The following is a 108,340-nucleotide window of genomic DNA, read 5'->3' as shown; positions in this document are numbered from 1 at the left end:
CGACGTGCCACGTCCACCACCACAGCGGATCGACGTGATTAAGAGCCCGTGCGGCGCATCCTTTGGATTCGCATCAAGCCCCATCACCTCGCCGACTTCGAGCGAGAACGGATTGCCCCGGCCTCGGTAGTTGATCTGCGTGGCCAGATATTCTTCGTGACGCCGGCGGGCGATCTCGCGACCCTCTTCCAGCGTTTCGTAATGCTCGCCCCAGTGGTTATCGACGCCATCCGTCGTTTTGTCGCCCGGCGCGGCATTCTGCTCGACCAACAGCGACACATCCGCCTGACGATGGTTGTAGTCGTTCAACTGAATAGCTTCGGGCACGCGCTGCGTGATGGTCCTCAAAGACCGAACGGACTCCGCCCCTGCGCTCTCCAGAGCGGAGTGCGAGCGCAGCGGCACGATGCGCTGCTTGCGCGCGTACGCATCCAGATCATCGCCAAAGATGATGACGGTGCGATCGCTCTTCTGCTCGAAACGGAACCAGAGACCCGATTCAGCGCAGAGTCGCTGGATAAAGGCGAATGTAGTCTCGTGAAATTGGGTAACGTATTCGAACCGCTTATATTTTCCGCGCAAACTCTTGAAGTCGAAATCGACGCCCAGTCGATAACCGTAGTGGCGCAACGTATCCGTGATGATTTCGACAACGGATTGCTTTTGAAATAGCCTGCTTTTCCTCGCCCTGGCGAGGTCTGCTATTTCCGGAACGAGCGTGACGCGATAGCGGGTTTCGTCGGCCGATGGCCCGAGGTTCTCAAAGCGCTGAATAACTCCGTGGGTCGAGTACTTCGACGGCATCTTGCTGAAGTCTTTCCATCGCGACCCGAACATTTGTTCCAGATAACCTTGAGCCGGATCGACAGGCTCAATGGAAAACGTCGCCGGCCTGCCTACGACATGGTCCATCGGAATGTCGGCAACGGGGCTTGTGAACTCTATGTGGTATTCATAGAGCTCGCTGATCTCTAAGCGCCCGTGGAAACGGAGAACGGATACCGGCGCCGGTTGCGGCTTGAGAGTCAGGCTATAAGCCTGACTGGGGATGACCATCGACATTCGAATAGAACTCCCTAGGATTGCGCTGTCCGGTTTGACAGAAGACACCAGGGCGATCCAATTCGAGCTCCATCAGACTCTGCTCTACGATTGCGCGACGTCCGCCATCTGGCCATTTGGCGGAATGATTGCATAAATAAAAGTTGCGTGGAGTCAACAATCTGTCGCAGTCCATATTACTTTGACGGTCGCCTAAGATGAATCAGAAACTTGGAGTTTTATGGGGGTCAACCTTTCGGACCAGTCCTAGATGCATCTCCGAAACCCAAGCATTTCAGTCAACAAAATTGAACGTCGGCCGCTCTCGTGAGCGTCGGATGTTCACTTCCTTGCAGGACTTGGGTCGAAGACTCATCTGATCCTTCGCGTCGGATTCGAAAACTGCGATTCAATGCCGCAACGCACGACCAATCCTCACAGCCCGCGCACCACCTCCCTCACAAACGCCGCAATGACCTCCTCGTTCCTCGACAGAAGCAGAAACGATCCCACGCGTTTCGACACGAGCAGCCCCGCTTCGATCATCGACGCGACATGCGCCGAAACGGTCGACTGCGAGAGCCCGCTGCGTGCCTGAATCGCGCTCAGCGGCACGGCGCCGGCGAAAGCGGCGTGCGTCTGCGTGAAACCTTCCGGCGCTTTCAGCCACGCAAGAATCTCGCGCCGCAAAGGATTCGCGAGCGCCTTGTGTATGAGATCGGCGTCCATTTCAGAACATGTCCGCCGCAGGTTCGCTCTTCGCGGCCGGAACCACCGTCTCCTGCCCGGACCGCGATGCGATGAACGGACCCGTGATCATGCTCGAATAGCTCTGCCCCGGTCCGACCATCGGAAACACATCGGCGTTCTGATCGATCATCACTTCGAGAAAGGCCGGGCCATCGAACGCGACGAATTCACGCAGCTTGTCTTCCAGCTCGCCCGGCGTCCGGACGCGACTGGCAAACTCGAAACCATCGGCCTGCGCCGCCAGCACGAAATCCTTGCGATGCAGCGCCTTGTCGCTCACGAACATGCGTCCGTCGTAGAAGAGCCGTTGCCACTGCCGGATCATCCCGTCGCCGCAATTGTTGAGCAGCAGCACCTTGACCGGCACGCCGTAGGTGCTCGCCGTTTCCAGTTCGCCGACATTCATGCGGATGCTGCCGTCACCATCGATATCGATCACGAGCGCATCCGGCCGCGCGAACTGCGCGCCGATCGCCGCGGGCAATCCGAAGCCCATCGTTCCCATGCTTCCCGACGTCAGCAGGCTTCGAGGCTCGACAAAATCGAAGAACTGCGCGGCCCACATCTGATGCTGGCCCACGCCCGTGCTGATGATCGCCCGCCCGCCGGTGATGTCGCTGAGTTTCTCGATGACCCATTGCGGCTGAATCGCGCGATTGTCGCGATCGTAATTCATGCCGTGACTGCGCTTCAGATCGTTCACACGCTCGATCCAGTCGTACGGCGCCCGCGATGCCGGACCGTGCTCCATCAGCGAAAGCAGCGCGCGTTTCGCGTCGCCTACGTGATTCCAGTGCGTGCGTTTGACCTTGTCGATCTCCGCTTCGTCGATGTCGATATGCGCGACATGGCGCGCTCCCGGTGCGAACGCATCGGGACGGCCACCGGCGACGCGGTCATCGAATCGCGCGCCCACGGCGATCAGGAAGTCGCAGTCTTCCACCGCGTAGTTCGCGCACGCAGCGCCGTGCATCCCCAGCATGCCGAGCACACGCTCATGTTTGGCGGGCATCGCGCCGAGTCCCATCAGCGTCGTCACGACAGGAATCTCGTAGCGTTCGCTGAAGCGGCGCAATTCGGCAGTCGCACCGGACGCGATCACACCGCCGCCCACGTACAGGAGCGGCCGCCTGCTTTGTGCAAGCAGATCGAAAAATGCAGCGCATTTGCGTTCATCGAGACGATCGCCCTTCGCCATCTGACGAAGACGCTCCGAATAGCCGCGAAGCTGCAACGTGCCCTGCCCGCGATACACGCCCTTCCAGTTCTGGATGTCCTTCGGCACGTCCACGACGACCGGCCCCGGCCGTCCCGTGCGCGCGATCTCGAACGCGGTGCGCAGCGTCTGTTCCACCTTGTCCGGATCGGTCACGAGAAACACCTGCTTCGCGCACGCCGACATGATGTTGAAGACCGGCGCCTCCTGAAACGCATCGCTGCCGATCGCGGCGCGCGGCACCTGTCCGCAGATGAGCACGACGGGCACCGAATCCCCGTTGCAGTCGGCGATCGGCGTGACCGCGTTCGTCGCGCCCGGACCCGACGTCACCATGAATACGCCGACCTTGCCGCTGGCTCTCGCATAGCCCGCCGCCATGAAGCCAGCCGCCTGCTCGTTGGCCGGCACGACGAAGCGGATCTGCTTCTGCGGCTCATCCGCATGCATGTCGTTGAAGCGGAAGACCGCGTCGTAGGTCGGCAGGATGGCGCCGCCGCTATATCCGAACAAGGTATCGACACCTTGTTCGGCAAGCACGCGCAGGATGATGTCGGCGCCTGAAATTGCCTCGTCGATGTGCTGGGTCATCGTCGCCTCACTCCGCGAATGCACGCGTGATGACATCGCTCTGCCGCGCGACATGCTCGCCGTGATAACCCGGCGCCGTCGATGCGGAAGCAGCGGGTCCCACATACGACAGCGCTGCGCCCGCTGGCAGAATCTCACGCAACTGCGGCTCGACGAAACTCCACGCGCCCTGATTGCGTGCTTCCTCCTGACACCAGATCACGCGCTTCACGTTCGGATAGCGCGCGAGCACCGCCGCGAGCCCGTCGGATGGAAACGGATAAAGCTGTTCGACGCGGATGATCGGCGTATCGTCGATGCCGTGCTTGCGGCGATAGTCGAGCAGCTCGAAATAAGCCTTACCCGAAGTGACGATGACACGCTCCACGTTGCCGTCACGCGCCGCGTCCAGGGCTTCATCGGGCAGGATTTCACGGAACGCGCCGTGAGCCAGCTCGTCGAGCGTGCTGACCGCTTCCGCGTGCCTGAGCAGCGACTTGGGCGTCATCACGACGAGCGGACGGCGATCGAAAGCGAGCGCCTGCATGCGCAGCAGATGGAACATTTGCGCGGGCGTCGTCGGCTGCGTCACGCGCATGTTGTCCTGCGCGCTCAGTTGCAGATATCGTTCGAGCCGCGCCGATGCGTGCTCCGGTCCCGCGCCTTCCTGCCCGTGCGGCAGCAACAAGGTCAACGCGCTGCGCTGTCCCCACTTGGCGGCGCCCGCCGCGATGAACTGATCGATGACGACCTGCGCGCCATTCGCGAAGTCGCCGAACTGCGCTTCCCAGATCACGAGCGCGTCGCGATTCACCGTTGAATAGCCGTATTCGAACGCGAGAACGGCTGCTTCGGAGAGAATCGAATTGGTCACCGTGAAGCGGCCCTGCACGTCGCGAACGTGTTCGAGCGGAATGAACACGCCGTCGGCACGACTCGCGCGCTTCTGGTTATGCAGCATCGCATGCCGATGATTGAACGTGCCTCGCGCGCTGTCCTGTCCGCTCAGACGCACATCGACGCCGGCGTGGAGCAGCGAAGCGAACGCGAGATGTTCGGCCATGCCCCAGTCCAGCGGCTTCTTTCCGCTCGCCATGTCGCGGCGCGCGTTCAGCAGCTTGTTGACGAGCGGATGAAGCTCATAGCCATCGGGCACGCTGGAGATGCGCCGCGCCAATACGCTCACTTGTTCCGACGAGGGCGGCTCGTAGCGCGTCGGGATAACCGCATCGGCTGCGCCCGATGCTTCGATGACCTCGCTGCCGCGCGCCTGATCGAAGACCTCGCGCCGTGCGCCGACGAGCGCCTCGACCTGCTCCGCCGTCATCGCGCCCTGCGCGATCAGCTTGCGCGCATAGAGCGTGCGCACGCCGGGATGCGCCGCGATCGCGCGATACATCAAGGGCTGCGTGATTGCGGGCGTGTCCTGCTCCTGATGCCCGTGCTTGCGGAAGCAAACGAGATCGATCACCACGCTGCGCCTGAACTCCGTGCGATAGTCGAGCGCGAGGCGCACGGCCATCGCCACCGCTTCCGGATCGTCGCCGTTCACGTGCAGAACCGGCGCCTCGATCAGCTTGACGATATCCGTCGCATAAAACGATGAGCGCGTATCGCGCGGGTCCGAGGTCGTGAAGCCAATCTGATTGTTCACGACGACATGCACGGTGCCGCCCGTGCCATGCCCGCGCGTGTACGAAAGGCTCAGCGTTTCCATCACGACGCCCTGACCGGACATCGCGGCATCGCCGTGAATTTCGACGGGCAGCACGCTGCCGGCAGCGTCGGACATGATCGCATCCGCTTTCGCGCGCGCCATGCCCTGCACGACCGGATTCACGATTTCCAGATGCGACGGATTGAACGCGAGCACGACCTCCACCGGTCCGTCGGCGGTTTGCGTGACGGCGCTGAAGCCCTTGTGATATTTGACGTCGCCTTCCGGAAGCGTATCCGCGTGCCTGCCTTCGAACTCGTCGAAGAGCGCGTCGAGCGGCTTGCCCGCGATGTTGACCAGCACGTTCAGGCGTCCGCGATGCGCCATGCCCATCACGACGGAGCGCACCTTCTTCGACGCGCCGTATCGCACGAGTTCATCGAGCAATACGATCAGCGATTCGCCGCCTTCGAGCGAGAACCGCTTCTGTCCGACATAGCGCGTGTGAAGATGCTTTTCGAGTCCCTCGGCCGCGCTCAGGCGTTCGAGAAAACGGCGCTTGTCCGCGGTCGAAAACGACGGCTTCGCCCGCGTGGATTCGAGTCTCATCTGCCACCAGCGCCGTTCGTTCGCGTCGGTGAGATGCATGAACTCCGCGCCCAGCGTGCCCGTGTAGGTTTGCTCCAGCGCTGCGACGATCTCTTTGAGCGTCGCGTCCTCGTCGAAGAAGTACGTGTCGGCGGTGCTGAATCGCGTGGTCATGTCCGCCGCCGTCAAACCGTAGTACGCGGGCGTGAGTTCGACAAGCGCGCGCGGCGGCTCCCATTGCAGCGGGTCCAGGCGGGCCGTGCGCGTGCCGACCGTCCTGAACGCCGCGATGAGCGCCTGCACCGCGACCTGCTTTCTTGCAAGCGCAAGTCCGCCATCGCGCGACACCGGCGTGTCATGCCGCCCCTTGGCAAGCTCGATGAAGCTCGACACCACGGGCGCGTGCGGCTCGTCATCGCGATCGCTTCCGTCGATGGCGGGTGTGTCGTTCAGCGCATCGAACCAGGCGCGCCATTCATCGGTGACCGAAGCCGGATCGCCCAGATAGGCTTCGTACTGCTCTTCGACATACGGTGCGTTGGCGCCGAACAGAAATGAGTTTTGATGTGTCTCGATCAACATGATGACTATCCTTCGAATGCTTTCTCGAGATGAAGTCTAGTCAGCCGCGCTCGCTGCGGCTCATGCATCTGGCGCGTTGTCTGGCCAGTCGATGCCGGATTTGGGCCACGCCCGCTAAGGCGCGATCAGGCGCTCGCTTGTTACATCGAAGCAAAAGTCAATTACCGGGCGAGGCGTACTTCGCGCGCGAGCGTTGGGATAGACTGGGCCGTCCCCAGCGATTGAAGCTCCTACTTAACGAAGGTCACGGCATGAAAGTCGCCATTGTTCTGTTCGACGGCGTGCAGGCACTCGACGTTGCAGGCCCGCTCGACGTGTTCGCGGAAGCCAACACGCATCTCCCCGATCATCAGCGTTATGAAGTCTCGCTCGTCGGGCGCGAAGCGGGCATGGTCACGTGCTCGAACGGGATGCAGATCGTCGTCCCGGTCGGCTATCTCGATTCCGATACGCAATACGACTTGCTGCTGGTGGCCGGCGGACCGAACCTGCCCGACTGGAACCCGCCCCACGAATTCATCTCGTGGCTGCAAAAGCAGGTGCGCGGCGCTGCGCGGTTCGGCTCGGTCTGCAACGGCGCGTTCGTGCTGGGACATGCCGGCTTGCTCGACGGCATGCAGGTCACGACGCACTGGGCCGATGCGGGCCGCCTCGGCAAGGCGTTCCCGCGCGCATGCGTGCAGCCGGACAAAATCTTCATTCGCGATGGCCGCCTTTTCACCTCCGCCGGCGTGTCGGCGGGCATCGATCTGTGTCTGGCGCTCGTGGCCGAGGACTGGGGGCACGAGCAGGCGGTTCGCGTCGCCAAGCGCCTCGTGGTCTACATTCAGCGCGAAGGCGGGCAGTCGCAGTACAGCCCTTATGTCGCGGCGGACAAGGAAGAAGCGCCGATCATCGGCAAGGTGCATCAGTATGTGACGGATCATATCGGCGATGCGCTTTCCATCGAGCAGCTCGCCAGCGCGGTTTCGGTGAGCCGTCGCACGTTCTCGCGAGTGTTCGCGAAGTACGCGCAGGTAACGCCCTCGGCGTTCGTCGAACAGGTTCGCGTCGATACCGCGAGGAAGCTGCTCGAATCGAGCGATGCGCCGCTGAAGACCGTCGCATTCAAGTGCGGTTTTCATAACGCTACGCACATGCGCACGACTTTCTCCCGGCGCCTGAACGTAACGCCGAAGCAGTATCGCGAGCGGTTTCGTGGCACGGCGCAAATCAGCACGCTGCCGATGCCGCTGGCTCATGAAGACGTCGGCGAGGAATTCGTGCTGGAGGAACTGGCGGAAGCCGCATAGGTCTTGCATGAGCACGACGCCTGTGACCGACACCTCGCCCTTTCTTGCGGATATCGTCGCGCCGAAGTTATCGGTGATTTTCTGCGGGATCAATCCGGGGATGCTCGCCGCATCGACGGGACATCACTTCGCAGGACGAGGCAATCGCTTCTGGCGGGTCGTGCATCTCGCTGGCTTCACGCCGGAACAGCTTCATCCCGAAGACGATCGCACGTTCCTTCGATACGGATACGGCCTCACCACCGCGGTCGCCCGTGCGACCGCGCGCGCCGATGAGTTGTCGCGGTCCGAGATCGAGGCCGCGGCGTCGGCGTTCGAGCAGAAGATCGCGCATCTCGCGCCGCGGTATATCGCGTTTCTGGGGAAGATGGCGCTGTCGGCGATCACCGGCAAGCGCGATATCGCATGGGGACTTCAGGCCGAAGCGTTCGGCGGCGTCCATGCCTGGGTATTGCCGAACCCGAGCGGTCTGAATCGCTCCTTCAGCCTCGATGCATTGGTGAGCGCATATCGCGAGCTTCACACAACCGTTGCATCGGCAGACGAGGATCACGCCGCGCGATCGGCGTAAGCGCGCGGCGCCTTTTCTCTGTGCCCGCATCGCAACTGAGCGTTCTTGCGCAAGGTTTCGGTCACGAATTCCAGAAACGCGCGAACCTTTCCGCTTGCGCCGCGACGCTCCACATGCAGCACGCTTACCGGCACGGGATCGGTCTCGAATGCCGTCAATATCGGCTTCAGTCGACGGCGTAGCACTTCGGGCGCCGCCTGATAGGAAAGCAACTGCGTGACGCCGACGCCATCGCGCGCCGCGGCGATCGCAGCAGGCGCGAGATCGACGATCATGCGCGGCTGAAGCCGCACCGGCAACCTCGCGCCCCGCTCCGCGAACACCCATTCGTGCGGATGCGTGACGCCGGTGAAAGACACGCAGTCATGCCGCGTCAATTCCCTCGGATGAACAGGTTCGCCGCGAGCTTCGAGATAAGCCGGCGCGGCGTACGTCCGACGCCGCACGAAACCCAACGGCACCGCGAACGTCGTCGAGTCACCGAGATGACCGATGCGAATGGCGACATCCACGCCTTCCTCCAGCAAGCGCGTGGTCCGGTCCACATACACGGCATGGATGCCGACATCCGGATAACGCAACGCGAACGCATTGATGAGCGGCGCCACGAATCGCTGGCCGAACAGCACGGGCGCAGAAATGGTCAACGTTCCCACCGGCTTGACGTGATAAGCGCCGATGCTCGCGTCCGCATCCGCGACGGCATCGAGCACCTGCCGGCAGGTGTCGAGATACACCGTGCCTGCATCGGTTGGCCGCACTGAACGCGTCGTGCGCGCGACGAGTTGAGCGCCGATGCGCGCTTCGAGCGAGTTGAGCGCACGCGAAACCGCCGCCGTCGACAAGCCCAGCTTTTCCGATGCCCTCGTGAAACCGCCGCCATCGACGATGGCGACGAACACTTCCATCTCACGCAATCTGTCCATTCCGAATCCCGCTCACAAGCTGTTTGCGTTGCGATTGTAGGCAGCATGTCCGGCGAAGCGGTGAGCGGCGCATCGACATGGCCCGAATCGGGCGCACTTTGGCCGATGGCGAACCGTTGCGTGCGGATTCGATGACCTTGGCCGAATCGGCACATTCATTGGCCCGATTGCGCTGTCGCTCGTCCTTCAACAACGAAGTTTCGTCGCCGACAATAAAGCTACGCGATGCGCGGCGAATATGCCCCATCGATTTGCATCGTTTCACTAACTAATCGAAGAGCCTCATATGTTCTCTGCCATGCTGGAAGTCAATCCCGTTCCCGAGCAATTCGACGCCTATCTCGGCATGGCGAAGATGCTGCGGCCCGAGCTCGAAAAGATCGATGGGTTCATCGACAACATGCGCTACGCGAGCCTGACCCGCGACGGCTGGCTGCTGTCGTTATCGAGCTGGCGCGATGAGAAGTCGCTCGTGCGCTGGCGTACCGAGGCTCGGCATCACAAGATCATGCAGGCCGCGCGAGACCGCGTGTTCGCGGACTATCGCCTGCGCATCGGTCAGGTCGTCGCGGACACGCATATTCCCGAAGGACAAGCGTTGCTGGAACAGCGTCTGGATGCCACGGAAATTGGTGAAGGCAAGGCCGTGACGCTGCTCGATGCAAGCCGCAAGCCCGCGTGGATAAAGCAGGCAGGCGCGCGAGGCGTCGCTGAATCGCTGGGGCTCGATCTGGCAGCGCCCGGCCTCGTCGCGTGGGATGTATTCGATGCGCTGCTCGCGCCGGGGAACGTTATCGCCGTGGCGACATGGCGCGATCAAACCGCCGCCGATGCGTTCTCACGCGAAGCGACGCTGCCGAGCGACGTGCGCATGCGCCACATTCGCGTGATCCGCGAGTACGGCATGTTCGATCGCCGCGAAGCGCCGCAATACTTCGAAGAGGCACAACGCCGGATGTGATGACACGCATATGAACACGACCGATTCCGTTCTCGACGCGCCTCGCGAAACAACCGCCGAACGTGCGCCCGTGAAGCAGCCCGCGCTCTCTCGGCGTCTTGCTGCGGGCCTGATCGGGATGCTGCTCGCGTCCCTGCTCGCGATACTGAACGAGCAGGTCACCGCATTCGCGATGGCCGACATCCAGGGCGCGCTCTCGATCGGACACGACGACGGAACCTGGCTCACCACCTTGTTCGAAGCGGCCAACGTCGCGACGATGGTCTTCGCGCCGTGGTTCGGCATCACGTTCACGCTCAAGCGATTCACCATCGGCGCCGTACTGGCCACGATGTTCTTCGGCGTACTGTGTCCGTTCGCGCCGAACCTTCCGGCGCTCTATGCGTTGCGCGTGTTGCAGGGCATCGCCGGCGGTTGTCTGCCGCCGATGCTCATCATCGTGGCGCTGCGTTATCTGCCGCCGAAGATCAAGCTATACGGCCTTGCCGGATACGCGATGACGGCGACCTTCGGGCCGGCGCTCGGAACGCCGCTCGCCGCCTTGTGGACCGAGTATGCGAGCTGGAAGATGGCTTTCTGGCAGATCGTGCCGCTCGGCGTGGTGAGTTGCATCGCGATCCAGCAAGGTCTTCCCGACGATCCGCTCAAGCTGGAACGCATTCGCGCCTTCAACTGGACGGGGTTCCTCACCGGATGCCCGGCGATCGCGATGCTCGTGATCGGCCTCTTGCAAGGCGATCGTCTGGACTGGCTGAGCTCGGATTTCATACGCGTGATGTTCATCGGCGGAACTGCGTTGCTGGCGGTGTTTCTCGTCAACGAATGGTTTCATCCGATGCCGTTCTTCAAGCTCCAGTTGCTGTCACGAAGAAACTTTGCGCACGGACTCACGACGCTCGCTGGCGCCGTGATCCTGCTGGTCGGCGTGGCCGCGATACCGGGGCAGCATCTCGCGAGGATTCACGCATACCGGCCGCTGCAGACGGCGCCGCTGTCGTTGCTGGTCGCCCTTCCGCTCCTGCTTGCGCTGCCATTGACGGCCGCGCTGCTGAACCTGAAGCGCGTCGATTCGCGCTGGGTGATGGCGGGCGGTCTGTCGCTGATGATCGCGACCTGCCTGATGGGAAGCTTCATGACGTCCGAATGGATCCGCGACAACTTCTATCTGCTTCAGTCCTTGCAGATCGCCGCGCAACCGATGGTGATTCTCGCGATCCTGATGGGCGTTACCACAGGTTTGCCGCCAACCGAAGGCCCCTTCGCCTCCGCGATGTTCAACTCGCTCAAGACCTTCAGCGCCGCTGCCGCGACCGCGTTGATCGAAGGACTCGGCACGGCTCGCGAACGCTTCCATTCGACCATGCTCGTTGATCAGCTCGGCAATCGGGCGCTCGTCACGAGTCAGGGCATCGACACGGCCAGTGGTCTCAGCGAGCTCGCTCATCGCGTGCATGAACAGGCATTGGTGCTGATGTCCGCCGATCTCTATCGCGTGATGGCGTGTGTTGCCATCGCGCTTCTTCTCCTCGTTCCGGTGTTGCCCGTGCGGATCTTTCCGCCGTGGACCGCTACGCCGCCCTCTTCCCATTAAGGGAGGCTTTCATGTCATCCATCATCCGCTCTCGTTCCAGACTCATTCGCATTGCAACGCCGGTGATCGCGCTCGCCGTCGTCGCGTGGGCGGGCGTCAGGCTTCTTCCTGATTCCACCAGCCAATCCACGAACGATGCCTATGTTCAGGCCGATTTCACGCTCGTCGCGCCGCGCGTCGCGGGCCAGATTTCCGATGTCCTCGTCGACGACAATCAATCGGTCAAGGCGGGCCAGGTGCTCGTGCGTATCGACGATAGCGATTTCCGCGCGGCGCTGATGAGCGCGCAGGCCGACGTAAGCGCGGCGAGCGCCGCCGTCGCGAACTTCGATGCCGAAATCGCGCGGCATCCGTCGCTCGTCGATCAGGCGCGCGCGACACTGCGATCCGACGACGCCGCCATCGAGTTCGCGCGGGCCAACGCATCGCGCTATCAAAATCTTTCGGACACGGGCGCAGGCACCGCGCAGGAGCAGCAGCGCGCGGCCAGCACGCTCGCGCAGCAGCTCGCGCAACAGGCCCACGACCGCGCCGCGCTGACCACGACCGAGCAGAACCTCGATGTGCTGCGCACCCAGCGCGACAAGGCGGCAGGCGCGCTGGCACGCGCGGAAGCGGCGCTCGAACAGGCGAAGCTGAACCTGTCGTACACGGAGATTCGCGCGCCCGTCGACGGCAAGGTGGGCAGGCGCTCCGCGCGCGTCGGCGCATTCGTCACGGCGGGCGCGCCGATGCTCGCCATCGTTCCGCTCGCGGATGCTTATGTCGTCGCAAATTTTCAGGAGAACCAGATCACGAAGATGCGGCCCGGAGAGAGCGTGCGGATCAGGATCGACAGCTTTCCCGGCGTGGTCATCAAAGGCCGTGTCGATAGTCTCGCGCCCGCTACCGGCGTGAGCTTCGCGCCCATTGCGCCGGACAACGCGACGGGCAATTTCACGAAGATCGTCCAGCGCGTGCCGGTCAAGATCACGATCGATCGCGGGCAGGAAGCCGCATCGGCGTTGAGCGTGGGTCTTTCGGTCGAGGCGGAAGTGGCGGTCGGCCGGCATGGCGAGACGCTTGCGCAAGAAGGAGGTGCGAAATGAACGAGAACGACACTTCCCTGCGCGCGATCGCGCTCGCCATCCTGGCTTGTCTGACGATGGCGGGCTGCACGGTCGGGCCGGATTTCGAGCACCCGAAGACCGCGACACCGGACGTCTTCGAGCGCACGCAGACAGCGCAGGCATCGAGCAGGACCGTGGAAGCGGACTTCAATCCGGACTGGTGGACGCTCTTCGACGATCCCGTGCTGAATGCGCTGGAAAAGCGCCTCGCCGACGATAACCTCGACGTGGCCGCGGCGTCCGCACGTTTGCGTCAAAGCCGCGCGGAACAGCGCGTTGCGGGCGCGGCCGCGCTTCCGACGCTTGACGGCGCGGCATCGTATAACCGCGAGCGCGGCAGCGAGAACGGCATTCTTTCGCTGCTCGGGGTTACGCCGTCGCAAAGCCAGCCGCAATCGGCGTCGGGGAACGCGCCGCTCGGTGTATCGGGGATGCCGGGCTCGAAGGGCTCGCCCGCCTACAACCTGTATCAGGCCGGCTTCGATGCCTCGTGGGAACTCGACATCTGGGGCCGCGTGCGGCGCGGTGTCGAAGCCGCGAGCGCCTTGTCGGATGCTTCGTTCGAAGATCGCAATGCGATTCTGCTCTCGGCGCGTGCGGAGCTCGCGCGCGACTATATCGAACTGCGCGATACGCAGTCGCTGCTCGAGATCACGAAACAGAACCTCGATATCGCACGCGATGCGGTGAGGCTCACGAGAATCCGCGTGCGCGAAGGCGTTACGACGGACCTCGACGTCGCCAATGCTTCGGCGCAAATGGAAACGATCGAGAGCCTGATTCCGACGCTCGAATCGCGCCGCGATACCACGATCAACGCGATCGGCGTGTTGCTCGGCGAGCAGCCCGGCGCGCTGCGGGACATGCTGAGCGATGCGCGCGATGTGCCGAAGCTGCCTGCGCAGGTGCCTATCGGATTTCCATCGGAGCTGGCGGAGCGCCGGCCGGACATCAAGAAGGCCGATGCGCAACTGCATGCGGCCACGGCGTCGATCGGCATGGCGAAGGCCGATTTCTATCCGCGTATTTCGTTGAACGGGAGTGCGGGGTTTCAGAGTCTGCAGCTTTCCAGTCTTGCCGATTGGGCGTCGGGGCAATTTGTTGTCGGGCCGTCGATTACGTTTCCGATTTTTGAGGGTGGGCGGTTGAAGGGCACGTTGCAGCTTCGGGAAGCACAGCAGCAGGAAGCGGCGATTCTCTATAAACGAACGGTGCTCGAGGCTTGGCGCGAGGTGGACGATGCGCTGCTCGTGTATGACGCTGAGCAGCGGCGGCGTGATCGGCTAGCTTCGGCGGTGAGTTTGAATGAACGGGCGCTTGGGGTCGCGCAACAACGATATAAGGCTGGGGCGCTTGATTATCTGGACGTGCTTAATGTGCAGAAGCAATTGCTTGCAGCGCAAAGTGATCTTGAGCGGAGTAAGGCGACGGCTGCGGAGAATCTCGTTACGTTGTGCAAGTCGCTGGGGGGTGGGTGGGAGGGGGGGTATGCGGGGCGGTGAATGTGGATGATCGGAGGGTGGCAGTTGGGTAAGTTTGGGCTCGGTTTTTTGCGCGTGTTGTTTAGTGGTTGTTCGCGGATTTGCGGGGGCGGCGCTTGCCGACTCGTTGCGGCAACTAGGGCCGATTTGGGCGGCTCTTAAGGCTTAACAGACCTTCGCCCTAGTTCGCATTGGTAGGCGGGAGATCGGCCTTTGCGGACGCTCAACTCCGGTCACAGGTGAGGCGGCTTTACCTCGGTCAACTGCCATTCTGAACCAGTCGCACACTATGCCCTGTGAGGTAGGTTCGCGTGCCCAGAAGTGTGCGCCGTGCGAACAAGCAATTGCCACTTGCCATTCAGGCGATGCGGATCGAAGAGATACGTTGGCGATTGCGCGGCGCCGCTTGATCCGGATGCTGTACCGCTGCGCTGGCGTACAACTGGTCGAACTGGTGTGGTCCGACGACGCGCAGTTGTCGTAGCTCGAGGTCGACCGCGTCGATGATATTGAACGCTGGACGCTGCACGTACTCGGCAAGGGCCGAAAGACGCGTGCAATTCCGTTGCCCGCGCTCTGCGTGCCGGTCCTGAAGACGTGCCGGCAACTGCGCGGCCTGCCACCGCATCCGGGTCCTTTCGAGCACGCGGCACTGACTCATGGACTCAAGGGCGGTCCACTGCAAAGTTCGGGTCTGTATGAGGAGGTGGCGATCTTTACTGCTGCGGCTGACCGGCTCGAAAAATCGGATCGCGCCGGTGCCGCGCGGCTGCGTCTGGCATCGCCCTACTGGTTGAGGCACGGTTACGCCAGGCAACTCGTGGTCGACCATCAGGTGCCGCTGCCGGCGGCGCAGGCGCTGCGCGCGCATGCATCAATGCAGACCACCGCCGGCTACGCGAAGACCGACCTGTCGCAGCTGCGCACGTTTGTTGACGGGACGTTTGCACCACTGAACCAGGACCGTGAACCCACGCCGAAAGACCGGTAGGGATCGCGGCGCTATGCGTGTGCGGGCGCCGGCAGCGGCGACTGCGCGTCGCCGCGCAGAAACGCATGGATGCGCGTACACGCCTCTGCATATCGCCACGACGGCATCGAAGCCAACTGGCGATCGTGCAGCGCGAGGATCCCCGCGAGGACGTCGTGATCCATCGTCGGGAGCGTCCAGTTCCCCACGCGATGTCCGCGCAGTCCGCAGCGTTCGAAGGCCGCTTCCGCGGTCCGGAACATGTCGAGGTTGATGGGCTCATGCGCCGCGTCGACCATGAAATACGTGAGATAGCTGATCTAGTTGCAGCAGCTCGTCGCGGATTGCCGGCGGTGCCCCATGGTCGAGGTCCCTGAGGCCGTCGCGCAGACGGTCCTCAGAGTCGACAGCCGTCAGCAGATCGCTGGGATCAACGTTTTCATACAGCCACTGCAAAAATCGATTTCGGCCATGCAACGCTTTTCACGTACCATCTGAACCCTGCAACCGCGATCTCTCCTAATTCAACCATGCAAGCAGCGAACTTTCAGCCAAATGTGGCTCGCATTTTAGAAGACAGTGTCTACGACGTCTGTAAAGACGGCACATATACGAAAGAAACGGTTGAACGTTTTCGCATTGAAACGGATCAGGGTATGCAGGAATGCAGCCAGATATCGCTCCGCTACAGTACCTCGCTCGAGGAGCTGAACGTATTACGGGCCTATACGATTACAAGGGACGGACGGCGTATCGACGTCACGCCCGAGAACATCATCGAACAACAAAGCAGCGAGAGTACGCATGCGCCAATGTTCGACGACAATAAGGTAAAAGTAATTGTCTACCCTGGCGTCGACATCGGATCCACGCTAACGCTGCACTATAGAAAAAGACAAAAAACCCCCTTGTTTCCCGGGCATTTTTTCATGCTCGAATATTTCAGCGACTCAGTGTCCAGGGACTCAGTGCAGTTGATCGTACGGGCACCAGCATCGATGAATCTGCGCGTGGACGTGATCAATCTGTCCGGTGGAAGGGTGGCCTCGGATCAGCCTGACGTGCAGCTTTGGAGATGGATACTGACGAACCGTCCTGCACACCAGCCGGAAATGGCATCGGTGAGTGATGTTGATTACAGTCCGCGTGTCGCGCTGAGCACATTTCCGGATTTCGCCGCTGTCGGTAAAGCATATATCGAGCGCGCCGCGCCAAAGGCAAAGATTACGCGTGCCATCCAAGCGCTGGCTGATGAACTTACGCATGGCGTTACGGATCGGAGACGGCAAGCTGAAATTCTGTACGACTGGGTTAGCACGCACGTGCGCTACGTAGCGGTTCATCTTGGTATTGGGAACGTCGTGCCGCATGAGGCCGACGCCGTTCTGGCCGCTGCTTACGGTGACTGCAAGGATCACGTGACGTTGCTTGAGGCCCTACTCGCTGCGAAGAGTATCAAAAGCGCGCCGGTCCTGGTCAATTCGACCAACAGCTACTGGCTTCCCGAAGTCGCGTTGCCCGTTGGTGTGTTCGATCATGCAATTACTTACCTGCCCGAGTTCGAGATGTTTGTCGACTCTACCGCCAGGGTTCGGCATCTTGCCGCCCACCGAGTTGGGCAAGCCGGCGTTGGTTACGGACAACGGATGCGGCTGTGCTCGCGTAGTGGTGTTGCCGATAGCGGATCCAGAGACTGCACGGGTGGAGGTCGCGACACACATCGCGATCAGCGACGAAGGCGATGTCTCTGGCACGAGTCAAATCGAAAACCAAGGGGCGTTCGACCTCGTTGCGCGTCAGATATTTGCGTCACTGCAGCCAGGCTTCGCAAGCCAAGCTGCGGCTCGAGTCCTTACGATGACCGGCCAGGACGGCGCCGGCATATACGAGTATGGCAATGTACGTGATTTGACTCGATCATTTTGTTATGAAACGCAGTTCACGTTGCCCGATTACGCACTCCTACCTGGTCCAGGTGCAATCCCCGTTCCAGTGGGCCTAGGAAGCTTCAGCAGCATCGGCTCCGCGTTCGAAGAGGCTAACCTGGAGCAGCGTCGATTTCCCATGCCCTTGGCGGGGCGAAACGTGACCGAGACAACAACGATCCTATTTCCTAACGATGTCACGATACCAAAACTCCCGAATCCAGCCAGCATCGTTTCATCGCTGGGAACATATACTTCCGCCTATCATCTGAGCGGCCAGACCGTCACTGCTGTACGTACCTTGAGTATGAGGTTATCCAGCGCATTACTTTATCCCGATCAATATCTGGAATTTAGGACGATGGCACGCGCTGTCAAGCGCGACTTGCGGTCCCAACTGGTCTATTACTAACGATTCCGGTCCCCCAGCCGCAGTCGACGAACACGAATTGGACCATCCGGGCGACGATTGGGTACGCGACTTGGATGGCAAATGGGGGCCATTGTCTGCGTGCCTTCGTGCACCATGAGGCGGTCCGAATGCCGGTTACCTCGCCGCGTCGGGATGGGCATGAAAGCGTGAGCCTTGGGTGTGCCAGACCTTTGCAGTGAAAAGCGAAGGCGCGACTTCAGAAATCGACACCGGCCCAAAGTTGTCGCTTCCAATTTTTTCTACGTTGCCGTATAAATCTCAATCATTCTTATTCGTAGGATCATTCATGTGCTGCAAGCGGATTGTTTTAAAAACATCGTTTATCGGAACGCTATCAGCACGCCGTGAAATTGTCGATCGAGCCTCGCAGAAACATGGGTCGATGAGAGACAAACACAATGCACTCCAAAAATTTACAGATTATGCGAAGGCACGAGCAGTCCGCACCAGATCGCTTATAGAGTACACACTCGCTACCAATTATTTGCCAGGACTAAGATGAAAAGGATTCTCGTCATCGCAGTAAGGATGCTTCATGCTTTTGTGCTTTATCTCGGCGTTTTCTTTGTCATTCAAAAAATCAGTGACGTGCCCACGGGAACTGCTGCCACAGTTGTAACGGCGGCTATTTCCGTACTTCTTAGTGAATTTTTCTTTAGATTTTTTAAATCTGTGAGGTGACTAAATATGACGATAGCAACCATTATGTTGGAGCATCCAAACAACTCTCGTTTTGTTGATTCGAGTGATTTGTCCTTGCTGACCGACGAGGAACTGCTCATGGTCGCTGGCGGCGGTAGTGTAGGTGGGGCCGTTGTTGGAGGCTTGAAGGGTGCTGTGGGCGGTGGTCTTCTTGGCGCTGCTGGTGCCGCCGCGACCGGCCAACCCATTGGAGCTGGAGGGATTAGCGGGATGGTTACAGGAGATCTTTCCGGCGCTTGGCACGGGTTTTCCGGTGGCGGATCGGCCTAACGTCACCGCGTGAGGCAGATTGTTGGCCTTACTGAATTAGCCAGCCAATCGACCTACTTTTAACACCCTCGATCGGATCATGCCAGTTGCCTCGCAGTTTCGGACCGAGGGTGTCACTAGTCAGACTCTATGGCACTTTTCCTAACTTTTCCCAATGCCGGAAGAATTCGAGTTCACTGACGAAGTCATCAAAAGTAAATATGAGAAGCTTGGATGCGTAGCGAGCCTTATGGCGCGCAACCGACATTATAAGGAGCGTGGTTTCGACTACCTGAAAAACCGGGTGGAACCTGCTATAGAAATAGGACAAGTCAGAATTCTGTTCGACGAGCTGCAAAGGCCAGTGGGATTTGTCACCTGCGCGTTTCTCGCCAAAGATACGGTCCGGCGGCTTCTTGACGGAAATCACATATTGCATCTTTCCGAATGGAACAAGGGCGGCAGTTATGGATCATCGACGCTTGCGCGCCGAACAATTATCTGAAACGGATACAAAAGTTTTTCCTGCGTGAAGAATTTGCCGATCACGACGCCGTTTTCTGGACGCGGCACAAGGATTTGCCCAAACCTCACGTCTACCAAGCAACTCGAACGCTTCTCACGCGTAAATGAAAATGTCCGCGAGTTGCAACTTTCGACGGCCCTCTGTCTGTTTTGTAAATGCATATGGCTGACAAGACAATTGCCCGTGAATGTCGGGCGAACCTGCGGGATCTCACGCCTGCTTTTGTTCCGCTGCTGGTCGAACGGGCGCAAAAGACCGAGGTAATGTTCATAAGTGAGCGGTCGCCGTTGAGCAACGAAAACCTCATAGAAGAATGTGCCTTCATCGTGTCCGAACAGCCATTCACGAGTTCACGCGACCAGCGTATCTGGTTGGCAGAGCGATACGGCGGGGACGAAATTGCCAACAATGGAGGGGGAGTTCGCTGCGGTTTGACGGGCGACTTGCAGGTTAAGGGCATCGGCATCAACCTGCTGTTAGGTAAAGGATCCGACCACGCGCATTCGAATGGGCGCTTGTCGTTAGTCGACGCCATCTACGAGACGCTGTGGAGCGAAATTGTCACGAATATCATGCCGTTCGGCGGCGAACGGGTGATTGGCATCTTGCGCCCATTCGCCACACATCCTGCAACCGCTAGTGATCGCGCGCTGCTTGTCCGGGAGCCGAATGTCAGGCCTGCCCACTTCGAAAGAGCTACTCATTTCAAACCAATTCGCGACGCCGCGTGGCATCGCGAGGCGGATGTCAAGCGGGTCGCCAAGCTCGCGCCACGTCTCGGAGAATTCCTGCCAAGGCCAGAAAATTGGACGGAAAGCCACTGGCAAGCCCTTGCTGACGATCAGCGGTTTCATCACGGCCTCGGCGAGCTCGCGCGGCGACTCGCCAAACAGTCTGCCTTTGCCCGTTCGCATCTATTAGCGCACGGCTGTACGTCATCAAACATTGCCGTTGACGGTAGGTTTCTGGACTTTACGTCCGTGATGACACTCCACGCTTATACCGTGGATACCGCACAAGAGCTCAAATCAATGTGGAAAAAAGTTTGGAGCGAACATGTGCCGTTGCTCAGAAGTCTCTCGTCGATCTGCTATTACGTCGACAGGTACTGGTTGCGTGACGGTACTCGTGCGAACCATGCGCTTGAATACAGTCTGCGGATCTTTCACCGCGAATTCGATACGTGGTGTACGCACTATTTTCTCTGCCTTGCCGGCATACCGGGATTTATTGCACGGCGGATTGCCGATCATCCCGTCGCGCTGCAATGGCTCCAGGCCGTGATTTCGGCCACTGACGAATGGGTACTCAGTTTGCGCGACGACCTCGCTTCGAAGTCGGATCAGACGCCTTGCAAACATAGTCTGGATGGGCGCCTCACGTGGATTGCCTTTGCACGCTTTGCGAGTAATGAAGCCGGCACCTACTTTCCCGCGTCCGCGCCAAGAGAGGTCCTGGTCAATGCGTATCGCTGCGTCGTCGACGTTGTCCTGGAAAAAGCCAGAGAAGCCGACATTTCCCACACGGCTCTGCGGCGTGCCTTTCTGATCAATGAAGCAAAGCATCTTGCGCCGGGGTCACATCTGGAGCGCGATGTCATCAAAGCAGAGATCGCGCAGTTGCTGGAGACCGCATCGATGCATTCCTCGTCGCAAGCGTGGATCGGCAATCTCATCTGTGGTCACAAGTCCGCGGCGTTGCTAGCGATGAAATACGACGAGGGGCCAAGCGTCATGTTGTGGAATCGGAAGAATAGTCGGATTGAACTCGATCTGCATACCGACATGCTCACGATCGTCAATGGTGCTGATGTGTCGTCGCGGCCCGTTGAACAATTGGAAACGCTGATTAGCTCAAACAACGACATGACCGAAATCATTTCCCGTTACGGCGCTGACACATTGTCTGCGATCGCCAGAGGACACTAGTGGATATGCGCGTTGTCGACTTCCGGCTAAAGGGCTGCTGATTCATGCGCGTGTCACATCGCATCAGAACCGGCGTGCAGCGCCAGTAAGGATCACTTGTGAAAAATCCAGCACCACTTTTCAGACGCGAGGCCCTGCGCGCGCAGAATACCCCCACGCTCGGCGTGATCGTACTGGTGCGCCCATTTCGTTCGCCTTTCTAACGGTCGCTGCAGCCGGAATGGCGCTCGGTGTGTTACTGCTTTTCGCGTTCGCCAGCTACACGCGCCGCATGACCGCCGATGGCGTGATCGTGCCGGACACGGGACTCGTCAAGGTCTATGCGCAACAGCCGGGCGTCGTCGTGCGTAAGGATGTACGGGAAGGCCAGCGGGTAATCCGCGGGGCGGCGCTTTATGCCGTCTCGATCGATCTTCAAAGCACGGTTGAAGGACGGACGCAGGTCGCGTTGATCGACCAGGCGCGCCAGCGCAAGCACTCGTTGCTGCAGGAGATCTCCAAGACGCGTCTGCTGCAGCAGGATGAGCGCGATACGCTGGAGTCGAAGCTCGCGAGCCAGCTCGTCGAACGCGCGCGCCTTGACGAACAGCTTGCGAGCCAGCGCCAGCGCGCGTCGATCGCGGAAGATGGGGTAGCTCGCTACGAGCGTCTGCTCACGCAGGACTATATCTCGAAGGACCAACTTCAGCAGCGGCAGGCCGATCTGCTGGATCAGCAGTCGAAGCTGCACGCATTGCAGCGTGAACGAGCCAACGTATCGCAAGCGGTACGGGAAGCAGGCAACGAACTCGCCGGGCTTCCACTGCGGCAACAGAATCAGCTTTCCCAGATCGACCGTGTGGTAATCGACGTCGATCAGGCGCTAATCGAAAGCGAAGCGCGTCGCGAAGTTGTTGTCAGCGCGCCCGAGAGCGGCATCGTGACCGCTGTGATGGCTGAGCCGGGACAGACGATCGACCCGGCCCGCCCGGTCGCGAGCATCGTTCCGGACGGGGCCCGTTGGCAGGTATACCTGTTCGTGCCGAGCGAGGCGGTCGGGTTTGTCCGCTTGGGCGACCCGGTACGCGTCCGGTATCGGGCTTACCCATATCAGAAATTTGGCCAGTATCCGGCGCGCGTGATCTCGATCGCGCGCACAGCGCTATCCGCGGACGAACTATCGACGAGCGGCATGCCGACTGCCGGGACGCCTCGCAGCGCCGGGTCGTTTTATCGGGTGACCGCTTCACTGGATCTCCAGACTGTCACTGCATACGGCGACCGGCAACCGTTGCAATCGGGCATGACTTTGCAGGCTGATCTCTTGCAGGAAAGGCGACGTCTGTACGAGTGGATACTCGAACCGCTCCACAGCCTGACTGGAAAACTCTGAACCATCGATTGCCCATGTCCATTTTTGACCGTCTATCGTTCAGCGTAGGCCGCGCGTTGCCCGTGATCCTGCAAACCGAGGCGACTGAATGCGGGCTCGCGTGTATTGCAATGGTCGCAGGCCATCACGGCCATCACATCGACCTGGATACTTTGCGTGGCCGGTTTTCTATTTCGCTCAAGGGTACGGGACTAGGCCGATTGATCGAGATCGCGCAACGGCTCGATCTGGGCACGCGCGCTGTCAAGCTCGATCTGGACCGGCTCGCTCAGCTTCGCACCCCCTGTATCCTCCACTGGAATTTCAACCACTTCGTCGTACTCAAGGGTATAAACGGGAGGCGCGCCGTGATCCACGATCCCGCGCAGGGGGTTCGTCAGTTGTCGCTCGAGGAGATGTCCTCGTCGTTTACTGGCGTCGCGCTCGAGCTCTGGCCGACTGGCGGCTTTCAGCCGCGCGTCGCAGCTCCGGCGGTGAAGCTGCGAGCGCTGCTAGGCCCCGTCCACGGCCTTTCCCGCTCGCTCGGTCAGATCCTCATGCTCGCGGCCGCGCTCGAGGCATTCGCGCTAGTCTCGCCGTTTTTCCTGCAATGGGTGATCGACGAAGTGATCGTGAGTGCGGACCGCGATCTGCTGACGGTGCTTGCGCTCGGCTTCGGCCTTCTGCTGCTGATGCAGCAGGCGACTGGTGCTATGCGCGCGTGGGCGCTGATGTATTTCGGCACGATGCTCAACGTGCAGTGGCGCGCGAACGTTTTCACTCACCTGCTCAGCCTTCCCGTACGGTATTTTGAGCGGCGTCACCTCGGTGATGTCGTGTCTCGCGTCGGCTCGATAGACACGATTCAGCAAACCCTCACCACGTCGTTCCTCAGCGCGCTGATCGACGGAGCGATGACACTCGTCACGCTTGCGATGATGATGGTCTACAGCCGGCTGCTCGGCTGCGTCGCGTTGGGTGCCATGGCGCTCTACGGTCTGCTGCGCTGGCTCTGGTATCGACCGTTGCTAAGTGCGACGGAGGAGCAGATCGTACGGGCGTCGAAACAGCAGAGCCACTTTCTGGAAACGGTGCGCGGCGTCAAGACGATCAAGCTGTTCAACCACCAGCACGAGCGGCGCGCGACTTGGCTCACGCTCCTCGTCGAGCAGATCAATGCGGGTATACGCGTGCAGAAACTCCAGTTGTTGTTCCATCAGATTAACGGGCTGTTATTCGGTGCAGAGGGTCTGTTGATCATCTGGCTTGGCGCAAGAATGGTGATGGACGGGCAGTTCACCGTGGGCGTGCTAACTGCATTCAACGCCTATAAGGGCCAATTCGACAGCCGCGTCGGCAGCTTGATCGACAAGTATTTCGAGGTGCGAATGCTGCAGTTACAGGGCGACCGTCTCGCGGATATCGTGTTCGCCCAAGCGGAGCCAGCCGGGAGCCTGCGTCATGTGCCGGGCGAGGCGGACGAAATTGCCGCCAGCATCGAGTTCGACGCGGTCGGCTTTCGTTACGCCGAAGGCGAGCCCGCGGTACTCGATGGTATTTCATTGTCGATTGCGCCCGGCGAATCTGTCGCGCTCATCGGGCCCTCCGGCTGCGGTAAAACCACGCTCACGAACGTGCTGCTGGGTATGCTTGAGCCGACGTCCGGCGCGGTTCGGATCGGCGGCGTGGACGTCGGCGGGCTCGGCCTTGACCGCGTTCGTTCGCTTGTCGGCACCGTTCTGCAGGATGACGTCTTGTTCGCCGGTTCGATCGCAGACAACATCAGTTTCTTCGATCCACACGCTAACACAGAGTGGATCGCAGAATGTGCGCAGCTCGCTGCCGTGCACGCAGACATCATTGCAATGCCGATGGGGTACAACACGCTTGTCGGCGACATAGGCACAGTATTGTCCGGTGGACAGAAACAACGGGTATTGCTTGCGCGCGCCCTCTATAAACGTCCGAAAATTCTCGTGCTGGACGAAGCGACGAGCCATCTCGACCTTCAGCGTGAGCAGCAGGTTAACGCAGCCGTTAGCGCGCTTCGGATAACACGCGTGATCGTCGCGCACCGCCCCGAGACGATCGCGTCCGCGTCGCGCGCCGTCATGCTGGACGGCGGCAAGGTTGTGCTCGACGAGCCGACCGCGGCGCACAACGCGGATCTTCTCAACAGCGACGAACTCGCATCCGCGCGGTCCGTCGGCATCTCTGCGCACGAAAGGTAGGCAAACGAGTGGAGCAATTTTCTGTGCTCGTCATTGCGGCTGCGGCGCTCGCTTGCGGATGCCCTGTCGACGCCCAGACACTCGATGTGTTCCAGACACGCAGCAGCGTGGCGGACGCGCCCGCTGCTCGGATGCTGGACGGCGTGGCATGCCGTCCGGCGCAGCCGGGCCGCCCGCTCGAACTGGGCGATGCAATTTTGCAGGCTGTGTGCGCGAATCCGCAGGCACGGCAAGCATGGGCGGAAACGCGCGCGCAGGCGGCCGCTGTCGGTGTCGCTGACGCGGCCTATTTGCCAGTGATCAATGGCAATGTGGGTGTCGAGCGCGATACGCTGTCGACTACATACGGCGATACGGTGTTCGGAAGCGGCTTGCACAGCAAATCGCAGAATACGTCGAGCAAATATGGCATGCTGACTCTGAGCTGGGTGCTCGTCGATTTTGACAAACGCGACGCCGCGCGGCGGCAGGCGCGCGCGCTGCTTGCAGCCGCGAACGCGACGGAGGACGACACGCTCCAGACCGTGTTCTTCAACGCAGCGCGGGCGTTCTATGCGCTACGCGATGCGCGGGCGTCGCTCGAAGCTGCGCAGCGCACTGAAGGGATCGCGCAGGAAAGCCTAGCTGAAAGCAGCGCGAAGCACGCGGCGGGCGTGGGCACGCTCGCCGACGAACTGCAGGCACGGACCAGTTATCGACGCGCCGTGCTCGACCGCGTCAGCGCCGAGGGCGACGAGCGTGCAGCGACGGGAGCGCTCGCGGTCGCGATCGGACTGGAAGCCAACGCGCACATACGGATCGGACCGCAGGAGCCAGTGATAGACGTTTCCGGCACGTTCAATACGGACGTGGACCAGCTGATCGAAGAAGCGAAGCGGCGCCGACCCAAGCTCGTAGCTGCGCGCGCCGTGGGACGACCGACAATCTCACTTGCCGGTAGCCTCGCGCAGAACAACCCCTCGTACCAACAGCAACCGCAGTCGGTTCCTATCACCGGAAGCCGCGGAAGCACAATCGGCATCCAATTGACCATCCCTCTGTTCGAAGGCTTCGCATCCGGCTATCGTGTCGCGCAGGCGCAGGCACAGGCCGACGCGGAGGAAGCCGTACTGCACGACACCGAGCTGCAAGTGTCATTGGACGTGTGGAAAAACTATCAGAGCGTGCGAACCGATTCGGCGAACCTCGCCAACTCGCAGTATCTCGTCGCAGACGCGCAAAGCGCACTCGACATTGCACGCGGTCGCTACAAGGAAGGCGTCGGCACGTTCACCGAATTGTTGAATACACAGACAGTACTGGCCGACGCACAAAAGCAGCGCGTGCTGGCCGTTTCGAAGTGGCGCACAGCGCGCCTTGGTCTGGCAGCCAGCCTCGGTAAGCTGGGGTTGTAGACCGAGCATTGAGGCGAGGCTACCCGGCGAGATAGGCCGCTAGCTGCCAATCTCGGTCGGATGGCGATCCTTTCCGGAAAGGATCGCTTCAAGCGCGGTCGTTTGCATCGAACCGCATCAGCGTGTCGGCGATATGCACTGTCAGAAACTACGAGAAGAACCGCTGTCTGGTGCATTCTAGGAGTGCGGCTCTCTTGTGCGGAAAATCGAACTCCTTCAAAACCTCGTAGCCAACTTTCCGTGCTGAAGCGATTAGCGCGGCATTCTTCGCATTGGGCTCGCAGTAGATTCTCCGAGTCTTCGGGTCGGACAGGAAAATAGCGTGGCTAACTGCCCTAACCCATGAGGATCCGAAGCCCTTTCCGGCATGAGAATCTTCGCCGATGAGAATGCGGAAGCCACGATCATGTGGGGCGGAGTCGTAGTGGGGTCCTAATCTGTCTTCCAAGGTCCAGTAGATCTCGAAGTAAGCACAAGCGACATCGTCGATATAACCAATTGCCGCAAACGAATGAGGATCGTCCTGCAAGGATTGCAGATAAGTCCGATGATGGTTCAGATCCCCTTGTTCATTCCAGAACTCTGCGACACGTGAGTTGTTTTGCCACCGATGAAACAGATGCAGATCGGAAGCGGGGTCGAGAGAGCGAAGCGAGAAAACCTTATTGCAACATTTATCACTCGCCTCGTAAAATCGCCCGCGAGGTGCAGGGGGGCGGGTCGGATGATGGGGCACGCTGAGCGCTACCGGCGCGAAGGCGGTTTCACTTTCCGGCTTTTCTGGCGCACTGGCGCGTTGACAATTCAAGGACTTCGATTCTGGTTTCGCGTTCAAAGGCTTCACCCTGTCTGGTTCGGATGAGTATCTTACCTACTATGTTTCGGAATGCCATGTATTTTATGACACAGTAATAGTTCCGCTATCGCGGGGCCACGCACGGAAGCGCATTGAGACAGTTACGTGGACGCGCTGTCGTTGCAACTGGGCCCGGAAGACGAAAAATTCGTCGACAGTCTGGTTCCTCCTGGCCATGCGTCGACGCCTGGTTATACGGATCCAAACTATCCGGTCGAAGGCCGACATGTAGGCGGTTGATCGGGTAGCACGCCCATCATGATTTCCGGCGAACGGCGCAGCTTCTTGTACGCCATCAGCAATAGCCGCGAAAGCGGCGCATAGCCTCACTCGGGACCGTACCTGTACGAGGTCGAGAGAACTTACTGTGAATATATCTTTTGAGAACAAGGTCGCACTCGTCACGGGTGCGGCCTCCGGGCTTGGCCTTGCGACGGCGAAGGCCTTTGCTTTGTCGGGCGCATCAGTCGTCCTGGCAGACTGGGATAGTGCGGCGGTGGAATCAGCGGCAGCCGAGTTGAAGTCCCAAGGTTGCGCGGTTCTGGCTGTGCGTTGCGACGTGGCTGACGATGCGCAGGTAGAGGCGATGGTTGCGCAACCTGTGTCGACCTTCGGGAGGCTGGATATCGCCTACAACAACGCCGGCGTGCAGAATGTCCTTGCTGAAACTGCCGATTCTCCGCGATACGACTACGACCGCGTGATGTCGATTAATCTGCGCGGTGTTTGGAGTTGCATGAAGCTTGAGTTGCAACAGATGCGAAGGCAAGGCAGCGGCGCAATCGTCAACTGCTCGTCGCTCGGCGGCCTCGTAGGCGGTGCAGAGCGAGGCACCTATCACGCGGCGAAGCATGGAGTGATCGGGCTTACGAAGAGCGCGGCGCTGGAATATGCAGCACGGGGAATCCGGGTCAATGCGGTCTGCCGCGGTCTGATCTGGACTCCCATGGCAGACCAGATGGTCGCCGGTGGCCAGGGGGCAGCCCTTGAGGCCATGACAGCCAGTATCCCGATGGGCCGTCACGGAAGTCCGGAGGAAATCGCCGATGTCGTCTTGTGGCTGTGCAGCGAAGCGTCGAGCTACGTGACCGGGCAGTCCATTTCCGTCGACGGCGGCTTCATCATGCAATAAATGATGACGAACGGCCGGGTCTGTAACGCCCCTTGCCAGTCGGGAGAAACGCCGCAGTCGCAACAGATGACAGATGTCTTTTGCACGCGCGGAAGCAGCCATTACCCTGTGGCAGTCGAATGTCGGGTTGTCGCCGCAACAAGCCGCATTCGATCAGTCCGCGCAGTTCACGTGGGCATTGAATCGATGCAAGCACGCGTGGTGTTCAGTGGTCGCATGTGGAGACGGCTCGCGTCGTGATAACGTGCGAGAATGAGCTACAGAATCAAGAGCGCACTCGACTTTCATTGGCTCGCCAACGAATGCCACCCTTGACGCCATCCTCCTCCGCAAGACTCTCGCTCACCGATCTCGATGAGTTAATCACCCTGCTCGAACTTCGCGTTCTCGGATTGTCCGAATGTCTCGTGAGCGAAGGCTTCATTCTCGAGCTCGATGGCAACGATGCGCCAGGCATCCATTACATTCTGTCCGGCGTGGGCCTGCTGCATATCGACGGAGCGCCCGGCGTGAAGCTGTCGCCGCACACGCTGCTGATCGTGCCGCCACGCCATCCGTTGAGGCTCGAAGTTCCAGTGCACGGTGCGGGCATCGCGCCCACGGTCGTTTCCGGGCGCGAGCACAAGCGCCTCGTCGATTCGATCAGCCGCTTCCGCGCCGGCTCGACGGAGCCGATGACCGTGATGATTTGCGGCTATTTCAACGCGGCCTTCGGAGCGTCGATCGATCTCTTCGAGCACTTATCCACGCCTATTGTCGAGCATTTCGATGCATCCGATCGCCTCGACACTTACCTCCTGACCGCATTCGATGAATTGATCTCCCAGGAGATCGGCGCGGGCGCGATGTCCGGCGCACTGCTCAAACAGGTGATCGTCGCGCTCGTGCGTCGCTCGCTGAAAACGAGCGCGCTGTGGATGGAGCGATTCGCGTTGCTTGGCGACTCCCAGATCGCACGCGCGTTCGCAGACATGACCGCGCGCCCTTCGGCGCCTCACACCGTCGAAACCCTTGCGCAGACCGCATGCCTCAGCCGCTCGGCCTTCATGGCGCGCTTTTCGGCGGCGCTCGGCCTGTCGCCGATGCAAGTGCTGCGCGACATCCGCATGCGTCAGGCTGCCGCCCAACTTCGCGCCGGCAATCTTCCGCTGGATCAAGTGGCACGCAACGCCGGCTATGCGAGCCGCGGCGCTTTCGTGCGAGCGTTTCGAGACGTTTACGGCGCTTTTCCTGCCGAGTTCCGAGTCAAGGCGCCGACGGCCTGACAGCGCATACGGACTTTTGCGCACCTTTGCAGGACCCTGTGCAAAGCGGCCGCTCCTAGACTGCATCTCAATGCAGGAACACAGGATTCCCGCAGCGACCAATCGGACACAGGAGCATCGCCATGAGCCGCATCGCTATTCCGCAAAACATTCCCGCCGAATCCAAAGTCGTTGTCGACGCCATTTCGAAGCAGTTGAAGCTCACGCCCAATCTGTTCCGCGTGATGGCGCAAAGCCCGTTCGCCCTGAACGGATGGGCCGGCCTGCAAGCCTCGCTTGCGAAAACGCTCGACGTGAAAACACGCGACGGTGTCGCACTCGCTGTTTCGCAGGTCAACGAATGTCAATACTGCCTGAGCGCGCACACCTACGTCGCCACCCGTTTCGCCGGCCTTTTCGACGAAGAAGTCGCGCTCAATCGTCAGGGGCAATCCGAATCGCCGCGCGTCGCTCAGCGGTCGCGTTCGCCCGAACCCTCATGCGTACGCGCGGCAAGGTCGCCGACAGCGATCTCGACGCGGTGCGCGCCGCGGGCTACACCGATGCGAACATCGTCGAGATCATCGCGCTCAGTGCGCAGTTCATGCTGACGAACTTCATCAATAACGTCTTCGACACCGAGATCGATTTTCCCGTCGTCGACGTGGAAATTGTCTGAGCACAGGATCTCGACAACGCTTCCGGAGCCGATCATGCCCCGCACCGCTGCAGAAAAACGCGCTGCATTTCGCGCACTACATTCGTCCGGCTGCTTCGCGCTGCCAAACCCCTGGGACGCGGGCAGCGCCCGCTATCTTGCGAGCCTCGGTTTCAAAGCGATCGCGACGACGAGTTCGGGCTTCGCATGGTCGACCGGTCGCGCCGACAACCACATCGAACGCGACATCATTCTCGGGCATCTGCGCGAGATGGTCGACGCGACCGACCTGCCCGTCAACGCCGACTTCGAGAACGGCTTCGGTGCCGATCCGGCAGCCGTGGCGGAGAGTGTCGAGCTTGCAATCGCGACCGGGGTGGCCGGCTTGTCGATCGAAGATTCCACTGGCGATTCCTCGGCGCCGCTATTCCCGATTGACGTGGCAGTGGCGCGCCTCGAAGCAGCGCGCAGCGCGATCGACGGAAGCGGCGGTGACACAATGCTGATCGGTCGCGCCGAAAATTTCTTCGTCGGGGTACCCGATCTCGACGATACGCTGGCGCGCCTCAAGGCATATGCGGCGGCGGGCGCCGACTGCCTGTACGCGCCCGGCATCCAGACGCGTGAGCAAATTGAAGCGGTTGTCGTCGCCGTAGCACCGAAACCCGTGAATGTACTGATCGGCGGGACATCAGCCTTTACGCTTCACGACCTGAGCGCGCTCGGCGTGCGGCGGGTGAGCGTCGGCGGTGGACTTGCGCGCGCGGCGTGGAGCGGCTTCATGCGCGCCGCGCAGGCTCTCGCCGACGGACGCTTCGACGGATTCGAAGGCGCCGCGCCGGGCGCGCAACTGAACGCCCTATTCCTCGGCAATGCCTGAGGATTTCGACCATCAATTCTTCAAGAGAGCATGCCATGGCTCGCGAAATCATTCGAGTAGAACCGCTATCCACGTGGCTCGAACGGTGGAAAGCACCGACGTCCGCTGTCACGCGCCATCGGGACACGATCTATGTATCGGGCTTTCCGCCTTTCGATCGAAATACGGGGGAAGTGCTCGATGCGCCGATCGAACAACAGACGCGACGCGTGCTCGAGCAGTTAAAGCTTTGCGTCGAGACGGCCGGATCGTCCTTAGACCAGGTACTGAAATGCAATGTGTATTGCACGTCGGTCGAGATGTTCTCAGTGGTCAACGAGATCTACGCACGGTTTTTCGGGCCGCGCCCTCCAGCGCGCATCTTCATCAATGTGCCGGCACGGCCTGGCCGTTTCGACATTGAAATCGACTGCGTCGCGGCCGTATGAAACCCGCGAACATGCTGGAGGCAAGTCTCGTATCTGCACTCGTCAGCCAACCGAGCGCCTCGACCGACGCAATCGAACCGTTGTTGAAAGCTCCTTTCGTGGACGCGTCCACCGGCCGTGTCATCGTAGGTCGTGCGTGTGACACAGACCGGTAGAGTCGAGATGTGGCGCGGTAGCGTTAGGTTCGGTTTGTCTGTTGCCGCCCCTTTCGGTTGGCGGTGCCCAATTAACGTCGCCGTAGCCCCGTTTCCACACCCCGGTCATCGAACCGGACATGCAGATCTCCCGCATCCGGCTCTCGGACAAGACATCACGCCTTCGTACACGGCACGTTACACCCAAGGCCCCGTCAGGCGCACAAGACCGAAGTGCTTATAAAGGTGCGGGCGTGGATAGCCCCCGCGCCTGCTTCGCCTGGCTTTGTACTTGTTGCGTAACCACCGACGCAACCGCGCAGCGGTGTAGTTGTCGAGCGCCCGATATGCGGGTCTGTCCGTGCCTACCTTGAAGTAGTTCGCCCAGCCGCGCAACGTGCGGTTCAACTTGCCTACCAGCTCCGTGGTCTCTTGCCATACCGTCTTGAGGGCGGTCAGCGCATGAATCTTTTCGACCATGCGACCGATACTCTTCTTTGACGGACGCATGCCCATACGGGCCTGCCCAGTCACCGCAGAGTACAGCCGTCCAAACGTGTAACCCAGGAAGTCGAATTTTCCTTCCGGCACCTTGCAAATGCGTGTCTTCTCCTCATTGACGGTCAGCTTCAGTTTGCCCATGATCTCGCGCAGTTTCAGCAACGCCTCGTCAGCCTTGCCTCGTTTGCACAGGATTACGAGATCGTCCGCGTAGGTCACAATTCGACTGCCAAGGCTGCGCTGAAGTCCGAGCTTCTTCCATGCCAGCACAAACCGACGCATGTACACATTCGCCAGCAGTGGTGAGATGGGTGAGCCCTGTGGGATACCTCGCCGGCTATCTTTGGCCTCCGTCGTCCGCTTCTTCCGGCCTCGGATATCGGTTTCTTCCACGGGGCATTCCAGCCACATCCGGATCAGATGCAGTACGCGCCGATCAACGATGCGTCGTGTAAGCGACAGCATCAATTCGGCGTGTGGAATGCTTCCGAAGTAGTCCGCCAAGTCCGCGTCAGCGACGTCCGTTTGCCCTCGATGCAGCCGTTCCTCCACCTCGATCACCGCCTGCTGGGCGTTGCGACCCGGACGGTAAGCGTATTGCTCCGGCGGAAGGTCCGCTTCGAAGATCGGTTCGAGCACCAGCATCGCTGCCGTCATGCACACCCGATCACGCAAGGTCGAGATGCCCAGTGGCCTCAGCTTGCCATTGGCCTTCGGGATAAACACTCTTCTGATAGGGTCCGGCCGGTAACTCTCCTGCCTGAGTGCAAGCGCCAGTTCACCGAGCCACTTCTGCACCCCGTATGCTTCGATCTCCGCGAAGTCTTGCCGATCGACACCCGGCGCGCCCCTGTTCGAGCGACACTGGGCGTACGCATGCGCCAGCACATCCTCACGGTAGATCTTGTCGTACAGCGCGTAGAAGCGATACCCGGCTTCTGCCTTCGCTTTCGCGTGTAACGCCATCTGCAGCTTCTGAACACGAATCGGAGTTAATAGGTTGCCCAATCTCCACGTCCTCACTACGTATTGCGTCTGTCTTGAACTGAGGCCCCTTTCCTCCACCAGCATTACACCGGCTTCAGCGGTAGTACGGGCCTCTCCGTCATCCCAAGGTGCCCGGCCTGTCCCTCACGGGCGTCCGGTTGGTCATCCCTGACCACGCCAAGGGACTTCCCGTGTTGCGTACGCTTTCCTTGTGTACATGCTGTCGCCACTACCCCGGCGCAGCGACTGGCGGCACTGCTTCGCTCAACCATCCAGTCGTATCAGCCTTCCCCGATAGGGTGTTCGGGTCGGCCTGCGCATCGACATTTTCGAGGTTTGCTCGGCGTTCACTCGCGTTACGGCCTGCACACTCGCGCCGTCACCAATTCGTGACACGCATCCCGAAGGCTTCAGCCACTTCGTTGCCTCCATAGCTGCTCCGGTTGCTTCCGGCTGGAGCGGTTGCCGGGCGGGGCTTGCACCCGCTGGAAAGCGCCACCTTTTCACGGCGCACACCCTTTTCCGACGTTCGATTCTTAGCGATTCAAAGGGCAGCTAACGAAGCGGTTCGGTCATCCAAGCTAGCTGCGCTTGAACACTACATCCGCTTAGTGGACGGGAACCGCTCGCAATAGCATGGATGACTGACGACGATCACGGCAGCGCCGAAGCGCAGCCGGCCTGTCAACCCCGCCGACGATTCGCGCACGGAATGCTCCGCGCGATCGGCCTCCTCGATTGTTAACCGTGCGTGTTCGTAGAAGCGCTGTCCGGCCTCGGTCAGCGTCAAGGCTCGCGTCGAGCGCAGCAGCAGTCGTGCGTTGAGATGCTCTTCGAGTTGCGCGATCGATTCGACACGGCCGGTGGGCCGACTTCGAGCCGTTGCGCCGCAGTGGAGAACGTATCCGCCTCGACTACCGCGACGAACGCGCGCGAGCGTCGGCACCCTGCGAATTTACCTGTCCGAGAGACATCAACCGGCAATACTGACATGAGGAACGGTGCCTGAGCCGTCCACGACCAACAGGTGACGCCCACGTGACGTGTTGCCAACGCATCGGCCATCTTCCGCGACAAATGGTGCGAAGCACATAGACACTTCATTACGCCGCGCCTAACATCCGCTAAAAGCTGCCTTGCATTGCTCCGATTCCTCGTCAGTGATCCTTCCCTGGAGACACACTATGCGGACGGCTGGCCTTCTACGAACACTCGCTGCAACCGCTCTTACCTTCGGTGTCCTATTGACCGTCGCTGCATGTCACAGCGATGACTCCGGCATGTCGCCCGCGAACGCCGCCGACGCGCCGCTTGCTTCCGATCCGGCATGTCAGAGCCTCACGCCCGCTTCGCAAGGCGGCCCCTTGCCGCAAGGCGATACCGCCGTTCTGCGCTGGCTCGGCACTGCCAACTACGAACTCGCCTATCACGGTGTCGTGATTGTTATGGACACCTATTACGACCGCCCGGCGCGTACTCCATCGGTGGGCTTCACGGTATCGCAAGTGACACGGGCCAACGTCATATTGATCGGGCACGCGCACTCGGACCACATCAGCGATGTGGCCGCAGTGGCCGCTCAAACGAAAGCACAGGTCATCGGCTCGGCCATCACGACGCAAGAGGCGCAGGTGCTAGGCGTGCCCGCATCGCAGACCGTGACGGTCAAAGGCGACAACACGGAAAAGTTCACCTATGGCGATATAACGATCAGTCCGACGCATATCATTCACAGCACGATCGAGGCCGGACTCACGACGCAGCTTGCGGCGCTCTACGCACTGGATGCACCGCCCCTCACGGCTGCCGAACAACAACAGCACGACGCGGTCGCGGCCCGCGGCTCGAACGATCCGAACATCATCACACAGGGCACGATGGGCTTTACGTTCACGTTCCCCAACGGTTTTCGCATCGTATGGTTCGACAGCGTGAGCAACCCAAGTCCGGAAGAGAATCAGCTCGCGCAGATCGTCGCGCCCGGTGTGGACGTCGGCATCTTTCCGTGGACCCCGCACCCGATCGCCGAAACACAGTTGGGCTACACGTTCCAGCATCTGCAACTCTTCAAGCCGAAACTCTACTTGCCCGACCATCACGATGCGATCTGGGGCGCGTGGCTCGACAACGGGCTGTCGCCGCTCTTCATGAAGATCCGTGACCAGCTACCAGGCACGAAGTACGCAGAGCCGCTCTACCGCTCTCCGATATGCGTTCGCACCACGGGCACCAACCGCGACGAGTTCTACATGGGCGGGACATCGAGCTGAACAGGTGCATCTTTAATCGGCCCTTTCAGCGAAGTCGATTGGATGAATTTCTGGTCGCGCGCGGTGCGGAGACGGCATGAAGCCGAAGGCATCGGCCTCGCCGGCAAGACCACGCCATCCGCGATCGCCTGACTCATTTGGCCGCCCATTTCGCCACGATCTCCGGCTCGTCGGAGGAATGCTTGATGCTGGCCACGCAGAGTGCCGAGACGAGCGCCGCGAACACGACGTAGGCGCAAACAAGCCAGGGCTGACCGCCGTTGAACTTGAGGAGAACTGTCGCGATGATCGGCGTCAGTCCGCTCGCAAAAATCCCCGAGAACTGATACACGAACGAGATGCCCGTGTAACGCACGTGCGGATCGAACAGCTCCGAAAAGAGCGCGGCCTCGGGGCCGTAGATCATCGCGTAGAAGATGCCGAACGGGATGACGATCGCGAGCCACACTGCGAGCACGTTCACGGGGCTCGACATCAGCCAGAACGCGGGGAATACCGATGCGCCGCAAATCAGCGAGCCCCAGAAGAAGGTGCGCGCGCGGCCGAAGCGGTCCGAAAGGCTTCCGAACAACGGAATGAAGAAGCACATGACGAGCGCGGCGGCCATCACGCCGACAAGCGCATCGGTGCGCGTGAGCTTCAGTTCCTGCGTCAGATAGGCGATCGCGAACACCGCGAACAGATTGAAGAACACGCCTTCGATATAGCGGATGCCGAGCCCCAGCATGACCTGCCGGCGAAACTTCGACATCAGCGTGGCGATCGGTAGCTTGACCTCATCGCCGCGATCCTTCACTGCCTGGAACTCGGGCGTCTCCATGATCTTCAGCCGGATCCACAGGCCGATTGCGATCAGAATGACCGATGCGCCGAAGGCAATGCGCCAGCCCCACGCGAGAAACTGCGCCTCGGTGAGCGTCTGCGACAACAGCGCGACGAGGCCGGACGCGCCGCACAATCCGATGGACACGCCCATCTGCGGCAGGCTCGCATAAAAGCCGCGCTTGTCGGGCGGCGCATACTCGAAGGCCATCAGCACCGAGCCGCCCCACTCTCCACCCAGCCCGATGCCCTGCAGCACGCGCAGAAGCAGCAGCAGAACCGGCGCCCAGATGCCGATCTGCGCATACGTGGGCACGAGCCCGATCGCCGCGGTCGCCACGCCCATGATCACGAGCGTGATGACGAGCATGCTCTTGCGCCCGATCTTGTCGCCGAAGTGGCCGAAGATCACGCCGCCGAGCGGGCGCGCGACGAAGCCCACGAGGAAGGTCACGTACGCGAGCATGGTGGAGACCAGCGGGTCGCCCGTCGGAAAATAGAGCTTGTTCAGCACGATCCCCGCGATTACGCCGTAGAGAAAGAAGTCGTACCACTCGACCGTCGTGCCGATGACGCTCGCAAGCGCCACGCGCCACACAGAGTTGCCCTGATCGCCTTGCATCATGCCTCCTTTATGCCCCGCGTTCCCTCTGCCGGGGAATCGAATGGCGCTGGATATGCGCATTGGGCCGCGCACACGGCCTCAGACAGCGAGCGTCACCACTGAAACGACCACCAGAAAACCGAGCGTCGCTCGCCTGAAACGGCGCTCGTCGATCAAACCGAAAAGACGCATGCCCGCGAGGATGCCGAACAGATAGCCGGGCGCGAGAATCCACAGCGGCATCGGGCCGTCGATCATGAAGGCGCCGCGCATCCACAGCACGATGAGGGCGGCGACCGACATCGCCATCACGGTGATCATCAGGTTCGCGCGCGTATCGACGCTCGGCGCGGAACTCGACAGCAGATACAGGATGACGGGCGGCCCGCCGATGCCGGTGCCGCCGAGCAGCGCACCGCTCAGGAGTCCGAGCGCGATCGACGTCGGCACGCGCGGCTGCGCCTTGTGACGCACGCCCGCGAGCAACGCCAGCGAGAACACGAGGACGAGCACGCCGATGGCGCGTCGGATCAGCGACTGATCCGCGTTGACGAGCGCCCATGCGCCAAACGGCAACGCGACGAAAGCGGCGATACAAATGGGCATGACGACGCGCCACTGCGCGCGGCCGATGAAATGCCGCAGCACCGGCAGCACCGCGAACGCTTCGAGGAGAAGCACGGGCGCGACGATGAACTTCGGGCTCGTCATCAGCGAAAGCAGCGGCATCATGACGAGCGACCCGCCGAAGCCGCTCGCCCCGCGCACGAAGCCGCCGGCGACGGCGGCGGCGAAGGCGATGACGACGAAGCCCGGCGTCGGCATGACGTCAGCTCTTGAGGAAGCCGCCGTCCACCGCGAGCGTTTCGCCCGTGATGAACGCGGCCGCATCGGATGCGAGGAAGAGCGCCGCGCGCGCTACATCGTCGACAGTGGCGAGCCGGCCGAGCGGAAAACGCGTCAGCACCCGGGTCTTCACGTCGGGCTTGAGGATGTCGCGGACCATGTCTGTTTCGACGAGCGCGGGCGCGACCGCATTGACGCGCACGTTGAACGGCCCGAGCTCGCGCGCGAGCCCCTGCGTGATGGCGACCACCGCCGCCTTGCTTGCGCCGTACCAGACATTGCCGACGGAACCGCCGCCGCGCATCGCCGACACCGACGCGATATTGACCACCGCGCCGCGCTCCTGCCGCTTCATGTGCTGTGCGACGGCCTGCACGCAATGAAATACGCCGCCGACGTTCACCGCCATGAGCCGGTCGAAGGCGGCGGCGCTGGTCGTCTCGAACGGGCCTTGAGCGAGAAGGCCCGCGCTGTTCACGAGCACATCGATGCCGCCGTGCTCATCGACGATACGCGCGACCGCGCCCGCGACGGCGTCGCTATCGCTCACATCGAGCCCGATGCCCGACGCGCCTTGTCCCAGCGCGGCGGCGCTCTGCATCGCGGCATCGGCATCGAGATCGGCGATGCACACCGTCGCGCCCTGCGCCGCGCAGAGCTGCGCAATGCGCAGACCGATGCCGCGAGCCGCGCCCGTCACGAGCACCGTGCGTCCGTCGAGCCGTGTATCGATGGTCTCCATCGTCATGTTCCCCGCGTCAGTGAGTTCGAACAACGTCGAGTGTGACGCATCGTTCCCGCGTCCGATGTGGGCAGGCCGTCATGAAACGCTCGCTTCATCGTGAATCAGATCGCGCAGATGACGCTTGAGCCGTATGTAGCCGTCGTCGGATTCGTCGCGCGGGCGCGCCAGCTTCACTTCGATATCCGCCTTGATGCGCCCGGGCCTGCGCGTCAGCACGATGATCCGGTCCGAAAGCAGAATGGCTTCGTCGATGCTGTGCGTCACGAGGATCATCGTCTTGCGCGCCTCTGCCTCGCTTTCGGCGAGCAGACGTCCCAGTTCCTGCTGCATCGCGGCGCGGTTCTGCGCGTCGAGCGCGGCGAACGGCTCGTCCATCAGCAGGACTTCGGGATCGACGGCGAGCGCGCGTGCAATCGATACGCGCTGCCGCATGCCGCCCGAAAGCTGATGCGGATAGTGCCCGGCAAAGCCGTCGAGGCCGACGAGCCGCAACTGCCTTGCGACGATCTGCTCGCGCTCCACGCCCGGCACCTTTTTCATGCGCAGCCCGAACGCGACGTTGTCGCGCACCGTCATCCACGGAAAGAGCGCGTAGTCCTGGAACACGACAGTGCGCCGCCAGGTTGGTCGCGCGACGCGCTCGCCATCGACGAGCAGTTCGCCGGCCGTCGGCGTCTCGAAGCCCGCGAGCAGGTTGAGCATCGTCGTCTTGCCGCAGCCGCTGTGGCCTAGGATCGAGCAGAACTCGCGATCGCTCACCTCGAAGCTCGCGTTGTCGAGCGCGAGCACGTCGCCGCCGCGCCGGTGTCCGGACGCGTACACCTTGCTCACGCCCTTCACGCAGACTGATCCCATCGCATGTACTCCTTGTGGACCCTAGTGACCGGCCGCGCGCGACCACGGCAACAGACGCCGCACCAGCAGTCGCAACGCGCCGTCCATCGCGAGGCCGACGAGCCCGATCGTCGCCATGCCGACGATGATCGAATCGGTGCGCAGGACGCTGCGCGCGTCGTTGATCATGAAGCCGAGGCCGGAGATCGCGCCGACCAGTTCCGCCGCGACGAGCGCCATCCAGCCGACGCCAAGCCCGATGCGCACGCCCGTCAGGATCTGCGGCAGCGCGGCCCGAAACACCACGCTCGTTAGGATCGACGCCTCGCTCGCGCCGAGACAGCGCGCGGCGCGAATCAGATTCGGCTCGATGCCCTTCACGCCGGTGATCGTGTTGAGCAGGATCGGAAAGAAGATGCCGAGAAAGATGATGAATTCGTTCTGCGCGTTGCCGATGCCAAACCAGAGAATCGACAGCGGAATCCATGCGAGCGGCGGCACGGGCCGCAGGATTTCGACGATCGGATCGACCTGTTCCTCGACGAGCGGCCACCAGCTCATCGCGATGCCGAGCGGAATGGCCGCGCACGCCCAGACGAAGGCGACCAGCTCGCGGCGCACGCTGTCGATGAGGTTGTGGATCAGATCGCCCGACTCGATGAGTTGCCACGCCGCCGCGAGCACCGCGCTCGGCGCGGGCAGAAGATTGCGCGTGGTGTCGTCGAGAAGCTGGGTGCTCGAATACTGCCACGCGGCGATCAGCACGAACAGCAGCGTGAGCCCGCGCAGCTTGCGCAACGCGCGGCCGAGCCACGTTCGTTTCGTGAGCCCCGCGCGCGCGGCGCTCCGGGCACTCGCAGGTTCGATCGTCGTCACGTCCACGGTGTCTCCTTTCATGGCTGCGTCATGGGCTATGAATCGATGATGTCCTCGACGGTTACGGTCCGATGCGTGCTCGATCCACGCTCACGGCGTCCAGGTCTTCTTGTCGAAGGTCCAGGGCCGAACGAGATCGCCCTTTTCCGGGAACGGCTGCGGCGCCTTCATGCTCTGCACGTCGAGATACGACGGATAGGGAATCTTCGCCGGATCGCCCGTCCAGCCGGCCGGCACGAACGGCGGCGCTTTGGGCACGGTCCAGCCGAGCTTGTCGAAGGTCTTCTGCATGAAGCGCGTATCGACCGCCGCGACGAAATCGTCTGCGCTCAGCGGCCGCACGATGCGTCCGTGTTCATGCAGCCAGCGGAACACGACCGAGTTCACCTGCCCCCAGAACTGCGCGTTCGGATACACGTAGCTCGGCTTGTAGGCGTTGTTGTAGCGCTTCACCTGATCGAGCAGGATCGGCTTCGAATAGCTCTTGAGTTGCGGCACCTGCGCCATCAGGTCGGCGGTCTGCTCGGGATGCAGGCGAATCCAGAGCGTCGCTTCGACGAACGCATCGCAGAGCGCCTGCACCACGTCGGGCACGTTCTGAACTAGTTCGTCGCGCACGTAGAACTGGCCTTCGTACATGTTGTAGGGAAAGATCGAATCCGCGACGCGGCCGTTCTTGCGCTGCTCGGTGATCATCGCGACCGTCGGGTCCCACGACACCACACCCGCGAGTCCTTCGGGCATCGCCATCTGGTCGCCGGGCGTCATGTTCTTGAGGATCACGTCACGGCCGATCTTCACGTCGTTGACCATCGCGGCCATCTGCACGTAGAACTCCGCCGACGAGCCCGTCACGATGCCGAGCGCGGCGGGCGGGTTGCTTCCCTTCAGATCCTTGAACGATCTGATCTTCGAATCCGGCGGCACGACGAGCGCATGCAGCAGGTTCGGGCTTTCGATCGCGATCGCCTTCACGGGAATCTTCTTGTCGAGCAGCGACGAAAACGGAAAGTTGCCGCCGCTGCCCACCTGAAAGCGCCCGGACACGAGCACTTCGTTGATCTCCGGCCCCGAAGCGAACGCCTGCACCTTCGTTTCGAGGCCGCGATCCTTGAGGAAGCCCTGCTTGTCCATGACGATGTTGACCGCGTTCTGCCCCGACCACGGCGCCTGATACGCGATCGACAGCGGCCACCAGCCCTTGTCCTTCAGCCATTGCACGGACTTCTGCGACACCTGCTCGCGGGGCATCGGCCAGCCCCAGTCGCTGAACGTCGGAGCGGCATCGGCGGCCTGCGCCGTCTGAGCGGCGCAGAGTCCCGCCACACATGCCGCCGCGATCAGAACCCGGCGCCATGTCGCGATGCTTGCGGTCACGATTCGTTCCATGCGTGTCTCCTTGCTGTACGAAGTCCGCGTCTGTCGTGCGGATCGAGTCGGCCGGCGCCGTCGCGCTATCCCCGCGCCGCCGACAGCGTCATGTCCATGCCGCCGAAACGCACGCGTGCATGCGTCAGATCGCGCTGCGCGCCGAGATAGCAAATCATCTCGGCGAGCGGAGAGGTCTTGTCTTCATAGGCCGGCTCGCTCTTCTTCAGCGGGGCGAGCAGTTCGGGCGAATAGAACGCGGCGAGCAGGATATCTTCGTCGCTCGCCGATGCGCCGAGCTGCGCGCGCAGACGCTGCACCGCGGGCGCGAGATGCGCAGCGGGCGCTTCCTCGACGCGCTCGTCGTCGCGGATGCGCGCGCGCTCGAGAAACACGTCGGCGGGCTGCGCGGCAAGCCGTCCGTAGTAGCCCATCGCGTATTTGCGCACTTCGTCGGGAATGGTCTTGTAGCGCTCGCCCTGCACGACATTGAGCACCGCCTGCGTGATGATGTACTGCGCGAACGGGCTGACGAGAATCGGATAGCCGAGATCGCGCCGCACCTGCGCCGCCTCTTCGAGAATCTCGGGAAGACGGTGCGACATGTTCATCGTCGCGAGTTGCGATTTCAGGTTCGAGATCATGCCGCCCGGCACCTGATGCTCGTACAGCGCCGGATCGTATTCGGCGACGCGGCCGCGCGGCTTGTCATCGCGTTCGCAGACCCAGTCGAAGTAGTCTGATACTTCCGCGAGTGCCGCGAGATCGACGTTTGTTGCGAATCCCTGACGCCTCGCGCGCGCGTCGATCTCCTGGGCGGCCGGCAGCGATGCGCCGTTCGCGAGCGGCGTCACCGCCGTGTGTCCGAGGCTGAAGCCCGCCGCCATCGCCACTTCGTAGACTTCCGGCGCGAGGCCCGACTGTGCATGCGAATGCAGTTGCAGCGGAATCTCCCCGACCGCCGCGACGAGCGCCGGAAACAGCGTGCGCCCGCGCTCGGGCGTGAGGAGTCCCGTCGGATCCTTCACGGAGATGAAGTCCGCGCGCAACGCGACCAGTTCCTTTGCTCGCTCCACGTAATACGCGTCGGTGTGGACGGGGCTCAGCGTGTAGGTCAGCATGGCGTTGACCTTCATGCCGGCTTCGTGCGCCGAGCGCACCGACGAAACGATATTCCTGTTGTCGTTGAGCGCGTCGTAGACGGTCAGCACGGACAAGCCGAGACCGGCGAGCACGCTCGAATTGAGCGCCACGATGTCGTCGGGAAAGAGTTCGAACGTGTAGAGGCTCTGGCCGCGCGTGAGGCCGTCGCAGGGCGTTGTGAGCCTGTCGCACAGAAGGCCGACGCGCCGCCACGGATTCTCCTGCAGGTAGCGCACGCAAACGTCGAAGACCGCGCCGCCGAGAATGTTGACGTAGGCATAGCCCACGCGATCGATCGCGCCGAGAATCGGCGTCATCGTCGAGGTCGTCATGCGCGTGGACCACAGGCATTGATGCGCGTCGCGCAGCGTCACATCGACGAGACCGAACGTGCGAGTCCCGCGATCGTGCGGCGCGCTCGTGCGTTGCATGATGGACAGATCGGTCATCTCGTCTCCAGAAGCCGCTCTTCGACGAAGCGCGTATGAATCTCGCCGCGCGCGAAGTGCGGATCGTCGAGCAGCGAGAGGTGAAAAGGGATCGTCGTCGTGACGCCTTCGACGCGCATTTCGCCGAGCGCGCGCCGCATCCGCGCGATCGCTTCCTCGCGCGACGCGCCCCACACCACGAGCTTCGCGACGAGCGAGTCGTAATACGGCGGAATGCGATACCCGGAAAACAGATGCGAATCGACGCGCACGCCCGGACCGCCCGGCGCATGGAACTCGCGCACGGTCCCGGGACACGGCGCGAAGTTCCGCGCGGCATCTTCGGCGTTGATGCGGCATTCGATCGCGTGACCATGAATGCGCACGTCCGCCTGAGCGATGCGCAGCGGCTCGCCCTGCGCGATGCGGATCTGTTCCTTCACGATATCGATGCCGGTGACGCATTCCGTCACCGGATGCTCGACCTGCACGCGCGTGTTCATCTCCATGAAGTAGAAGCGGCCTGAAGCATCGTCGAGAATGCATTCGATCGTGCCCGCGCTCCGATATCCGACGTGCCGGCACAGGCGCACCGCCGCGTCCCCGATCTGCGCGCGCATGTCTTCCGTCAGCGCGGGCGACGGACTCTCCTCCAGCAGCTTCTGATTGCGCCGCTGCGCGGAGCAGTCGCGCTCGCCGAGATGAAGCACGGTTTCGCCGTCCGACAGAATCTGGATTTCGATGTGACGCACACGCGTCAGGAATTTTTCGACGTAGATCGAGCCGTCGCCGAATGCGGCCTTCGCTTCGCGCGAGGCGTCGCCGAATTGCGTATCGAGATCGGCGGGATCGTGCACGACGCGCATGCCGCGCCCGCCGCCGCCTGCCGCCGCCTTGAGCAGAACCGGATAGCCGATCTCCATCGCGATCTCGCGCGCCTGCGTCGGACTCTCTACCGTGCCGCGCGAACCGGGCGTAGTCGGCACGCCGGCTTCCTCGGCCATGCGGCGTGCCATCGCCTTATCGCCCATCAGCGAGATCACGCGCGCCGACGGCCCGATGAACACCACGCCTTCTTTTTCGCATAACTCGGCGAACCCGGCGTTCTCGGAGAGAAAGCCATAGCCCGGATGAATCGCGTCCACGCCATGCACGAGCGCTGCCGACACGATGAAACGCGCGTTCAGATAGCTCTCGCTCGAGCGCGGCGGCCCGATGCAGACCGCGCGGTCCGCAAGGCGCACGGCGAGCGAATCGCGATCGGCATCCGAATAGACCTGCACGGTTTCAATGCCGAGATCGCGACATGCGCGGATGATGCGCACCGCGATCTCGCCGCGGTTCGCGATCAGAACGCGCCTGAAGCGCTTTGCGCGCGCGCTCGGTTCGGCGAGCACGTTCATGCGCTGGCCCCCGCGCTTTTCGGCGCGATCACGATGAGCGGCTGGCCGTACTCCACCGGATCGCCGTCCTCGACCAATACATGCGTGACCACGCCACCCGCGCCCGCCGCGATGGAGTTCATCAGCTTCATGACTTCGATGATGCAGACGGTGGCCTCCGCCTCGACGGCGTCGCCGACTTCGACGAAGGCTTTGGCGCCCGGCTCCGGCGAACGATAGAAAGTGCCGACCATCGGCGATTTGACGACGGTGGAATCCGCCGGCCATTCGGTAGTGGCGGCAGACGCGGATGACGCCGCCGGCTCAGGCGGCCGTGAGACGGACGCGGGAGCAGGAGCAGGCGCAGGCGTCCGCGAAGCAGCGCCGTTTCCCGCGGGAACGGCAGGCGCACTGCCATCGACCGCGTCACCGCGCCGCAGATCGAGTTCGACATCGCCCATGCGCAGATGGAACTCGTTGAAATTCGCCGACGCCTTGATCAGCTCGACGAGTTGCACGAGATCCTTAAACGTCAGGGTTCCTTGTCTTTCCATGTGCGCGGCACCTCGCCGTTCGGTCGACGTTCGCACCCGCTGCGTGCGAATTCCGTTGAGTGAAATGTGGCGTTCCGTTGAGAGAGATGATTGCACACACTAAGGCAGGGTGCAATAATGAAATGCCGCATCTCATTCAGTGAAATCCACTAGCCCGTCGTTTCCGCTCAAGAGGAGTTCCGCATGCCCTCTCCCGTCATCATCACCGTTGCGATCACCGGCGCGGTGCCGAAGAAACGCGACAATCCCGCCGTTCCCGTCACGCCGGATCAGCAGATCGAATCGACGCACGAGGCGTTCGAGGCGGGCGCATCGCTCGTACATATCCATGTGCGCGACGCCGACGAAAACCCGAGTTCCAATCCCGAGCTTTTCGGCCGCGTGCAGGAAGGCGTGCGCAAGCATTGCCCCGGCATGATCGTGCAGTTCTCGACGGGCGGACGTGGCCGCGAGCAGTCGGCCCGCGGTGCGATGCTGCCGCTCAGGCCGGACATGGCGTCGCTCGCCACCGGTTCGGTCAACTTTCCGAAGAACATTTATGAGAACCCGCCGGAGTTCGTGGAAGGACTCGCGAAAACGATGCTCGAACACGGCATCAAGCCTGAAATCGAGGTGTTCGATCTCGCGATGTTGTATAACGCCGCGAACCTGGTGAAGGCGGGCCTGCTCGCACCGAACGCGCACGTGCAGTTCGTGCTCGGCGTGCCGAATGCGCTGCCCGCGCGACGCAACGTGTTCGATTTTCTGCGTGCCGAGCTTCGCGAAGTGCTGCCCCAGGCGACGTGGGTCGCGGCCGGAATCGGGCGGCATCAATGGGAGGTCAACCAGTGGTGTCTGGAGGCGGGCGGTCACTGCCGCACCGGCCTCGAGGACAACACGCGCATCGATGCGACGCGGCTCGCGTCGAGCAACGCGGAACTCGTCGGCAAGATCGTCGACGCTTGCGAGCGCTTCGATCGCGTACCCGCAACGCCCGAGGAAGCGCGCGCGATCCTGAAGCTGCCGCAGGCGGCGTGAAGGGGTGCTCACGTACAATGGCCGCTTCGAGGATTCTTGCGACGCGCAATGCTGAACGTTGACCCACAGAAGCCGGAATCGACCGCGTTGAGGGCGTTTGCCGTACTCGAATACGTGGCGCATGCGAACACGCCCGTTTCCCTCGACGATGTGACCCACGCCTGCAAGCTCCCCAAGCCGACGGTGTTCCGCATCCTGTCAATGCTCTTCGAGGCCGATCTCGTCTATCGCGAACCGCTCGGCAAGCGGTACACGGTGGGCGCGCGCTCGGCCGCGCTCGCGCTCGACGTGCTGCGCCATTCCACCTTGCGCTCGCAACCTCACACAGTCTTGCAGGAACTCGTGGACGCAGTGGGCGAAACCTGCAACCTGACGATCCTCGACGGCAATCAGGTGCTCTATCTCGATCGCGTCGAAACGCCGATGCCCTTGCGTCTGCATCTGGAGCCGGGTACGCGCGTGCCGCTGCACTGCACGGCGAGCGGCAAGCTCTTTCTGATGAACATGACGCAGAAGCAAATCGAGGCGCTGATCGGCAAGCCGCCGTACAAGCGCTTCACGTCGCGCACGATCACGGAGTGGGAGCCGTTGAAGGAAGAACTGGCGCGCGCACGCGAGACGGGCGTCGGCCTGCACGACAGCGAACTGTTCGATGACTCGGTGGCAATCGCCGTGCCGCTTTCCGATACCTCGGGGCGCGTGTACGCCGCGCTCGCATTGCATGGACCGACCTCGCGGCTCGATATCGCGGCCTGCCTGAAGCTGTTGCCCGACTTGCGTGGAGCGGCCAGCGCCATCGCGGATGCAATGGCGCCGCTCAACAAACAAGCCAGCCACGTGACGCAGAACGATTCAGCCGAGTTGTTGTAGGAAAAGGTCCGCTCCCGCTCAATACAGCGAACATTCGGCGCCGGCGTCGCTCACTTCACTTGCGATATCCCATGGCCCGCGAGATGTTCAGCGCCGCATCCTGAACCGCCGGCGCGAACTCCTTCATGCGCTTGACGCTCAGGCGCTCCAACGGCCCCGAGATTCCGATGGCCGCAGCCGGAAGGCCGAACGCATCGAAGATCGGCGCGGCGACACCGCCCACACTGTCCCGCCATTCGCCACGATTGATCGCATAGCCATTGGCCGCCGCGCGCGCGAGCTCGACCTTGAGCGCCTGCAAATCCGTGATGGTGGCCTTCGTATGTGCGGTGAGATCGACCAGATGCCGCGCGAGGAATTCCTGCGTCTGATGCGCGAGAAGAATCTTGCCCGTCGCAACGCAATACGCAGGCGCATGGCCGCCGAGCACGGAATACGCACGCACGGGCTGCGCGCTCTCGATCTTGTCGACATACACGACCGAGGCGCCATCGAGAATCGACAGGTGCACCGTCTCTTGCGTGAGATCGACCAGCGCACGCATATGCACGGCCGCGAACTGCCGCACGTCGATCTGCGCCATCTGCTTCGCACCCAGCTCGAAGAGTTTGAACGTGCTGCGATAGTTGCCCGTGGTTTCATCGCGCGTTGCATAGCCTGCGTGCGCGAGCGTTTGCAACGTGCGGTGCGTGTTGCTCTTCGTGAGCCCGACCTGCTCGGCCAGCACCGGGATCGTGACGGGCTTGCCATTCTGATCGGCGAGCGCTTCCAGCAGCATCATGCCCTTCAGCAACGTCTTGTCCATTGTCCTAAGATTTAGGATTAAAAGTTCATTCTACACCGCGCGTAGCGGCAAGAGCCGCGTATCGATCCGGCAATCTACCCAGTGCGTGTTCACGGTCCTCTCCTACGTCATCCTATTTTATAGGATGCGTATATCATTTTTTGGTTTACACGCCCGGAAGATCGCGCCACAATCGAATCGACGCGCACGAGCGCCGCCGCATGCCAACGGGATCGCCAGGGAAAACACATGGACCAGCCACTTCAAGGAATCAGGGTCATCGAGTTCTGCAACGTCGCGGCGGGGCCGTATTGCGGAATGCTGCTCGCGGACATGGGCGCGGACGTCATCAAGGTCGAGCATCCGAACGGCGGCGATACGTTGCGTGCGTGGCCGCCCATCTCCGATGGCTATAGCGAGAATTTCGCGTCGCTCAACCGCAACAAGCGCTCGGTCACGCTCGATCTGAAAAACCCCGAAGACATTCTTCAGGCGAAGTCGTTGATTCAGACAGCCGATGTCGTCATCGAGAACAATCGTCCCGGCGTGATGCATCGCCTCGGGCTCGGTTACGAAGACATTCGCGCGATGAAACCATCCATCGTCTATTGCTCGATCTCCGCGTATGGTCAGACCGGGCCGCGTTCGCAGGAAGGCGGTTTCGATCTGACCGTGCAAGCGATGAGCGGCATCATGAGCATCACGGGCGAACCCGATGGTGCGCCGGTCAAGTGCGGCGTACCGCTCGCGGATTTCTCCGCTGGCCTGTATGCCGCGTTCTCGGTGACATCGGCGCTGCGCGGCGTTGCGGCAACGGGCGAAGGAACGCATATCGACGTGCCGATGCTCGGCGCGACGCTCGCCATCGCCGCATTGCAGACGTCCGAATACTTCGGCACGGGGCGAGATCCGCAGAAGCTCGGCTCGGCGCATCCGCGTAACGCGCCTTATCAGGCGTTCAAGGCGCGCGACACGTATTTCGGCATGGCGGCAGGCAATAACGCGCTGTGGGAGTCGGTGTGCAAGGTCGTGCAACGCGACGATCTCAAGGCGGACTCGCGTTATGCGACGACCACGCTGCGCGCGCAGCATCAGGTCGAATTGCGCGACACGCTGGAGGCGATCTTCGCCGCTGACGACGCCGAACACTGGATCGAGCGCTTTCGTGCGGCGGGCGTGCCGTGCGCGCCGATCAACACGTATTCGCAAGTGTTGAAGGACACGCAAGTCGAGCATATGGAATGGGTGCAGCCGCTCGAATTGCCCAATGGCGTGCAGACGAAGACGTTCGCATCGCCCGTCAAATTCTCCGGCAAAACGCCTGACATTCGCCTGCGTCCGCCGGGTCTCGGTGAACACAACGCCGAGTTGCTGAAGCGCTCGGAGGTCGAGGCATGAGCGGCATCATCGTCGAGAAAATGCCGACGCATTGGTCGATCACGCTCAATCGGCCGGACAAGCTGAATGCGTTATCCGCGAGTATCGTGGAAGAACTGATTCAGGCTTTCGACGCTGCCGATGCCGCAAAAATATCGCTCGTCACGCTGCAAGGCGAAGGCCGATGCTTTAGCGCGGGATTCGACATGAGCGACGTGCATGCGCAAAGCGAAGGCGATCTGGTGCTCCGTTTTATCCGCATCGAAACGTTGCTGAACAAGATTGCGAGCGCGTCGTGCTTCACCGTGGCGCTCGCGCATGGCAGAAATTTCGGCGCGGGTGTCGATCTGATTGCGGCGTGCAATCTGCGCGTGGCCGCGCCCGGTTCGACGTTTCGCATGCCGGGGCTGAAGTTCGGACTCGTGCTGGGTTCGGCGCGATTCGCGCGAATCGTCGGCACGCGTGAGGCGCAGCGCATTCTCGAAACAGCCGCCACGTTCGATGTCGAACGTGCTTGTGCGAACGGGTTCATCGAACGCGTGGCGGGTCCGGAGCAGTACTCGGAAGTCGTCGCCGAAGCGGTGGAACGCGCGCGCGCCTTGCCCGCCGAGAGCCGCGCCATGTTGCGACGCGCGCTGGACACCGAAGAGGCCGATACCGACCTCGCCGCGCTCGTTCGATCGGCGTCTGCGCCGGGCATTCACAAGCGCATCGAAGCGTATCTGGCGTCGTCGAAGAAGGCTTAGGAGACAACTCGCATGAGTTCGGGATTCGCAAGCAAGGACAAGCAGGTCTCGCTCGCCGAACTGGCCGCGCTCGTACCCAATGGCGCGTCATTGGGCCTGGGCGGCAGCTTTCTACATCGCGGGCCGTTCGCGTTCGTGCGCGAACTGATCCGGCAAGAGAAGCGCGACATCGAAATCATCAAGCAGTCGCCGGGCTATGACATCGACATACTTTGCCGCGCGGGCGTGGCCTCGCGCGCGCGTTGCGGCATCGTCGCGATGGAAGGCAATTTCGGGCTTGCGCCGTGGTATCGGCGCGCGGTCGAGAAGGGTCATCTGAAGCTCGAAGAACACGCATGCGCGAGCCTCACCGCGGGACTGCGCGCGGCTGCCTTCGGCGTGCCGTTCATGCCGTGCGGCGGCTTGCACGGCAGCGATCTCGTGCGGATCAACGACTGGAAATGTCTCGACGATCCCTATGGCAGCGGCCAGAAAGCCTACGTGATTCCCGCAATTTCGCCGGACTTTGCCGTGATTCATGCATCGAGCGTGGATCGCGATGGCAACGTGCGCGTGGCCGGCACGTATCACTGGGACCGCATCATGAGCCGCGCCGCCAAAAGCGTGCTCGTCGTTGCCGAAGAACTCAGCGATACGCGCTTCGCCGATCAGCCCGAACTCACGATCGTCCCTTATTTCATGGTGCAAAACTACGCGATCGTGAAGAACGGCGCATGGCCGGGCTCGTGCTGGCCATCGTATGCGATCGACTATCCGGCGGTAGATGCGTATCTTCACGAAGGCCCCGAAGCGCTCGCACGCCATATCGATGCCGCGCCCGAAGCGGAGGTTCATCGACATGGCTGAACAATGGAGCGGCTTCTCCTACATCGTCACGAATCTCGCGCGCTTCATCCGGCCGAACGAGATCACGTTCAGCGGCGTGAACTCCACGCCGCCGATGCTCGCATGTCTGCTCGCAAAGCGCGCCTATGACTGGGACTTCGTGTATATCAACGTGGCCGGCGGCGTCGATCCGTCGCCCTCTTCCATTCCGATTTCGAGCTCCGACCCATTGCTTGCGGAAGGCTCGGCATCGATCTTCGCCAACGAGGATTTCTACGATCTTTGCACGCGCGGCCGCATGGATCTCACGTTCCTAGGCGCGGCGCAACTCGACGGCGCAGGCTGCGCGAACAACTCGTGCATCGGCGAATGGGCGCATCCGAAAGTGCGACTGCCGGGCGGCGGCGGCGGCGCGGTCATGCTGCCGACGGCCAGACGCGCCTGCACGTGGCGCACCGAGCATTCGAAACGCACGCTCGTCGCGAAGCTCGACTTCGTGACATCGTGGGGCGGCATGCATGGCGTGGTCACGCCCATCGCCGTATTCGTGAAGCGCGACGGCAAGCTTGCGTTGCAATCGTGGCATCCGGAATCGAGTCTCGATGAAGTCCGCGAACGCACCGGTTTCACGTTCGATGCAAGCGACGCCGAGCCCACCGCGCCGCCGACGTCGCGCGAACGTGAAGCGCTCGAATCACTCGACCCGCACGGGCAATTCGAGCGCGATGCAGCCGTTCGACTCAGGTAACGAGAACGACACAGTGACGACGACCACCGCATTGAATTTCGATGTCAGACCGACGAGTCTCGCGCAAGCCTTCGAACAGTACTGGCATGTGCGCAATGTGCAGAACCTTCCCGCAATCGGCGATGGCACGCGTTCGCTGACGTATGCCGAACTCGCACGCGAGACCGGCAGCGTCGCGGCGCACTTGTCGGGCCGCAATGCGCGCCCCGGCGATGTCGTCGCTATCACGATGTCGCGCTCGCTCGATGCCGTCGTGTTGTTGCTCGCAGCGATTCGCGCGGGATTGTGTCCGTGCGTGTTCGAACCGAAGCTCGCACCGGACGAAGTGAGCGCGCGTCTCGTCGAAACAGGTGCACGTTTTCTCGTGCATGACGACGACAACACATCGCTCGTGAGCGAACATGCCATTCCTTCGCATACGACCATCATCGACTTCGCGCGTCTGACGGAACCGTCGTACTGGCCGCCTGTCGATGTCGCCGCCGATTGCTCCGCCCTTCTGCTCTTCACTTCGGGCAGCACGGGACGTCCGAAAGTCGTGCAACTCACTCAGGCCGCGCTGCTCAACAATGCGCTCGGCGTGCTCGAACAAAGCGCGCTATCGAGCGACGACAGGCTGCTTCATGTCATGCCGATCTATCACACGAATGGCGTGAACAATCAGTTGTTCGCGCCGTTGCTCGCGGGCGCAAGCGTCGTGTTTTGCCCGCGTTTTCGTGCGGAAGACATGCCCGATTTGCTGACGCGCTTCAAGCCGACCATCATCACTGGCGTGCCTACGATGTATTCGCGCATGCTGGCGCAGCACTTCGAGGCCGGCTCGCTCGCAACGCTGCGCATGGCGCGCTGCGGTTCCGCGCCGATCACGGAAGCCTTGCATCGCGAAGTGGAAGCGAAGCTCGGTTGTCCGCTCGTGATTTCCTATGGTTTATCGGAAGCGACATGTACGAGCACGCTCAATCCGCCGAACGCGCGACGCGTGGGTTCGGTCGGCAAGGTCGTGCCGGGACAGACGGTCAGGCTGCGCACCGCCGACGACACGATGATCGATACACCGAATGTCGAAGGTGAAATCTGCATTGCAGGGCCGAATCTCATGACAGGCTATCTGGGCGCCGCCTATGAAACCTCGCGCACGATCGTCGATGGATGGCTGCGCACCGGCGATCTCGGCCGCTTCGACGACGACGGCTATCTCTATGTGACAGGTCGCATCAAGGACGTGATCATCCGCGGCGGCGAGAACATTTCGCCGTTGCTGATCGAGAGCGTGATCGTGGCGGAAGGAGATGTCGCCGCGTGCTGTGTCGTGGGCCGCGCGGATCGCGATCTCGGTGAAGTGCCGGTTGCATTCGTCGTGCCGAGAGACCTTACCGCGATACATGCCGAACGCGTGCAGGACGCCGTACGCAAGCGCCTTTCACGCATCTACGTGCCGCACGACGTGGTGTTCGTCGAATCGTTGCCTGAGACGGCGGTCGGCAAGGTGGATCGCAAGGCGCTCGCGGCGCGCCTTGCCAAAGGCTTCTACGATATTCAGCCGTTATAGAACCGCCGGCGTGCATCGCGAAGCCACAGACGCACGAGATGCCGCTTGCGATGCTCTTCATCGAAATCGACGAAGTTCGTGCGTCGATGCCCGCAACGCAAGTTATCGACGATCTGAATCTGGCCTGGCTCGAAGAAAAACTCACGCGCCCATTGCGGTTCGCGCATGACGGCTTCGAGCGTTTCCAGTGCTTCGAGGGTCTCCTCGTCCATCTCCCGCTGCGCCATCCGATAGCCGTTGATCACATGACGATGCGACAGCCTGCACACGACGCCGTCTGCTTCTTTGCAAAAGAGAGGATGACTGATGATAGTCGAATCGCCGGGTGCGTGCTCGCGTTGCCGATCGAACAGATACGGCCGATGCAAGCGCTCAAGCAGATGCGGATAACGCTCGATCATCTGGTTGTAGACGGTATGGAAACTGACGATACTGCTCACGCCGCCTTCCTTGGCGGGATGCAGGCACAACAGCGCGACGTAATCCGGCGGGCAGACGTTATAGCTATTGTCGGTATGAAAGTTCTGTTCCGCGTTGGTGATGTCCGGCCGCACGCCGTTGCCTGGCGGCTTGCCGAGATCGCGCACGTCATAAATCATCTTGCCGTCCCAGCTCTGCGCAACGGGACGCGACACCATCTGCGCGAGCAGCCAATACACCGCCGATGCTTCTTCCTTGCTCCACAGTTCCATCGGCAAGCGGTCGACGATCACGAAGCCCGGCCCGTCGCTCAGCAATTGCGCCGCCTCGCGCATCATCGCGCGGCAGCGTTCGAGCGAAAAGTCGTCCGGACGCAGAAGCGGCGTCGGCAGCGGATTCGCACGCAGCGTCGCCACGACTTCATCGAGTTCGCGGCGGCACGCATCGTTGATCTTCACGATGCCGTCTTCGGGCGCGAGACTGTCACGCGTCCACGCAATCTTGCCGGTGAAAGGCGTCATGCGTACCGGCTCGCCGAGATCGTGCGCGGCGTCTTCTTCCAGTATCATCGTTTGATCAGTCATCTCCGGGGCTCCTTTTTTTGCGGCGCAATGTCGTGTGTTTTATGCCGCGATGCAAGCCAGTCTAGGGCGTGCGCGCCGCGCCGGATAGCGAGACTTTCCGATCGCGCATCATCGAAATAAGCGATGAAGTGATGCCGCCCAACCGCCATGAAGAGCAATGGACATTCGACAACTGGAGACCTTTCTGCGCATCGTGGATACGGGCAGTTTCGCCGCCGCCGCGCAAACGCTCAACGCGACGCAATCGACCGTTTCCGCGCGCATTCGCGAGCTCGAACGCTCGCTCGGCGTCGATCTGTTCGATCGCAGCCAGCATCGCGCGCGGCTCACCGCGAAGGGGCAAGACCTCGTTGTATCGGCACGCGAGATCGTCGCGCTGGCATCGCGCGTGAGGCATCGTATCGGCGACAAGGACGCGCTCACGGGCACGGTGCGACTCGGCGTCGTGGGGCTCGTCGCGATTACCTGGCTGCCGAAGTTGATGGGCGCATTGCGCGAGCGCTATCCGAATCTCGCGGTCGTGCTCGATATGGGTCTGACGGCGACGCTCGTCGACAAGCTGCGCAACGGCGATCTCGATCTCGCGCTCGTGACGGGCCCGGTCGTGCAAAGCGGGCTTCGAGCCATTTCGCTCGGCTACGACGAATTCGTCTGGATGTGCTCGCCCGCGCTTGCCGTGCCCGCGCGCAAGCTATCGCCCGCCGAGCTAGCGACGTGGCCTGTGCTGGGCTTGTCGTCGCAATCGCATCACTATCCGGTCATCGAACGATGGTTCCGCGATGCGAACGCCGATTATCGTCCGGTCATCTCGTGCAACAACGTGCGCGTGCTCGCGGAGTTGACCGTATCTTGTCTGGGCGTGAGCCTCTTGCCGCGCGCGTCGTATCACGCGGAAATCGCGGCGGGCAAGCTGCGCGTCATCGATACCGCACCGCAGATCGGTCCGGTGCAGTTCGTCGCGCTACATCGGCATACGACGACAGATCCCATCGTCGCGGCCGTGGCCGAACTCGCGCTGGAGACGAGTGAGTTCGAACGGCCAGGCAATGCGTGAATGCGCTGTGTCGGCTCAAGGCAACGCGGTCCGGGGCTCACCGGAAGGCCGCGCGAACATGCGGAAGGTCGCGAACAACGCGATCAGCGCGGCGAACGAGAGCCACAACGCAGGCACCGCCCGATTCTGCGTGACCTGAATCAACGCGGTACAAATGAACGGCGTGAAGCCGCCGAAGATAGCCTGCGCGAGACTCCATACGAGCGAGAAGCCCGTGCCGCGAATGCTCGCGGGCATGATCTCCGTGAGCGCGACCACCATGCCTGCCTGATACGAGCCGTAGATCATCGCGTACCACATCTCCACAGCGAGCAAGCGCGTGAAACTGGGCGCCTGCACGAGCCATAGCATCGCCGGATAGGCAGTCAGAATCACGAGCACCGCACATACGGTGAGCACGGCCCGCCGCCCGACCCTGTCCGAAATCGCGCCGACAATCGGCAGCATCGTGAAGTTGATGATGCCGACAGCCATCGTCACGAGGAAGGAATCGATGGCGGGCAGGTGAAGCACGCGCGAGCCGTATGTCGGCGTGTAAGCGGTGATGAGATTGAACATGACGGCGGTGAGCGTCACCAGCATGATCGCCCCGCCGATGAGACGCGCGTTGTCTCGCAGCGACGCAAAGATCTCCTTGCTCGTCGGATGCCGCGCGCGCGATTCGAACTCTTTCGTTTCTCGCAGACGGCGGCGAATCATGAAAAGCACGGGAATGATAAGACAGCCGATCATGAACGGAATGCGCCAGCCCCAGCTATTCATCTGTTCGGCCGTGAGCGTGAAGCGCAGGCCCACGCCTAGCACCGCTGCGAATACGACCGCCGCCTGCTGGCTCGCCGATTGCCAGCTGACGAAGAAGCCGCGTCGTCCCGGCGGCGCGATTTCCGCGAGATACACCGACACGCCGCCGAGTTCCGCGCCCGCGGAAAAGCCCTGCAACAAGCGCCCCAGCACGACGATGATCGGCGCGGCAATGCCGATTGTGTCGTAGCCCGGCACGAAGGTGATCATCAACATGCCGACTGACATCAGCGCGAGCGTAAGCAGGAGGCCCGCACGCCGTCCGCGCCGGTCGATGTAGGAGCCGAGCACGAGCGCACCGATCGGCCGCATCAGAAAGCCGACACCGAATGTAGCGAACGACAGCATCAGCGAGACGAATTCGTTGCCGCGCGGAAAGAGCGCCTGGGAGATCGAAAGCGCGTAGAAACCGTAGACGGAGAAGTCGTACATCTCCAGGAAATTGCCGCTCGTGACGCGCAAGATCGTTCGTGCCGATGCCTCGTGCGCTTTACCCGATGTGCCTGATTGCATGACGTGCGTCTCCATTTGATTCGCGCTCTCTGCTCGCAGCCTTCTTGCTCGACCACATTCTGCGACGGACCGAGCATCGTGTAAACCACATTTTGAATGTATAGTCCTATATTATAGGACGCGTGGGCTCATCTGTCCGATACGAGCGCGCCATCTCGACGAAGTTGATAGGCATCCCATCGAATGCTAAAAATGCCGATGCCCGCGCGGGTGTGAAGCGCGCGGGCATCATCGAATGATTAGTGAAATAGCCGGACTACGTGCCCGCCCACACCGGCACGACGAACAGATACACGAAGCCGAGCAGCGATCCCGCCGTCAGCAAGATAACCAGCGTGAAGCCCAGCACGCGCTGCACGCCGACGCCCGCGATGGCGACGACCGGAATCGCCCAGAACGGCTGCAACAGACTGCCTGCCATTTCGCCCGCGGCAATCGCCATCGACGTGCCCGGCAAGGACGCGCCGAGCTGCATGGCGGCGGGGATCGTGAACGGCCCCTGCACCGCCCAGTGACCGCCGCCGCTCGGAATGAACAACGTGATCACGCCCGATGCGAGATAGCTCAGGAACGGCAACGTCGTGCTCGAAGCAACGTGAATGTAGGCATGCGCGACGGTTTCATCGAGTGCGGTCGCGCTCATGATGCCCATGATTCCGCCATAGAACGGATACTGCAGCAACATCGGCCCCGTGACCTTCGCGGCCTCCGTCACCGCGCCGACATACCGCCGCGGACTGCCGTGCAGACACAATCCTGCGAGCAGAAAGATAAAGATGACCGTGTTGATGTCCAGGCTCACGCCGTGACGCGTCCACTGGATTGCCAGGTAGCCCACGCCCGCGAGCACGAAAAGGAGGGCGCAGGTGCGCGAGCGTTCGAGCCGGCCCGCGAAAGTCCCGGCGCGCGAATCGGCCGTATCGTCGACCTTCTTGTCTTCCGCTTCGAGCAATGCGGCGTCGGCGGCGATCACGTCTTTATCGGCGGGACGCATGAGGATGAAAACGACCGGAATCAGCACCATTGCAGCGATGCCAGCGAGCAGGTTCCATCCTGCGAACACCGTATGCGCGAGCGGCACCGCCGAGTGCGTATGTTGCTCGACGATATTGAGCGGATTGCCCGGCGACGCGATAGAGAGCGCTATCGAACTCGACATGCCGGTGAACGCCCACAGCACCCATGAGCTATACGCGGCGGCCACGAGCCATGCGAAGTCCACGCGCACCTGCCGCGCGACTTGCTTGGACAACAATGCGCCGACGACCAGGCCGAAGCCCCAGTTCAGGAACGTCGCGACAGCACCGACGCCGAACACGAGCAGCACGGCGGAAACCGGCCCCACCGCAAGCTTGCTCACGCTGCGCAAGCCCGACTTGATGAGCGGCGCGCTCGCGAGCGCATAGCCCGTGACGAGCACGAGCACCATCTGGAACGCGAAGGTGAAGATGCCGAAAATGCCTTTGTACCAGCCGGTCAGGATCACTTCGGGCGTGCCCTTCGGTGCGAAGACGAGCGCGAGGCACGCGACCATCGCCGTGAGCAGAATGACGATGACGAACGGATCCGGCATCACGCGTTCGAACAGATACACGCACGAAGACACCGCTCGCTGCAACAGGGTCTTGCCTTCGTCCGGATGATCGGGGACGGCTTGAGGCCTCACCGCCAGCGGCGGGGAATCATGGGTTTCCATCGTGTGTCTCCTGAACCGGGGTCGATGCTCTCTCGTATGGAGCCTTGTTTACAGGCCTTGTTTGCAGGCCTTTCCGCGGGATGGTGGGTAAAGGCGGCAGTGACCTCAAGGATTTACGCCATCGCAGATTCGTTCGCGGGCGCACTCTGTCCTGCCAAGCTGATCTGAAGCTCGCGCTCCTTGCGCTGCAGACCGACGAGAATCTGACGGGCGCGGCGCAATGCCTTGTCGGTCTTGAGAAAGAGTTCGGAATAGCCATCGTCCGGGTATTCCATCATCCGTTGCTGCCGCTCCAGCGCCCATTGATCCTGCGCGACGACCGCCGGGAACATCTCCGCGACCTTCTTCGCGGTGGGCATGTTCGCATCGCTCAATGTGGTGTGCCAATTCTTGCACGACACGTTCCAACGCCACACGAGGTTGCGTTCATCGACCGGCAAGTGGAGATGCAGAAGCGTATACCCGCGTTCCTTGTCCGTGCCGAGTTCTCCCTCGGGCGCGACGCGCATCACCACGCGCGTGAGTCCGGGCGTGACCATGCAATGTGTGTGAACGCGCTCCACTTCGTCATACAGAAACCATTCCTTCAGATAAGGCGGTTGCCGATAGCCATGCACATGGCGCGTCGTACGCACGAATGTGTAGCCTTCGCTGTCGCCTTCTTCGAGGTCCACCGGAATCCTGCTGTTCTCCTTATCGCCGATATTGCCGTCGTGCAGCGGATAAAAGTGTGTGATGTCCAGCAGATTTTCGATCAGCAACAAGTAATTCGCAGGCACGTAAAGCGGTTCGGGCGAGCCGATCGACAGGTTCTCCGCATCGGTGACCTCGGGCGTGCGCGGCGGCTCACAGCGCTGCGAGGCCGCGATGTTGCCCGGCCAGATCCAGACCACGCCGTCCTGTTCGCGCACGGGCACGACGCTCAGGCGCGCTTGCGGTGGAATCGGCTTGTCGGGTGCGGACGGAATCGCCACGCATTGGCCCGCCGCGTCGTAGCACAAGCCGTGATACGCGCATTCGAGCTGACCGTTGTCGAGCAGCCTGCTTTGTGAAAGCGGAAAGCGCTTGTGGCAGCAGCGATCGTCGAACGCGACGACATCGCCGCTCTCGGCTCGCCACATCACAATGGGGCGATTGACGATCTTATGCCCCTGCAACTGGCCGATAGCAAACTCCGACGAAAAGCCGATCGGATACCAGCAATCCTTCACATATTCGAATGTGCTCATGACGCGCATCCTCTTTCTCGATGAGTGTGGAACGTTGAGTCGAGCGGAACCAGTCGCTCCGCGTGTTCTTACTGAAACCGCTTGAAAAGGCGTTTCAAAGATCGAGCACCAGTTTCGGCGACTTCGAACGCGAGCAGCAGATCATGACGAATTCCTCGCGGTCCTCGTCGTCGAGCACGGTGTCGCGATGCAGCGGTTCGCCCGCGAGATAGCGCGTCATGCACGTGCCGCAATACCCTTCGCAACACGACGTATCGACTTCCACGCCGTTTGCGCGCATGACATCGACAATGGATTCGCCTGGTGGCACCGTGAGGATTTTTTGCGAGCGCCGCAGTTCGATATCGAAGGGTGTCTCGGGTTCGGTCGCTGCCTCGCTTTCCTTGATCGCGCCGCTTGCGGAAAAGCGTTCGCAATGACGCGTGCCCGCGGGCCAATGCGCGCTCGCGGCTTCGATTGCGTCCATGAAACGGCCGGGGCCGCAGTAGTAGAGATGCGTATCGGCGGGCCGTCTTTCGAGCGTCGATACGAGATCGAGTCCATTGCGCGGATCGCCGTTATCGAAGTGCAGCGACACATCGCCGCGCTCGATGAGCGTCTTCAGGCGATCGAGAAACGCGGCACGTTGCGAGGTTCGCGCGCAATAGAAGAGATGGAACGGCTCGCCGCGCTTTCGCACTTCCGCGATCATCGCCATGACCGGCGTGATGCCGATTCCACCCGCGATAAACACATGTCTGCGCGCCGATTTCGAAAGCGCGAAGTGATTGCGCGGCGCTGAAACAAACAGCTTATGGCCCGCTCGCAAGGTGTCGTGCATCGCGACCGACCCGCCGCGCCCCGTCGGATCGCGCAGCACGGCGACCACATAGCGATGTCGTTCGTCAGGCGAATTGCAGAGCGAATATTGTCGAATGGTTGCGTCGGGAAGGTGCACGTCGATATGCGAACCCGCCGTGAACGCGGGCAAAGGCTCGCCATCGGCGCTCACGAATTCGAATGCGTTTATGTCGTCGGCCAGCGAGGTAATGGACTTCAGCGTGACGTACAGTTTCGTCTGCCGTTCGTCGTCCGGACGAGCAACCGCCTCCTCTCGCATGAGGACCGTTTCCATGTGTCTCTCTCCTTATCTCCCAGCAACAGTCGGTGCGGGTCGTGTGGGAACGCGCGCTGTGCTTGAAGAAAAGGTTAGGCGTGACGGCACATGAACTCAAACGAGTAATTTGCGCGAAAAAACATCAGGAAACTTGATGTGTCATGGCGCGCCGCACCATTCATCGCGACGAAGCCGTAGTCTTGATGCACTCGAAATCGCTGACTTCGCGAGCGAGTTCCGCAATCGCGCGAGCGAGCGAATAAGAATGCCCGGCGGGACATGCCGCGATGAATTCGACCGGCTCCAACGGATTTTCCACGTGCACGATAGCGAGCTTGTTCTGCGCGATCTCCTGCCTGTACGAGCGCACCGGCAGATACGACACGCCCATGCCCGCGATCGTCATCGACGCCGCAACTGCCACGCTTTTGCAGCGCGCGAGATAGCGGCATCGCACATGTTCCGTGAGGAACCAGTCCTCCAGCGCGGCGTAATGAAACGACGATTGCTTCATGCCGATGATCGGATACTCGGCCAGTTCGTGAGGCTTGTACGTGCGCGCGTCGAGGCCCAGCGCGGGACTTGCCATCCACTGGAAATCAACGGTGCCGAGCGAGAGCGTCGATAGCTCCGGTGTGCGCGTATGCCCCGGCGCGAGCACGAGCTCCAGTTCGGCCTGATGCAGACTCGCCATCAATTCCGCAGTCAGCGCTTCTTCGATTTCCAGACGCACATTCGGATAGCGTTCCGCAATCGTGGTGATGAGACGTGGCAGCCATGTCGTCGTGACGACTTCCGCCACGCCGAAGCGCACCGTGCCCGACACCGCTTCGGGCGCGCCGATCCGATGCTCCAGTTCAGTCGAGAGATCGAGAATGCGGCTCGCATAATCCATCAGTTCGCGGCCCTTCGGCGTGAGCCGCGCCGTGCGATGCGTGCGGTCGAACAACTCGACGCCCAGCGTGCGTTCGAGTTCACGCACGCGCATGGACACGGCGGATTGCGTCGCGTACAGGCGCTCGGCGGCGGCAGCAAAGCTGCCGAGCTTCACGGTCCAGAAGAAAGTCTCCAACTGTTGCAGAGTCATGATCGCGCTGCCTTATGACTGATGGCCGGTCTGGGCGTAGCGCGAGTTTACGGATTTCATCGTCATGCGTCAGCCGTGGAAAGCCCTAGCGATTGCAACTTGTATGAGCATGTCTTATTATCCGAATACATGTGTGTCACGTGTCTTGTCGCGGACACACGACGCTAGCTCAAAGGCAATCCATGCAAGGCAATTCCAGCAAACGCGCCGCCGCTCCGAAACGCGGCAAAACAACGAATGAACCGCTGCTCAATCGCGACAGCGCCACCGCGCTTTATATCCAGATCGCGGATCGTCTCCGCGCGGAAATCGACGCGGGCACCTTCGCGACCGATAGCAAACTTCCCGCCGAAAGCGAGCTGACGCAACGTTTCGATGTGAGTCGCGTGACCGTGCGGCAGGCCATCGCGCTGTTGCTTGCGGACGGGTATGTCGTCAGCAAGCAAGGCAAAGGCACCTTCGTCTCGCGCAACAAGTTCGTCCATGATCTGAAGCCGATGCGCGGCTTCTACGATGCCCTGGTTGCACAAGGCGTGGAGCCGAAGACGAAGCTGCTGGAGTTCGGACCCGTGAGCACGCCGGAACCTTTGCGGCAGGCATTCGGGAAAGACGATGGCGAAAGTGATTGCTTTCGCCTCAAGCGGCTCTATCTCGTCGATGGCGAGCCAATTGCGCTGGTCGTGTCGTATCTGCCGCCGCAGGCAAGCGGGCTCACCTGGGAGCAGGCGAACCGCAACCCTATCTACGTGCTGCTCGAAAATCTGCTCGCGATGCCCGTAGCCCAGGCGCAGATTCGCATTCGCGCGTGTTCGGCGGGTACGTCGGTCGGTCGGGCGCTCGGGCTTTCGCCGCGTGCCGCACTGCTCGTAATGGACCGCGAATCGTTCGATGGAAACGGCATGCTGCTGGAGCGCACGTCGTTTCATATTCGTCCGGAGAACTACGAATTCACGCTGAGCGTGCAAGGACCGTTGCCGGTCGGCTCGTCGATCAAGAACGTGAACGGCGCGGCATCGCACGATCACGCGGCGTGACCGTGCGACGCTGGCTCGTTTAACGACGCGCAGGTTTTACATGCACCGTCGACGTGCCCTGCTGCCCTTGCGCGAACGTCGCCGAAGCAGGTTCGCCCGCTGCCGCGCGCAACACGCGCAGCGTCTTCGTTGCGGGATCGATCTCGACGAACGCGCCATGCGGCACGACCGCCGTCACGTCGCAATCGAAACCTGCGATCATCGAGATATTGCCGAGGGCCGCGCCTTGCGCGAGAATCGGGTTCACCGTGTTGAACACGATCGCCGCCGGCGCCATGTTGCGCGACTGCATCTCGTGCAACATCCACGCGCTGGCGACACCGCCTTTCGCCGTATCGAGCACGAGTACGCGGCCAATATACGATTGCCCCACGAGTTTGTGCGACGGCCGCGAAAAGACGCCTTCCAGACGGTTCAGATCGTAGCGGGCGGAGAAGCCGTCGCTTGCAACCAGCGCTTCCGCCGACACTTTATTGCCGAGCGCGTGACGCGCGACAAGCACGATTTCGTTCATGCGAGTTCTCCTGTCACGGCTGCGTCGATGCATGCCTGCATCGATGCCAGCATCGGTGTATAGCCGTATCCGCCGAGAATATTCACCAGCTTCGCGCTGTTGGTGGCGAGCGTTTTCCAGCCCTTCGCCTCGGACATCTCGCGCGCATACGACTGATAAAAGCACATGCCCGCGAGCACCGTGCCGCCCGCTTTTTCGATGCGGCGCGTATAACCGAACCGCTCGGCATCGGGCGCGACTTGCGGGCTCGTGATCGCGAGCATCGGCACCTTGAAGGTGCGGCCATCGCAGAGATCAGCGAGCGCGCGCAGTTCGTAAAGACTCAGTTGCGGCGCGGAAAAGACCACGACGTCCACTTGCTTCGCGACTGCATAACTCGCAGTCAGCGCTTCGATTTCCGCGCGTCCGATACGATGATGCACCGGCAACGCATCGCCGCCGACATCTTCGAGCCGCGACGCTTCCGGCGTAATGCCGATGATATGAAACAGCGCGATCGATCCGTAACTCGCCATCGCCGCGCCGAAGTGCTTGAGGTCGTCGGAAGTCGGCGCGGCCTCGATGCCTTCGATCACCGGCACTTCCCAGTAATTGCCCGCAAGACGGCCGATCACGCCGCCGAGGGCGCCCCATTCGTTGAGCGTGCGCGGCGTGAAATCGACGCGAAAACGCTTTGTCGCGCGACGTTTCTCATCGAGATGAAAGCCATAACGCGGCGTGCGTCCCGTGAGGCCAGCGGACAACGCAGACGGGCCGCCTTCGAAATTCGTGCGCGCGCCGCTCACCGAGTTCGAATAGATCACGACGCCGGTATCGCCGAACGCGACGTGTTCGCCGCGCGTGGCCGCGAGCACGGTCTGATAATTGATGCAGGTGTCGGTCATGCTGACGCCCAGGCGCTCGAACGCGTGAATCGTGCGGCGTTCGAGCTCGACCATCCAGTCGCGCTGGCCGAGATCGCTGGCCTTCGAAAAATCGGTGCCACGCGGATCGGTGATGGTCGGAATACGCACGGTGTGGCGGCCATCGCCGAATTCGGAAAGCCGCTCCAGCCACATGACGCCCGCCTGTCCGAGACTCTCGGTATCGGCCATGATGTGCGCCTGCGTGACCGGCACGAAATCACGCGCACCGAAGAATTCGCCGACCTGTATCTGATGGCGCATGGCCATTTGCAGGACCTTGCCTTGCTCTCCATTGAGCATGGCGGTCTCTTCATCGTCGAGCAGCATTCGCAATCTCCCTACGGATATCGTCGCTGAAAACTACGCCTTGATTGTCTTATCTTGTATTAAGACAAGATAGGCGGATAGTAACGACGTGCTTTACCGATGTCAACACGCGTCGATCAGTCATCGGCACCGGGCGGCGGCTCGCACGGCGTCGGCGATTCCACCAGTTGACAGTTGCGAAAGCACGGCGATAGCATGCATCACGATGTATTGATACAAGATAATACAACGACTGAGCCACATGTCTGACCCAGAACATCGCAGCATTTTCGTTCCCGCCGGCATGAGTCCGCGTGCGCTTCAATGCGCCGAACGTTCTCGCGTCGAAAAACAAATCGAGGGGAGACACCGGTATGACCAACATCCATATCGTTGCGCTTGTCCTGCTGGTGGTCGTATTTGCGATCAGCCTGTGGCGCGGCATCAATCTAGGGCTGGTTGCGATTCCCGCGAGCTTCTTGCTGGCGGTGCTCGCGAACGTTCCGCAAAAGCGGATATTCGCATCCTTCCCGACCGATCTCGTCATGCTGATTCTCGGCGTGATGTACCTGTGGAATCTCGTGCGCGATAGCGGACTTGCGGAACTGATCGTGCATCAGGCTGCCGCGATGTCTCGCGGGCGGCCATGGCTGCTGCCGTGGACGACGTGTGCCCTTACCGCCTGTATCTGCGCACTGGGCGCGTTGCCGATCGCCGCGCTCGTCATCACGTTACCGGTTGCGCTGGAGATTGCGCGGCGCGAGAAAATCCGCCCGGCGTTGATGGGCATCGTGACCATTCAGGGCGGATGTATCGGCGGATTGTCGCCGTTGAATCCGTGGGCCAAGGTGGTCGCCGCGCAAGCGGCCAAGGGCGGCGTGACGCTGCTTCCCATGCACTTTTTCTTCTGTCAGCTCGCGATCAATTTCACTTTCGCGCTCCTGGCGTTCTTCGCGTTTGGCGGAGCGGAACTGATCGCGCGCGGCAGAAGACGCAACACCCTTTCGGAAAGCGCTTCAGGAGCGGTCCCGTCGCGACTCGCGCTGACCTGGCAGCAATGGGCCGCGCTCGCCGCGTTGCTCGGTTTTGTCGCGCTGGTGCTGACGCACCACGATGTCGGTCTTAGCGCGTTTTCCATGGGCGTTCTGCTCAACATGGCGGTTCGGGCGGACCCGCGCAAGGTCATCGCCGATCTGCCGTGGAGCATGGTCGTGATGATCTCGGGCATTCTGATTTATATCGGCATGCTCGAACACGTCGGCGTATTGAAGGCGACCGGCGAGCTGCTGCAAAATCTGGAACAGCAATCGCTGGTCCGCGTAGGCATGACGTACCTCGGCACGTTGATGGCGAATTTCGAGGCTTCGTCGGTGGTCGTGCTCGGGTTGGTCATCCCGGTAGTGACGCACTCGCTGGCGAACGAACCGTCCGCGTTGCTTGCGTCGATCCAGTTGGCGCTATCGGCGACGAGCATCGTCGTGATTACAGCGAGTCCGTTTCATCTGGGCGGCGGACTTGTTCTGGCGGAGTTGCATGGAGATGAGAGAACGTTCAAGGATCTCTTGAAGTGGACGGCGGCTTTGACGCTTTTTGTGCCGCTGGGTGCGTTTTTCATCTGAGGCCAGAGCGAGCTGCCTTCAACTCACCAATGAAAGTGTCGACGGACGGGTTGCGCGTGTCGCCGCGCCAGCAGACGACCATGTCGATTGCCGTGTCCCTGTCCGAGAGCGGCCGGATGCACAATCCGCTGCGCTGAATGTTGCGAATGCACTCGGGATAAATGCTCACCCCCGTATTCGCAGCGACGAGGCCGATGATGCCGTCGCTTGTCGACGCCTCCTGAGCGATCGCAGGAGCAAAGCCCGCCCGATGGCAGATCGAGAAGAAGTGATGGCGAAACGCTTCCCACGAATGCGGCGTGCCGAGCACGAAGCGCTCGTTCGCGAGGTCCGTGAGTTTCAGCGATTTCTTCTGCGCCAGCGGATGCGCGGTCGGCAGGAGCGCGACCATCGGCTCCCGGCCGAACACCCGCGTTTCGACGCCGGGTGCCGCGAATGGCCCGATCATGAAACCGACGTCGATGGTCGAATCGAGCATCGCTTCTTTCTGCACCGTGCTTGGCATATGCACGAGATCGATGTTGATCGACGGAAACTTCTTGCCGAACGCCTCGATGATGGCGGGCAACGTGCCGTTGATCGCGAAGTCCATGTAGGCGATGCGCAAATGCCCGATGTTGCCCGCCTCCGCGCGTCGCGCGAGCGTGATCGCCTGATCGATATGGGTGAGCGCGAGCTGACAATGCTCCGCGAATACGCGGCCCGCATCGGTCAACTCGACGCGCCGCGTCGTGCGCGTGAGCAACGCCGCGCCCACCGATTCCTCCAGCGCCTTGATGATGCGGCTCAACGCCGGCTGCGTCATGTGGAGCCGCTCCGCCGCGACATTGAACTGCAGCGCGTCGGCGACCGCCAGGAAGGCTCGAATGTGATGAACGTCGATTCGCATGTCGCGTCGTGGACCCTTCAGCGTCTGTCGGGCCGGACGCGAGGTCGTCGCGGTCCGGGCAAGTGCCCTATCTTACCGGTCGTCCGGCCGGGCCCAGCGTGATCAGCGCGCCAACGACGACCAATGCCGACACGACGAACAGGCCGTTGTTCAGGCTTCCCGTGACCGTCTTCACGAAGCCCAGCATACTCGGGCTCGCAAAGCCACCAAGCAGACCCAGGCTGTTGACGAGCGCGATCGTGCCCGCTGCCGCGCGCGTGCCTGCGAGGAAGTCGGTGACGATCGCCCAGAACAGCGGCTGTAAAGTGAAGATGCAGGCCGTCGCCACGCTGATGCACGCGAGCGCGAGCCACAGATCGGAACCTGTGCCCGCAATGGCCGACAGCGCGGCTGCGCCGATCAGGGCACAACCTGCCGTATGCCAGCGCCGTTCGCGTGTTCTATCGGAGTGGCGGCTGACAAGCACCATCGTGAGCGCCGCAACGCCGTAGGGAATCGCGGAGAGCATACCGATCGAGTAGGCGTCGGTGACGCCCGCACCCCTGATCAGGGCCGGCAGCCAGAAGCTGATCGCATACACGCCGCAGATGAACGTGAACCAGACGAGCGCGAGCGCATAGATCCGGCCGCTTCTCAGCGCGCCGCCAAAGCCGTGTCTCTCGAAGAGAGACGACGCGTCACGCTCCTGGTCGAGCTCGTGCAGCACGACCGCCTTCTCGGCATCGGAGAGCCAGCGTGCCTCGCGCGGATTGTCGTCGAGGTAGAAGAACGCGGCGATGCCAAGCAGGCACGACGGCAATCCCTCCACCAGAAAGAGCCATTGCCAGCCTTGCAGCCCATGCACACCATCGAGCCGGTTCAGTGCCCATCCTGACACCGGCCCGCCCAGCACGCCTGCCATCGCCACCGCGGTGAGAAAGAGCGCCATCACGCGGCCGCGTCGCGCGGCCGGATACCAGCACGTGAGATAGAAAATCATGCCCGGAAAGAAGCCCGCCTCGAAGACGCCGAGCATGAAGCGCATCACATAGAACGCCGTGGGCGATTTCACGAACATCATGCCCGCTGAGGTGAGCCCCCAGAGCAGCATGATCCGGATCAGCGTCTTGCGCGCGCCGATGCGCTCGAGGATGAGATTGCTCGGCACCTCGAAAAGAAAATATCCGGCGAAGAAGATGCCAGCTCCGAGTCCGTACACCGCGTCGCTGAAGCCGAGGTCGCCGCGCATCTGGATCTGCGCGAAACCGATATTGATGCGGTCCAGATACGCCGCCACGTAGCAAACGAAGAGAAACGGAATCAGCCGCCACGTAATGCGGCGATACGTGGCGTTCGCCATCGCGGACGAATGCGGCACGGCATCCTCCGTCAAAACTGCGCCTTGTAATGCACCTTCGTTCATTGCGCTCTCCAAAGATGAGCAATAAATGGCGAAGCGACGACCCCTCGGGAGTCGTCGGTCATCTCGTTCCCGTTCGAAACCGCATGTGCAGCAACGCGGGCCGCCAGCGGCCCGCGCAACACTCAGCCCTTCACCGATTGCAGATAGTCCACGCAGCGATCGACCGATTCGACATCCGCGAACTTCGCATCGATGTCGAACAGGTTCCATTCGACCGCACCCGGCACCCGGTCGCCGATGCATTCACGCACCGCGATCGTGCGGAAGCCTTCGGCCAGTCCATCGCACAGTGTCGTGCGTACGCAGGCCGAGGCCGTCACGCCGGTCACGAGAATCGTGTCGACGCCCGCTGCGCGCAGAAAGCCCGCGAGGTACGTCCCGTGAAACGAGCTCGCGCGCTTCTTGATCAGCACCTGCTCGCCTTCGATCGGCGCGATACGCGAATCGATGGCCCAGAGGTTCTCGTCCGATTGAGCGACCACATCGACGGGAATCTTGTTGTGCCAGAGGCCCATGTCGGTATGCGGATTCTTGCGATCGGTGACCTGATAGCACGTCGTCACGTGAACGACCGGATGACCGTTCGCGCGGCATGCGGCAAGCAGACGCTGCACGCCGGGAATGATCTGGTCGTCGATATGCTCGCACGTGAACGGATTGCCCGGTCGCGTCCAGGCATTCGCGAGATCGACGTTGATCAGCGCGGGCTTCTTACCGAAGCCCACGCGCCGCTGAAAACCGCGCTCCTGATAGAGCTTCGTTGATTCCGCGAAGGCTTGCGCCAACATTTCGTTCAGTCCTGCATTCATCTCTTCACTCTCCGATAGTTACTCTGGGACGCTTGTGCCTTGTGTGTCGGCAAGAAAACTATAGGATCGTCATTAATGCTCGTCCAATTCCGTTTTAGCCGTGTTTAATAGCGATTGTGGTACTAATAACCAGCCCTCCACGCACGCACAAAAAAGCCCGGGACAGGCCCGGGCCAGGATGGCATCAACCATCGCGAATCAAAATCGGCTGCGAATTCCCACGCCGTAAGTCATGCCCGAGGACAGCGTGCTCGCGCGATCCGCGAGCACGGCGGCGTAGAGGTCCGTTCGTCTCGACACGTTGTAGTCGAAGCCGACTGCGAGCGTGCTGCGGCTCGCCTGTGACGCGCCCGAGGACTTCGAATGCATATACGACGCGAGCGCCTTGCCGTCACCGATCGGCACGGCAAGGCCGAGCTGTACGCCATTGACCGTCGTGTCCGCGCCGCTTATGTCGTTGGATAAGCGCTGATACTGGCCGTAGAAGCGCACCACGTTCAGATCGCACAGCGCGGCGACCATCACGGCAGTCTGTCGCGAATAGCCTGGCGCGATCGCATTGAGATCGCCGGGTGTCGTGTCGAAGGGCTGGCTCTGGAACGCAACATTCACGGAGAAGATGCCGCCTGCATACCCGGCCGATCCGCCCCATTTGTGCGCGTTGCCCGGTTGATTGCCGAGCGCGTAGATCGCATCTGCGCTGAAGCCCGACAGGACCGGCGTGCGATACAGCGCCGCGTTGTTCCAGGCATATCCGCCGATGAGTCCCTGCCCGTTCACGCCCAGATACGTGTGCAGTACAGTCGGCGAGAACGTGTAAGAGTCGATGAATGGATTGAACAGCACCGCCGTCACGAAATAGGGCGAGACGACGCGCCCGAGGTGGATCGATCCGTAAGGGCCGCCGATCGAAATCTCCGCGCTGCGTCCGAAGAACGGTTCGCCGTCGAAGCTGCCTGCGCGCCCGTTCTGTGGCCGGAAAAAGTCCTCCAGCGTGAAGCTCGCGTGCCATCCGCCGCCCAGATCGTCCGTGCCGCGCATCCCCCAGTACGACGTCGACATGCCGCCACCGCCGACCGTCCATGCCTGCGCGCTGCCCAGCGGTTTCGATGAGCCCATCCACGCATCGACCAGTCCGTACAACTGGACCGACGACTGCGCATGCGCCGCCTGTGCCTGCCACGCCACGACAAGCGTGGCGGCGATTCTTGTCATGGTCCTCGTGCGCCTCATTTGTCCGCCACCTCGCCGCCCTTGCGCGCGAACATCATCAGCAGCGCGGATGCGAAACACGGCAGCGCCCCGAAATACAGCGCGCCCTCCTTCCACGAACCACCGTGTGCAAGCAGCGCGGTGACGCCCGCGCTCGCGATGACCGCGCCGACGGGCCCCATCGCGGTGACGATTGCGCCACCGGTCGCGCGAATGGACGTCGGATAACTTTCGCCGATGAAGAACAGCGCCGCGGCATACGGCCCGATCAGGAAGAAGAGCCCCAGGCTGTAGAGTGCGACGACCACGGCGAAATCGCTGGGCGCGTAGAGCATCGCGAGAAACGAGAAGGCGCCGAGCGTCCATCCGGCGACGATGGTATTGCGCCGCCCCAGCCGATCGCCGATGTAGCCGTGTGCCACATAGCCCAGATAGCCGACCACGTTCGACAGCACGAGCACGACCAGCGAACTCTGAAACGACAATGCGTGAACCTTGGTGATGACGGTCGTGCCGAGAACGCTGAAGACCTGAATCGTCGACCAGTTGAGCATGAAGCTGAGACCCAGAACCAGCGTCGAGCGCAGCGCCCGTCCGCGAAACGCCGCGCCGATTCCTCCACCGTGTTTCTCATAGTCGAGGCCATGCGCCCGCGCGAGCTCTCGCGCTTGCGCCGTATCTCCGACGCGCGCCGTGTCGACGATGCGCCGGTGCAGCAGAAACTGCGGGCTCTCCTTGAGCCGCCGCGTCATGAACAGAATCGCGACAGCCGGGAACGCCGCGAAAACGAAGCAGCCCTGCCAGCCGACGAGAGGCAGCAACACAGCGGTGAGCCCGGCCGCGACCAGCGCACCGATCGGCCAGCCGCCCTGTACGAGGCTGAAGAAGAAGCCTTTGCGGCGGTCCATGCGCGGATCGTCGAGGGCGGCGTACATCTCGTTCAGGTACGTTGCGTTGACCGTCTGCTCGGCGTAGCCGAGTCCCGCCAGCGAACGCACGAGCACGAGTACGGCCTGCCCCGCGTTGCCGGCCGCCGCGGTGAGTCCGGAGCAGAGCGCGGCGCCCGCGACCGTCGTGATCATGCCGGTGCGCCGCCCGAAGCGATCGACGATCGGGCCGACGAGAAACGCGACGACCGCCGAGCCGATCGCCACCAGCGTTGCGATCTTCGCCTGCTGCGCCTCGCTCCATTGATAATGCAGGCCAATCTCGGGCAACAATGTGCCGAACAGGATGAAGTCATACACTGCGAAAATCCACGCAAAAAAGGCCGTCCAGCTTGCGCGGCTCACGTCGCGGACGTCGACGGGCGGCGGGGCCCAGAATTTCTGCGATACGGCGTCTTCTCGTTTCATCGTGTCTCTCTTTGCGCTCGCGCGACTGTTCGTATCAACGAATGCACATTGATTCGTATAACTAACTATTTATTCCGGAAATAGAAACTGAAAAGGCAGCGGCGAGCCGGAGAGTCCGGCTCGCGATCTGATGCGTTAGCTGCGAATCTTTACGCGCAGCGCCTCGGTCGCCGCGAGATCGAGAGTGAGTCCGGCAGTAATCACGACGCCGTAGGCATCGCGTGCATGCTCGATCGTGCAGAAGTCGTCGAGCACGTCGTCGAGGACCTGCTGCGCGGGTCTGTCCAGCGGATCGCCATACCCGCCACCGCACGGCGCGTAGTACGCCATCGCTTCGCCTGCTTCGAGCGCGACGTTGGAGAACTTCGCGGGCATCGGTTTCACGCTGCCTTCGCGCGCCACAATCTCGACCTTGCCCACCTGACCCTCGCCTCCGCCGAACGCGCCCCAGGGCACGTCCTCATGACGCTCCGATTCGTGCGTGAGCGTGCCGCCCTCGAGCAGGCGCTGCGTCTTCACGACACCGATGCCACCACGATACTTCCCCGCGCCCGGCAGCACATCGTCGCGCAACTCGTAGCGGTCGCATACCATCGGCAGATGCATGCCGAGATCTTCGATGGGATTGTTGCGCGTGTTGGCCATCAGGTTGTCGATGCAGTCGGGACCATCCGACCTGGGGCGCCCGCCGTACGCGCCCTCGTTCACTTCGAGAAACACCCAGTAATCGCCCGTCGGACGAATGCCCGAGTAGGCTGCAAAGGACAGCGTCGCCGAATTGCCGGCCGTCGTGCGCTCGGGCAGCACGGGCGACAGCGCCTTGATGATCAGGTCGATCATGCGGTTGCACTGCGTGAAGCGCGCTTCCGCCGCAGCCGGGAAAATCGGATTGAAGATGGAGCCCTCGGGCGCGGTCACGCTGATCGGCCGGAACGAGCCTTCGTTCGGCGGCAGCTTCACGTCCATCAGCGCCGTGTCGGTCAGGAGCGCGCGGAAAGCGCAGTAGCAGGCCGGCTTCGTCGATCCCTCGAACGGCACGTTGAAGCCCGTGGGCACCTGATCGGCGGAGCCGGTCAGATCGACTTCGACGCCGTCGCCACGCACCTTCACGCACACCTTGATCGGCAGACGCTTGTCGCGATTGAGCCCGTCGTCATCGAGAAAACCTTCGGCGGTGTAATCGCCGTCGGGAATCTCCGCGATACGGTTGCGCATCATCGTTTCGGTGTAGCCCATCAACTGATCGGCAGCGCCGAACACCGTTTCGCGGCCGTATTCGTCGAGCAGCTCCTGCATGCGCCGCGCGCCGAGCTGGGCCGAGGCGATCTGTGCGTCGATGTCGTCCTTCGTCTGACGCGCGGTGCGGCTGTTGTAGCCGATGAATTGCCAGAGCCCCTCGTTGCGCCTGCCGCGCTCGTAGAGCTTCACGCCTGCGAACAGCATGCCTTCCGCGAACACATCAGGAATATCGATGATGAGCCCGGGCGTCGCCGCGCCGATATCGACGTGATGCGCCGTGTTGGCCGCGAATGCCACCAGTTCGTCGCGCCAGAATATCGGCACGACGATGCAGAGATCGGGACTGTGGCTCGATCCGTAGTACGGGTGATTGTGGATGACCACATCGCCTTCTTCCCACGTGCCGCCCTGCAGGCAGCGCGAAATGCCTCGCAGATACGCGGGAATCGAGCCGATATGCAGCGGCGAGCCTTCCGATTCGGTCAGCGTATTGAAGTCCAGATCGAAGAGCCCTGCTCCGATGTCCTGCGATTCGCGAATGATCGACGAAAACGACATGCGATACAGCACGTGTCCCATTTCTTCCGCGATCGTATGCAGCGCCCCGCTGATCACCTGCAAGGTGATGGGGTCGACGCGTCCGTTGTCCATGGTAGCTCTCCTCTTACGCCGCAAGACGGTTGATATGGATATTGCCGTTCGAGACGACGCGCGCGCGATAACCCGGCGGCACGAGCGTCGTCGAATCGCGCTGCACGACGATTGCGGGTCCGTCGAGCGTATTGCCGGCGAGCAGGCGGCTGCGGTCGTAACGCGGTGTGTCGTAGGTCGCGCCGTCGTCGAAGGTCGTGCGGCGCACGAACATGAGCGCGCGATCGTCGGGCCGCACCGAACCCGTCGACAGGGGCGGCCACTGCAAGGCCGGCGTCTTCGCTACGCCGATGACGCGCAGCGTGACGATCTCCACTTCGACGTCGTCGAAGGCCCAGCCGTAGTCGCGCTTGTGCTGCGCGTGAAAGTTCGCTTCGATACGCTTCACGTTCGCGAGGCCGATCGCACCGTCGGGAATGTCGGCGCGCAACTCGAAGCCCTGGCCGTGATAGCGGCATTCCGCCACGCGCACGTAGTGCTGGCGGTGCGCCGGAACGCCGTCCGCTTCAAGGCGGGCACGGCATTGCGCGGTCAGTTCTTCAATGACGCCGTTGATCTTGTCGATGTCCTGCTCGGTGACGTTATCGAGCACCGTCATCACCGAACGCGTGAATTCGTACTGCATGTCGGTGACGAGCAGGCCGATGGCAGCCGTGATGCCCGGCGCGGGTGGCACGATCACCTCGCGCGCGCTGACTGCTTCGGCGAGGGCGACGCCGTTGAGCGGACCCGCGCCGCCGAACGGCAGCAGCGCGAAACGGCGCGGATCGAATCCCTTCGCTACGGAATTCGCGCGTATCGCGAGCGACATGTTGGAGTTGAGAATGCGGATGATGCCGAGCGCCGCTTCCTTGACGCTCATGCCGAGCGGCCGCGCGATCTTCTCCTCGATCGCGCGATGCGCGAGCTCCGGATCGATCTTTACGCCACCGCCGAGGAACTGGTCGGCGTCAAGTCGGCCGAGCACGACTTGCGCATCGGTGACCGTGGGCTCCGTGCCGCCGCGCCCGTAGCAGGCCGGGCCCGGATCGGCGCCCGCCGAGCGCGGTCCCACGCGAAACGCGCCACCCTCGTCGATATACGCGATCGAGCCGCCGCCCGCGCCCATCGTCGCCATGTCGATCATCGGCGCGAGCACCGGATACGCGCCCACATAGGTATCGCGCGGATTCATGATCTTGACCTGACCATCGGGAATCGTGCTGAAATCCGCCGACGTGCCGCCGATATCGACCGTGATCACGTCGCGCGCATCGGACATCGCGCCTGCCCACCGTCCGCCCATCACGCCACCCGCGAGTCCCGACATGAGGATCGACACGGGCCGCTGCGCGCACATCTCGACCGTCGACACGCCGCCGTTCGACTGCATGATGCGCAGATGCGCGTGGATGCCCGCGTCGCGCAGCTTGCCTTCGAGGTTGTTCAGATAGAGCGCGGTCTTCGGACCAACGAAGGCGTTCATCGCGGTCGTCGAAAAGCGCTCGTACTCGCGGATCACATTCACCACTTCCGACGAACACGACACGTAGGCGTCCGGCAGCACCGACTGGATCAGCGCCTTGGCGCGGCGCTCGTGCGTATCGTTGAGAAAGGAGTACAGGAAGCACACGATCACCGAGTCGATGCCACGCGCCTTGAACACGCGCGCCGCTTCGAGCACTTCTTCCTCGCTCAGCTCCACGGCGATCTCGCCGGTCGGCGGCATGACGCGCTCGGTAATCGCAATGCGATTGCGGCGCTTCACGAGCGGATGCGACTGCCACGGCACGTCGAACTGCAACGAGAAGTTGTGCGGCCGCTTGTGCCGACCGATGTGCAGAATGTCGCGAAAACCGCGCGTCGTCAGCATGCCGACTTCGGCGCCGTTGTGCTCGATCGTGATGTTGGTGGCGACGGTCGTGCCGTGCACGATCATCGAGACATCAGCGGGCTTCACGCCAGCGAGCTCGCAGATCTCGAGCACGCCGCGCAGCACGCCCACCGACTGGTCGTGCGGCGTGCTCGGTACCTTGTGGACGAACACGCTCGCGCGATCGTTCTTGTCCGCTTTCTCGAGGACCAGATCGGTGAACGTGCCGCCGACGTCGACTCCTATTCTTGCCATGGCCATTTCCTCATTGAACCCTGATGAAGCGCCTGCGCTTCGATTCAGACTGATCGAAGCCAAGCGCACGTCCGTGCTGCCGCGTAGTGGAAAAGTGGAAGCAACAGGAGGAATTTGGCCCGCCCAATATTCGCATGTCTATTGATATCTCGGGCTCGATTCATACCGTGTTTGAGATGAATTCGGTAATCGTCGTCGGGCGTTTCGCGGGCTGGATGCGTGCCTTTGCGATCGAGTTGATTGCGCTTCACGTGAACAGACTGGTAGAGGGCACAAAGGAACCGTAGTCTCTGCAGCGGAAAATCGGCAGGGATTGGTCTGCGAAGAAATGCGCGATACCGGCCCTCGGTGCCGGAGAGGTACAGACTCGGAGCGGCGTCCTCAAGAGAACTCGACGGGCTACCCCGCGTCACGATTGCGGGGCACTCAGGATTTGACCGCCGCGAGACGCGCTCATGCCTCGCTGCGCCACGTTTAGCGGGTCGGCGGACCGGACCCCGCATCATCCCTGCCGCTCATCGCACTCAGAACTTGTGGCGAATCGCGAAACGCAGCGCTGCCTGTCGATCCGTGCTGGAAGGTGTGATCTGACTGATCGACGCCACCGCCGGGTTTCCGGTCGAATCGGTCCCATTCGCCTTTTGATAGACGCCCACCATATAAATGTCCGTGCGCTTGGAGAGGAAGTAATCGACGCCCAGCGCGCCCTGGTGATACCTTGCACCGCTCGCCCCGTCCACTCCGCTGCTCTTGGTAAAGACGTATGCGGCGCCAAGCAGCAGCGCGGGAGTCAGTTGATATCTGAAGTTGACTTCGGCGTTGTTCAACGTGGCGGTTCCGGCGATGCCTGTCAAAGGCGCGGGGCCCGAGGTTGTGTCACCGAGTCCCTTGAATTTCGTGTTGGAGTAGGTCGCGCCGATCGTCGCCGCACCGAAGGTGTACGAAGCACCCGCGCCGATCACCTGCAACGTGTGCGCCGAGGCATATCCCGAGATGACCGGAGAATTGCCGAGGTTGGAGCCTGGAACGCCCGCTGTCGCAGGCGCGACCGTCCCGCCCGATCCGTAGAATGAGACATTGGGGTTGCGCACATTCAAGTACGCCGCGCCCAAAATCAGCGGACCGTTCGCGTACCCTCCACCGAGCGACCATATCTGATTGCGCGTGGCGTCGCCGGCCACGCCGCCGAGGCTATACATGCCGCCAAAATTGAAGCCGCCGAGGGTCGGGCTGGTGAACTTGATCGCGTTGTTCACGCGATTCGTATTGTTGAAGTTATCGTTGTCTGCGGGATGCGCCCCGAGGTATCCGGCCCACTGATCGCCCGCTTCCAGCGGACCCACATAGTCGACGACCGAGTCGTACTGACGTCCAAGCGTTACCGTGCCGACACCGCCCGACATGCCGACGTATGCCTGACGGCCGAATTCAAGACCGCCTTGCCCGAGTCGCCCCGTGTTCACATCGAAGCCATTTTCCAGGACGAAGATGGCCTTCAATCCTCCGCCCAGATCCTCGCTGCCGCGCAGCCCCCAGCGGCTGCCGTTCAGTTCGCCGCTTGCGAGGTAGTACTGGCGCTTGCCGCCCGCGTTGTTGTTGAACTGGAATCCCTCATCCACTATCCCATACAGCAAGACGCTACTCTGTGCGCAGGCTATGCCACTGACCGCGCTGAATACGAGTGCCACGAAAGCCGACTTCTTCATCTAAAGATCTCCGTTAAATTCTTGTTTGAATTACCGCGACCGCTGAAGGAGTAACCTGGAGCGGCATGAACCGAAACATCGTATGGAAACGCCAACGCACGGCTTCGGCGAAGCGAGCGAAACTGAGTGCGGCGACACGCCCCTTTCAGACGAGGCCCGTCGCGTAGTAGACGGCGATCACAAAAGCCACCGCGAGCGTCTTGATCAGCGTGATTGCGAAGATCTCCCGATAGGACTGCCGATGCGTCAGGCCAGTCACGGCCAGCAACGTGATCACGGCGCCGTTATGCGGCAGCGTGTCCATGCCGCCACTCGCCATTGCAACCACGCGATGCAGCACCTCCATCGGGATGTGCGCAGCCTGTGCGTTTTTGATCAGAAGGTCGGATGTGGCGGCGAGCGCGATGCTCATGCCACCCGAAGCGGAACCCGTGATGCCGGCCAATGTGCTCACCGACACGGCGGCATTGACGAGCGGATTCGGAATCGTCTTTAGCGCGTCGCTGACCACCACGAAACCCGGAAGCGCCGCGATCACCGCGCCAAAGCCGTATTCCGATGCGGTGTTGATCGCAGCGAGCAAAGCGCCAGCCGCCGCCGCCCGGCTGCCGTCCGCAAGTCCCGCGGACACGCGACGAAAGGCCGTGCCGACAACGAGTGCGATTCCGAGAATCAGCGCAGCCTCGACCGACCAGATGGCGGTCACCGTCTTGATTGAAGTCGTCACCGGGACGTGCACGCCTGGCAGCACCTGCGGCGCCACTGTGTACGAAGTCCCATACCAGAGCGGGATCCACTTCGTGAAGCAATAGTTCGAGACGCCGACCAGGATCAGCGGCATGATCGCCAGCACCGGGTGAGGCAGCATGTTCTCCGTCACGCGCTCCGGTTCGTTGACGAGCGACGTGCCGTAACCTTCGCCCTTTGCCATCGCGCTCTTTCGCCGCCACTCGAGATAGATCAATCCGATGACGAGCATGAATACAGAACCGCTCATCCCAAGCGCAGGTGCGGCCCAGCCCGTGGTCTTGAAAAAGGTCGACGGAATGATGTTTTGAATCTGCGGCGTGCCGGGAAGCGCATCCATGGTGAAGCAAAACGCGCCGAGCGCAATGACGCCTGGCATGAGCCGCTTCGGAATGTTGCTCTGCCGATAGAGTTCCGCCGCGAATGGATAAACCGCGAACACGACGACGAATACTGACACGCCGCCGTAGGTCAGCAACGCGCACACGGTGATGATCACGAGGTTGGCGCGCGAACGACCGATATATCGGATGGCGGCCGCGACAATGGCGGCTGCGAATCCCGATATCTCGATCAACTTTCCGAATAACGCGCCAAGCAAAAACACTGGAAAGTAGAGCTTCACGAAGCCAACCATCTTCTCCATGAAGATGCCCGAGAACACCGGTGCGACGGCTGCGGGGTCTGTGAGGAAGACGGCGCCGAGCGCGGCGATTGGCGCAAAAAGAATGACGCTGTAGCCGCGATACGCCGCGAGCATCAGAAACGCCAGCGAACAAAGAACAATTACCAAGGCCATACCTGTCTCCGGTCTTGACTATATTTTTCGGTTTTGATTTTAAAACTATGTGTAAAAATTTCGGCTGCCTCGAAAATTCGACCTACATATTAATTAGTTATACGAATTTAATATAATGAGGTTTTGCGTTGAAAAATACGAGCTTTAGAAATACGTGCTGGAGTCTCGCTGCTTATTCCGCCCGCTTGTCGAAACGCTCAAGCGATATCGACGTTGCCGCTCCGGTCCCAAACATCGCATTGGCATCTACGTGCACGCCTGGTGCCCATCACGAGATCGAAAAGCCACCGTCGATGGCGAAGATCTGCCCTGTCGTCTTCTTCGATTCGTCCGATGCCAGGAACAGGGCAGTCATCGCCACCTCCTCCGGCTCGACGAGACCGAGCAACTGACGCTCGCTCGTCTTGTTCATCACCTCGGGTTGCGTTTCGATGAGACCGAGCACGCGTCGGGTCGTCGTTACCGCTGGCGCGAGCGCATTGACGCGGATGCGATGGGGCGCGTACTCGACGGCCATCGATCGCGTAATCGAAGCGATGCCGCCTTTAGCGGCCGTGTATGCGTCCTTTCCTCGCGTGCCGACGAGCGCAAACACGGAGCAGCTATTGATGACCGACCCTCCACCGGTCTCAAGCATCGCCGCAATTCCATACTTGCAGGCGATCCATGTGCCGAAAAGATCGAGCTTCACCGCTCGCCAAAACTCGTCGGCCGGACAATCGGTGACGCGCGCATCGATCGCGCTCGATCCGCCTGCATTGTTATAGAGCACGTCGATCCTTCCGCCAAATTCGACCGCCGACTTGATGGCTTCGCGCACGCTATCCTCGTTCGTGACATCGGTCCGCACGAACGTCGCCTTGCCGCCTTGTCTGAGGATGTTTTCGGTAACGGCTTCACCGCTGTCTGTATCGAAGTCCGCGATGATGACTGCGGCGCCCTCGAGTGCGAACCGTTCGGCCGCGGCTCGTCCAATGCCCGCGCCCGCGCCGGTGATGAACGCCACCTTTCCTGCGAGTCGGCCTTTCGCTTCGATCATTCTGCCTCCGGTTATGTGCGCAATAAGTTCCGTCCGTCGATAGAACTAGCGCAACGTTCGTGTGCGTTCAGTTCGTACCGGCAAGACACATGACTCGGGCATCCGCATTACGTAGTCGTAGCGGCAGGATGTCCTGATAAGCAATCGATGCATACCATTCTTCCGCGCGTTGGAGGCTTTCAAATTCAAGCACGACAATCGTGCCGCCATCCGTTGTTCCTTCCAGCACGTTTTGCGTTCCGCCGCGAATCAGGAACACACCGCCATATGCATCGAGTGTTGCCTGAACCTTGCTGCTGTATTCGTTCCACTCAGCGTTGACGGAGTGGATATTCACTTCGGCGAAGATATAGCCTTTGGTCATTTGAAGTTCCTCTGCGTTCGACATGTCGTTCAACGTTGGGAGACGAAAGGCTCGGGCGGGTCGCACGCCACCGTGCCCATCTTCGCCGGCACGGACACTTCGAGAAGCTCAAAGTCTTTCGAGACGGCGATCTCGTTGTGCTTGAGTCCACCGGGAATGAGCAGCGATTCGCCTGCGCTTACGCGAATCTTGCGTCCATCCTCGATCAGGAGATCGACCCAGCCTCGCAGCGTAAAGATGAATTGGGACTCGCACAGATGGTAGTGCCAGCCTGTTTGCTGCATTTCGCCCGTGGCAATGGTGAGCTGCGCGCGCATGCGGCCGCCCGTGGCATCGGTGACACCGAGGTCGCGGTATTTGAAGAATTCGCGGCGCCCCGGCACCAGAGGTGCGGTCTCCGGAGTGGCATAGGCAAGTTTCGCAATCGGCTCGGCGGTATCGCCGGTCATTGCGGGAGAAGCGGCTTTATCGCTGTCGGCAGAATTCAAGATTTTCTCCGTTGGTTCGAATAGTTGATGGATGTAATGAAGGCGGGGCCGCAGGCTTATCGTCGTGGTACGCCACGAACCGTCACGCCGCCGCGGGCTTCGACGATTTTGAGGATGGACGTGAAGTCGTCGCTTCCCCGGCCTTGTTCGATGGCGCCATGCCAGAGGCTTCGCGCTTCGTTCAGCACAGGCACCGGGACATCGAGCGCTTTTGCTTCAGCAATGGCAAGCTCCACGTCCTTCGCCACGATCGACATGTGCGCGCCGAAGTCGAATGCACCGCAGATGGCGAAGCGGGCAAGAATGTCCGCCGCCGCGCTGTGCCCGGTGCTCGACCGGATCACCTCGATCATGGCGTCGGCGTCGAGCCCTGCTTTTGCGCCGATGGTAAGCGCCTCGGAAGCCACGGCCATGTTGGCTGCGAGCATGATGTTGTTCACCAGCTTCATCGCCTGGGCCTGGCCGGGTTGTTCGCCGAGCCTGCAGATCTTCTTCGCGATGAGCGTGAGCCATGACATCGCGGTGGCAACCACATCGTCATTGCCGGACAGCATGATGGACAAGGTGCCTGCGCGCGCCGCAGCGGGGCCGCCGCTGACAGGCGCATCGATGGTCGCGATGTTCGAGGCAGCGAGCCGCTTCGCATTCGACGAGACCACGGTCGGCCCCAGCGTGGACATCTCGATGTACGTTCGCACGGCCTTGCCCGCGACAACGCCGTCCTGTCCGAACAACACGCTCTCGCACACGTCGCTGTTAGGCAGACAGGCCAGGACGATTGTGGCCGCATCCGCCACCGAGCGCGGACTCGGATGCGCGATCGCGCCGGCTTCGACGAGCGGCCTGACCGCTTCCGGATTCGGGTCGAACACATGTAGCGTCGAGCCTGGATGAATGAGCCGCAGGGCAATCGCGGCACCCATGTTTCCGAGGCCCAGAAAGCCGAGATGCGTGATATCGCTCACGATGTTAAGTCTCCCTGATTTCAGATGATCAGTTCGATCAGGAAGGGGCCGTCCCGCATGAAGCTCTGCTTCATCAGGTCCGCGCAAGCTTCCAATGTCGTTGCGCGTGCCGCCTCTACGCCCATGCCATTGGCCAGCTTTACCCAGTCGAGATCGGGGTTGGAGAGATCGAGCATGCCCATCGCGGTCGGGCCCGGGATGGCGCCGACATTCTGGTATTCACCGATCAGGATGTTGTATTTCCGGTTGCTGAGAAGGATCGTCGTGCAGGGCAGTTTCTCGCGGGCTTGCGTCCACAAGGACTGCAACGAATACATCGCCGAGCCGTCGGCCTGCAGGCTGATAACGCGCCTCGATCCACCGCTCGCCACCGCGGCGCCGGTCGCCACAGGCAGGCCGTCGCCGATGGCGCCGCCCGTCAGTTGGAGCCAGTCGTGCGGCGCGGCCCCATGAGTGAGCGGGTAAAAGCCGCGCCCGAACGAAATACTCTCGTCGGACACGATGGCGTTCTCGGGCATCAGCGCGGCCAGCGTCTGCGCGAGGCCTTCCTGCGTCGGTGCGCCCCGGACCGCTTCGGGTCGCGGGCCGGCATCGGGCATGGCGGCGGGAGGTGCATTCAGTGCTTCCGCGAGCGTCAGCAAAGCGGAAACAGGATCCTGATCGACACGCGACAAGGTGTGAATCTGCGCGCTGCTCGAATATTGAATGGAAGGCTTGCCGGGGTACGCAAAGAACGCGACGGGTGCTTTCGCATTGACCAGAATGATGTGCTGGAACGGCTCAAGCAGCTTGATGGCCTGATCGGTGTTGTACGGCAGGCGCTCGATTGGCAGGCGCCCACGGCCGCGTGCGACGCGTCCGTTCACATACTCGTACTTGAGCGTCGCGCCCGTCGCGCTCGCGATGCGCCATGCCAATGCCTGCGCTTGCGGCATCGCGCAGTGTCCGCCGAGCAGAATCAGCACGTTCGGGTTGCCCCGCAGGATGCGCGCGGCCGTCTCGACCGCAAGCGGGTCGATGGCGGGCGCGGCGGGAACGGGCATCGCGCGGGCGGCGACGCCGCCCGCGTCCCATGACGTATCGGATGGCAGAATGAGCGTGGCAATCTGTCCAGGCGCGGTTCGCGCCGCCGCCACCGCCGCCGCCGCATCCCTGCCGACATCGGCCGCGTGCCGGCTCGTGCGCACCCAGCGCGAAACGGCACTGGCGAGGCCAGCGGTATCGGCGGTGAGCGGTGCATCGAACGGCTGATGGTAGGTCGCCTGGTCGCCCACGATATTGACGATGCCGCTATTGGCCCGACGCGCGTTGTGCAGATTCGCCCAACCGTTGGCGAGCCCCGGCCCGCAATGCAGCAGCGTGCTCGCGGGCTTGCCGGCGATACGGTAATAACCATCGGCCATACCGGTCACGATGTTTTCCTGGAGACCGAGCACGCAACGCATGCCCGGGATCTGATCCAGTGCCGCAACGAAGTGCATCTCACTGGTTCCGGGATTGGCGAAGCAGGTGTCGATGCCCGACTCCAGCAACGTGGTAACAAGACTCTCAGCGCCATTCATGCTGTGCTTTCTCCAATTCAACGATATGCGACCCGGCTAGCAAAGAACGCCTGCCCGGTTCGCGATTGCAGCAGTGCCGTTCTTTCATACGATCGCGCGGACGCGCAGCGCCTCAATATCGCCCGCACGCATGCCGCAGAGCGATGCGAGCACTTCGTCGGTGTGCTGACCGAGCGTCGGCGGCGGCGTGTCGTAGGTCATGGGCGACGCGGACATGCGGATCGGACTAGCCACGCTCGGCACGCTTCCCGACAACGGATGCGGAATGTCCACCCGCATCTGCCGATGCTTCACCTGCGGATGCTCGAACGCCTGCGCGATGGTGTTGATCGGCCCGGCTGGCACGCTCTTCCGATTGAGCTGCACAGTCCACTCGTCCACCGTGCGCGTGAGCATGATCGCTTCGAGCAGGGGGATGAGCACATCGCGATGAGCCACACGTCCGGCGTTGGTCGCGAACCTCGGATCGGCCACAAGATGAAGGCAGTCACCGGTCTCGCAGAACTTCGCGAACTGACTGTCGTTGCCGACGGCGATCACCATTTGCCCGTCCTTCGCGTCGAACACCTGATACGGCACAATGTTCGCGTGCGCATTGCCTTGCCGGCGCGGTGTCGTCCCGGAAACGAGGTAGTTCAAATTCATGTTCGCCATCGTCGCGACCTGAACGTCGAGTAACGCCATGTCGATGTATTGCCCTTCTCCCGTGTTCGCGCGCTGGGCGATGGCCGCGAGTATCGCGACCGTCGAATACATGCCGGTCATGATGTCCGCGAACGCGACGCCGACCTTCTGCGGCCCGCCACCTGGACAATCGTCGCGCTCGCCGGTGATGCTCATGAGACCGCCCATGCCTTGCACGATGAAGTCGTAGCCCGCCATCTCGGCGAGCGGTCCGGTCTGTCCGAAGCCCGTCACCGAGCAATAGACGAGGCGCGGGTTGAGTTCCCGAAGGTCCTCGTATGACAGACCATAGCGGGCCATATCGCCCACCTTGTAGTTCTCGATGAATACGTCGGACTGCCCAGCGAGCTGGCGGACGATCGCCTGACCCTCCGCACGCGCTATGTTCAGCGTTACGGACTTCTTGCCGCGATTGGCCGCGAGATAGTAGGCGGCTTCGCCCGTGGGTTGACCGTCGATGTCCTTCAAATAGGGCGGCCCCCAGCCGCGCGTGTCGTCGCCGCTTCCGGGCCTTTCGATCTTGATGACTTCTGCTCCCAGATCCGCGAGCGTCTGACTCGCCCAGGGTCCGGCAAGCACGCGCGACAGATCCAGGACGCGTACACCGGATAATGCTTTGGACATCTCTTGTCTCCTGCTTGAGTCTTGCTGATGGATGCGGGCCGTCTTCAGGCGTGTGCCCAGCCGGAGATCGCCTTGACCTCGAGAAACTCTTCGATACCCCACACGCCACCTTCACGCGCGCGACCCGATGCCTTGATCCCGCCGAAAGGCGATCCGGCTCCACGCGGCTTGCCGTTCATTTCGACCATGCCGGACCGAAGCCGCGCGGCGACGCGATTGCGCTTCTCGCCATCCGTGGATTGCACGTAATTGGCGAGGCCGTAGGGCGTGTCATTGGCAATGGCGATAGCTTCATCCTCGCTATCGAACGGGATGATCGAGAGCACAGGCCCGAAGATCTCCTCGCGGGCAATGGCCATCTGGTTATTCACGTCGGCGAAGACCGTCGGACGAACGAAGTAACCGGCCTCATGTCCGCTTGGTCGTCCAGGGCCACCTGCCACGAGTCGCGCGCCTTCGTCGATACCCTTCTCGATCATCTCCTGGACTTTCATGAACTGCGCCTCGGATGCAAGCGGCCCCATGTGCCTGCCCGGCCGATGCGCCACGTCGACGGCCACGCTTTCCACGATCTCGCGCGCTTCCTCGACCACGCGCTCGTAGATCGACCGCTCGACCAGCATGCGCGTCGGCGCGTTGCAGCTTTGTCCCGTGTTCTTGAAGCAATGGAGCACGCCGCGCTTCACCGCGCCTGCATCCGCATCCGCGAAGACGAGATTCGCGCCTTTGCCGCCGAGTTCCAGCGATACACGCTTGAGGGTCTGCGCCGCCGCGATCGAAATGGCGATGCCCGCGCGCGTGGAACCGGTGAAACTGATCATGTCCACATGCGGATGGGATGAGAGCCGTGCGCCCGCTTGCGCGCCATCGCCATTGACGAGATTGAAGACACCGTTCGGGAAGCCCGCTTCATCGACGTATTCCGCGAAGAGCAGCGACGACAACGGCGCGATCTCTGATGGCTTGAGCACCGCGGTGCAGCCCGCGAGCAATGCGGGCACGACCTTCAGCGCGACCTGGTTCATCGGCCAGTTCCACGGCGTGATGAGGCCCGCTACGCCGATCGGTTCCATCAGGATTCGGTCATTGGGCGCGTGCGCTCCGAGCGGGCGTTCGAACCGAAAGTCGCGAAATGCGGTGATGAAGTTTTCGATATGGAAAGCACCGGCGCCGACGTGATCGTTCGCGGCAAGGTCGATGGGCGCACCCATTTCCAGGCTGATCATCTTCGCCATCTCGGGCGCGCGACGCTTGTAGATCGCAAGGAGCTTCTCCACGAGCGCGAGGCGCTCTCCCGGCGCAGTGCGCGACCAGTCGGCGAAGGCACGGCGCGCAGCATCGACCGCACGATCGATGTCGGATTCATCGCCGGCCGAAATGATTGCGAAGGGCTGTCCGGTCGATGGATCGATCACGGAAAGCGTCCGTGCCGTTCGTGGTTTGTCCCAGCGTCCATCGATATAAAACTCTCTTTTTTCAAGCACGATTTCTCTCAGGCTGCAGATTGCAAAATCGATGCTTCCCGCACGAAACGCGCACTTTCGGTAGATGTGAAGGGCGGGAAGTCCCATTGCCCGAACGGTAAGCTCGGCCGTTTGGCGTTGCAAATAGGGATAACCCGTTGTCTATAGGATAACGTTCGAGAGACGCGTCAGCCGGTCGTTTCACCGTGATCGAAGGGTTTGAGTCGGAGCAAAAAGAAACGCGGAAAACTGCCATTCCGCGGAGAGCGGGCGGCGCGGGGGCGGCCTTCTGTCAGGTGAAGGGCGAATGCGCACGCGGGCGTACCCTGAAGGGGGGCGGCATCGACCGCACCAGACAGCGTGATGCAAATGGTAGAGTTAACCGCGCCCGAGTGTGATTACCCACGTTACGCTGCCGCTTGCCGAAGCCGGTCCGCGCCCTGGGTCTCTTCGTTTTTCCATAGGCCGCGGGCTCGCTCTGCGAATCAATCGACGATCTGAATCAAGGAAATAACCGCATTGCCCCCAACGAAAAGACGAGTTGCGCAGCCCTCGACGCCATCCAGGCAAAAATTGTCTGCCGGATCCGCCGACGGCGGCAGCGGGCGGCGGCGTATCCAGTCGGCGGACAAGGCGACGGAAATGCTTCTTGCGCTCGTCGCCGCTGGGAAGGCTGCGCCGCTACGCGAGCTGGCGCGCGCGGCAGGCATGCCGAACAGTCTTGCGCATCGTTATCTCGCCAGTCTGACTGCGAGCGGTTTGGCGGTTCAGGACGAAGTCACCGGACTTTACGACCTTGGTCCTGCTGCGATTCGCATCGGCGCGTCCGCGCTCGGACGTCTCGATCCTTTGCGGCTTGCCGGCGAAGCCATGCCGCAACTGGTCGCCGAGACAGGTCTGCCTACCCTGCTCAATGTCCTTGGTGATCGTGGTCCAACCATCGTCCGTTGGGAGCGCAGTTTTGTTCCCTTCATTACGACGCTGTCTGTCGGATCGACATTCCAATTGACCAACTCGGCAACGGGGCGTGCGATGCTCGCCTTCATGCCGTCTCAGATACGAGATCATCTGATCGAACTGGCTGTATCAAAGAATCACGAAAAGCCGCCGTCAGATCTGCTTGAGCGTCTGGCAACGGTTCGTCGGCGAGGATATGACGAAGCGGAATCCGTGCTCATTCCGGGCCTCGCCGCCATAAGCGCGCCAATTCTCGACGTGCAGGAAGAAGCAGTTGCCTGCCTGACCTTGATTGGCGCGAGCGTTGAAGTATCGGCGATCAAAGACACGGCCATCGCGCGCCTGGTCGAAGCGAGTTCGCGCGTATCGCAGGCATGCGGAAGCCGGTTCCCGCTTGGAGGCGGTGGCGTCGCGGACCTTTGACCCGCGGTAGCCGGCGCCCATTTGCGAGATCGATCGGAATGCCCTGAGTTACTGTTACGGAAGAGTTTCGAGTGGCGCGAGGACAACGACGTCGACTGTTGTGATGGCGGTTTTGAGAATCACATCATAGTCGACCGTGCGCCCCACTCCTGACGCCTTCACGTTGTTGCAGCGTTGTCCGCATGAGTCGAGAACATCCCTCCTGGATGCACAGTGTTTGCGCCGGTGGGTTAATCCCACGCGGCGTCGTCGCGAAGCTCCGTCAGGAAAATCACGCGTTCCTTAATGTGCCGTCGGCCACGCCGATCACATAGACGCCTGTCGAAAGACGCCTGAAGAGGTCCGCCATCCCGTTAGTCATAGCACTTCACCCTCGGCGTCGGAAGAACTCGAGCAATCACTGAAGGCGGCCGTCGAAGCGTCGGCGCATGCCATGCCTCGGCCGGCAGCAATTCTCGCACCGACCTCCTTCATAGACCGACCGTTACCGCTTCCTTTGACCACAAGAATTTCAACGCCCCGTCCGGTCGACGTTCTTGCTTGCGTCGGTAGCCGCAGGCGTTTTCGCGAAACTCGCTATGCTCGCGTCATATCTCGATCCTTTGCCGCCCAACGCAATCGTTGCGCGCCGAGCGCTATCGAGCAATGCCGCCAAGGCAGCATCGATGACCGCCGGGGCATCGAAACGGCCTTTGGGTCCAGAAAGGGTCAACGCGCCTTGTAACTCCCCGGTTGAATCGAACACGGGCGCCGAAGCCGATGCTGTTTCCGGATCCCTCTCGCCGAACGAGACGGCCCATAGCCGTTCCCGGACCTCTTGCCAGCGCCTATCCTCCGTGTCCGTGAATGCGAGCAATACCTTGCCGGAAGCGCCTTTGTCGATCGCGAACTCCTCTCCGACGCGAATCGACACCCGCACGCTGCGGCTAGGTTCGACGCGATACAGCACAAGGCGATGATCGCCCTGGCGCACGTAGAAACTTGCCGTCTCGCCAAGATCCCGGCTCAACTGTTGCAGCAAGGGTTCCACGACAGGCCCCACCTGAAACGACCGTTGATAGAGCGTCGCGAGCCGTAATGGCTGATGACCGATTGCATACTGCCCGTCGCTCAGTTTTCGGATAAATCCGCCGTGCTCCAAAGCGCCGAGCAGTCTTAAAACCGTGCTCTTATAAAGCTCGGTCCGGCGTGAAAGCTCGGTGAGCGTCAGCCGGTCGTCGGTCGGTCCGAACGCATTGAGTATGGCGAACGCCCGGTCCAGGACGGCAACGCCACTGGATGCTTCACCAGCATCAATCGGCCGACCTTCTTGCGGCGCCCCGTCTGTCATCTAAGCCTCCTCATCATAGTTCCACGACTATACAGTTCTATCTGACAGAACTCCAGTTCTAAAACGTTGGGTTAACCCCTCTTTCAAGGGCTTCCGGTACGCGTTTATAGTTCTCTCCAATGAAACCTAGGTCTATCTGACAGAACTAAGGAGCGAAATGAGCGCTACACGTCATCGAATACTGATTAGCGAAGTCGGGCCACGCGACGGCTTGCAGAGCATCAAAAGCGTCATGTCGACGCCGGCGAAACTCAGATGGATCTCCGCCCTGGCCGCAGCGGGGCTCAGGGAGATCGAAGTGGGCTCGTTTGTTCCCCCGAAGCTGTTGCCGCAAATGGCCGATATCCGCGAGGTCGTCGCTCACGCTTTGTCCATTCCGGACCTTCGTGTCGCCGTATTGGCGCCGAACTTGCGCGGCTCGCAGAGCGCGTTCGAAGCCGGCGTGCATAAAGTCACGTTGCCTGTATCGGTAACCGATGAACATGCGTTGGCCAATGTCCGCAAATCCACCGCGCAGTTGATCGAGGAGGTGCGCAACATCGTCGCGCTGCGCGATGAGCGCTTTCCCGGGATCGAAATTGAAGCGGGTGTATCGGTCGCATTCGGCTGCACGATCGCGGGCACCGTGACCGACGACCAGACCATGCGCATGTGCCTTGCGATGGCTGAGTGCGGAGTCGACGAGATCGGCCTATCCGATACGAGCGGTTACGCCAACCCCGCGCAGGTTCGTCGCCTGTTCCGCCGGTTGCAATCTGAAGTCGGCGAGAAGGCGGGCGGCGCTCACTTTCACAACACGCGCGGTCAGGGTCTGGCGAACGTCGTCGCGGCACTCGATGCAGGCGTCACCACGATCGATTCGAGCCAGGCGGGCCTCGGCGGCTGTCCCTACGCGCCCGGGGCAACGGGAAACATCGTCACCGAGGATCTCGCGTTTCTGCTAGAGGCTATGGGTTACGACACGGGCGTTGACATCGACAGCCTCATTGCGGCGCGGGCGATTCTCGCGCAGGCGCTTCCGGGCGAAGCACTCTACGGACACGTACAAGACGCAGGTTTGCCGAAGGGCTTCCTGTATGCAGATGGGCGCGCACCCAGTGCGCCCCAACCGGAAGGCTGTTTGTTGGGAGCGGCGCAATGAGCGAAGCGGAATCGAATCAATCCTTGCCGTACAGCGGCGTGCGCGTAGTGGAAATGACGCACATGGTGATGGGGCCGACGTGCGGCATGGTGCTGGCGGACCTCGGCGCGGAAGTCATCAAGGTCGAGCCGATCACCGGTGACAGCACCCGCAATCTGCGGGGCTCCGGAGCGGGTTTCTTCAGCACGTTCAACCGGAACAAGAAAAGCATCGCCGTCGATCTGAAAGACCCGCGCGGTGTGGAGATCGTGCACAAGCTTCTCGCAGGCGCCGATATCTTCAGCGAGAACTTCAAGAGCGGCACGGTGGACAAGCTGGGGCTCGGCTATGCGGCCCTGTCCAGACTCAATCCTCGTCTGATCTACGTTTCGCACAAAGGCTTCTTGCCCGGTCCCTACGATCATCGCACCGCGCTCGATGAAGTCGTGCAGATGATGGGCGGTCTCGCGTACATGACCGGTCCCGACGGGCGACCCTTGCGGGCAGGCACCAGCGTCAACGACATCATGGGCGGCATGTTTGGCGCGATCGGCGCAATGGCGGCGCTGGCGCAACGCGAGCGCACCGGCTGCGGGCAAGAGGTGCAGAGTGCCCTCTTCGAGAACAACGTGTTCCTCGTCGCGCAGCACATGATGCAGTATGCCGTCACCGGAAAGGCCGCCGCGCCGATGCCGAGCCGCATTTCGGCCTGGGCGGTCTATGACGTCTTCTCGGTCAAGGACGGCGAACAGATCTTCCTGGCGGTCGTCTCTGATACGCAATGGGCGCTCTTCTGCGATGCCTTCAGCCTCGACGACTTGAAGGCCGATGAGCGCATCGCCACCAACAACCAGCGCGTACAGGCCCGCGACTGGCTGATGCCGCGGCTTCGCGCGCATATGGAGGCGTTCACCGCAGCCGAGATCAGCGCCATCTTCGAACGCTGCGGATTGCCGTACGCACCGATTACGAAGCCGCAGGATCTATTCGACGATCCGCATCTGCTCGCAACAAACGGGCTCGCCGACGTCACCCTGCCATCCGACGCAAGCGGCGCGGGTCAGCCGGTATCGACGAAAACGGCATTGCTGCCGTTGACCCTCGGCGGCGAGCGCCTGCAACTTCGCGCAGGTCCACCTTCGCTGGGTCAGGACACGCAGGCGCTGCTTATGGAGCTGGGTTACTCGCCGGAAGACCTCATGCAATTGGCGGATGCCGGCGTCGTGAAGTATCAGGCGACCCATTCTCGCGATACGTCCAGTCCCTCCGCCAACGAACTGGCGAGCGCCTGAGCAAAACAGCACAAAAAGGACCACCGCTTCGCGCATGCCGGCATGAAGGCGCGCGTTCGGTGCTTCTTCCGGAGACGAATCATGACATCCCTATCTTCGAATATCGCGGCCGAAACCGCCGTCGACATCACGCTCGAACAGCAAGCCGTCAAAAAGGCGGCGTGGCGTTTCATCCCGCTTCTTGCGCTCGCTTACTTCTTCAATTATCTCGATCGCACCAGTGTCGGCTTCGCGGCCCTCACGATGAACCGCGACCTCGGCCTGACCGCGACACAGTTTGGCTGGGGCGCGGGCATCATGTTCGCGGGCTATTGTCTTTGCGAAGTGCCGAGCAATCTCGCGATGTATCGCTTCGGCGCTCGACGATGGCTTGCGCGCATCATGATCACGTGGGGCTTCTTCGCTGCCGCGACGGCGCTCGCGGTCGGACCCAAGAGCTTCTACGTGATTCGGCTTCTGCTGGGCATCGGCGAAGCGGGCTTCTTTCCTGGCGTCATCTTCTTTCTCGCGGTGTGGTTCCCGGCCAGTTATCGCACGCGGGTGCTGGCCTGGTTCACCGTCTCGACGCCGCTTTCTTCGTTGGTGGGCGGGCCATTGTCCGCGTGGCTTCTCAAGCTGGACGGCTTGCTCGGACTCGCCGGATGGAAATGGATGTTCATCTTCGAGGGCCTGCCGGCGTGCATTCTCGGCTTCTTCGTACTGAAAATGCTTGCGGACAGACCCGCCGATGCAAAGTGGCTCTCACCAGAAGAACGCCAGGCCCTGCAAAGCGCCTTCGATCGCGAAGGCAATGCGAGCCAGAAGAATAAGGATTTCGGCGCCGCGCTCAAGGATGTGCGGATGTACATCCTCGCGATGATTTCCTTCGGTTTCACGATGGGCTCCTACGGCATCGGCATCTGGCTGCCGCAGATGCTCAAAGCGCATGGCATGAGCGTGACGCAAACGGGCTGGGTATCGGCTGTGCCCTACTTCTTCGCGACCATCGCGCTTTTGTGGTGGGCAAAACGCGTCGATCGGCGCGGCGGCCATATCGCTAACCTTGCGGCGGGTCTCTTCATCGGTGCGGTTGCGCTTGGCATCTCGACCTATTTCGAGCAGCTGGTGCCTGCGTTGACGGGCATTACGTTGGCGTTGATCGGAACCATCGCGGGTCGCACGATCTTCTACACGCTGCCCGCACGGTTCCTGTCCGGTCAGGCGGCTGCCGGCGGGCTGGCGCTGATCAACTCTATCGGCGCGCTGGGCGGCTTCGCCGGTCCGTATCTCGTCGGCTATCTGAAGGACAGTTTCGGCACCTTCACCGCGGGCATGGTCGGTCTTGCCGTCGTACTCGTGATCACGACGTTGCTGACGCTTTCCCTGTACGCATTCAACAAGGGGAAGTGAAGATGCCATCTCCTCATTCGATTCGCCGGCGCCACTTGCTTGGCGCGGCCGCCGCATCCGTCCTGATGCCTGCGCTCGGCGTGCGCAACGCTTTTGCCAAAGAGGAAACACGGAGTATGAGTACTAGCGGCAATTACCTGCCTGTTCGGGCCGAGTGGCTCGCATCCGGAACGGAAGCGGCGCTCGAACCGGACATGCCGATCATCGACGCGCATCATCATTTTTATGAACGCCCGGGCTGGACGTATTTGCTCGACGAGTATCTGGAGGATGCGCGGTCTGGACACAACATCACTGCGTCTGTCTTCATGCAGGCATTGACACGGTACCGCACCACGGGCCCGGAACCACTGCGGCCGGTTGGCGAAGTCGAGTATGTCGCGCAAGTCACCGCGCCGATGCAGAAAGAAAAGCCGCAGATAGCGAAGGGCATTGTGGGATACGCAGATCTCCGGCGTGGCGCCGCGGTACGAGACGTACTCGAGGCGGAACTGGAGGCAGGCGATGGCCGCTTGCGCGGTGTTCGACACCTCGTAACCTGGGATGCCGACGCCTCGCTTGTGAACCCACTGTCGGCCGTTCCTCCTGGACTCTTGCTCGACACCGACTATCGGGCAGGGGTTGCTCAACTGAGATCATTGGGACTCTCCTACGATGCATGGTTGTTCTTCCCCCAGCTTCCCGAGTTATTCGATTTGGCCAAGGCAAATCCCGACACGCCGATCATCGTCAATCACTGCGGGGGGGTGGTGAGAATCGCCAGCTACGCGGATCAGCGCAAGGAAGTGTTCGACACATGGTCACGTTCGATGCGCAAGCTCGCGCAGTTACCGAACGTTTACGTGAAGGTGGGCGGACTCGGAATGCGGATCAATGGCTTCGACTTCGAAAGAGGTGAGCGACCACCCTCTTCGATTGAACTGGTCGAAGCCTGGAAGCCGTGGATGCTGACCTGCATCGAAACGTTCGGCGCGGATCGTTGCATGTTCGAAAGCAATTTCCCGGTCGACAAAGGATCCTATCCATTCAGCAACGGCTGGAATGCTTTCAAGCGAATGACGAGACAGGCAAGCACGGAAGACCGACAGGCGCTGTTTCGAGGCACGGTTTCAAGGGTCTATCGCCTGAGCTGAGTCGCAGACGCAGACGCAGACGCAGACGCAGGCAGCATCGACGTTGCTCAGTCGTGCCAATCTTTGCCGCTTATCGCGTGCCACCTTCGTCAGGCACTTCAATCGGACGTTTGGTCGTTCCGCGCTTGATATGCTGACCTGGCGTCAAGCTCAGGGTTTAGTTGGCATGCGATCCAGTGGATTGACGCAGATCGCGGGCGCGTCCGTCCCTTCCGGGTGCACAGTTCAGGTTTAACGGTGGTTCGAAGTGCCGCGTGGCGTGTATCTCGCAAGTCGAGTCCGTTTCAATCCAGGCGTGGCAAAAACTCCCATAGCTGTTTGAGTTGCTCGGGCTGCTCCTCCGGTATGAAATGACCGCTACGCTGGACGAAGCCGCCCGACACCTTTTCTAAGTAAGCCCGCCAGATGTCTAAAACATCCGCATTCTTGAGATAGTCGAAGGTCTAATCACCATAGAGCACGTGTAAGGGCATACTTATCGTTCTGCGCAGTCGACTTGGTCCTGTTCCTGACCGCCGGGAAACGATGCGAGTCGATGAAAGTCTCGATCAAAACGCTTTCCTGCTTATTATTCAATTCCCGCTTCCAGCTCCGTATCCACCGGCGTGACGAAGCGGACGGAAGAAAGCCCGAATCTCCTCCACGAGCAGTTCCGGTTGTTCCAGTGCCGCGAAATGTCCGCCACGTGGCATCGAACTCCATCGCTGTACTTCGAAAACCCGTTCGATCCAGGAACGAGGAGGCATCGGCAACTCGCGGGGAAATACCGCCACGCCCAACGGAGTCGCCACTCGTTCCGACGGGCCGAAAGCCAGCGGGCGGAGGCGATTTTCCTTGTAAATTCGAAAAGACGCGTCGAGCGTGTGGCCGAACCAGTAGATCGAAATATCGGTCAGTAGTTGATCCATCGTGAAGACGCTTTCGATGTCGCCGTTGCAATCGCTCCAGGTCCGGAACTTCTCTGCAATCCAGGCTGCAAGGCCAACAGGAGAATCGGTCATCGCGTATGACAGGGTTTGGGGCTTGGTGCTTTGGACCGACGCATACGCACCTTCTGCGCTCGACCAAGTTGCGACGGCGTCGAGATAGGCTCGCTCCTCTTCGGTCAGCGCATGCACGCTGTCGCTCACGGTCGGCCGAAAGCTCGCAGGGATGTAGTTGACATGCGCGCCGATCATCCGTGCGGGGAAACGGCGCGCAAGCCACATCGAAACTCCGGCGCCAATGTCTCCTCCCTGAGCCCCGAAGCGGTCGTAGCCGAGTTCAGTCATGAGTTCGAGCCACATCCCGGCGACGCCATGGGAGCCGCTTCCGGGAGTCCGCAAAGCTGCAGAAAAGCCGAAGCCAGGTAATGACGGAACGACGACATGAAACGCGTCGGCCGAATCGCCGCCATATGATGCGGGGTCTGTCAGAAGCGGGAGAACGCGCTCCATCTCAACGAACGAGCCCGGCCAACCGTGAGTCAGCACGAGCGGCATCGGCTCTGGACCTTTGCCTTTCTGATGAACGAAATGAATCTCGCATCCGTCGATGGTCGCCTGAAAATTCGGCAACTCATTGAGCCGCGCCTCCTGCGCACGCCAGTCGAACCGACTTTGCCAATAGTCCGTCAATCGCCGTACGAATGCCAAGCTCGCGCCATCATCCCACTGCTGCGCGTCGAGACACGCGGGAAAGCGAGTGTTCCGCAGGCGTTGCATGAGATCTTCTATCTGGCTGTCATGCACATTTATGCTCAGAGACCGTGCGTACATTCCTGTGCTCCATTCGACGGAAAAGGCGACCAGTCGACCAAAACTCGTCGAGTGCGGCCGTTGGCTTGTTACTTCGATTCGACCTCGCGACGAAATGCTGCAGGAGTCGCGACAAGCGATCACCGGACAGCCGCTTAATGCGGGTGGGCGATGCGTTATCCGCCTTCCACCCGATGGTTCTCGCAAAACCGAACAGGACATCAATACCAGCATCACATACGATTCTCTTCGTCCCCACAAGTCATTCCCGCGTTTGCTGAACATGGACGTTCGACAAGATGCACATTAGTAACGACACTTGCCCCCGAGCCGACCTTGAAGGCATGCAGCCGACGAACCACGCTCACCGTCGCCATCCATCTTACGAATTCGGCTTGGCTAGTGAGACCACGCTAACGCCTGAGAGACTCAACAACGCTGAAGGTGGCAAGAGAAGCTTCGCCTCTCGTATTCCAGCGCCCATGACGATCACCTTCCGCTCCAGCACAGCCGTATCCACCAGTATTCGCCAGCCGATGGGCAGACCGAACGCCGTGATACCACCGTACTCCATTCCAGATGCGCTAACGGCGTCCTCGCGAGAAGCGAACGATACGCGGCTTGCCTCTAGCGCCCTCCGGGCGGCGCCATTGACGTCGATTCGTTTGTCCGCGAGCGCAACTATCGCGGCCAGGTGCGCAGCGCCATTCTTCTTGAAGCGCACGATGATGGTGTTGGCATTGTCTTCAACCGGAATATTGTAACGAGTCATGCATGCGTCGGTATCCGATGCATCATCGGGCACGTTGAACACAACCACGTCGAGATCAGCAATCGAATTGCCGACCCGTTCGGGTAATCGAGCGACGCGTTTGCTCTCTGGAACGAGATTTAGTTTGGAAAGATAGTCGGCGGTTAGCATGAACCATGCACATGAGAGAAGAACTGGAATTGCTGCGAGGCCAAAACGCGGCTCGTCAGATCGTCGCTGAAAACCGGCATTGCGATGACTACCGTTACTGTCCATTCCCGTTGTCAGCATGCACCGCCTCGGTCGCAGTGACACAAATCGCAAAAGCGACGCACCATCTCTTGGACACGTTCATGTACCGAAACGTGGTACGACATCCAATCCAGCGAGCCTCGCGAGTTCGCCGCTGTTCACAAGCGACTGTGCATGGCCCAGCGCGCCAGAGAACTCCCAGTCCGTGGCCATCGAAGGCACGCGCTCGCGCACGGCGGAACGCAGCAATTCGAGCGTCGCGCAAGAGCGCAACGCACCGTGACAATCCATCGCTTCCGTTGCGGCGAGAAGCTCGATTGCGACGATCGCATCTGCGTTGCGCGCCATATCCAGAAGACGGCGCGCACCGTGCGTAGCCATCGACACATGATCTTCCTGATTGCCCACCGTCGGAACGCTCTCGACCGACGCGGGATGCGACCGTTGACGGTTTTCCGCTACGAGCGCAGCCGCCGTGATCTGCAGGCTCATGAATCCAGACGTCAGTCCGCTGGTGCCCGTCAGAAATGGCGGCAAACCACTCATCGATCCATCAAGCAGGAATGCGATACGCCGCTCGGCCATGCCGCCGGTTTCCGCCGCGACGTTTGCAAGCGCATCGGCGACGAACGCGACAGGTTCTGCATGGAAGTTGCCGCCCGATATGACGTCACCGTTATCGACAAGGATCAGTGGGTTGTCCGACGCGCTGCGTGCCTCGGTTTCAAGCATCGCGCAGGCGAAGCGAAACACTTCATGGCATGCGCCCATCACCTGAGGAATGCAGCGCAAGCTGTAGGGATCCTGCAAGCGCCCCTTGGTGCGTTGCAACTCGCGGAACTCACTTTCCTTAAGCAAATCGCGCAAAGCAGCGGCGACCTCGACCTGCCCGCGATGCGGCTTGAGCGCGTGAATGCGGGGATCGAGAGGCGCGGTCGACCCAAGCGCGCCTTCGAAGGTCAGCGCTGCAACGGCCAGTGACGATTGCACAACGCGCCAGATTTCGAACAGTCCAGCAAGGCACAAGGCCGTGGATACTTGCGTGCCATTCAGCATCGCGAGTCCTTCCTTCGGACCGAATCGGACAGGATTCAGTCCAGCGCGCGACAATGCGTCCGCGCCGCTCAGCAGTTCGCCGTTGAACGTCGCGCGGCCTCGGCCGATCATCACCGCCGAGAGATGGGCGAGTGGCGCAAGATCTCCGGAAGCACCGACCGAACCCTGCCCAGGTATCATCGGCAACACACCTCGCATCAGCATCTGTTCGAGCAGCGCGACGACTTCGCCGCGTACACCGGATGCGCCCAACGACAGCGCCGCCAGCTTGAGCGCGATAACGAGGCGCACGACACCCTCCGGCAGTGGATCGCCCACGCCGACCGTATGCGAAAGCACGAGGTTCTCCTGCAACGTATGCAGGTCGGCTGCATCAATCCGTCGGTTCGACAACTTGCCGAAGCCGGTATTCACCCCATACACCGCGTCGCCCTTCGCAATCATTTCGTCAATAATCGCCGCCGAGCGCATGATGTTGATGCGGGCCGCATCACCCAGTAACGCGGTTGCGCCTTGAGCGTAAACGGCGTACCAGTCCGCAAGCGTGTTCGCGCCTGGCACGATATCGATGTTCATCTGAACTCCTGTTCTATAGCGGCGAGAATCAATTCAACGTCGGTGAGTCTATGTGCGCAACATGGTGATGTTCGCGCCTGCTTCATGACGAAGACATCGGCGTTTTAGCGAAATCTTTAAGATGATGGATGTTCCTGCACTAGCGCGCCAATTATTATTTCGTCGCCTTTGATAACGTACGCTTATTAATGACGCGCGTTTGATGAGGACCGGACGCACCGTCTCGCTCTCGCATCGCTCGAATAAACTTCTCGACGGCGACCTCGCTACGGTCACGCCGATAAACCAGATACGTTTGGAGCGTCGACAACGACGCGTCGCTGATCGGCACGACATTCACGCCGGGTGTCGCGATGCCCGCGTAAGCGCTAGGCACGAGCGCTACGCCGTCGCCAAGCGCTACTCGCGCGAGCAGATTAGTGAAAGAAATCTCATGACCCACGATGCGAGCCGGCCGGCCGCGCCGCCTGATGATGGCAATAAGACTGTCGTACACTTCAGGATGACGGTCGCGCGGCACCGTGTAGAAGGGTTGATCGGCGAGATCGCCGATCGACAGCATCGGCTCTTTCGCGAGCGGATGGTCGCTCGGCAATGCTACTCCCATCTCGATGCGCGATCGAAGTTTTACGTTGTGGAGTTGATCGTCGCGCTTGGGTAGTGTGGTGACAAGAACGTCGACGAGCGACGCATCGAGCAACGCATACAAACGATCCGCACGCTCGACGGTCGGGGATATTCGAATCAGCGGATGTGCCTGACGAAAGGCTCTGATACATGCAGGCACGGTGCTATGAATGATCGCAGATGAAAGTCCAATCAGCAGGTGACCGCCCAAACCATCGGCCATCGCGTGCGCATCGGCATGCATTCGATCCGCTAGCGCGAGCATTTGCGATGCCTGCCGAAGCAGTGTCGTCCCCGCTTCGGTGAGCGACACGGCGCGCTTACTGCGCCGAAGTAACTGGACGCCTAGTTGCTCTTCGAGCCGGGCAATGTGTTGCGTCACACCGGGCTGCGTGGAGTGAAGCGCCTCGGCCGCACGGCCAAAATGCAGCAGATCACCCACGACCACGAACGTCTTCAATAGCTTCAAGTCGAGCATCCTGCCTCCCTGTCCTTTGCTCCCGCCTAGTCGCTTTGGACCCCGTCCAAGACCGACTCCGGTGCTCAAGCGAATTTGCTTCCGATGCCGGTCATAAACACTCATTCGGCTGCTGCGTGCAGATACAGCGGGAACACGTTCAAGCCTTCTTGCCTTTGCGTGAAATGGAGCGCTAGCTTGCATCCTTTGGCGAGGTCTGACGATTGCCGAGTAGCGCGATTAGTTGCGTCTCGCATGCGGAACACGAGTATGCGCGCCGCTGCGAGATCATGAACCTGAGCGGACGCATGTGCCAGGCGCGCCGATGCAGTTCAACGAGCATTCCGTGCACGAGGTCGTCCGCGACCAGATGATGCGGCATGTGCCCCTAGGCACAAGCCTCCCCTCAGCAGATCGTGCTTCGCGTCGAGGTCATTCACTAGCCACTGGCGTTCGCTTGCGACCCCGTGCTGCGTCTTCTCTGCGTCGGGCTGATTGTCGGTTAGGACAAGCTGGATGTGTCGACCAAACTCCTCTCGCGGAATCGGCCCCGCGATCGCGGCCAGCGGATGCGATGGCGCACAGACGGACACCATCCGCGCTTTGCATAGATGCAGCCTCTCGATCGCACGTGGGTCGAGTTCGGGCACATCCCCGATCGTCACAGCCAATGCATAGGTGCCATCGGGAATCAAATGCTCGCCGCCCTGCATCGTCGTCATGCGCAAATTGATCGCAGCCGTCGAAGCGTCCGCCTGCAGGGTGCGCAAGCATTCGATCAGGTGCGCACGCTGCCGTAAGTGTCGCTTTGCGAGTATTGCGCTCGAACAGCGCTACATCGAAGGCACTTTCGAGCGCGGCGATCGCGTGACTGATCGCCGACTGTGCACGCCTCAGCTCACGCGCCGCCCCGGAAAAGCTTCCTGCGTCACACACGGCAACGAAAGCCCGAGCGGCGAAAAGCCGTATGCCGGCCCGTTCGCAGTTGTGCGCCGGGTTCTGCGCCTGCAACAGCGAGGCCGCATCGCGAATCACGCGCGGGGTCTGCGCATGCGTCGGGATGATGTGGCTCACGACCGCGAGTTGCTGGCGCGGACGGCGCACCGCGCGGCCGCGGGCATCGAGCGCGCTGAACGCTCGCGGGCTGGTGTACTCGTTCATTAGATGCAGATCGGCGTCCAGCAGCACGTTGTGTTCGTCGATACGCGCTATGGTGTGCGAATGACGAGCTTCCGGTAAAGGGTCTGGTCTGACATGACTTACTCGCTGAGAAAAGGCAGCACGCGCTCGAGCAGCCGCTCCGGCGCTTCTTCGGGAATGTAGTGGCCGCAAGGCAACGCCTCGCCCTGCACGTTTGGCGCATACGCCCGCCATTCGGCAACCGGATCGAAGCACTGTTCGATCACGCCCTGCGCGCCCCACAACGCCATGAAAGGACAGCCGATGCGTTGCTCTGAAGCGAGCGTCGCGCGGTCGTGTTCGAGGTCGATGGTCACGCTCGCGCGATAGTCCTCGCAGATGCCGTGCGCCGTATCGGGATCGGAGAGACAACGCAGATATTCCGCGTAGGCCGCCGGCGTGAACGGCGCGAGACCGGCACTGCGCGCGCCGATGGTCTGCTTGAGATAGAGATCGGGGTCCGCGCGGATCAGCGTCTCCGGAAAGGGCGCCGGGCGTACCAGCATGAACCAGTGCCAGTAGGCGCGCGCGAAGGCGAACGAGGTCTGCTCGTACATCGCGAGCGTCGGTGCGACATCGAGCGTCACGAGGCGCGTCACCGCATCCGGGTGATCGAGCGCCATGCGCGCCGCGACACGCCCGCCCCGATCGTGGCCCATCACCGCGAAGCTCTCATGGCCGAGGCCGCGCATCAGTTCGATCTGATCGAGCGCCATGCGGCGCTTCGCGTAGTTCGCGTGATCGGCGGCGCCCGCCGGCTTGCCGCTGTCGCCGTAGCCGCGCAGGTCCGCGGCGATCACCGTGAAATGTTCCGCGAGCGCCGGCGCCACCTTGTGCCAGATCGCGTGCGTCTGCGGATGCCCATGCAATAGCAAAAGCGCAGGGCCGCGCCCGCCCTGAATCGCGTTAATGCGTATGCCGTCGACGGTCGTCGACACGTTCCTGAAGCCTTCGAACATGGTTGTCTCCTGATCGTGATTCGAGTCTAATTGATGAATCCCGCGATTGGGTTTCCTGAAAAGCATTCCGGAAGTAACTCGAGGGAACGAATCCAGCGAAAGCATATGGAGCATGGAGATGGATGGATTTTCTGACCTGAACCTATTCGCGCTCGTGGCGCGGCACCGGAATCTGGCGGCGGCTGCGCGCGAGATCGGCGTGACGCCACCCGCGGTCAGCAAGCGGCTAGCGCAACTTGAACGGCGCCTCGGCGTGCGCCTGATGAACCGCACGACGCGGCGTCTGAGTCTCACGCCGGAGGGCGAGCTATATCTGTCGAACGGCTCGCGCATTCTCGACGAGTTGTCGGAACTGGAGCATCTCGTCACGCAAAGCCGTGGCGAGCCGACCGGCCTGCTACGCGTGAACGCGTCGTTCGGATTCGGGCGTGCGCGCATCGCGCCAGCGGTTTCGGAATTCGTCGCACGCTATCCCGCGATGAAAATCCTGCTGCATCTGACGGACCGGCCGGTGAGTCTTCAGGACGAGGGATTCGATGTCGGCATCCGCTTCGGCGAGGTGCCGGATGCGCGCATCAACGCGCGGCTACTGCTGGAGAACAGGCGCCTCGTGTGCGCGTCGCCCGACTATGTGGCGCGGCACGGCAAGCCTTCGGTGCCGCACGATCTGACGCGGCATGCGTGCATCGTTTTGCGCGAAAACGAGTCGGCCTACGGCACATGGCATTTCGCGCGCGGCAAGCGCACGGAAACTGTCAAGGTCGATGGCGCTTTGTCCAGCAACGACGGCAGTATCGTACTTCACTGGGCGCTCGAAGGTCGCGGGATCGTGGTGCGATCGCAGTGGGAGATCGAGGGCCATCTCGCGCGCGGCGAACTCGTGCCGTTGCTCGCGGACTGGGCATTGCCGGATGCCAATATCCACGCGATCTATCTGGAGCGCAATCAGCTTTCGGTCAAGCTCAGGACCTTCGTCGACTTTCTCGGCGAGTTTCTGCGCAGACCGAGCGGCACTGAATGGACACGCAGTCGATGAACGCTCCCAACATAGGTTTCGAAGTGCGTTCCAAGAGACAGATTTCAGCGGTCAAAGAGACATTCGGACGTCGCTCGGAGGCTGACATTGAATGACGCTTAATGGCCCAGATTGTGTCAAAACGCATTTTTGGAGCGCTAAAATTTTGCTATCCGACGGCGGAGGACAAGCAAAATGAAGCGGTTCGTTCGAGGCGACGATCGTAACCAGAGCTTTCTCCTTCCCGAAGCACTTGATGATTACGTGACGGACACAAATCCGGTCCGCGTGATCGATGTCTTTGTAGAAGAACTTGATCTTAATGATCTGGGGTTCGAGGGAGTACAGCCTGCGTTGACTGGAAGGCCGGCTTATCATCCTGAGGTGATGCTTAAGATCTATATCTACGGGTATCTCAATCGCATCCAGTCCAGTCGTCGTCTTGAACGCGAAGCGCAGCGAAATATCGAGCTGATGTGGCTCACTGGTCGACTGGCTCCGGACTTTAAAACCATAGCTCGGTTCCGTAAAGACAACGGCAAAGCTATCCGCAACGTCTGCGGTCAGTTTGTGATGCTATGCCAACGTCTGGACCTTTTTGCTGAAGCAATCGTCGCGATCGACGGCAGCAAGTTCAAGGCGGTGAACCATCGCGACCGCAACTTCACGAACGCCAAGCTCGAACGGCGCATGCGCGACATCGAGTCAAGTATTGCTCGGTATCTTCAGGCGATGGACACAGCCGATCGTCAGGAGCCTGCAATCGCGAAGGCCAGGACGGAGCGACTGCAGGACAAGATTGCAGCCTTGAAGGAGCAGATGCAACGTCTCAAGGAGATCGAGGTCCAGCTCAAGGCGGCACCCGACGGACAGATATCGCTCACCGATCCGGATGCGCGTTCGATGAAGACGCGCGGCACGGGGGTCGTCGGCTACAACGTACAAACGGCCGTCGACACGAAGCACCATCTAATCGTCGCGCACGTCGTCACTAACGATGGTATTGATCGCGATCAGTTGACATCGACGGCCAAGCTTGCTCGTGCTGAAATGGGCGTCGAAAAGATCACTGCTGTTGCGGATCGCGGCTATTACAAGAGTGAAGAGATACTCGCATGCCACGAGGCTGGAATAACGGTGTTTGTTCCGAAGACGGTGACCTCGATGGCCACTGCTGATGGCCGCTTCGGGAAGGATGACTTCATTTACAACGCAAAGACGAACGAATACCGGTGCCCGGCAGGGGAGAGACTTATTTGGCGATTCTCTACCATTGAACGCGGCTTGAAGATCAGTAAATACTGGAGTTCGAATTGCCAGCAATGTCCGTTGAAGGAGAACTGCACGCCCAGTCCACAACGTCGCGTGGCCCGTTGGGAACACGAAGCTGTTCTTGAGGATATGCAGACGCGTCTCGATCATGCACCTGAAATGATGCGGATCCGGCGACAAACCGTCGAGCACCCGTTTGGCACGATCAAGGCATGGATGGGAGCCACTCATTTCCTGACTCGAACCATTGAGCGGGTGAGCACGGAAATGAGCTTGCACGTGCTTGCATACAACATCAAGCGAGTGACTAACATACTTGGTTCAGACGTTGTTATGAAGGCGATACGGGCGTGATGCCCGCAGGAGTTGAACACTCGGCGATAACTTCGCCCGCGACTTAAAATTCGGCATGCGCAACGAAAGATTGTGAGTTGCACCGATACGGCGTTTCGTCGATTCATGTGGCTGTGCGTTTTGACACAATCTGGGCCAACATAGGTCGCCAGCAGCGTCTCGAGACGCTCGCGACCTTCCTGCGGAAGGTCCGAGTAATGGATGCCACTCGGCTCGAAATGCCGGTTATCGTTGAACGGCCCCGCGAACACCTCCCACGGAAGCTCATTGCCGATTGTCGCCCGTTGCCGCGCCTCCGCCGACAGTGCACTCATTAGCGCATGGCCTTGCTCCTCTTCGTCGGCAAACACGCGCAGGCCGCTATATTTGCCGAACCGCGCCAGGACCGGCTCCGAACCCATGAAGATCGGCGTCGTGACGAGTTGGTCGCCAAGCACGCAGCAGTTGATATTCAGGTGGTGACCATCGATCTGCCACCCCCAAGGCTCGTTAGACGACGGGTTCCCAAAGATGCTGACCCAGTAGTACCACTCGTCGTATTCCTCGGGCTTGCCTGTGATCTCGAAGGCGTGCTCGTTGAGTCGCATGACATCGCGCGCGGTCCGATAACCCGCCCTGCTCATCGTCTCGCGCAATAGTGCCAGCGCGGCGTCGCGCTGGCCGCGGCTGAGATCGGCGAGGCAGACTCCGTGACGGGGGATCAGCCAGGCGTGAATGTTGGACCATTCCCGCCACGCCTCGCCGTCTATAGGCAGGCAAACGGCTTGCCGCTGCCTGACATCGAGGCTCGCGAGAAAGGTCTGCGCGGCCTCGACCAGTGAAGCAAGCGAGGCGCCGGCCACAACTAGCGCGGGGGGCTCTTGGCCAGTTGAACTGGTACAGATCACTCCGCTGAACGGTTCAGACAAGCCGGTTCGTGCCAGATCGATCATCTTCTGCTGTCGCGGTGTCGGTTGGAATGATCTAGTCGCCGGTGCCTCCGGCCAGTTCCGCAAGCCAAAATTCGCCGTTTCTCCTGCCATGTTGTTCTCCCTCCCGGTTATTTGGCCGCCCTCCGACGGCAGACTGATCATAAAAACATTCGTACAGCAAATGCCGTTAGCCGACGTGCTTACGCTACCTCGCGTCGAAAAACGTCGGCGGTGTGCGCCCGAAGATCAAAATTGAGATCGGCCGCCTGTTCCGGCGACAGACGCGGATCAACGGCCAGCAGTCGGCGCGCGACCACGTGGTCGGTCGGCCGGTTGATAGACTCGACGCCGGTCAGGACGCCACCACGAAAGAAGAACACCGAAAAACTGTGGCTGTCAGGGTCACCGCGCAACACCGCACGATCATGGCCAACGGCGTTGCCCGCGATCTGCAATCTCAGATCAGCCTGCTCGGACCAGAACCACGGAACCTTATCGTAGGGCTCTGGCTTGCCGATGATCGCTGCTGCTGCTGCTGCGCCCTGGTCAACGGCGTTCTGTATCGATTCGAGACGGCAGCGGCCGGCCGCGAAGCGGCTTGGGAAATTGGCGCAATCTCCGATCGCGAAAATGGCCGGGTCGGCGGTCGCCAAGTTCTGATCGACAAGGATCCCGTTGTCGACTGTCAGCCCCGCTGCCGCGGCGATCTCGGTATTGGGCCGAACGCCGATACCGATCAACACGAGGTCGGCCGAAAGTTTGCGGCCATCGCTCGTCTCGACCCCGGTAACTCGCCTTTCGCCGAGAATACGGGTAACACGGGTGCCAAGCAGAACGTCGGAACCCCATCTGCGGTGCACCTGGGTGAAGTAACGGGACGTCTCCCTGGACACGACGCGCTCCATCGGGTTCTGCATCATCTCGACGATATGTACGCGAACCCCGGCGTTCCGAGTGACGGCCGCAAATTCGAGTCCAATGAAGCCGGCACCGATGACCACAGCTTCGCGCGCACCGGCGAGTCGCGTACGCAACGCCTCGGCGTCGGCGAGCGTGCGCAGCGGCAACACACCTTCGAGTCCAGCGCCCGGGACCGGCAAAGGTCGGAATCGGGCACCGGTCGCCAACACCAACTGGTCGTACGAGACCTTGCGGCCCGACGCACATTCGACGTGTCGCGTCTGCCGGTCGATCGACGTCACGCTCTCACCGATTTCCAGTTCGATTCGCTGATCTCGATAGAACGCTTCCGGTCGCAGCCAGAGTTTCTCCAGCTCGATCTCGCCAGTGAGAAAAGTTTTCGACAGGGGCGGACGATCATAAGGAATCCTGGGCTCGTCGCCGATCAGCACGACGCTGCCGTCGAACCCTGCTTGCCGCAACGAGGCCGCTGCCTGAAAACCGGCCTGACCCGCGCCGACGATGACGACATTCAAGTTCTTTGTCATGCCTTCTTCTCCATCCGGTACACGACGGGACAGCCTGCTTTCCACGACGCCACCCATCGACGAGGGAGTCGGGCATTCACAGCGTGCTCGCTGGCGGTGAATTCGAGCATCTCGTGTTCGCTCCATTTTCTTGAAGTAACGATCAGAATCGCCACCGCGCGACATGAATGTGGATGGCGGGGTCTGTTGCTCCGAGCCGTCGCCTTCAGCGAAGGATCGCGGCGCATAGCACTGCGGCGTCGCGTCTCAGATGCGGTGCAGGACAATCAGGCGAGGCGCCCCACGTTATCTCCGAGGGCGGCGGCTTCCGACGCGCTGAGGACTGCGTTCCAGGTTCCCGTCGGAATGCCCCGCGCCGCTTTCTTGTCGCGCACGACATTCATCGGGTCGAGCCCTCGTTCGAGGCGCTTCAGTTGCTCTCGCAGCATCCGCCGCAACAGCACGACGCCCGTGTCGGACATGCCAAGGTTTTCCAACGCGTGTACCGCTGTCGTGCGCTGACCTTCCTGTGCTTCACGATCGTCTGGCTTGCGCTGACGCTCCTCGTAGCTTCGTGAGACCACCGCCCCGGACGAGCCTCGTTGCTGATATCCGTACCGGGACGCCAGCCCACCTTCGGCTCGCCGTTCTCCAACGGCCACGCCACGATGCTAATGCCACGCACGTGCTCGTTGTCGATCGGCACCGCCCACGACAGTTCCGTCGCCCTCGTTTTGCGTCCGCCATCGTGGCTGACCGCCGGGACCAGATATGCGTTCGGCACGATGCATTCGGCATGGCGAATGCAATAGTCGCCATTGGGCAACTCGCGCACCATGTTGAAACGCACCCCGGTCGGCCTCTTTTCGAAATCGATCTTGGCCATATCGCGCGCCAAGACGCTTGCCGTCATTCCCTCGAGCATGTTGTGCCCTTGGTTGCCGCTGATAACCTGGTGCAACATGATCAAATGCCAAGGATCGACGACGTTCTCGTAGTGCTGCAGCCAGTTGCAGTCCGTGACGTACCCAATTCCCTGGTCGTCCCAAAGCCGCATGCCGCGCAGTTCCACCTCGCCCACGACCTGCGAGTCGATGATGTCGTAGATCGGGAATTCCGGCTCGGTCCCGGGAGGGCCCATGTACACGAATACCAGTCCGCCGAATTCAAGCGCAGGATAAGCAGGCTGCCATACGTTCATTCGTTCACGAAACTCATCGGTCTCGCACGGCATTTCCAGGCAGCGGCCATCGGTGGCGTAGAGCCAGCCGTGAAAGCAGCAACGCAGGCCGCGCTCCTCGACACGCCCCCATTCCAGCGACGTGCCCCGATGCGAGCAATGCGGCTTCAACGCGCCAACCTTGCCTGACCCGTCACGGAATACAACTATCTCTTCGCAAAGAAGCTTTTCCTTGCGCGGAAGATCTTTCAATTCATCCGAGGTGCACACGGGCTGCCAGTAGCGTCGCAGCAACTCGCCCATTGGGCTGCCTGCCTCGACGCTTGTTAGCTCTGTAGCAACTGGTGGGGTTCGATGTCCGTAGGCAGGCTGCATCACGTATCTCCGAGTAGTAGTTAGGGCGTTATCAACGTGAGATGACGATACGCTTCACGTCCGCCGCGATAAACCTGCCGCTACTGGAAAGACTCTCACGCACCGCTGGATAATCACGTTCGCCGCGCGGAGCGGGCTCTTGAGGGCGCCCCCTCCTTCCAAAACCGCTCGATCGGGTTTGCCCTATCTTCTATTCGGCTACTGAAGTTCAGACGGCGACGTCTCGCGGAAGGCCCCGGAACCGTTGATGAAAATGCCCTTACCCGCCACCTTCCGATCATGCGCGGCGCAGATAAACTTACCGAGAGTTGGTTTTCATGTGCGAGCACGACTACCATGATCCGCAGCCGCATCCGCTGTCTTCGATATGGCGTGATGGAGGAGGGATAGACTGACTGCCGAACATGGGACGGCTGTTTGCCGAGATACACGAGGCTGAGATTACGCGCGGGTTCCCGGCTTCGCGACCGTTAAGTTGCTGCAATCCGTCCTAACCTAGGCGATTTACAGCACGCGTTCAGCGTGCGAGCTGATGGCGAAGGTGCAAGACGAGCTCCTATTGAGGGCGTTTCTAGTTGCGTGACGAGGTCTGAGGGCCGACGGCTTTCGCCAACAAGCCTGGACTTCCGATCAACTATCCTGAGGTTTTTGATTTTTTCTACGTGGTGTGGTGATCGCTAGGAAGATGTGCTTTCTGTCGGCCAGGCACTTCATCGTGCTCTGCACGCCGGTCCCGACGTTGGCAGGGCACAAGAGCTTATATGGACGCCTCCCGGCTTGCCAGGTGATGTTGGGTGTGACGGTGTAGAGGTCAGGCTGCAGACTTATATCCGTACATGGACTCCCGCCTATGAGCAAGATCGGTGTGCATTTTCGAAGGTCTTGACTGCGTCCGTACATTCGGCTTCAGATGTGCCTGCCATCAGCACGAGCCATCATGGAAGTTTGCGCGCT

General features: G+C 61.3%; 87 protein-coding genes and 7 pseudogenes. 38 read left to right on the top strand and 56 right to left on the bottom strand.

Annotation, left to right across the window (positions count from 1 at the left end; translation table 11 throughout):
• From IAG25_RS36095 to IAG25_RS36080, 4 genes are all read right to left on the bottom strand, one after another.
• A partial coding sequence (locus IAG25_RS36095; protein WP_187609123.1) for a type VI secretion system Vgr family protein occupies positions 1-1,062 on the bottom strand: 1,062 nt, incomplete at its 3' end.
• A 414-nt stretch (positions 1,063-1,476) separates the two neighbouring features.
• Positions 1,477-1,770 carry an ArsR/SmtB family transcription factor gene (locus tag IAG25_RS36090; protein ID WP_187609122.1) on the bottom strand — a complete coding sequence of 98 codons (294 nt, stop codon included), beginning with the start codon at positions 1,768-1,770 and terminating at the stop codon, positions 1,477-1,479.
• A 1-nt stretch (position 1,771) separates the two neighbouring features.
• Positions 1,772-3,598 (bottom strand): biosynthetic-type acetolactate synthase large subunit, encoded by a 1,827-nt coding sequence (gene ilvB / locus IAG25_RS36085; RefSeq protein WP_255504203.1) that lies wholly within the window; start codon positions 3,596-3,598, stop codon positions 1,772-1,774.
• A gap of 7 nt (positions 3,599-3,605) precedes the next feature.
• Positions 3,606-6,404: a 2-oxoglutarate dehydrogenase E1 component gene (locus IAG25_RS36080; protein ID WP_187609120.1), complete on the bottom strand. Its 2,799-nt coding sequence runs from the start codon at positions 6,402-6,404 to the stop codon at positions 3,606-3,608.
• Between the two features lie 251 nt (positions 6,405-6,655).
• On the opposite strand from IAG25_RS36080, the gene IAG25_RS36075 reads away from it, so the two are divergent.
• Entirely contained in the window at positions 6,656-7,696 is a 1,041-nt protein-coding gene (locus tag IAG25_RS36075; protein WP_187609119.1) for a GlxA family transcriptional regulator, read from the top strand.
• A 7-nt stretch (positions 7,697-7,703) separates the two neighbouring features.
• Positions 7,704-8,267: a G/U mismatch-specific DNA glycosylase gene (gene mug / locus IAG25_RS36070; RefSeq protein ID WP_187609118.1), complete on the top strand. Its 564-nt coding sequence runs from the start codon at positions 7,704-7,706 to the stop codon at positions 8,265-8,267.
• Here the strand turns inward: mug and IAG25_RS36065 are convergent.
• A complete protein-coding gene (locus IAG25_RS36065; RefSeq protein WP_187609117.1) occupies positions 8,246-9,193 on the bottom strand; it encodes a LysR family transcriptional regulator in 948 nt (315 codons plus the stop codon). The two genes, mug and IAG25_RS36065, sit on opposite strands and share 22 nt — an antisense overlap.
• A gap of 286 nt (positions 9,194-9,479) precedes the next feature.
• Here IAG25_RS36065 and IAG25_RS36060 point away from each other — a divergent pair, with 286 nt between their 5' ends.
• From IAG25_RS36060 to IAG25_RS36045, 4 genes are read left to right on the top strand one after another with little or no spacing between them, the layout of a single operon-like run.
• Complete coding sequence (locus tag IAG25_RS36060; RefSeq protein ID WP_187609116.1) at positions 9,480-10,154, top strand: antibiotic biosynthesis monooxygenase family protein; 675 nt, start codon at positions 9,480-9,482, stop codon at positions 10,152-10,154.
• A 10-nt stretch (positions 10,155-10,164) separates the two neighbouring features.
• Entirely contained in the window at positions 10,165-11,745 is a 1,581-nt protein-coding gene (locus IAG25_RS36055; protein ID WP_187609115.1) for an MFS transporter, read from the top strand.
• An 11-nt stretch (positions 11,746-11,756) separates the two neighbouring features.
• On the top strand, positions 11,757-12,833 hold the full coding sequence (locus IAG25_RS36050; RefSeq protein ID WP_187609114.1) for an HlyD family secretion protein: 1,077 nt from the start codon (positions 11,757-11,759) through the stop codon (positions 12,831-12,833).
• Complete coding sequence (locus tag IAG25_RS36045) at positions 12,830-14,356, top strand: efflux transporter outer membrane subunit (RefSeq protein ID WP_187609113.1); 1,527 nt, start codon at positions 12,830-12,832, stop codon at positions 14,354-14,356. The genes IAG25_RS36050 and IAG25_RS36045 overlap by 4 nt, the downstream gene beginning before the upstream one ends.
• Before the next feature lie 337 nt (positions 14,357-14,693).
• On the opposite strand, the gene IAG25_RS42330 is transcribed toward IAG25_RS36045, so the two are convergent.
• The gene (locus IAG25_RS42330; RefSeq protein ID WP_375336565.1) at positions 14,694-14,963 is read right to left on the bottom strand and encodes a hypothetical protein; all 270 of its coding nucleotides are present in this window, start codon (positions 14,961-14,963) and stop codon (positions 14,694-14,696) included.
• 78 nt (positions 14,964-15,041) lie between these two features.
• Here IAG25_RS42330 and IAG25_RS42325 point away from each other — a divergent pair, with 78 nt between their 5' ends.
• The gene (locus IAG25_RS42325; protein WP_375336564.1) at positions 15,042-15,326 is read left to right on the top strand and encodes a hypothetical protein; all 285 of its coding nucleotides are present in this window, start codon (positions 15,042-15,044) and stop codon (positions 15,324-15,326) included.
• An 11-nt stretch (positions 15,327-15,337) separates the two neighbouring features.
• Here the strand turns inward: IAG25_RS42325 and IAG25_RS36035 are convergent, their stop codons facing one another.
• Entirely contained in the window at positions 15,338-15,604 is a 267-nt protein-coding gene (locus tag IAG25_RS36035; protein ID WP_222946802.1) for a hypothetical protein, read from the bottom strand.
• Positions 15,605-15,835: 231 nt separating this feature from the next.
• Here IAG25_RS36035 and IAG25_RS36030 point away from each other — a divergent pair, with 231 nt between their 5' ends.
• From IAG25_RS36030 to IAG25_RS36000, 7 genes and pseudogenes are all read left to right on the top strand, one after another.
• The gene (locus IAG25_RS36030) at positions 15,836-17,212 is read left to right on the top strand and encodes a DUF3857 domain-containing transglutaminase family protein (protein WP_187609111.1); all 1,377 of its coding nucleotides are present in this window, start codon (positions 15,836-15,838) and stop codon (positions 17,210-17,212) included.
• Between the two features lie 1,138 nt (positions 17,213-18,350).
• A complete protein-coding gene (locus tag IAG25_RS36025) occupies positions 18,351-18,635 on the top strand; it encodes an ABC transporter permease (RefSeq protein WP_255504202.1) in 285 nt (94 codons plus the stop codon).
• A 154-nt stretch (positions 18,636-18,789) separates the two neighbouring features.
• Entirely contained in the window at positions 18,790-19,119 is a 330-nt protein-coding gene (locus IAG25_RS36020; RefSeq protein WP_187609110.1) for a toxin-activating lysine-acyltransferase, read from the top strand.
• Positions 19,120-19,301: 182 nt separating this feature from the next.
• Positions 19,302-21,068 carry a hypothetical protein gene (locus tag IAG25_RS36015; RefSeq protein WP_187609109.1) on the top strand — a complete coding sequence of 589 codons (1,767 nt, stop codon included), beginning with the start codon at positions 19,302-19,304 and terminating at the stop codon, positions 21,066-21,068.
• A gap of 98 nt (positions 21,069-21,166) precedes the next feature.
• A pseudogene (locus IAG25_RS36010) lies at positions 21,167-22,440 on the top strand (HlyD family secretion protein).
• Positions 22,441-22,454: 14 nt separating this feature from the next.
• A complete protein-coding gene (locus tag IAG25_RS36005) occupies positions 22,455-24,650 on the top strand; it encodes a peptidase domain-containing ABC transporter (RefSeq protein WP_187609108.1) in 2,196 nt (731 codons plus the stop codon).
• A gap of 8 nt (positions 24,651-24,658) precedes the next feature.
• Complete coding sequence (locus tag IAG25_RS36000; protein WP_375336563.1) at positions 24,659-26,044, top strand: TolC family protein; 1,386 nt, start codon at positions 24,659-24,661, stop codon at positions 26,042-26,044.
• A 148-nt stretch (positions 26,045-26,192) separates the two neighbouring features.
• On the opposite strand, the gene IAG25_RS35995 is transcribed toward IAG25_RS36000, so the two are convergent.
• Positions 26,193-26,888 (bottom strand): GNAT family N-acetyltransferase, encoded by a 696-nt coding sequence (locus IAG25_RS35995; RefSeq protein ID WP_222946801.1) that lies wholly within the window; start codon positions 26,886-26,888, stop codon positions 26,193-26,195.
• Positions 26,889-26,957: 69 nt separating this feature from the next.
• On the opposite strand from IAG25_RS35995, the pseudogene IAG25_RS41770 reads away from it, so the two are divergent.
• The 6 genes and pseudogenes from IAG25_RS41770 to IAG25_RS35970 form a co-directional block, all read left to right on the top strand.
• A pseudogene (locus tag IAG25_RS41770) lies at positions 26,958-27,140 on the top strand (aldo/keto reductase); the annotation flags it as partial.
• Between the two features lie 127 nt (positions 27,141-27,267).
• Positions 27,268-28,032: an SDR family NAD(P)-dependent oxidoreductase gene (locus IAG25_RS35990; RefSeq protein ID WP_187609106.1), complete on the top strand. Its 765-nt coding sequence runs from the start codon at positions 27,268-27,270 to the stop codon at positions 28,030-28,032.
• Between the two features lie 311 nt (positions 28,033-28,343).
• Positions 28,344-29,297: an AraC family transcriptional regulator gene (locus IAG25_RS35985; RefSeq protein ID WP_255504201.1), complete on the top strand. Its 954-nt coding sequence runs from the start codon at positions 28,344-28,346 to the stop codon at positions 29,295-29,297.
• Positions 29,298-29,419: 122 nt separating this feature from the next.
• A pseudogene (locus IAG25_RS35980) lies at positions 29,420-29,955 on the top strand (carboxymuconolactone decarboxylase family protein).
• 34 nt (positions 29,956-29,989) lie between these two features.
• A complete protein-coding gene (locus tag IAG25_RS35975) occupies positions 29,990-30,814 on the top strand; it encodes an isocitrate lyase/PEP mutase family protein (protein ID WP_187609104.1) in 825 nt (274 codons plus the stop codon).
• A gap of 35 nt (positions 30,815-30,849) precedes the next feature.
• Entirely contained in the window at positions 30,850-31,242 is a 393-nt protein-coding gene (locus IAG25_RS35970) for a RidA family protein (protein WP_187609103.1), read from the top strand.
• 332 nt (positions 31,243-31,574) lie between these two features.
• Here IAG25_RS35970 and ltrA read toward each other — a convergent pair whose 3' ends face one another.
• Positions 31,575-32,948 (bottom strand): group II intron reverse transcriptase/maturase, encoded by a 1,374-nt coding sequence (gene ltrA / locus IAG25_RS35965; RefSeq protein WP_222946800.1) that lies wholly within the window; start codon positions 32,946-32,948, stop codon positions 31,575-31,577.
• A 571-nt stretch (positions 32,949-33,519) separates the two neighbouring features.
• Positions 33,520-33,848: pseudogene (locus tag IAG25_RS35960) on the bottom strand (LysR family transcriptional regulator); the annotation flags it as partial.
• Positions 33,849-34,144: 296 nt separating this feature from the next.
• Between IAG25_RS35960 and IAG25_RS35955 the strand changes: the two are divergent.
• Positions 34,145-35,134, top strand: coding sequence for an MBL fold metallo-hydrolase (locus IAG25_RS35955; RefSeq protein ID WP_187609102.1), 990 nt, complete (start codon positions 34,145-34,147; stop codon positions 35,132-35,134).
• A 133-nt stretch (positions 35,135-35,267) separates the two neighbouring features.
• Here IAG25_RS35955 and IAG25_RS35950 read toward each other — a convergent pair whose 3' ends face one another.
• The 9 genes from IAG25_RS35950 to accB all read right to left on the bottom strand — a co-directional run bounded on the left by IAG25_RS35950 (position 35,268) and on the right by accB (position 44,736).
• Positions 35,268-36,578 carry an MFS transporter gene (locus IAG25_RS35950; protein WP_187609128.1) on the bottom strand — a complete coding sequence of 437 codons (1,311 nt, stop codon included), beginning with the start codon at positions 36,576-36,578 and terminating at the stop codon, positions 35,268-35,270.
• A gap of 81 nt (positions 36,579-36,659) precedes the next feature.
• Positions 36,660-37,385, bottom strand: a complete 726-nt coding sequence (locus IAG25_RS35945; protein WP_187609101.1) for a sulfite exporter TauE/SafE family protein — start codon at positions 37,383-37,385, stop codon at positions 36,660-36,662.
• Between the two features lie 4 nt (positions 37,386-37,389).
• A complete protein-coding gene (locus IAG25_RS35940) occupies positions 37,390-38,154 on the bottom strand; it encodes an SDR family NAD(P)-dependent oxidoreductase (protein ID WP_187609100.1) in 765 nt (254 codons plus the stop codon).
• Between the two features lie 72 nt (positions 38,155-38,226).
• Positions 38,227-39,006, bottom strand: a complete 780-nt coding sequence (locus IAG25_RS35935; RefSeq protein WP_187609099.1) for an ABC transporter ATP-binding protein — start codon at positions 39,004-39,006, stop codon at positions 38,227-38,229.
• Between the two features lie 21 nt (positions 39,007-39,027).
• Positions 39,028-39,882, bottom strand: a complete 855-nt coding sequence (locus tag IAG25_RS35930; RefSeq protein WP_187609098.1) for an ABC transporter permease — start codon at positions 39,880-39,882, stop codon at positions 39,028-39,030.
• A gap of 69 nt (positions 39,883-39,951) precedes the next feature.
• Positions 39,952-41,250: an ABC transporter substrate-binding protein gene (locus tag IAG25_RS35925; protein ID WP_187609097.1), complete on the bottom strand. Its 1,299-nt coding sequence runs from the start codon at positions 41,248-41,250 to the stop codon at positions 39,952-39,954.
• Positions 41,251-41,315: 65 nt separating this feature from the next.
• Positions 41,316-42,821, bottom strand: a complete 1,506-nt coding sequence (locus IAG25_RS35920; RefSeq protein ID WP_222946799.1) for a pyruvate carboxylase subunit B — start codon at positions 42,819-42,821, stop codon at positions 41,316-41,318.
• A complete protein-coding gene (locus IAG25_RS35915; RefSeq protein ID WP_187609096.1) occupies positions 42,818-44,203 on the bottom strand; it encodes an acetyl-CoA carboxylase biotin carboxylase subunit in 1,386 nt (461 codons plus the stop codon). The genes IAG25_RS35920 and IAG25_RS35915 overlap by 4 nt, the downstream gene beginning before the upstream one ends.
• Positions 44,200-44,736: an acetyl-CoA carboxylase biotin carboxyl carrier protein gene (gene accB, locus IAG25_RS35910; RefSeq protein WP_187609095.1), complete on the bottom strand. Its 537-nt coding sequence runs from the start codon at positions 44,734-44,736 to the stop codon at positions 44,200-44,202. The genes IAG25_RS35915 and accB overlap by 4 nt, the downstream gene beginning before the upstream one ends.
• Before the next feature lie 183 nt (positions 44,737-44,919).
• On the opposite strand from accB, the gene IAG25_RS35905 reads away from it, so the two are divergent.
• Both IAG25_RS35905 and IAG25_RS35900 read left to right on the top strand, forming a co-directional pair.
• The gene (locus IAG25_RS35905) at positions 44,920-45,753 is read left to right on the top strand and encodes a 3-keto-5-aminohexanoate cleavage protein (RefSeq protein ID WP_187609094.1); all 834 of its coding nucleotides are present in this window, start codon (positions 44,920-44,922) and stop codon (positions 45,751-45,753) included.
• A 48-nt stretch (positions 45,754-45,801) separates the two neighbouring features.
• Positions 45,802-46,623 carry an IclR family transcriptional regulator gene (locus IAG25_RS35900; RefSeq protein WP_187609093.1) on the top strand — a complete coding sequence of 274 codons (822 nt, stop codon included), beginning with the start codon at positions 45,802-45,804 and terminating at the stop codon, positions 46,621-46,623.
• 55 nt (positions 46,624-46,678) lie between these two features.
• Here IAG25_RS35900 and IAG25_RS35895 read toward each other — a convergent pair whose 3' ends face one another.
• Positions 46,679-47,428: an IclR family transcriptional regulator gene (locus IAG25_RS35895; protein ID WP_187609092.1), complete on the bottom strand. Its 750-nt coding sequence runs from the start codon at positions 47,426-47,428 to the stop codon at positions 46,679-46,681.
• A 228-nt stretch (positions 47,429-47,656) separates the two neighbouring features.
• Between IAG25_RS35895 and IAG25_RS35890 the strand changes: the two genes are divergently transcribed.
• Genes IAG25_RS35890 through IAG25_RS35870 form a run of 5 tightly spaced genes read left to right on the top strand, consistent with a single transcriptional unit; the run spans position 47,657 to position 52,652 of the window.
• On the top strand, positions 47,657-48,805 hold the full coding sequence (locus tag IAG25_RS35890) for a CaiB/BaiF CoA transferase family protein (RefSeq protein ID WP_187609091.1): 1,149 nt from the start codon (positions 47,657-47,659) through the stop codon (positions 48,803-48,805).
• Positions 48,802-49,530 carry an enoyl-CoA hydratase/isomerase family protein gene (locus IAG25_RS35885; RefSeq protein ID WP_187609090.1) on the top strand — a complete coding sequence of 243 codons (729 nt, stop codon included), beginning with the start codon at positions 48,802-48,804 and terminating at the stop codon, positions 49,528-49,530. Before IAG25_RS35890 ends, IAG25_RS35885 begins: the two co-directional genes overlap by 4 nt.
• A gap of 12 nt (positions 49,531-49,542) precedes the next feature.
• Positions 49,543-50,376, top strand: coding sequence for a CoA transferase subunit A (locus tag IAG25_RS35880; protein ID WP_187609089.1), 834 nt, complete (start codon positions 49,543-49,545; stop codon positions 50,374-50,376).
• Positions 50,369-51,103 carry a CoA-transferase subunit beta gene (locus IAG25_RS35875; RefSeq protein WP_187609088.1) on the top strand — a complete coding sequence of 245 codons (735 nt, stop codon included), beginning with the start codon at positions 50,369-50,371 and terminating at the stop codon, positions 51,101-51,103. Before IAG25_RS35880 ends, IAG25_RS35875 begins: the two co-directional genes overlap by 8 nt.
• Positions 51,104-51,116: 13 nt before the next feature.
• A complete protein-coding gene (locus tag IAG25_RS35870; protein ID WP_309244001.1) occupies positions 51,117-52,652 on the top strand; it encodes a class I adenylate-forming enzyme family protein in 1,536 nt (511 codons plus the stop codon).
• Here IAG25_RS35870 and IAG25_RS35865 read toward each other — a convergent pair.
• Entirely contained in the window at positions 52,640-53,656 is a 1,017-nt protein-coding gene (locus tag IAG25_RS35865) for a TauD/TfdA family dioxygenase (protein WP_187609087.1), read from the bottom strand. The genes IAG25_RS35870 and IAG25_RS35865 overlap by 13 nt on opposite strands.
• A gap of 157 nt (positions 53,657-53,813) precedes the next feature.
• On the opposite strand from IAG25_RS35865, the gene IAG25_RS35860 reads away from it, so the two are divergent.
• Complete coding sequence (locus IAG25_RS35860) at positions 53,814-54,710, top strand: LysR family transcriptional regulator (protein WP_187609086.1); 897 nt, start codon at positions 53,814-53,816, stop codon at positions 54,708-54,710.
• Between the two features lie 15 nt (positions 54,711-54,725).
• Here the strand turns inward: IAG25_RS35860 and IAG25_RS35855 are convergent, their stop codons facing one another.
• From IAG25_RS35855 to IAG25_RS35835, 5 genes are all read right to left on the bottom strand, one after another.
• The gene (locus tag IAG25_RS35855) at positions 54,726-56,024 is read right to left on the bottom strand and encodes an MFS transporter (protein ID WP_187609085.1); all 1,299 of its coding nucleotides are present in this window, start codon (positions 56,022-56,024) and stop codon (positions 54,726-54,728) included.
• Between the two features lie 256 nt (positions 56,025-56,280).
• Positions 56,281-57,720: a short-chain fatty acid transporter gene (locus IAG25_RS35850; RefSeq protein ID WP_187609084.1), complete on the bottom strand. Its 1,440-nt coding sequence runs from the start codon at positions 57,718-57,720 to the stop codon at positions 56,281-56,283.
• A 113-nt stretch (positions 57,721-57,833) separates the two neighbouring features.
• Positions 57,834-58,949, bottom strand: a complete 1,116-nt coding sequence (locus IAG25_RS35845) for an aromatic ring-hydroxylating dioxygenase subunit alpha (RefSeq protein ID WP_187609083.1) — start codon at positions 58,947-58,949, stop codon at positions 57,834-57,836.
• A 94-nt stretch (positions 58,950-59,043) separates the two neighbouring features.
• Positions 59,044-60,063 carry a PDR/VanB family oxidoreductase gene (locus tag IAG25_RS35840; RefSeq protein ID WP_255504198.1) on the bottom strand — a complete coding sequence of 340 codons (1,020 nt, stop codon included), beginning with the start codon at positions 60,061-60,063 and terminating at the stop codon, positions 59,044-59,046.
• 160 nt (positions 60,064-60,223) lie between these two features.
• Positions 60,224-61,132 (bottom strand): LysR family transcriptional regulator, encoded by a 909-nt coding sequence (locus IAG25_RS35835; protein WP_187609082.1) that lies wholly within the window; start codon positions 61,130-61,132, stop codon positions 60,224-60,226.
• A gap of 182 nt (positions 61,133-61,314) precedes the next feature.
• Here IAG25_RS35835 and IAG25_RS35830 point away from each other — a divergent pair, with 182 nt between their 5' ends.
• Positions 61,315-62,166, top strand: coding sequence for a GntR family transcriptional regulator (locus IAG25_RS35830; protein WP_187609081.1), 852 nt, complete (start codon positions 61,315-61,317; stop codon positions 62,164-62,166).
• Positions 62,167-62,185: 19 nt separating this feature from the next.
• Here IAG25_RS35830 and IAG25_RS35825 read toward each other — a convergent pair whose 3' ends face one another.
• Positions 62,186-62,680 carry an aconitase X swivel domain-containing protein gene (locus IAG25_RS35825; RefSeq protein ID WP_187609080.1) on the bottom strand — a complete coding sequence of 165 codons (495 nt, stop codon included), beginning with the start codon at positions 62,678-62,680 and terminating at the stop codon, positions 62,186-62,188.
• Complete coding sequence (locus IAG25_RS35820; RefSeq protein ID WP_187609079.1) at positions 62,677-63,912, bottom strand: aconitase X; 1,236 nt, start codon at positions 63,910-63,912, stop codon at positions 62,677-62,679. Before IAG25_RS35820 ends, IAG25_RS35825 begins: the two co-directional genes overlap by 4 nt.
• Before the next feature lie 353 nt (positions 63,913-64,265).
• On the opposite strand from IAG25_RS35820, the gene IAG25_RS35815 reads away from it, so the two are divergent.
• A complete protein-coding gene (locus tag IAG25_RS35815; RefSeq protein ID WP_187609078.1) occupies positions 64,266-65,510 on the top strand; it encodes an SLC13 family permease in 1,245 nt (414 codons plus the stop codon).
• Here the strand turns inward: IAG25_RS35815 and IAG25_RS35810 are convergent.
• The 16 genes from IAG25_RS35810 to IAG25_RS35735 form a co-directional block, all read right to left on the bottom strand.
• Positions 65,503-66,399: a LysR family transcriptional regulator gene (locus tag IAG25_RS35810; RefSeq protein ID WP_187609077.1), complete on the bottom strand. Its 897-nt coding sequence runs from the start codon at positions 66,397-66,399 to the stop codon at positions 65,503-65,505. The genes IAG25_RS35815 and IAG25_RS35810 overlap by 8 nt on opposite strands.
• Before the next feature lie 67 nt (positions 66,400-66,466).
• Entirely contained in the window at positions 66,467-67,801 is a 1,335-nt protein-coding gene (locus tag IAG25_RS35805) for an MFS transporter (protein ID WP_187609076.1), read from the bottom strand.
• 122 nt (positions 67,802-67,923) lie between these two features.
• Complete coding sequence (locus IAG25_RS35800; protein WP_187609075.1) at positions 67,924-68,610, bottom strand: isochorismatase family protein; 687 nt, start codon at positions 68,608-68,610, stop codon at positions 67,924-67,926.
• 198 nt (positions 68,611-68,808) lie between these two features.
• Positions 68,809-69,843, bottom strand: a complete 1,035-nt coding sequence (locus IAG25_RS35795) for a porin (protein WP_187609074.1) — start codon at positions 69,841-69,843, stop codon at positions 68,809-68,811.
• Positions 69,840-71,177, bottom strand: coding sequence for an MFS transporter (locus IAG25_RS35790; RefSeq protein WP_187609073.1), 1,338 nt, complete (start codon positions 71,175-71,177; stop codon positions 69,840-69,842). The genes IAG25_RS35795 and IAG25_RS35790 overlap by 4 nt, the downstream gene beginning before the upstream one ends.
• 135 nt (positions 71,178-71,312) lie before the next feature.
• A complete protein-coding gene (locus IAG25_RS35785; protein WP_187609072.1) occupies positions 71,313-73,067 on the bottom strand; it encodes a hydantoinase B/oxoprolinase family protein in 1,755 nt (584 codons plus the stop codon).
• A 13-nt stretch (positions 73,068-73,080) separates the two neighbouring features.
• Complete coding sequence (locus IAG25_RS35780) at positions 73,081-75,174, bottom strand: hydantoinase/oxoprolinase family protein (protein ID WP_187609071.1); 2,094 nt, start codon at positions 75,172-75,174, stop codon at positions 73,081-73,083.
• A gap of 524 nt (positions 75,175-75,698) precedes the next feature.
• Positions 75,699-76,880, bottom strand: a complete 1,182-nt coding sequence (locus tag IAG25_RS35775) for a porin (RefSeq protein WP_187609070.1) — start codon at positions 76,878-76,880, stop codon at positions 75,699-75,701.
• Between the two features lie 145 nt (positions 76,881-77,025).
• Positions 77,026-78,426, bottom strand: coding sequence for a GntP family permease (locus IAG25_RS35770; protein ID WP_187609069.1), 1,401 nt, complete (start codon positions 78,424-78,426; stop codon positions 77,026-77,028).
• Positions 78,427-78,694: 268 nt separating this feature from the next.
• A complete protein-coding gene (locus IAG25_RS35765) occupies positions 78,695-79,465 on the bottom strand; it encodes an SDR family NAD(P)-dependent oxidoreductase (protein ID WP_187609068.1) in 771 nt (256 codons plus the stop codon).
• A gap of 67 nt (positions 79,466-79,532) precedes the next feature.
• Positions 79,533-79,829, bottom strand: a complete 297-nt coding sequence (locus IAG25_RS35760) for a DUF1330 domain-containing protein (protein WP_187609067.1) — start codon at positions 79,827-79,829, stop codon at positions 79,533-79,535.
• 29 nt (positions 79,830-79,858) lie between these two features.
• Positions 79,859-80,317, bottom strand: coding sequence for a cupin domain-containing protein (locus tag IAG25_RS35755; protein WP_187609066.1), 459 nt, complete (start codon positions 80,315-80,317; stop codon positions 79,859-79,861).
• A 56-nt stretch (positions 80,318-80,373) separates the two neighbouring features.
• Positions 80,374-81,282, bottom strand: a complete 909-nt coding sequence (locus IAG25_RS35750; protein WP_187609065.1) for an NAD(P)-dependent oxidoreductase — start codon at positions 81,280-81,282, stop codon at positions 80,374-80,376.
• Positions 81,283-81,302: 20 nt separating this feature from the next.
• Positions 81,303-82,844 (bottom strand): acetolactate synthase large subunit, encoded by a 1,542-nt coding sequence (locus IAG25_RS35745; RefSeq protein WP_187609064.1) that lies wholly within the window; start codon positions 82,842-82,844, stop codon positions 81,303-81,305.
• Between the two features lie 84 nt (positions 82,845-82,928).
• Complete coding sequence (locus IAG25_RS35740) at positions 82,929-84,152, bottom strand: CaiB/BaiF CoA transferase family protein (RefSeq protein ID WP_187609063.1); 1,224 nt, start codon at positions 84,150-84,152, stop codon at positions 82,929-82,931.
• Between the two features lie 44 nt (positions 84,153-84,196).
• Positions 84,197-85,636, bottom strand: coding sequence for an aldehyde dehydrogenase family protein (locus IAG25_RS35735; protein ID WP_187609062.1), 1,440 nt, complete (start codon positions 85,634-85,636; stop codon positions 84,197-84,199).
• Positions 85,637-86,134: 498 nt separating this feature from the next.
• On the opposite strand from IAG25_RS35735, the gene IAG25_RS35730 reads away from it, so the two are divergent.
• Positions 86,135-86,995, top strand: coding sequence for an IclR family transcriptional regulator (locus tag IAG25_RS35730; RefSeq protein ID WP_309244000.1), 861 nt, complete (start codon positions 86,135-86,137; stop codon positions 86,993-86,995).
• A gap of 511 nt (positions 86,996-87,506) precedes the next feature.
• Here IAG25_RS35730 and IAG25_RS35725 read toward each other — a convergent pair.
• Positions 87,507-88,325 carry an IclR family transcriptional regulator gene (locus IAG25_RS35725; protein WP_187609060.1) on the bottom strand — a complete coding sequence of 273 codons (819 nt, stop codon included), beginning with the start codon at positions 88,323-88,325 and terminating at the stop codon, positions 87,507-87,509.
• Positions 88,326-88,482: 157 nt separating this feature from the next.
• On the opposite strand from IAG25_RS35725, the gene IAG25_RS35720 reads away from it, so the two are divergent.
• The 4 genes from IAG25_RS35720 (at position 88,483) to IAG25_RS35705 (ending at position 93,259) form a co-directional block, all read left to right on the top strand.
• Positions 88,483-89,466, top strand: a complete 984-nt coding sequence (locus IAG25_RS35720; protein ID WP_187609059.1) for a hydroxymethylglutaryl-CoA lyase — start codon at positions 88,483-88,485, stop codon at positions 89,464-89,466.
• Entirely contained in the window at positions 89,463-90,737 is a 1,275-nt protein-coding gene (locus tag IAG25_RS35715) for a CaiB/BaiF CoA transferase family protein (protein WP_187609058.1), read from the top strand. Before IAG25_RS35720 ends, IAG25_RS35715 begins: the two co-directional genes overlap by 4 nt.
• An 81-nt stretch (positions 90,738-90,818) precedes the next feature.
• Positions 90,819-92,126, top strand: coding sequence for an MFS transporter (locus IAG25_RS35710; protein ID WP_187609057.1), 1,308 nt, complete (start codon positions 90,819-90,821; stop codon positions 92,124-92,126).
• A 2-nt stretch (positions 92,127-92,128) separates the two neighbouring features.
• A complete protein-coding gene (locus IAG25_RS35705) occupies positions 92,129-93,259 on the top strand; it encodes an amidohydrolase family protein (RefSeq protein WP_187609056.1) in 1,131 nt (376 codons plus the stop codon).
• Between the two features lie 572 nt (positions 93,260-93,831).
• Here IAG25_RS35705 and IAG25_RS35700 read toward each other — a convergent pair.
• The 7 genes and pseudogenes from IAG25_RS35700 to IAG25_RS35675 form a co-directional block, all read right to left on the bottom strand.
• A complete protein-coding gene (locus IAG25_RS35700; RefSeq protein ID WP_187609055.1) occupies positions 93,832-95,016 on the bottom strand; it encodes an epoxide hydrolase family protein in 1,185 nt (394 codons plus the stop codon).
• Between the two features lie 361 nt (positions 95,017-95,377).
• Positions 95,378-95,917: a YbaK/EbsC family protein gene (locus tag IAG25_RS35695; protein WP_187609124.1), complete on the bottom strand. Its 540-nt coding sequence runs from the start codon at positions 95,915-95,917 to the stop codon at positions 95,378-95,380.
• Positions 95,918-96,097: 180 nt separating this feature from the next.
• Positions 96,098-97,630: a histidine ammonia-lyase gene (gene hutH, locus IAG25_RS35690; protein ID WP_187609054.1), complete on the bottom strand. Its 1,533-nt coding sequence runs from the start codon at positions 97,628-97,630 to the stop codon at positions 96,098-96,100.
• Positions 97,631-97,784: 154 nt separating this feature from the next.
• Positions 97,785-98,735: a LysR family transcriptional regulator gene (locus IAG25_RS35685; protein WP_187609053.1), complete on the bottom strand. Its 951-nt coding sequence runs from the start codon at positions 98,733-98,735 to the stop codon at positions 97,785-97,787.
• A 172-nt stretch (positions 98,736-98,907) separates the two neighbouring features.
• A pseudogene (locus IAG25_RS35680) lies at positions 98,908-99,683 on the bottom strand (LysR family transcriptional regulator).
• Positions 99,666-99,970 (bottom strand): annotated as a pseudogene (locus IAG25_RS41765) (aconitase family protein); the annotation flags it as partial. The pseudogenes IAG25_RS35680 and IAG25_RS41765, both read right to left, overlap by 18 nt.
• A gap of 3 nt (positions 99,971-99,973) precedes the next feature.
• The gene (locus IAG25_RS35675) at positions 99,974-100,852 is read right to left on the bottom strand and encodes an alpha/beta fold hydrolase (RefSeq protein WP_187609052.1); all 879 of its coding nucleotides are present in this window, start codon (positions 100,850-100,852) and stop codon (positions 99,974-99,976) included.
• Positions 100,853-100,970: 118 nt separating this feature from the next.
• Between IAG25_RS35675 and IAG25_RS35670 the strand changes: the two genes are divergently transcribed.
• Together IAG25_RS35670 and IAG25_RS35665 are read left to right on the top strand one after the other, a co-directional pair.
• Entirely contained in the window at positions 100,971-101,888 is a 918-nt protein-coding gene (locus IAG25_RS35670) for a LysR family transcriptional regulator (RefSeq protein WP_187609051.1), read from the top strand.
• A 174-nt stretch (positions 101,889-102,062) separates the two neighbouring features.
• Complete coding sequence (locus IAG25_RS35665; protein ID WP_187609050.1) at positions 102,063-103,493, top strand: IS1182 family transposase; 1,431 nt, start codon at positions 102,063-102,065, stop codon at positions 103,491-103,493.
• Between the two features lie 146 nt (positions 103,494-103,639).
• On the opposite strand, the pseudogene IAG25_RS41760 reads toward IAG25_RS35665, so the two are convergent.
• From IAG25_RS41760 to IAG25_RS35650, 4 genes and pseudogenes are all read right to left on the bottom strand, one after another.
• Positions 103,640-104,425 (bottom strand): annotated as a pseudogene (locus IAG25_RS41760) (DUF3500 domain-containing protein); the annotation flags it as partial.
• Between the two features lie 179 nt (positions 104,426-104,604).
• On the bottom strand, positions 104,605-105,852 hold the full coding sequence (locus IAG25_RS35660) for an NAD(P)/FAD-dependent oxidoreductase (protein WP_187609049.1): 1,248 nt from the start codon (positions 105,850-105,852) through the stop codon (positions 104,605-104,607).
• Positions 105,853-106,118: 266 nt separating this feature from the next.
• Positions 106,119-106,313 (bottom strand): hypothetical protein, encoded by a 195-nt coding sequence (locus IAG25_RS35655; protein ID WP_187609048.1) that lies wholly within the window; start codon positions 106,311-106,313, stop codon positions 106,119-106,121.
• On the bottom strand, positions 106,262-107,314 hold the full coding sequence (locus IAG25_RS35650; protein WP_187609047.1) for a Rieske 2Fe-2S domain-containing protein: 1,053 nt from the start codon (positions 107,312-107,314) through the stop codon (positions 106,262-106,264). The genes IAG25_RS35655 and IAG25_RS35650 overlap by 52 nt, the downstream gene beginning before the upstream one ends.
• Positions 107,315-108,340: the final 1,026 nt, after the last annotated feature.

The organism is Caballeronia sp. EK (assembly GCF_014384845.1).
Lineage (GTDB): Bacteria > Pseudomonadota > Gammaproteobacteria > Burkholderiales > Burkholderiaceae > Caballeronia > Caballeronia jiangsuensis.
The sequence above is the reverse complement of the archived record's forward strand: the minus strand, read 5'-3'. Positions and strand labels throughout refer to the sequence as shown.

Bases quoted from the DNA above. Each gene is read 5' to 3' on its own strand.
- IAG25_RS36090 (WP_187609122.1), bottom strand. From the start codon at position 1,770: ATGGACGCCGATCTCATACACAAGGCGCTCGCGAATCCTTTGCGGCGC.
- ilvB (WP_255504203.1), bottom strand. From the start codon at position 3,598: ATGACCCAGCACATCGACGAGGCAATTTCAGGCGCCGACATCATCCTG.
- IAG25_RS36080 (WP_187609120.1), bottom strand. From the start codon at position 6,404: ATGTTGATCGAGACACATCAAAACTCATTTCTGTTCGGCGCCAACGCA.
- IAG25_RS36075 (WP_187609119.1), top strand. From the start codon at position 6,656: ATGAAAGTCGCCATTGTTCTGTTCGACGGCGTGCAGGCACTCGACGTT.
- mug (WP_187609118.1), top strand. From the start codon at position 7,704: ATGAGCACGACGCCTGTGACCGACACCTCGCCCTTTCTTGCGGATATC.
- IAG25_RS36065 (WP_187609117.1), bottom strand. From the start codon at position 9,193: ATGGACAGATTGCGTGAGATGGAAGTGTTCGTCGCCATCGTCGATGGC.
- IAG25_RS36060 (WP_187609116.1), top strand. From the start codon at position 9,480: ATGTTCTCTGCCATGCTGGAAGTCAATCCCGTTCCCGAGCAATTCGAC.
- IAG25_RS36055 (WP_187609115.1), top strand. From the start codon at position 10,165: ATGAACACGACCGATTCCGTTCTCGACGCGCCTCGCGAAACAACCGCC.
- IAG25_RS36050 (WP_187609114.1), top strand. From the start codon at position 11,757: ATGTCATCCATCATCCGCTCTCGTTCCAGACTCATTCGCATTGCAACG.
- IAG25_RS36045 (WP_187609113.1), top strand. From the start codon at position 12,830: ATGAACGAGAACGACACTTCCCTGCGCGCGATCGCGCTCGCCATCCTG.
- IAG25_RS42330 (WP_375336565.1), bottom strand. From the start codon at position 14,963: ATGCGGTGGCAGGCCGCGCAGTTGCCGGCACGTCTTCAGGACCGGCAC.
- IAG25_RS36035 (WP_222946802.1), bottom strand. From the start codon at position 15,604: ATGGTCGACGCGGCGCATGAGCCCATCAACCTCGACATGTTCCGGACC.
- IAG25_RS36030 (WP_187609111.1), top strand. From the start codon at position 15,836: ATGCAAGCAGCGAACTTTCAGCCAAATGTGGCTCGCATTTTAGAAGAC.
- IAG25_RS36025 (WP_255504202.1), top strand. From the start codon at position 18,351: ATGACGATAGCAACCATTATGTTGGAGCATCCAAACAACTCTCGTTTT.
- IAG25_RS36020 (WP_187609110.1), top strand. From the start codon at position 18,790: ATGCCGGAAGAATTCGAGTTCACTGACGAAGTCATCAAAAGTAAATAT.
- IAG25_RS36015 (WP_187609109.1), top strand. From the start codon at position 19,302: ATGGCTGACAAGACAATTGCCCGTGAATGTCGGGCGAACCTGCGGGAT.
- IAG25_RS36005 (WP_187609108.1), top strand. From the start codon at position 22,455: ATGTCCATTTTTGACCGTCTATCGTTCAGCGTAGGCCGCGCGTTGCCC.
- IAG25_RS35975 (WP_187609104.1), top strand. From the start codon at position 29,990: ATGCCCCGCACCGCTGCAGAAAAACGCGCTGCATTTCGCGCACTACAT.
- IAG25_RS35970 (WP_187609103.1), top strand. From the start codon at position 30,850: ATGGCTCGCGAAATCATTCGAGTAGAACCGCTATCCACGTGGCTCGAA.
- ltrA (WP_222946800.1), bottom strand. From the start codon at position 32,948: ATGCTGGTGGAGGAAAGGGGCCTCAGTTCAAGACAGACGCAATACGTA.
- IAG25_RS35955 (WP_187609102.1), top strand. From the start codon at position 34,145: ATGTCGCCCGCGAACGCCGCCGACGCGCCGCTTGCTTCCGATCCGGCA.
- IAG25_RS35950 (WP_187609128.1), bottom strand. From the start codon at position 36,578: ATGCAAGGCGATCAGGGCAACTCTGTGTGGCGCGTGGCGCTTGCGAGC.
- IAG25_RS35945 (WP_187609101.1), bottom strand. From the start codon at position 37,385: ATGCCGACGCCGGGCTTCGTCGTCATCGCCTTCGCCGCCGCCGTCGCC.
- IAG25_RS35940 (WP_187609100.1), bottom strand. From the start codon at position 38,154: ATGACGATGGAGACCATCGATACACGGCTCGACGGACGCACGGTGCTC.
- IAG25_RS35935 (WP_187609099.1), bottom strand. From the start codon at position 39,006: ATGGGATCAGTCTGCGTGAAGGGCGTGAGCAAGGTGTACGCGTCCGGA.
- IAG25_RS35930 (WP_187609098.1), bottom strand. From the start codon at position 39,882: ATGAAAGGAGACACCGTGGACGTGACGACGATCGAACCTGCGAGTGCC.
- IAG25_RS35925 (WP_187609097.1), bottom strand. From the start codon at position 41,250: ATGGAACGAATCGTGACCGCAAGCATCGCGACATGGCGCCGGGTTCTG.
- IAG25_RS35920 (WP_222946799.1), bottom strand. From the start codon at position 42,821: ATGACCGATCTGTCCATCATGCAACGCACGAGCGCGCCGCACGATCGC.
- IAG25_RS35915 (WP_187609096.1), bottom strand. From the start codon at position 44,203: ATGAACGTGCTCGCCGAACCGAGCGCGCGCGCAAAGCGCTTCAGGCGC.
- accB (WP_187609095.1), bottom strand. From the start codon at position 44,736: ATGGAAAGACAAGGAACCCTGACGTTTAAGGATCTCGTGCAACTCGTC.
- IAG25_RS35905 (WP_187609094.1), top strand. From the start codon at position 44,920: ATGCCCTCTCCCGTCATCATCACCGTTGCGATCACCGGCGCGGTGCCG.
- IAG25_RS35900 (WP_187609093.1), top strand. From the start codon at position 45,802: ATGCTGAACGTTGACCCACAGAAGCCGGAATCGACCGCGTTGAGGGCG.
- IAG25_RS35895 (WP_187609092.1), bottom strand. From the start codon at position 47,428: ATGGACAAGACGTTGCTGAAGGGCATGATGCTGCTGGAAGCGCTCGCC.
- IAG25_RS35890 (WP_187609091.1), top strand. From the start codon at position 47,657: ATGGACCAGCCACTTCAAGGAATCAGGGTCATCGAGTTCTGCAACGTC.
- IAG25_RS35885 (WP_187609090.1), top strand. From the start codon at position 48,802: ATGAGCGGCATCATCGTCGAGAAAATGCCGACGCATTGGTCGATCACG.
- IAG25_RS35880 (WP_187609089.1), top strand. From the start codon at position 49,543: ATGAGTTCGGGATTCGCAAGCAAGGACAAGCAGGTCTCGCTCGCCGAA.
- IAG25_RS35875 (WP_187609088.1), top strand. From the start codon at position 50,369: ATGGCTGAACAATGGAGCGGCTTCTCCTACATCGTCACGAATCTCGCG.
- IAG25_RS35865 (WP_187609087.1), bottom strand. From the start codon at position 53,656: ATGACTGATCAAACGATGATACTGGAAGAAGACGCCGCGCACGATCTC.
- IAG25_RS35860 (WP_187609086.1), top strand. From the start codon at position 53,814: ATGGACATTCGACAACTGGAGACCTTTCTGCGCATCGTGGATACGGGC.
- IAG25_RS35855 (WP_187609085.1), bottom strand. From the start codon at position 56,024: ATGCAATCAGGCACATCGGGTAAAGCGCACGAGGCATCGGCACGAACG.
- IAG25_RS35850 (WP_187609084.1), bottom strand. From the start codon at position 57,720: ATGGAAACCCATGATTCCCCGCCGCTGGCGGTGAGGCCTCAAGCCGTC.
- IAG25_RS35845 (WP_187609083.1), bottom strand. From the start codon at position 58,949: ATGAGCACATTCGAATATGTGAAGGATTGCTGGTATCCGATCGGCTTT.
- IAG25_RS35840 (WP_255504198.1), bottom strand. From the start codon at position 60,063: ATGGAAACGGTCCTCATGCGAGAGGAGGCGGTTGCTCGTCCGGACGAC.
- IAG25_RS35835 (WP_187609082.1), bottom strand. From the start codon at position 61,132: ATGACTCTGCAACAGTTGGAGACTTTCTTCTGGACCGTGAAGCTCGGC.
- IAG25_RS35830 (WP_187609081.1), top strand. From the start codon at position 61,315: ATGCAAGGCAATTCCAGCAAACGCGCCGCCGCTCCGAAACGCGGCAAA.
- IAG25_RS35825 (WP_187609080.1), bottom strand. From the start codon at position 62,680: ATGAACGAAATCGTGCTTGTCGCGCGTCACGCGCTCGGCAATAAAGTG.
- IAG25_RS35820 (WP_187609079.1), bottom strand. From the start codon at position 63,912: ATGCTGCTCGACGATGAAGAGACCGCCATGCTCAATGGAGAGCAAGGC.
- IAG25_RS35815 (WP_187609078.1), top strand. From the start codon at position 64,266: ATGACCAACATCCATATCGTTGCGCTTGTCCTGCTGGTGGTCGTATTT.
- IAG25_RS35810 (WP_187609077.1), bottom strand. From the start codon at position 66,399: ATGCGAATCGACGTTCATCACATTCGAGCCTTCCTGGCGGTCGCCGAC.
- IAG25_RS35805 (WP_187609076.1), bottom strand. From the start codon at position 67,801: ATGAACGAAGGTGCATTACAAGGCGCAGTTTTGACGGAGGATGCCGTG.
- IAG25_RS35800 (WP_187609075.1), bottom strand. From the start codon at position 68,610: ATGAATGCAGGACTGAACGAAATGTTGGCGCAAGCCTTCGCGGAATCA.
- IAG25_RS35795 (WP_187609074.1), bottom strand. From the start codon at position 69,843: ATGAGGCGCACGAGGACCATGACAAGAATCGCCGCCACGCTTGTCGTG.
- IAG25_RS35790 (WP_187609073.1), bottom strand. From the start codon at position 71,177: ATGAAACGAGAAGACGCCGTATCGCAGAAATTCTGGGCCCCGCCGCCC.
- IAG25_RS35785 (WP_187609072.1), bottom strand. From the start codon at position 73,067: ATGGACAACGGACGCGTCGACCCCATCACCTTGCAGGTGATCAGCGGG.
- IAG25_RS35780 (WP_187609071.1), bottom strand. From the start codon at position 75,174: ATGGCAAGAATAGGAGTCGACGTCGGCGGCACGTTCACCGATCTGGTC.
- IAG25_RS35775 (WP_187609070.1), bottom strand. From the start codon at position 76,880: ATGAAGAAGTCGGCTTTCGTGGCACTCGTATTCAGCGCGGTCAGTGGC.
- IAG25_RS35770 (WP_187609069.1), bottom strand. From the start codon at position 78,426: ATGGCCTTGGTAATTGTTCTTTGTTCGCTGGCGTTTCTGATGCTCGCG.
- IAG25_RS35765 (WP_187609068.1), bottom strand. From the start codon at position 79,465: ATGATCGAAGCGAAAGGCCGACTCGCAGGAAAGGTGGCGTTCATCACC.
- IAG25_RS35760 (WP_187609067.1), bottom strand. From the start codon at position 79,829: ATGACCAAAGGCTATATCTTCGCCGAAGTGAATATCCACTCCGTCAAC.
- IAG25_RS35745 (WP_187609064.1), bottom strand. From the start codon at position 82,844: ATGAATGGCGCTGAGAGTCTTGTTACCACGTTGCTGGAGTCGGGCATC.
- IAG25_RS35740 (WP_187609063.1), bottom strand. From the start codon at position 84,152: ATGTCCAAAGCATTATCCGGTGTACGCGTCCTGGATCTGTCGCGCGTG.
- IAG25_RS35725 (WP_187609060.1), bottom strand. From the start codon at position 88,325: ATGACAGACGGGGCGCCGCAAGAAGGTCGGCCGATTGATGCTGGTGAA.
- IAG25_RS35720 (WP_187609059.1), top strand. From the start codon at position 88,483: ATGAGCGCTACACGTCATCGAATACTGATTAGCGAAGTCGGGCCACGC.
- IAG25_RS35715 (WP_187609058.1), top strand. From the start codon at position 89,463: ATGAGCGAAGCGGAATCGAATCAATCCTTGCCGTACAGCGGCGTGCGC.
- IAG25_RS35710 (WP_187609057.1), top strand. From the start codon at position 90,819: ATGACATCCCTATCTTCGAATATCGCGGCCGAAACCGCCGTCGACATC.
- IAG25_RS35705 (WP_187609056.1), top strand. From the start codon at position 92,129: ATGCCATCTCCTCATTCGATTCGCCGGCGCCACTTGCTTGGCGCGGCC.
- IAG25_RS35700 (WP_187609055.1), bottom strand. From the start codon at position 95,016: ATGTACGCACGGTCTCTGAGCATAAATGTGCATGACAGCCAGATAGAA.
- IAG25_RS35695 (WP_187609124.1), bottom strand. From the start codon at position 95,917: ATGCTAACCGCCGACTATCTTTCCAAACTAAATCTCGTTCCAGAGAGC.
- hutH (WP_187609054.1), bottom strand. From the start codon at position 97,630: ATGAACATCGATATCGTGCCAGGCGCGAACACGCTTGCGGACTGGTAC.
- IAG25_RS35685 (WP_187609053.1), bottom strand. From the start codon at position 98,735: ATGCTCGACTTGAAGCTATTGAAGACGTTCGTGGTCGTGGGTGATCTG.
- IAG25_RS35675 (WP_187609052.1), bottom strand. From the start codon at position 100,852: ATGTTCGAAGGCTTCAGGAACGTGTCGACGACCGTCGACGGCATACGC.
- IAG25_RS35670 (WP_187609051.1), top strand. From the start codon at position 100,971: ATGGATGGATTTTCTGACCTGAACCTATTCGCGCTCGTGGCGCGGCAC.
- IAG25_RS35665 (WP_187609050.1), top strand. From the start codon at position 102,063: ATGAAGCGGTTCGTTCGAGGCGACGATCGTAACCAGAGCTTTCTCCTT.
- IAG25_RS35660 (WP_187609049.1), bottom strand. From the start codon at position 105,852: ATGACAAAGAACTTGAATGTCGTCATCGTCGGCGCGGGTCAGGCCGGT.
- IAG25_RS35655 (WP_187609048.1), bottom strand. From the start codon at position 106,313: ATGTCCGACACGGGCGTCGTGCTGTTGCGGCGGATGCTGCGAGAGCAA.
- IAG25_RS35650 (WP_187609047.1), bottom strand. From the start codon at position 107,314: ATGGGCGAGTTGCTGCGACGCTACTGGCAGCCCGTGTGCACCTCGGAT.